This window comes from Sphingobacterium sp. MYb388 (assembly GCF_037479535.1).
GTDB classification, from domain to species: Bacteria; Bacteroidota; Bacteroidia; order Sphingobacteriales; family Sphingobacteriaceae; genus Sphingobacterium; species Sphingobacterium anhuiense.
Genome location: NZ_JBBGYV010000004.1, coordinates 461,371 through 576,713, shown reverse-complemented (window position 1 = coordinate 576,713; position 115,343 = coordinate 461,371). Strand labels below are relative to the sequence as shown.

The window sequence follows — 115,343 nt, the reverse complement described above, 5'->3', positions numbered from 1 at the left end:
GAGATAAACTAGCTGCAAATAGACTTACAATATCTTTTAATTCTTGTGTCATCTTCTTTCTTTTATGTTGTATAACGTACTTAAATTTATATGTATAATTTTTCTGTGGGCTTATTTGAAATATAATATTCCACTATTTTCAATTTTCTTTTTATGCTAAAAATAGTTGAAGCGCATTAAGCGGTATCAACCCGTGTTTTTCTGTTTTAGGAGCATTCTTAAAACTATCAGATCCTGTTGCAACAACACCAATTACTTCACCAACTTCATTAAGCGCAGGCCCGCCGCTGTTTCCCTCTACCAGGTGATTTGTGACAAGTAAATGGCTAACGCCTATAATATTTCGCGTTCCTGTGACCTTGCCATCCATAAAGAAACCGGAATCGCCTGGTCGGTAGTTTGGGAATCCAGCAACACCAATGTTATCTAAACGTTTTACTTTATCGGAATCTGCGGCAACTAATCCTTCATGCAGAAACGCATTATCTTCTGGTGCTAGTTCTAATATACATAAGTCTATTGCGGGATGGGTTTTCAAAACTTTAGCCTGAACTTTTATACTCAATTTGTCAGCTCTCCATAACATAATGTCCTCAAACAATTCACCCGTTTCTAAGTCCCGCACGCAATGATCACAAGTAACGATTCCCGTTGACTGTAGATGAAAGGCAGTGCCTTGAAGTGCGCCGGACTCGCTTTCCAAAATAAATACATGATTGAACACAGCATCTACATCGAATGTAGGTTTGTATGAAGTATGTTTGAGCAAATCTAGATTAGTCAAAAGATATTCCAATTTACGTGATAATTCATCTATACCTTCAAGCCAGGATTCGGGGTATTCAGACATTTGGTAGGCAAGGTATTTTCTTGAATTTTCATTAAATACAAAATGCAAGTCTCGGTCGCCCGAGTATTGGACGCGTGAAAAACGCTTAAATCTATATTCTACTCTTCCGCCAAATGCACTTTCGTTTTCGACATATACGCCTTCTTCTACAAGACCTTTGAGATTTTCTATTTCCTCTTTTAATCCTTCTATAATATTTATTTGCTCGTCTATTTTCAATTTTTGAATTTCGGTTATGAGTTTTTCAAATCCAGGTTGGAATAGCTCTTTTAATTTCTGTTTTAATGACCAGGCTGATCCACAGCCTGAAACACTTTTTACTACATAATTAACAAAGTTGTTTTCTTTGTAGTAATGACTTTGACTTTCATAATATACGATAAGATTATTTTGAAGATGGTTAATTTCTGGCCATAGCTTTTCAAGGCCATAATCTTCTTGGTCAAAAAGTTGAGATTTCTCTACCCTTTCTATTCCCTCTTTTACTATTAATGCTAAGTAAGATTTGAACCTTAACAAAGCATCCAATTCATGACTATACGTAACCCAGTCAATTTTTTGAGGAGAAATGTAAGGGTTAGGTAAATCTGAATATAGTTTCGCGAAGTCGGTATCCTTGTCAAGGTTGTAATTCCTTTTGTAATATTCTAATTCACTTTTCTTCATAGAACTCGATAAGAAATTATCCAGTTTTTCCAATTCTTCTTTGGCAAATTCTATAATATGATGTGACGCATATTTATGAACTTCGAGAATTCTGCTCATAAAATTATACTGAACTTGATATTCCAGGAACAAATCATAAAATTGCTCGTTTTTGTGAGCTAGATCAACAATGGTGTTGGAATCGGCATCGGTATTTATTTGATAATGATCTTCAGTACTTAGTTCCATCCATTCTGATATGGTGGCGTTTCCCAATTTCCATTTTTCGATAATCTTCTCTCTCTTCTCTTCATTAAAATGATACGGGTGAATAAAAGAAGACCTTAAACTAAACCATTCAGACCGATGATTAGGGTTTTCAATATTTAATTTTCTTAAAATCATGCTGTTTAACTCCTGTAAAATGTATCTGTAAATAAGTCCTTGAAGGGGTTATTTGTTTCTAACTTAACTAATGTACACTGTTGTTTCAAAGCATTGTGCAGGCATCCAGTTAATCAATGTAAATCCCTTAGTTTTTAGCTTTTAAAAAGACATAAAAAATAAACACTTGGTTAAGCTCTTGGTTTTATAACCAGCAGGTGCATTCGGATTTATCTCTTAATCTGGTTATTTTAAATCACGCGAATTTTCATCATTTACAATTGGATTCAAATCACCATTGAATTTTGCATAGTTACTATTGTTTGCAGCACGCCTAGTTTTTCCAAAGGTTGTTTTATCTATTCTTCCCTGAAGATAAGTTGCCAGATCTTCAAAATGCACAATTGGTATGTAATTAATTCCAGCTGCTTTATACCTATTCATGATATGTTTATTGAAAGATGCCCAGTTGAACTTTTCTGCGGAATTATTCAATTCAATCTGCTTCCATTCTCCATAACGTTTGATGAGATAGCTGATGTAATTCTTTTTAGCTAAGTCTGTACCTAATGCTCCAGTTGGTAATTCCATTTTGACCTTAGGAGTTTTTATGGGCTTTGGTCTGAATTTAGGAAAATACTTGATGAGGATAGAGTCGTATTGTTCCGCATGCTTGCTAAGCGTATCCCATCCCCAGTAATACAGGTTTGCTTTGGCCTTTATTTCATCTTTAACTTGTGCAGCATGCTTCTGAATAGGAGCATCGTCCCGAAAGGTTGACGCAAGAATAAACCGATCAAAGTCTATATTGAGTTGATATGCTTTTTGTAGATCAGAATTGAAATCTTTGATCAAACTGGTTCTAATAACTTCATCTTGTTTCCTCAGATCTTTGACCTTACATTGGATTACAGTTTTAGTTTTAGATGAAAGCAGGTCTATACCACTTTGATTCTGCCCAGGAACCCCATAAGTCTGGAAATCTGTATTTTGATATGAATTAGTATTCTCTATTGCGTTGAAAAGGTCGCAGACAAAAGCCTCAAAAACTTTATCGTCTTTTAATGGTGGTAACTGATATTGTGACATATTCTGAATTTATAATTTGTCTTAAGGCAATAAAATAAAGATAGAGTTTAAATTTTGATTTTAGAATAGTGAAGTGATTTTTAATGTTTAAAACTATAATTGTAATTCGCTATGTCATTTCGTGAATTACAGTAACAAATGAAGTGCGCTGGATACCATCATCTCTTGGGCAACTTCAAGAAGAGTTTAGAAGGCACTATTGTAGGAATGTCCGGATATCGACATTAGGTCTATGCGAAGCCACGAACTAGTTACGATACAACATTCAATAATGAACTGGAGCAAATTCAAAAAATTGGCCTTGATGAATAATCAATACATATTATTATTACTTTTTGCAAGTAATAATAATTCTTAGTGTGGATTCATTTAGTATCAATGAGAACTAATTATTGAGTTAAGAGCTGAAAAACCTTTTTAAACTGCCGAAATTGATTAGATAGGATCTTTGAATAATCCCAACTATATTTTTAAATGCTCGATTTTACTGCTAAATTTATTTTCTCCTATGATGATGGTAATTCTATATATTTAAAGTCATATTAATCTTCAATTATATACTCTATATTAAAATACTACATCAGCCTTTATCGGTTTTTATCAAGGCGTCGATTAAAGGTCCGAATTTATTATCAATATCAAATTCCCTTGCTTTTTGATAGTAGCTATTACCAAGTTCAATCTCCTTTTTTTCAGTCTTCAGATAATTAGCGTAGTTTAAAGTTGCCTCAACATTCCTTTGGCTTACAGCAATTTTGATATGTTTTTCAAATTTCGATAAATCGCACAATTCACCATGCCGGTAAATGTTTGCAAGGTTATTATGTGCTTTTGGGTTATTTTCCTCAAAAGTTAATATTTCCTCATAATGTTTTTTGGCGCCGATTAAGTCTTTCAAAGGATTATCCCAAAGACACCCTAAATTTAGACGGGGAATGTCAAACTGAGGCATTGCTTCGATTGATTTTTCATAAGCTGTCTTTGCAGTCATAGAGTCTTTGTCTTTGGGTTGCAATGTGGTTTAAAATGTAGTACAACGTTTTGGCAATACCTTTTATGCGATGTTATTTTTTTAAGAATGTTATCTCATCATTAAATGAATTTATGTCACCAATGTATTCTGTATCCCTAATTATAAGTTTTGGTGAACCATTCAATGTATATCCATTATCCAAATATTTTTTAAGAGATATGTTCAAAACAACATTTTCAGGGTTAAGATCATTTATTTTTTGCGGAAAATTTTCAATTGATTTATTTCCAGAAATGTAGCATACATAATTGACAAATTTAGATTCCATAGAGTGTGCTTTCCCAGAGCGAATATTTTCCAAATTAAAAATTCCTGAAGTGATCGAATTTTCTATTTTTATATGTGGAGTGAAGATTTCTTTCGGTAGAGTATTAGAAATCTCTTCATAAGTAGAAAATGGAGTAGGTGAACGTAAACTAAATTTTAAAACAATATCATTAGGTTTTAATTTATTATTATCGACGTGTATAGTATACCATGAAAATAAAATAAATGACATACAGATAAATATTAAAAGTCCACCTTTCCAATTTAGCGTTCTTTTTCCATTTGATTTTCTGATGTCAAAAAAAGCTGGAATTATTCCAATAGCAAGACCAAATAAAATGTTTATTATTTCTTTATTTTTTAAAATGATTTCTTCCATGTACTTTGGGTATAATGTCGCATAATGTTTTGGCAATACCTTGTTATGCAAAGTATTTTTCTAAAATAGTTGGTAAATTAATGTTCTCAGATTTCTTTATTGCTTTATATGAATCTGTGAATTTGTCTCTATTCTCAATTAAATAGTCGAATCTTTTTAATAACCATTCCAATATATAATCTTGTTGATAATGCTCAGTTAGTTTAATTAGTATTTGTTCCAAAGGTTGTTTCTCCCGAACAGGAAGCCGACGTTTGACACGTCTCTTCTTATTCATATTGAGCAGCTTATATACCCTGTATACTTTCTTATGGTTCCAGGGTTTACCTTCTCTGCGCAAGTAGGCATATAGTTTTCGAAATCCATATACAGGATGTTTGGAGGACAGATCATCTAATGCTGCCATCACGGCACTGTCGTCTTTCTTGCTAACATAGTAATATTGTGAACGGCACATACCTGTCAATTTACAGGCTCCGGCGACACTCAAACCGTGATCTAGGACAATTTCCTGAGTTAACTGTTTTTGTTGCCGGAGCCCCAACCTTTTTTTGTGATGACTTCTTTTAGGATATCATGGTTCATACTCAGCTCGGCAAACATCTTTTTCAGGCGTGCATTTTCTTCTTCAAGTTCCTTCAGGCGCTTGACATCAGATGCTTCCATGCCACCGTAACGGCTTTTCCAGTTATAAAAGGTGGCTTTGCTAATCTCAAGCTCCCGGCAGATATCATCCGTCTTTCTACCTTCTTCTCCCTCTTTGAGAGCTCTTACAATCTGTGTTTCTGTAAAACGTGTCTTTTTCATCTTATTACTTAAATCTAAACATTTATGTCCAGTTTTAAGCTGTTTGATTTTTTGGGACACTTACAAATACTACATCAAGTTATGATAATTGTAAGAATATAAGTAAGAATTTTACAAAAGGGAGAAATTGGACAAAAGATAAATATCATATGAGGAATAGTAGCTTGGAGATATTTAAAAATGAGATTGAAAAAAAACTGTAATATTTATGAATGTGATGTAACTCGAGTAGTTGGACTTCTTTGCCTACAAAATTAAAACACCTTGACTACTTCACCTTGACACAATCGGCGTGTTAAACTGGTCTATAGTAGTTGCTTTGATTGTTCGGTTAAATGTAGTCTATTGCTTTTGTTATCAGATGCTTATGTTATATTTTAGTTGATTTATTATAAATATTTAAGCTTCTTATTATCAGAATTACGATCTGGGAAAATAAAAATATGGTTAAAATGAGAAGCACATAAACTAAATAGCCAGATATAACGATGTTGTCACTAAGTTTAAGTTCTAGATTATATAGTTTAAAATACTTGAAAATTAACGCCAATACATATATCCCTAATGAAAACCATAAACATATAATAATATATCTATTAAATTTTCTCATTCTTTTTATGTAATTTATGTACGTACTTTCCTTAAGAGTATGAAGAGGAACTTTATTCCCTAATTTTAATAATTCTGATATCTCACTAAGCGCATCTTTTTTATTTAGTATAAAGGAATAAATTACAGTATAAAGAGTTGCACAAAAGCCAAAAATGACTAATGAAAAATTAGATATATCAGATAATATGTTTTCTAAACAATTCATTTATAAATTTACACGGTTTGATTGTAAAAATCCGTTAAAGCGCAATTTAAATTTTTTATAATAAAATCTTTGTCAAAAATATTTTCTAAATCATTTTGACTTAATTCATATTGAGAATTAAAAATTTCTTCGATTGTACTATTTAATTTATCGATATCACCTTTGAACTTTTCTTGAGTTATTTTTATTTCAGTTTTATTTTTAATAATTTTAAAAATTCTTTTATAACTATTATGTGATCTATCATGAATTAATTTTTCAAAAGATTCTGTAGGAAGATTCTTATATTTATTCTTTGTGGTTTTAGCAACATTTGATTTTACTAGGTACTGCTTTAATTGGATTTCTGGATCATCATTTTCTTCAGTTTGAGAAGATAATTGTATTTCTATATTTTCAATTACATTGTTTTTTTTAATCTCTTGTAAAATAGTTTCAAGTTTTATATTTCTTATTTTTACTTCAAGAATTTTCTTTGCTACTAATTTGCAAATTGAGATTATTTCAGAACTCTCCTTAGTTGGATCATCATAAACAAAAAATTTATATTGGTAGGTATTTTTACTAGAATTGACACCAAATATACTAGGTATGATTAAAACGTAATTAGTGTCACTTCCAACTTTATCTTTTTTTTGGAGATCTCTTTTTAAATCAATTTCAACAAAACCATCAATTAAATTAGTATTGTAAGCCGTAATTTTCAAAAGCAAAGTTGGAATTCCCTCAAATGAATAATCAAAATATTCAATATTTGAAATTTTCATCTCTTTCACTTTATTACTTCTTAAATTAGTGACCGCAATACCAGCTCTATCAAATTCTTCAATCTTAGCTTTCAAAAGTTTAATTAATGAATTATAATCTGGGGAATCAAAAATAACGCCTAGATCAAAGTTTTTTACTTCCGATGAAAAAACTGGTATCTTAATTTTATGTTTTAATAAGTTGTCGCTCATTATAATTTGGGACTTTAGGGGTGTGTGAAAAATTAATAGATTCTGCTTATTTATTATTCATAATGAAATAACTTTAAATTTAAAAATTTAAAGTTAATAGTTTCGTGCATGTTAAAGTTATAATATTTGTTCTTGTTATCCTGTTGGTGGTTCATTGATTTATGTTATAGAGCATTAATTTTTACTTCTACCATAACATCAAACTATTATTTGAAAACCACACGATATCATTTTCATTTTCAGTTAGTAGAAATATGATAATTTCCTCCATAGTCGGGATAAGAAACTCTTCAAGCAAAATTTGCGTAGCATTGTTAATAATGCTGTGAGATAATAAAATATCATGAGTTAGGTGAAATTCGGATTCTTTATTGTGAACAACCGAACATCTAATTGCGTAAAGTATTTCAGAATAAATTTTATGAATGTTACTCTGCAGTATGTCCGTAAATTCCATATTACCTCCACTTTTTTTCTCTAAACCTAAATAAGAAATTAATTGGTTGAAATTTATTTCTGTTATTAGTGCGCGAGTTGTTATTATCTCCGTAAACTTTTGAAAAATGTAGTTGCCAAATGTAATACCGTTTTGTTGGACATGTGGAAAGACGCTACTCATTAGCTTCTTTAAAGATTCAAGTTCAGATCTACTGATATTGCTATGTATTCTCTGAAAATCTCTAAAAGAAAAAGGTGTTCCATTCTGTTTTCTTTCAAGACCTACTAATGGTGATTTAAACATGAAATTTTCTATTACATGATACAGCCGTATGAACTTATCAAGAATGTCATTTTGAGCATTATATTCACTTAAAATAGTGAGGATATCTTTGAATTGATGATAGTTGTTCTCTGCGGATAACTTTCTCAAAGAATTTAACGACATATTTTTAGAATATTCGTATGGCACATGAAATGTTTTTCCTGCAATAATTAGATTTATTGCTATATAAGCTTTACTCTTTGCTTCATTATCCGCAGTTTCGCTAGATATAAGTGCATAAAATTTTGGAGGAAGTAAAAGCTCTTCTCCGCCAATTTTTGATATGAGCTGTATAATTAATTCACTTTGAATTACAAGATCTATATTATGAAAGTATTCTAGAATATCATCTGTCTTTTCGAAGTTAAAAAAAACAAAACTATTATTGCTATCTTCAATATCATCATAATGATAAATGTCTGTTCCAAATTTATTTGCATTAAAATTAATCAATGAATATTTAGAAATGTCCATTTCTGCAGTTAAGTCAAGCTCTTCATCTAAATTATTTTTAAGTGAGCTTATAAGCCCTAAAATCAACAAGATTTCTTCAAATCTTGCAGCAGGAAAATCTTCAAATTTGGTTTTGTATTCACGAATTAGCTCTAAATAACTGGTTTCAATAGTTAGAAAACTATCCGATTCAATACATTCTTTTAGTTGGATGATGATTTCACTTTCGATTCGTTCTGCTAAATCTGTCAGTTCAGCTTCTTTGTCTTGGCAATCCAAACCTAGATAATAGTGTGTTAAATTATCAGAATCAGTTGAAAGATTAATTAGTAAGTTTTCTAGATTCCTGTACATCGCATTATTAGTTGTCATCTCTACCTCCTCCTTTAAAATAGTTCTCCCAATTTAATGGAGAGTGAGTTCCATTTTCTAATATTTCTAAAGTAGCCTCAAATACCGCCTTCTTATTTACGCTCCCGATGTTTATTTTAGAAAGAGCCTGACTGTTTCTTTCATTTTCAAAGCCTTGAAGATTTAATATAGTTGTATTATGGATAATGGAGATTGAAAATATTTCAAATGTCTTTTTATGATCTAGTCTATGTTTGAGTCGATATTTTCCTAGAGCTCCAAACATTCCTACGTATGATATTTCTCTGCCAAGCCATTTAATTCCTTGGTCAGGGAACTGATTGATTAATTCTTTGTCTAATTCGACCAATGCATTCAAATATAATTTCAATAACTCGGAATTCAAGAATACTTCTTCTTGAGCGTAATCACTATTGCTTTGTTGCTTTTGTATTAGCTCTGCATTTGATACAAATATTTTCCCTTCATAATATGAAATTAACCCCATAATCATATGAGATAGATGAAATTGTGACCTTTCTCTTTCTTTGCTGAACCTTATAGAATTCTTTTCCTTTTCTCGAACAATTGAAAGATCGTTGTTGCCCGCGATTTTCTTTAGCGTAGGTAAAGCATAATTGAATAATAATTCGATCTGATGCTTATTAGAAACAGCTTTATGGCCGGCATTTAGAATGAGCATTTTATTTACTTCTTCTTGAGGCTCCAGATGCAACCATATTTCGAACCATTGATTTCTCTCAAATATATGACTAAAATCTTCACGAAATTTAGGGTTTAGTTTTGCATAATCTATTAATTTTGTAAGGATATTAACATTACTATTGATTTCAAATAACTCATTTTTGAATTCTTTAGATAGTTGAAGACGGGTTTTTTCACTGAAATCAGTTTCAAAATTTTTTGTTAGAAAAAACTGGATAGTATCGTATAAATACTTTAAACGATAGGTTCGTTGTAGCCCATCAAGAATTTTAAAATCAGTTAATATCCGTTCATCTCCTACTTTTGAGTTTGCCTCATTTACATCTATTAGTACGATAGGAGGAATATGTTTTCCTTCTAGTAGGGAATGTACTAAATTGTCCAAGTAGACATGACCTACAATTTCTCTTTGAACATCATATTGATTATAGTCTATTGATAAAGATGTTATGTACTCTTTCAATGTAGATTTCGAAAGGTAACAAACGCTACCTGAATTCTCCTGAAAAATATCTAGTATTATTGCTTTCATTTCTAATTATTAAATAGATGGTTTTGGAATGATTTGATAATCCGTTTAATTCTATCAACATATTCACTTGTATTGTTGGACAATTCACTATATTCTAAAATTGCTCAATTTTCCAATACAAAATTTCGCTAATTTTTATTATTTATAGTCGATAAAATATGCTGTTTCGTTTTCAATAACAGATATTTTATGGGTCATAAAAGTGTTGTTTTAAATTACGTGTTGGTTTTAATAATTCATTTTACTATTTGTCAATAGCTAAAATTTCAGTTAGATCGACAAATTCTTCTAATTTTAAGCTAGTTACAGTGCCGTCCTTTAAATACAAGCGTATGCTTTTTCCGAATGTCATTTTGTTCGTTTCATTTTCCTTTTATCAGTAAGTATTACATCTTTATCGTTCTCGGAAAGCAAATACTTTCTATATGCACGACCCTCTTCTCCGTGGATTGTACGGTATTACTTTTACTTATCGTTTAAATTAGCTTGATCTCCAACTATATTAACTTCTCCATAGATTTCCTTAAAAGTTTTGAGTACATCAAGTCCTAGACCTTCAATAAAACAGATTAATTCAACAGCGAGAACTTCCTTAACATCTTCACTGGCTAGTCGGCTAATTTTGCCTTCTGACATCCCGATTTTCTCTTCAACAGTCTTTTGTATAAGGAAATGTCTTCGTATAAATCGAGTCTCTGGAGAAAGGTGTGCTTCTTCCGTTAGAAAGTTAGGTTTTGGTCTGTTAGGGAACACTAAATCAAATGATTTGTTAAATTCATTTTCAGATTTATTACTTAATAAAATTGTTGCCAAGACAATTTTGTAATATTCCTCAGGAGATGGTTTAGATTTTGATTTATTACAAAGGTCACTAATTCTTTGTCGTTTGATACCTGTAATTTCACCAACTTTTGATTTGTTGATATTTAGATTGTTTAAATAAATACCTAGTAATGTATCCATATTATATTTAATTAAATGATGATTTTCGTTAATTTATATTTGTTAAAGTCATCACTATTTATTATGTTTGTATCAGCGATTATATAAGTCACTTTTTATTTAGTGACTAACGATGTCTCTCTTACTGGAAAATCCGCCAAATTTACCCAAGAGAGTACCGTAGGGTCGCCCATTTGTTTACTGGAAATTATATATTTGTATAATACCAGTAAGGGCGGTCTTTGCGTTTGTACTTCTAAGGGTCCTAATAGTTTTTACTATTAGAGAGGTTTGCCAGGCGGATTTCCTCCGGTTTAGAAGGAGTAAAGATCGTTCCTGCTGGTTGTTTTTTCAGCAAGAACTCTTCTCAAGATATCGTTTACATAACTATAAAAATTATGATTAAACGAAAAGTAACCACCACAAGAACCACCAACGACATGATCCAGGATTATTGCCTCCGGTTCGCACATTCTGATTTAATAAAGAACATATCCTGTCCGCCAGAATAGGGCGTTTAGTAAAACATAAGTATAAATAGGATAGGGGAAGTTTGTTCCAAATCTAAAAGGCGCGTTTTAGTAAAAGTGTGGTTTGCTGACCGTACTTAATACTAAAAATGACGTTCTAATAAGGTTAAAACTAGCTTGTTCCCATACTATGATGGCTTATGTTACCGACTTTCATTTTGATATACAATTGTTTGCATAGCCTAAATTGGATCGGATTTTAATGTTTTGCAACTTAAAATTACACTTTTCTAGGCATAAAGCAAATTATTGTCATCAAGTTTTATTGATTTACATCAATAATGGAAAGTCGGTTTTTGTTCTTTTACCCAAATAATGCAATAATGAAGACCATTATATAACCAATTGACGACGACGTAAAATTGCATTTTCTTGATTTAATATTTTTTTAACTGGTTTCCTTACGGCGCGAGCCATGTCCAAATTGTTCGGTTTTAAGGGAACCAATTTAAACTTAAAAAAAATGCAAAATACTTGCTATTGGGAGAGCTATGCGCTGTCCCCAGAGAGAGAACTGTGTTCGTTTTTGAGTAGAAAGTGCGTCCCATTTATTAAAAAACCGATTATGACTACACTTTTATCCAAAACAGCATTGAAAAATGCTACACTGACTAGATCCAGAGGTCGTATGCCCTATGTGCCCAAGGCTATAGTAGACAAACGTCCAAAGGAACGGTACTATTCTTTGCTGGTTCCTTCGGAAAAAGATATCAGTCCCTTTATTTCTGTGCTGCATGGCACCCGTAATGATGTACTGCGGATAAATTTTGTGTGCATGGCCGTTTATGAGTGCTACCTGTATGCCTTTGGACTGCCCAGTAATTTTCCGAAAGAGCAGATCATCGTTTTAGGTGAAGACCGCGTAAAGTATATTCCTTGTAGAAGCTGCTATTACGGAGGTAAGCATTTATATGAATATGAGCTCACCGTGCCTGTCAATACCGCAAGAGAAGACTATCAGCAACGGATCATCAATGACCTAAATGAGCACTTTCAGTTGGAAGTGAAAATCGAGAAACTCTCGGTAGTGAAAGACAGTAGACCGATCAATACTGAAGATGGCGAATCGGTAGAGTTGATCTGGGACGAGCTGACCACAATGATCATACGGAAGAAGTAAGCATTAACAAAAGAAAAGTATTAATAAAGTTTCACTACCTGTGATCTCCGGATGCTGCCGAGGAAAAGGCTTAATGATCAAGCCTCTCTTGGCAGTAAAAGGAGCAGGGAAGCTTTATGTCCAAAAAATTAAAATAATGAACATAAACATACAATATATAGTCAAGTTCTGGGATTATCTCCGGAAGCTATTTAAACCTGAAAGGGAAGGTGTGCTATTGAGCAGAATGGGTTCGGAATTACCTGAATATTCTGTTGCTAAAAAAGCGCTTGAAAATAATATTGCACATGCAACTAGTGTTGATTTTATCAGTCAATATGCCTTCGATGAAGGTTCGACAAACGTTCGGGATAACCTTGGGACTGGTACGGGACTGATTCGGAAATCATTCGGCAGTTCTTCGACTGCTGTTCGGCAAGTTCCTGAAGGCCAGTCGAAGCGCAGTCGAACAGCACCCGAACAAGACTCGAAGGAGTGTCGAACACGTGTCGAAGCGCAGTCGAACAACACTCGAACAGGTGTCAAACAAAAGATATTAGGTAGAGTAAATCCTGATTTTTTCCTGACCAACTTAACACCAACTTCTAATTTTTTGCGACTCGGCTTCGGGTCGGCATCGGGATTTCATCGGCTACAGTGCATGAAAAGTCGAAGCACGGTCGAGCAAAACCTGAGTGGAAGTAGAAAAAGGGGTCAAGACAGGGAAAAGAAAGTGTACCAGGAAAAGGACGGTGCAACTACGGTGCAAGTGTGTTGCAGTTACGGGGAAACCTACTACAAGGGTAAAAGAAGGTTAAAAGAAAGTCCGAACAAGATCCGAACCAATGGCTTTGCTTTTTTTATGGTTTTCATGAAGAATGTACTTGCTAAAATGGTTCTTGATGTACGGTCAGTGTACGGTTTATTCACCAATGCCCTACTGAAAAGGTACCAAAAAGGTACTGGGAATGTACTGGAGAGCTACCAAAGAGTTACTGAAGATGGTAGTTTAGCAGTGCTTGGACTGGCTTGTGCTAGGCAAGTACGGGAATTTGGTTGTTCATGTGTTGCTCAAGCGTACGTAATGCGTATGCTAAGTACTGGTAAAGCATGGATAGTGCGTAAAACGGTACTCGTTTACGCACTACTGACGCACTATCAACGCTTTATCTATGCTTCATCCATACTTAATCCCTACACGGAAAGCGCTTTATCTAAAATTAGAGGTTTTAAGCGATCCAATTTCTTTTGCCAGGTATCTGAGTGGTTTTGCATTAATAATCAGTCTAATCGCTTAAAATGCTTTTCAAATCAAATGCAAGGAGGTGTTAGAGATGTTGTGAATGAGCATCTTATTTTAAAAATTGCAGGAGGAATTCAATTTAGTACTCTGATAAAAAGATTGTTTAGTGAAGTTGCTAAAACAACTAAATTAAGCTTTAAGGGGTTTGTAAATTCGACTCCGATCTTAAAATTTACGTTACTCTTGTTTATTTTTTCAGGACTCCAAATTTCACCTTTACGATTGAACGCACAGGTTTTTGTGAAATCTAATGAGAGATCATTATATATAGGAGATCAGGTTCCAAATGAGTTTTATACCGCTAAGCATAAAATGATTGACTGGAAAGCACAGAAAACCTATGAACGAAATTTTGAAGAATACCGTGATAAACTGATCATTTTAGATTTTTGGGCATCTTGGTGTAGTCCTTGTTTAGGGTCATTAAAGCATTTAGATTTTATTATACCTCAGTTGGATTCCAGTAAGGTGGTTATTATTCCAGTTAACTATGAAACGGTTGATAAAATGCAACATACCCTGGATCGTTTTCAATGGCATCATCAATCTGTCTACGAGGATACTGAATTGATGACTTTGTTTCCACATGCAGGGATTCCACATATGGTCTGGATCAAGGACGGGAGAGTGATAGCTATGCCTATAGCAACTTATAATTCTGTTGAAAATATCACTAAAACAATTGACAACGGGGTGCCGCTAATGGCCCAAAATTTAAACGTGAAAACAGCCGATTACGAGAAACCTTTATTTCAAGAGGGTAATGCTCCTGCTGAAATTTTGTATCAGGATAAGTTGTTAAAATTAGCTGGCTATACAAATGAATATGCTGAACAAACAACTGAAATAACGAGAAGCAAGGACAGTATATTTATAACGATGGTGAATCAGCCTTTGGATGAGATCCTGTACTCGGTTTTTGAGCAAAATATTTCTAATTTTCTGGGACAGTTTGATGGGGCATTAAAATTTTCTATAACAGCTGATAAAAACAGTTATTTTTTACAGTCTAAACCAAGCTATAGTGATGCGGGCGATTATGATTGGGACAGTAAGGTGTTGGAATGGGATCGAAATAACCTCTATAGTATGGATTATCGTGTGCCTGCAACAATGACCGATAACCAGATAGGTGAAGAGCTTCGGTCGAGAATCAAGCATTTTATGCTTAAACAATTTGGCATTGATATCAACATCGCCTATACGGTAGAAAAATCGTATCCTCTGGTTAAGCTCAAGGGAACTAAAGAGGAGACACTCAAGCTGCTAAGTCAAAGTTTCCCGAAACGCAATGATCAAAGCCATTACCAGTATTTTCCTGATCCTGCCAATGGTAAGAAAATTTTTAAAATTTTGTCACTCTTGCTAAGTAAAGTGAAAGGATCTACGCAGGATTACCACAATGTTCAAGATAGGACTGGACTACCTAAAGACTTTAACTATTCTTACGAGATACCGATTGAATTAATCAATGCGAAAGAAATGACCATGGAAGATGTAGTAAAATTTGCAGATCAATTCAATCTCAAGATTGAGTACGAAAGACAGCCTTTACCATATTTGCTGATTAAGAATGTACAGTTTTAACCTAAAAATCAAAATTATGAAATATATGCTATTGACTATTTTGATGACCCTTGGTTTGAACAGCAACCTGTGTGCACAACAAAAATATAGCGGTCGTGTGGTCAACTTGGAGGGTCATGCTTTGAAAAATGCCACGATCATGTCTTTGCCTGATAAAATGGAGTGGCAGACTGATGATGCTGGTTATTTTGACTTTGTTGGCAAACAGATACAGATAATCAAAATCTCATGTATAGGTTATCAGTCTAAAACAATAAAAGTTGGGGCGTCCACTGTCTTTGGAAATCTCGTATTAGAAACTGCAGACAATAGATTGGATGAGGTTATTGTCAATACAGGATACTATCAGATGAATAAAGGAAATTTAACGGGTTCCTTTACGCAGGTAGATCAAAAGTTGCTTAGTCGAAATCCTTCTCCTAATATCCTGGATCGTCTGGAAGGAGTGACAAGTGGTTTACAATTTGACCGTAGTCTTAGTTTTGGGGAAAATGAATTTCCAAGTTCGATGCGCGTCCGTGGGGTCAGTTCAATTGAATCTTCTGTAGAACCGCTGATTATATTGGATAATTTCCCCTTTGAAGGCAGTTTGAATTCTATAAATCCCAACGATATTGAGAGCATAACAGTGCTGAAAGATGCTTCCGCAGCTGCGATATGGGGTGCTAAAGCAGGTAATGGCGTAATTGTGCTGACCTCAAAGAAAGGGAAATTAGGTGAATCTTTAAAAATAACTTTCAATAATAGTCTGAAAGTTGGGAGGAAACCTGATCTCTATTATAATAAACAATGGCTTTCTGCTAAAGAGATGATGGAAGTTGAAGAATACTTGTACAGTAAGGGCAATTACTATCCATTTGATTTTATGTATATGCCTGACTATGCCGCGTTACGCTATCAGCTTGATGCAAATGTTATTTCAGAAACAGAATTTATATCGAGAAAGGAGCGATTTGCTAAGCAAGATATCCGATCTGAGGCTTTAGCGTTATTGTATCAGCAACAGGTATTACAGCAATATGCGATCAATTTGCGTGGTGGATCATTAAACCACATGTTCTTCTTTTCTGGAGGCTGGGATAAGGAACGGTCTAACGTTATCGGAAATAAAAATGAGCGCCTGACCTTCAATTTTGTCAATGAACTAAAGGTAACAAAAAATCTGACGTTGAATACAGAACTAAAATTTGGAAGTACACGTGATATTGCTAACGGTTATACTTTGCAACAGCTCAACGCAAACCAGTCGGGGATTTCTCCGTATACAACCTTGTTAAATGATGATGGCACCTATTCTAGTGTCAATTATCAGTTTGGTCATACATACCGGGATCAGGCATTGAGCAATGGTTTACTGGATTGGACATTCAATCCGATAGTGGACAGGGCGCATAGGGATTTGGGTGTAACTTCAAAAAATCTGTTGATGGGATTGGGATTATCCTACCGCTGGAGCAAAGGACTTTCCGTAGATTTTAAATATCGCTATCAGGGACAATGGAGCCAGAGAAAAAACTTATATGGTGAGCATAGTTATTTCTCCCGTAATCTGATCAATCAATATACCCAGTTGGATGGTGTTAGGATCATTCCTATTGGAGCAATCAAAGAAGGTGGAGCTATTACTCAGGCGATGCAAAATGCACGGGTCCAATTAAATTGGTTGCGCGAATGGACGAGTAACCATCAATTGACAGCGATAGCTGGTGCTGAAATCAGCGATAATAAACAACTTGCCGATGCAGCATATCGCTTATATGGATTTGATGATAATAATCTAACTTCTCAGGTCGCATTAGACTATCGTACGATGTATAATTTGAGACCAAATGGTGCGGCTCGGATACCTACTGCGAGTTTTAACGATTACTCGATTACGGATCGTTTTATATCGTATTTTGCCAATGCTTCGTATTTATATAATAAAAAACATGGTATAAGTGCTAGCGTGCGTTGGGATGCATCCAATCTATTTGGCGTAAAAACAAATCAACGAGGTGTTCCATTGTGGTCTGTGGGTTTTTCTGAGCAATTAAAACCTTATTTGAAAGATCATGCAGCTTGGTTGTCACAGTTGACGCTAAGGACAACTTATGGTTTTAGTGGTAATGTCAACAATACCATCAGTAGTCTGCCCTCCATGCGCATGGAACCGCTAGATTTTATTTCCGGATTACCATATGCCAATATCAAGAGTGCTGGTAACCCCAATTTGAGATGGGAAAAGTTGAGCACAAGCAATGTTGGATTAGATTATGCTCTTTTTTCTAATCGTATTTCTGGATCTATTGATTATTATGTCAAGAAAGGAAGAGATCTTATCGGACCTAATTTTCTGGATCCTACTCACGGTATCATTGCTGAAAATGGAAATTATCTGATCGATAACCGGATAAATTTTGCAAATATTGAAACAAAGGGTGTCGATGTGGTACTGAATGGCAAAGTGATCGATAAGGACTTTAAATGGGATGTCAATTTGCTGTGGAGCTGGACGAGTAATAAGGTGACAAGGTACATGGCCAATGCATCCAATTCTGTAAGTGAGTTTGTCTTTAATCCGCAACCTCGGGAAGGTTATTCAAAAGATGCGCTTTATGCATGGCCGTTTGCAGGTTTAAGTGCAGAAAATGGTCAGATATTAACACCCAATAAGGATCAAGATTACATGAATTATATCTTGAACGCCAAATTATCAGATTTGAAATATATGGGTGTTAGTTTTCCTCCTGTTCAAGGAAGTTTAAGACAAACATTTAGCTATAAAAATTTTGAACTTAGCGCTACAATGGAATGGAAAAACGGATTTTATTTCCGCCGGAACAGTATCGATTATTTCAAGCTCTTTTTTAGCGGGGTAGGTCATTCCGACTATCTGGACCGATGGAAACAGCAGGGTGATGAGATACAAACAACTGTTCCTGCTTTGCCTCCATCATTTGACTACTTCCGTGAGGGCTTATATAGTAATGGAGCGCAACTTATTGAGAAGGGTGATTTTTTAAGATTATCTGATCTTAATTTTTCTTACCGCCTGTCTCCTGCGAAATGGGGCAAGCTGTCGATGCGTACATTTATTTATGTCAAGAACTTAGGTATTATATACAGATCTAATAAAGTGGGAATTGATCCAGAGGCTGTAAATACAGTATATCCACAACCACGTACATTTACTTTTGGGTTTCAACTAGAATGGTAACCGAATGAAAAGATTTTTTATTTTAATCATGACTTCCAGCATGTTGGGAGCATGTAATCCAGACTTTCTCGATGTTAAAAGAGATAAAGCACAAGCAGTGCCCAGTACACTAAAAGACTTTGACGCCATACTTGATAATACCACAGTCTTTAATCATAATTCTGGTCATGCTATGAGCTCAATATCGGCAGAAGAATTTGAGATAAGTGATCCGGCCTATCAGCTATTGAGCAGGCAACAGGAAAAAACCGCTTATAGTTGGGTGGATGAATACTATGATGGTTACGATTGTACCGATTGGAATTATCCATATCAAAGGGTGCTCTATAGTAATATTATATTAGAAGGGGTGACGAAAGTTGAAGTTGAAAAGGAAATATTGGCTCATTATAATGAAATAAAAGGAAGTGCACTTTTTCATCGGGCTAATGCTTTTTATATGCTTGCGCAACAGTTTGCTGCTCCACTTGGAGATGTACAAAATGCAGATTATGGAATTCCTTTGGTGACGGAAAGTGACCCCACTGACCTCAATAGCCGTGCTCGTGTTGGAGATACTTATATAAGAATTGTCAATGATCTAAAAGATGCAATAGGGCAACTACCTTTGACGACAAAGAATATTTTTAGGCCTTCAAAACTGGCCGCAGAGGCATTGCTTGCACGGATTTATCTCGCAATGGGGCAATATGAAGAAGCACTTATTTGTACCGAAAATGTCTTGAAGGAATATCCGCATCTGCATGATTTTAAATCTTTAAATGAGGGGATATTATATCCTTTCCCTTCTTCTGGACAAGGAAATCCTGAAATTATTTTTTATGATGCATCGGGTTATGGCGCAGCATTGTTGATGGATAAGTATCGCGTCAATACCGAGTTGTTGCACCTGTATGCAAATGGTGATCTGAGAAAGAATATTTTTTTTAGAGAAGAAGCGACAGGTGGATTTGCCTACCGAGGTTCCTATACTGGTAGTGGTATCTTTTTTACAGGATTGGCTACAGATGAACTCTATCTCATAAAAGCAGAGTGCTTGGTTAGGAAGGGTCTAACTCAGGAAGGATTACAGGTATTAAATTCATTGTTAAAAACTCGGTTTGAGCCCGATACTTATTTGGATTATTATGCACTTAACAAGGAAGAGGCAATGTCGGTCATAGACAAGGAACGAAGGAAGGAGCTCTTGAATAGGGGACTGCGATGGAGTGATCTTCGTAGGTATAATTTTCAAGAGAACAGCTCTATTTCTTTGAGTAGAACTGTTGATGGTAAGCCTTATTATTTAACTGGAAAAGACAATCGTTTTACATTTTTAGCTCCTAAAAATGTCATTGATAATTCTAAAATAATACAATATCCGAGATAATAGGAAGGTCCATTTCTAAGGAAATGGACCTTCTGTTTTTCTTAATCAGCAAAGTGATTATGGTAATTTGTGTGTACGGCTTGTTTCATTGACACCAGGCAATGCTTCAGCTATCGCTACCTGAAGTCCTGTCAAATTGAAATTGTTGGAATTATCAAATTGGACAGCACAGCGAACTGGTTTTATTGGCGTTGTACAAATACCACCTTGAGTTGGATCAGCGGTGATCGCACCGATGACATCGGCTCCAGGACTCGCTCCTTGTGAACTGATTTGATACCAATTAGTGGCTAATAATGATTTTGCATAACTATAACTTCCATATCCCAATGCAAGTGTTAATGCGAATACGGCTAAGCCGTGTTTTTGGAGATTTTTTAAATTTTTCATCTCTTTTTAATTTAAGTGGTTTAATTTTTTTGTTTAACATGTCTTAAGGCCGACTTGCCCTTCCCCCAGATTGACCTAGAATTCAGGTTCCGTAATTTTGATGATCATTTTTATTTTATGGCTGGTTCCGACTTTAACGGGATTTGTAATGAGCGTATATTTTTTTCGAGGATACAACCTACGATACTTATGATTAAAAATATCAAGTTCAACCAAAGATGTGCCACCCACCCCAATTGATTAAAGACCAATCCGCATCCACAGGGAATGTCTTCCCAGACTTTCAAAAGTGCTAATGCAACATAACCAGTAAATATGAGCATCATGGCTATAGATGAACGGAAAGCCAAGAGTCGCCATTTTGGAAATACAAATAAGATTCCTGTGGCAAATTCTATCAGCGGTAGGGTATAAGCTAGTAGCCTTCCTAGACTGTCAGCAAAAGGTTGCTGGACCATAGCACTTTTGAATAGGGTGAAATTGATTAATTTATCTATACTGATAGGTAGCCATAAGGCCATTAAAGCAAGTATAATGACGAGCTGTATCTTGTTTTTTGTTTTCATCATATTCTTTTTAAGTTTTAGTCATTGAAACCCTAGCTCTTTTGGAGCTAGGGAGTCATGGCTGGTTTCACATTAACAGGCGGCATCCAACATCACCGACGATTAATATTTTTTAAAAGGGACTATTAGGTTTTTTATTTGCTCGATATAGCCACCTTTGGAAAGCATTTGAAATACTGTTTTCGTATGCTTCAATTCAAAGGTATAGCAAGTGCATAAAATTTAACGAAGAGGTTTTTTTTGGGGTATCTTCGCTTAAATTATTGTAAGGTGGTTTTGGAAAATAAGTGGAGAGGTTTTTAAAAGGTTTGGAGAAGTTTGCTGTTTTTTGGTGATTTTGTCATTCGTTCAAAAAGCACCCTCTTGGGCTTATAAAGGTGTTTTTTGAACTAATCGAAAAGGATTTATAGAGAGGCTGTGGAGATGTCCCTATCTTTTTTTAATAATCTTCGTTTTTAGCTCAAAAACGAAGATTACTTTTTTTAATATTTTATATCTTACGCTTCCAACTGATTAGACCTGCCTAAATCTTTTAGATCTTCATCCATAAAAAGTATGGCTTGCAGAAGTTTCTTTTTGACAGTTTTAATACTGGATTGGTATTTATTTCGATCAATTTTGACAAGCTGTGTTACAGGTATCTTAATATCATTGGATGTGAAAACGAAAGTTGAAAAATTTTGGGCTGCTTCCAGTTTGCTTTTTCCTCTTAGAAAACCTGCTTTGAATAGGTAATGGAACAAAACAATGATTTCGGCGCGACTTAAGTTACTCAATATACCACTGCTTTCAATCTCATCCAGTATCTCATCTGTTTCTATTTTGACTTCCTGTATTTCGTTTAATATCTTCCTTTTTTCTGTATACTCGCTGAGTAGATCCGCGAGATGTGCGCGATTCTGCTCATAATATAATCGAGGATGACGGGAAGCTTGGCTTATGCGAAGTCCGTTGATTATAATAGACATCATTTGATGTTTTTCACAAAGGGTGTTAAGCTGATCATTGATTATTTCACTAAGACGATTGAAAAAGCCCATGTGATTGAAATTGATATTGATCATGGTTTCGATAAAACGACGTTCCCAATCCTTATTACGTGTATCGTAAGCAAGTTTGGTTAGTTCTTGCAGTAGCTTTTTGTAAAAGAGGTATTGGTGATAGCGAAGTTCTGAATCGGTGCTATTGAAATGACTATTCAATGCAGATTGGATCTCGCAGATCAGGACTTCTGGGATCTCTTTTTTGTGAAGGACGTCTTTTAAAACCGGAAATCTCCCTGTTATTTCTATTTTTAAAAGCTGATATTGATAATCGGTCAATGGTTCTTCAAGATTCATATCTTGACTGTATATATCTTCATATGTCTTAAAGAGCTCATGAAATTTCAATATTATTAAATCAGCCTGGTGATTTTTTTTACGGTAAATAATATTAAACATACGTCGCAATTGACTGTAGAAAATACGGAAGGACTGTTGAGCCATCTCACGACTACCATGACTGAGGTATCTTGTATGCGAATCGATCTCAATATCCTTTAGAGATGCTAAGATGTCTTTTTCGATCTGTTCATCATCTTCTTTGTTCAAATGAGGGATACCATAGGCTGCTATGAGCTCCCTTAGGTTCGTTAAAACACTAATCATAATCAGTAATAAAATAGGAAATTTATATATGCTTACTAAAATTAAACAAGAAAAGGTGAGTTGTCAAGTTTTTTTCCTGAATAAGGGAAAAAATAAGCTATTTGGAATATTAAAAGTGTTGGTAGTATTGCTTAAATCAATTTCTCAAAGAAATTATTGACTATCTAAGAAAAGTTTTGGTTTGTAACAATCTGTGATATGTTTAGTTAGTGAATTCTTTTTGTCGTAGCAAATAAACAAAGAGCATCCATATGACTACCAACTTAAAAAAGAAAAGTATCATCGGAAATATTTCGGATAGCTGTAGTCAAAAGAAACGAATAATAGGTCTTGATATAATTTGACTATTAACTTTTTCTAAAAATATGTTAATTTTAAAGTTGGTAAGGAAACAAGGGGATATGATCAATATTAATAGGAGTGAACATTGTCTTATTTAAAAATAAAAGATGTCTAAAGAAAATTTAAATAGCCCATTTAAAATTATAATCTCGAATGGAATCACCTATAGAGAGGATGATCCAAAGACCCCATATTCTGGAGCTTTCAACTGGACCGCTGTTGATGGCTCTGCTATAACATCAGTTTATGAAAATGGTTTTCTTGTCAGTCAGTTGATAACGGACAATGGTCTGGCTAGAAGTAAAACGCTATTTAGAAAAGATCACAGCAAAGAGATAACGATCTACGATGATAATGGAGATATTTACATTAGAAATCAAATCGTGGATGGGAAATTGGACGGCATGACAGAGATTTACACAGATGGAGTATTATTGATAACTACAGAATTTAAAAAAGGAAGAAAAAATGGGGAGTGCATTGTATACCATGCTGATGGGTCAATTGCTAGGCGGGAGTATTATCTCAATAATGTCAAGCAAGATTAGAAACACAAGATGGCAGAAAGTGAATTGAAATATATTTGGAGTGTACCAAAATATTTACCTTATGTTCAACCTGAACTGACATCCAAGTTATTGTAATTTGCAATACATAAATCTTACTTATGATGAGTTTTTTTAAGAAATTGTTTGGAAATGAATCTTCGCATGTAGATTGGGAGTTAGTACGATCTTCAGATAAGGTATATCCTAAAAATTCGATTACGCTATTATTGTTAACCATGCCAAATGGATCAAAAGGTACAGGATGGGTAGATATGGCTTACCGAAAATATAAGTTTAAGGAATTTTGCCCTTATCATATTAGAATAATTGTCGAGGAAAATACGGATCTGGATATGGGAGAAATTGAAGATTTCTTTTCTGATGAATTGCAGAAAATCTGTATCTATCACATTATTTCTAGACGAATGTCAGAGGTTGGGATGGATATGGATTGTTATGTTGAAGTAGACGAATCCGTAGAGCAATATTTGAGAAAGATTTCTCTGGCTGAAAATAGATTTGTATCTTTTAGTTATCAAATTGATTTCGACCCTAAATGGAATAATGTTAGTCATTTATTTAATCTTTAGAAAGGAAATAATAACGCAATGAAAATATTTAATAAAAAACAGAGCAAGGAGCCACCTGCTAGGTATTCAGAAAATTCTCAAGGAGATTTTTATGTAGAGAATGATGCTTGTATTCGTTGCGGGGCTCCGGAATTCGAGGCGCCTGACCTGATTGATCATTCGAAGACTGAATATGAACATTGTTATTTTAAAAAACAGCCAGAAACTCCAGATGAATTGGAAAGAGCGATATGTGCCATGTCGGTTTCATGTATTGCGGGTCTACGGTACGGAGGTACGGATGAGAAGATATTGAAACGTCTTTATGAGGAAGGATTGGAAAATGAATGTGATCACAAACCTAAAGGCAGGTTTGGCTTTTTAAAGAAATTTTTGAAATGAAGTAGTCTGCAAGGCAGTGGTCTTTAAGGATGCGAGGGGTAAGGGGAATTCAATATTAAAGCGTACGAATGGAGACAAATACCTTACGAATTGTAAACGATAACCCTCAAATATAAATTGGTCATAGATTGTCAGCGATAAAACTTGTAATTTACGGGAGTTCTTAGTATTGCTAAATGAATATAATCATGATGAGAAAATATCTTTGTATAATGCTACTTTTTATCGCTCCATTGGATGGTCTACGTGCACAAACGGTAACAAGTAAATTGCTCCCAACTAAATTAAAGGCAAGTTTTGAACGTGTAAAAGATGCGATCCCAGATATGGATGGCTGGTATATTGATCAGGATATGGAGGTTAAAGCCCTGGCGCATACAGATAGTACGGCTACCTTTGAAATCCAGGAGAAAGGTTTAAGTACTGAAATTCTTGTTGATAACGAAAAAGAGTATAATAAGCTGGTCGCAGCGGCAGCAAAAGACGTTTCCAAACCAAGTATTCATATGCTCTATAATTACAAGTTAAAAGGCAAAAAAACGCAGTTTGTGCCGATAAAAAAAAGCTTTTTATTTTTTGAATACGGGTTTATCTGGACACTGACCGTAAAAAAAATAGCAGAAAACGAAACTGAGCTTTCATTTGCATATAAATCGCTGGCTCCCACATTTGCCAATAAAATAGAAAGCGAATTTAAAAGCGATACCTATTATATCAACAAAATTTTAAAAATTTCGGTCGATGATAAGCGCATGCGTGAACGGATCAACGATATATTGATTAATAAAATGCATGTCGACAGGGATTATCCGGCGCCATCTTATCCATCGCGAAATTAGGTTTTATACTTTGTGTCAAGCTATAATCATTGAAATGTGATCATGTTCGAATATTTCTACGGCGTAACAACCATATAGCCATCTTTTAAATCAGATCCTGTAAACCAGATTGGTCTTAGGAAATCTTCTTTTGTGATAGGGGTAGTCAGATAATGACGAATGATTTCAAAGGGGTCTCCGTCCAGAAGGTCTACTTGCTTTGTATCCGAAATTTGGAAATGAATGGTTGAATTTGCCAAGATTGCCTCGTCCTGCTCGGTTACTGCTCTTTTATAATATTTTTTTTCTATCAATGCTTTTATCGTTTCATAGTCCGCATCAGACTCAATGAAAATTGATGCGGCTCTTCCAAAGGAGATTCCATCAACATACATATAGTCCTCTGGGTCACGACCCTTCATAGCAACATGTGCTCTTGCTTTGGCATAATCAGGCATACAATCTAAACTATAGATAAGATTGGTGAATTTTGCAGCATAAATCGGTTTGGAATTTTTAGCTTTTGGGTTGACGGCAAGCATTATTTCTGGATTTATCTTTTGACCAAAAAATGCCCCTAACTTGTCATAAGATGCTACTTTTCGGGTATGGGGCGACGATTCGCTTACTATTACTGGTAATACATCCTCATCAAAATCTTTCATTATAAAGTTGATCATCGCAGATTTGCTCGGAACTATGAGCGTGACATCTGTTGTTTGTAAATAGTCTACAGGCGGAAGGTTTGGAGCTTCAATAAATTCATAATTATCTGCATGGAGCGAACTGATCTTCATAATGGCACCCAGGTATAGTTTCTCAATATTTTTATTGGTGAAAATCCTGTCTCTGTCATCATCGACTTCTTGTGCTAGGACGTTTAAACAAAATAGGTGCAATAATATGATGAGTATTTTTACTTTCATGACTTTACATTTTCGGGTACATAAATAACCTTGATCTTTAACCAGATCGTTTTCATAGCGGCTCTACTTTTATCACTCAATATGTCATTGATAGAGGATGGGTTGTAAAGCTGACCCGAGCGGAGGGCATTGGAATTCTCGCTTTTTAATTGGCTGTTATAGAGTGCAATATTCAATGAGATTTCATTTTTATCGTTTTTGGTGGCAAAGTGTTTCCAATCCTTGTCTTGATCCTGATAAATAAACAACTCTTCTTTTTCCCATTTTATTTTATACGACTCTTTGTAGCCACCAGCTTTGGAAATGAACAGTGAATCCTTTTTGAGGGTCATAGCCTGAGGTCTGAAATATTTTGGACGGTTCTTGAAGTTCTTATCTTGATCAGTTTGTGCAAATGAAGATAGCAAGTTATTATTTTGATAAAGGCCAAATTCCAATTGGCTCTCCGAGCTGTAAATATATGTCTGATCCTTGATCGGGTCTGGACCTTTCTCAGGTTCTGGCTCAGGTATTACTTTTGGTTCTTCGGGCGTTGTTTTTGTACAGGATTGGAATACGATGGCTCCTATAAAAAGTATAAGGATATATCGAATATTGATAGGGGGTATCTTCATTTCATTAAACTTATAAAGTTAAAAGCTCTATTTTTGCTTATATCATATTTGGTTTTCTTTATAAATGTAGTGATTGTAAAATAGATTAACAAAATTAAATTCTCTTTATTGGGAATATTTAATTTTAAAAATCTGTTGGTTGCTACCTTTGAAAAGTTTTTAGCCTTTGTTGATGGGATAAAAAGTAATGTAGAGATAGGATGCTCACTCTGACAATTCTAAAGTTCTTTTCTTTTTAAACTTCAATTCCGAGATCAGAGTTCCAATAAAAATGAGGCTTCCTCCGAGCAATAATTTTATGGATAAACTCTCATCTAAAATAAAGTAGGCCGCCACTGCCGCAAAAATAGGTTCGAACAAGTAAATAATAGCTACTTTTTCAGCGGAAATATATCGCTGGGATATATTGGATATGGTATACATATAGGCTGTTGAAAATATTGAACAGTACAAAATACCTAACCAAAAACCTTCATTTTGCGGAATCCATACTGTATTGTTATCCATAACTGTAAAACCAAACATAATAATGGTACAAAAGAAAAACATAGGAACAATCGTAGGTAAAATATTCTTCAGTAGACTATACTTTTCCACTTTTATTAAATAGACTGCAAATCCTATGGCGCCGATAAATGTATACAAGTCACCTAGTCCAATGCTGAAGTTTTTATTGACGGAGATTATCATCAAACCCATCAACGCAACTGTAGCTGCCAACCAAATTTTTAATTTTACTATATTTCTATAGAAAACCAGTTTTATAATGGGAATTATTACAACACAGATGCCAGCAATAAAAGCACATTGAGAGGCTGAGGTCATCTTGACTCCTAATGTCTGCATACTGATTCCGAACGTGAGTGGTACAGCAAGGAGAAGAGCATTTTTTAATATGCTCTTATCTATTTTAGAAAAATGCTTAAAAAAAAGTATCGAAAGAATTATTGTGGCCAGAAAAAATCGGTAAAATAAAAATGTATACGATGACCCGCTCCCTATGGCAGTCTTTGTGACCGGAAATGAAATGCCCCAAAAAGCTGTTCCAAGAATCAGAAGCAGTATAAACAGATTTTTACTTTTCATATTAAAAGATGACTACAGCATTTTTTTCATCATGATATCAGTTTGCTCATCGTCACCTAGAACAAATATGTGTTTGTCAAACTCTACAAAACCATTTTTTTTGTAGAAGCTTATCGCTCTCGGGTTCTCTTCCCAAACACCTAACCATACATATTCAGATTTTCTTTCCAATGCGATCTGTAGTGCTTTTTCGTAAAGAATCTGACCGATTTTTTTTCCGTGATAATCCTGCAGCACATAAATCCTTTCTATTTCCAAGCTTTCGTGATGCTGCTCTTCAGTTTGAGATTCTCCAACATTTAGTTTTAAGTATCCTATCACTTCCTGATTATCTAAAGCAAAATAAAACTCTGAATACGGATTGGTCAGTTCTTCTGTCAACTTATCTACTGAAAAACCTTCTTCAAGATATTTTTTCATATTTTCTTCCGAATTGCTTTCGGAAAATGTTTCGAAAAACGTTTGTTTTCCAATTTTTTGTAAATCTTTTATATCACTTAAAGTGACCTTTTTTATATTGATTTTTTCCATGTTTTTTATTTTGAAATGTTCCACTCATAGTTTAACCATTCTGTATTCTCATTTGCACCCAGCCGTTCGTAGAATTTTTTTCCAGATTCGTTCCAAGGTGCTACGGTCCATTTTATTTGTGCACAGTTGTTATGCTCAGCTTCGATACGTAATACGTTCATTAACTGTTCTCCGATTTTTTGACCTCTGTAATTGGTATCCACAAATAGTTCTTTTAAATAGATCGACGGTCTGTTCTGTGCCGTATACGGAAGAAAGTAATATACCAGCATACCTACGAGTAAATCCCCATCTACAGCAACGATAGCGTAAAAGTCAGGAGGACTTTTTTTAAAGCCACTTTCTAAAACGATATCTGGTGTAATCGCAAATGATTCGATGTAATTTTCAAAGACTGCCAATTCTTTCATCAGAAGCCACAGCTTTTCACTGTCGGCAGCAACTGCCTTGCGTATTTTTATTTCTGGATGGTTTGCATTCATATTTTTAAAGTTGAATTGAAGTTTTTTTGTATTTCAATGATCTATGGGATAATTCATATATCATGCTTCTAAATACAATAGATGTGATTTTAAGTTTAGTTATTATCTAATTCTAAATATACCTTATCCTCTTTCTAAGTGTAAAAGTATCAAATGTATTAATGCAAAAAAATGCTATTTTACGATTATTTAATGCGTTTTTTGCATAAGTAACAATATGCTCAGTTGTATAGTGGTGCATTAAAAGTGATTCCGCGGATGTTATGGATAATGTTGCTAAGTATCTTAAAGTCTCAAAATGGAAAGTTCGGGAGTATTCCAACCTGTTATTCGGAAAGTCAATTCATAAATATGTAAGGAAGCCATGTATCATGGACTTCAATAGATGTAGGTCTTGATGCTTCCAATATCTCTGTTAGTCTTACCTTTCAAACTACTGATTCTAATGGAGGTAAAGCAAATTGGAAGGCAACAACATAAAAATGGTTATCTTGTTAGTATGAAAAAGCTTATTTTTATTCCATTTATAATTTTAATATTATTCTCTTGCCAGAATAGTAATAGAACAGTAGAAAATAAAAAAGTAACGAAAACTAAGGAGGAAGAGCCCTATTTTAGACCTGATTATCATTATGCGCAGCAGACACCTGATAGTCTACGAACTCCAGAACAAAATGCTTTGCTAAAAAAGCTTTCAATTGTGCTTTATGAAAATCTTGCTGTAAAAGACAACAAAATGGTGTTCAACTTAAATGAAAAAGAATTTGTAGCTAAAGGAATTCCTGTTGAATATTATGAATTAATCCAAAAAGATTTGATCAATAATAATAAATTTTTCAAAGAAAACAATTATACAAACGTGGATTCAATTTTAAGAGAATCTAACAAACAGATCAAAGATTCACTGGGGTTATAGCAGTTTAATAAGACATATGGACGGTACTTTAAAAAAACGTTTACAATCATGTAAAAGGTTTTTTAATGATAAAGTTTTCACGGATGATATTCACATAAATGCTGCAAGACTTTTTTATTTGAGTAATCTTACCATATTTTTCACATCTAAACCGGTTGATTATTTACCATTGCCCTTATGCTTTTGGAGGAGATATTGGTATAAATTATCTACGTCTTCCTTCAAAAAAAGCCCAGTTCCTTCTGCCATTGTGGTCGCTGTACCACAAGCAATGCCCATACGCAATATTTCTTCCGCATTTCCCTCATTTACCATAACAGAAACCATACCTGCGACCATACTATCTCCTGCTCCGACAGTGCTCCTGACTTTTACAAGGGGAGCGGCTTGTTGTATCTTTCCTTTTTCAGAATACAGTACAGCACCTTTAGCACCTAAAGAAACAACAATTATTTCCGCTTTACCGTTTTGTATCAAATTTTTAGCGGCTTCATCCATTGTAGTCTCGGTCAATTCGCTTTTTCCTGAAAGAGCTGCTAACTCTCCAATATTCGGCTTCACAAGAAAAACACCCTCGTTCACAGCTATTTCCAATGCTTTACCAGAGGTGTCTACAATGACTTTGCTGTTTTTGTGCTTACATATCTGAATAATGTCCTTTATAAATTCCGGTTTAACTTGTTCAGGTAAGCTGCCGCTTATAATTGTTATTTCGGGAAAAGCACTTATGCTTTCAATAGTTCTTAAAATATTGATTTGTTCTTCCTCAGATATAGGTTGCCCCGGAAAACCGAACCTGAATTGTTGATTATTTAAAGTATCTACAACAATAAAGTTTTCTCTTGTTTCATTTCTAACCGGCAAAGGCAAAATATCAAGCTCTTCCTTTTGCAAAAGCTCTTCAAGAAGTTTCCCTGTCCTGCCTCCCGATGTAAGAATTGTAGTTGATGCTATCCCTAATCTTTTTAATGCGCGTGATACATTAATACCTCCGCCACCGGGTTCATATTTTGGAGCTTCACAACGCAGTTTCTTTTCGGGTACAAGCCCTTTAACCGTACTGCTTTTATCAATGCAGGGGTTTAATGTTATGGTTAGGACTGATTTTGACATTTTGTTTATATTTAGCTGTTGGCGAATCATAAAGTTGCTACGGGGATTTTTAACATCGCCATTTAATAGAAATACCTATTCAAATATAGTTAAAAAGTTTAATTGATTTCCTTCAGCCCCTCTTTTGGCAATACCTTGTTAGCTAACGTGTTTTCGTTTTTTATTGTTTTATTTTGCCAAACGGCTGTTGTATGTTCGCCCTTATTTTCTGTCGTGTTTGTAGTCCTATTCGTGTCAATAAATAACCGATTAATGAAGCGCCTAAAACCACCAAAGCACTTCGTGTTTCTTGTATCCAAATGCAACTGAAATACTCAAAACTGCAATCAAAATTGGTCTCCAGTCTATTTACGTAAATTTTAAAACAAAAAAGGGACTAATTTAGTAAAGTGGAACAATCATTGATCCAAGAAAAAGTAGCTTAATAAAATTATTAAAAATTATGAATATGAAAAAAATGCTAGGTATTGTCATGCTTTTACTGGTCACCCAGATGAGTTTTGCTCAATATTTTAAACTAACGCCTAAGGGTTTTGTATCCAACGACAACAGTGATTATACGGTGGTGGAAGTCCCAAATGTAAAGCAAATGGATTTGTATAAAAATGTTCTCAATGCGATTAATACCATATACAGAAATCCTCAAAAAGGGCTTAGTGTCGTTGAGGGTGAAAGTATTAGTATAGCAGCCTATGAGGAGGAAGTTTTACCGATAAAACTTTCTAATGGGCTGGGAAAAACTCTTCGTAAATATGATTTATCGTATACACTGACTTTTCTTTTTAAAGATGGCAAGATTCGGATCAACAGTCCTGCTTTTGAAGCGAGACGATATGTCGAAGGGTCTTACAAAGGGGCTAGCGGTTGGAGTGGGGATGAATGGGTTACGTTAAGCCTGAAAAAAGTCGGAAAATCGAAATTATATCTTTTTGAAGATAATGGAAAAGTCAGATTTGAAGATGCTTATGATGGTTTAAACAATCATTTCAATGCGCTTCTAAAGCAAATTATTGATAAATCCGGAACGATCAATAATTGGTAAATTACCATAAAATAAAGAAGTGGCCTTCTGAAAATCACGTATCTCTAAAAACTTATTTTTTGCCATTTGACAAATAATTATATTTTTGTTGATCCAAATTGGATCATTCATGATTTAAATCGTGAATCCAGCAACAAAGGTAGAATTGAAAATTTTCAAAATGATGAATATGAAGAAAATGCTAGGTATGGTGATACTTCTGCTGGTTACACAGCTGAGTTTTGCGCAATATTTTAAGCTAACAGCCAACGGTTTTGTTTCCAACGACAATAAAGATTTTGCGATCGTAGATGTTCCCAACGTAAAACAGGCAGATTTGTACAAGAACGTACTCAATGCCATTAATTCGCTGTACAGCAATCCTCAAAAAGGTCTCAGTGTCCTAGAGGGTGAAAGTATTACCTTGACAGCATATGAAGAAAAAGCCATACCTGTAAAACATAGCAGTGGTGGTTTTGGAAAAACGAATTATAAATATGACCTGTCGTATACCTTGTCCTTTCTTTTTAAAGATGGTAAAATCAGAGTCAACAGTCCTACTTTTGAACTTAAAAGATGGTACGAAGGAACTTTCAGAGCTGGAAGAGGCTATGGCAATAGTGGCTGGACGACGCTAAATCTTGTTAAAGGCAAGAAGGATAGAGTGGCGATTTATGACCAAAATGGCAAATTGATTTTAGAAGATGCCACCAATGGATTGAATACTCATCTTAATGCAATCGTAAAACAGATTATTGATAAATCGAATACGATCAACAATTGGTAATAAGTGTTTAAAATAGGTTTTAGTTAGGATAAGTTATGGCAGAAAAATGGATTCATTCCATGAACGGAGTTCCTTGGACAAACGTTAAAATGAATGATGCAATTCAAATATTGCGACCTAATGCTTCTGTAACATTTGCTTTTGGAGCGGAAGAATTATCAGTATTAAAAGATCTAAATGACATCGTTTTTAAGGTAAGACCAGATTTAATTCTTCATGTTTGGAGTGTTGCTGATAATCGCATCATAACAAATGAAGAATTGTCATTATTGACAAAAATGGGTAATGTCAAAAAGCTTTATTTCAATGGTTTTAATAATACTTCTTTACAAGAAGTTGCAGAAATGAAGCAACTGACAAGTTTACGACTTGAACCTAAAAAAAAGCTTGATCTTTCCTTTATTGAAAAATTAAGTCACCTGACCAATATTAGTTTGACAGGACAATTTATGGATTTAGAACCTTTGTCAAGTTGTAGTAAATTGACTAATCTGCATTTATCTACTACAATTAATTCGTTTAGTTTTTTCAAAACTTTGAATAATATTATGCATTTGAGTATTGATAATTGTATAACGTCAAGTGATTTTAACCAAATTAATAAGGAGACCCTGATCAACCTGAGCATTACTTCGATAAAAATGTTAGAAAATGTTGATTTTTTGGCAGACTTTCACAACTTACAGTCTTTAAGACTTGGTGCTACAAGAGTAGAGACCTTACCAAGCTTAGCTAAACTCACAAAGTTGAAAAAATTGGAATTTGATTGTATGAAAGTTTGGGAGAATCCCGAAATTCTGCAAACCTTGCCCATGTTAGAAGAGTTATTACTGAAAGAAATTAACACGAAACTAAAAGCAGAGCAATTTTACTTTTTAACAGCAATGGATACTTTGACATCACTTGACTATAGGTTTATGGACTTCAATAAAAGTAGAATTGAAAAGCTAAATAATTGGTTTAAAGAAAAAGGTAAGGACTACATCCTAAAAAATTAATAATAAGTAATAAGTTAGTTATCAGTGGTTATAATTTGACTTTCTGAACGCATTGATCGGGTCGTCGCTTATTTTTCTAATGCAGTACTTAGCCCTTGAATTTGAGATCCTTGTCAGATGCATTGAAGCTTTTTAATTGCAGCAAGCTCACCAGAGAATGCTCATCTTAATACGCTCTTAAAACAGATTATTGATAAATCGAATACGATCAGTAATTGGTAATGTATATTTTTGTCTGTTTTTAATAGACTACTTAAGATCTTTCTAATTTCCCTATTAACAGATGGGAATAAAAATTTAATAAGCCATCTTGATTATGAGATGGCTTATTTTTTATCGGATTACAGTTTTATAAAACAAACAACTCGTTTTTTAAAGCAAACAGCACCAGTCCGGTTCTTGATTTTATTTCAAATTTTTGAAACAGATTTTGTCTGTAATTATCAATCGTATGTGGGCTTAAATTCATTTGATCAGCTATTTCTTTATAGGTATCTTCTGAACAGCAAAGCTGTAAAAATTTAATTTCATTCGCACTCAAATCCGCTAAAATATTTTGACCGGATTTGTTGTCCTGAATATTTCTTAATAATCTCCCAGAAACAAGATCGTTAAGGAAATAACCATGGTCGTTAATTGTTTTTATCGCCGCTACAACCTCACTTGTTTTAGATTCTTTAAGCAAATATCCTCCTGCGCCGTTTTTAAGCATTTTGATAATTGATTTATCTTCATCAAACATGCTTAAAGCGAGCACTTTGATTTGAGGATAGTTTGCCTTCAGCCAGCTGGTTGATTCGTAACCATCCATGACAGGCATGTTGATATCCATCAAAATAACTTCTGGAATTGGATTGCATACAATTTTATCTTTCATCTCTTTACCGTTGGAGGCATTAAAAACAATCTGGATCTCTTTAAATTCAGAAAGCAGGCTGATCATGCCCTGACGGAAGAGGGTATGGTCGTCAATAATTGCGATTGATATGATTTTATCGGCAGTCATAATAAAATAGATAAGATATTAATAAGGTATAGTAATAACGATTTTGGTACCTGATCCAGGTTTAGAACTAAATAGGGCATTCCCGTTAATCATTGCTGCTCTTTTCTGGATGTTCTGCAAACCCATGCCTTCATATTGTTGATTTACTTCAAAGCCAATACCATTGTCTTCTAGGGATAATGTTAAAACGTTGTTCGATAATTCTAAACTAATGGTAATTTGTGTGGCTTGGGCGTGCTTGAGGATATTATTTAGAATTTCCTGAAAAAGCCGGAAGATAATGGTTTCCTTTTCTGGTTGCGCTTTTAGGTCTTTTGCGTCGTTTAGATAGGTAATTGTAAAAAGGTCTGATTTTTCCAGCCATTCTAACTCAAATGCAATAGCCCCGGTTAATCCGCGGCTTAACAATTCTTCACCATGTAATAATCGCGAAATTGACCTAATGGCTTTTATGGATCTTTTCGTTAATTCCTCGGCAGTACTGATCTTCTCTGCAGCCTTTTCTCTATTTTCTAGATCAATGGAGCTTAACGTAATGACAGTTAAGCCCAAAATTTGACCAATATTGTCGTGTAAATCGTAAGCTATGGTTTTTAAAGTTTGTTCCTGAACTTCTATTTGAGATTTTAGAAGTTCGTTTTCGAACGCGCTTTTCAAGTTTCTTTTTTCTTCCGCATGTTTATTCTTCCGCTCGTTGTAAAGCCTGATATAAGCAATCAGAAATAACGGGATCGTTAAGAAAATAACCGTTATTATACTGATTAAGACGAGGATTTCCTTTGATGATATCTGCATATAAAAGCGTATGACCAGCAACAGTATAAAGTTATATTAAGTACGTTGAAAATAATATACCGAATAGAGTGCTGAAATTGTGATAATTGATCCCTGATCAGGTAGTCAAAGAAGATATTAAGTGCCGTGCTGCCAAAATAGAAAATAAGCGTTCCGTTTACCCACCAAAAAGGTGCATAGGAGTCTAATTTTTCATACTTTTCATCCCGTAATAATAGATAGTAATAGTATAAACTTGCCAGTACAAATACAAAGGAAATAGCAGCTGCAGTTTTAAAAGCAAAATTAGAAAATTGATTGCTGAAGAGTTCTGCGCTGTAAAGGATGATGAAAAGAGATAACCAGGTCATAAGCCATTTACTTCTGTCCGTATATTTTTTAAATAAGTTGTAAAAGAAGACACTAATGCTGAAACACTCTATTATTAGAAAAATGTTGTAGAGGGGTAGATTGGACATTTCCCATACTTTGCGCATATGGATTGCGAAAATCTCGGTAAGACATATGAGTACTAAATACAAAATAAAGAACCTCCATATTGGTTCTTTGTCGTTATACAGACAAAAACAACCAATAAGGAGGCAAATGAGTTCCGCGATTGTATTTACTGTCAAATAAATGCTCATCGGTTATTTTTAATCATTTTTTTGGGGAGTTGGTTATGGCTTATTAATGTATTAGTAATGCTCCAACATCCTTGCAATTTGCTGGAGGTGGGCACATCTCTCCACGGTTTTCAGGCACAGTGCCAATGATAAAACCGTTTATACCGTTATTTGCGCCAACTTTTCTATCATTGTAATAATCCCGATGGTATCTTTTCAAACTGTCTTTGGTCGAAACCATAATTAACGTATTGTGGTTCCAGTAAGGTCGAGGTGGTTGATGTTCCTTGCTTTTAGCATTGTAAGTACTGTCATAAGTTGCAAAGTAAAAACGAATTCCATCACCGCCTTCGGCTTCTATTTTTTCAACTAAAGCTTTTAATCTCGCAACACTAAACCATACGGCGCGGGTATCCGGTAGTTTCTTGATTTTAGAAATACCTTCTTCAGTAAAGACTGAGTCAACCGTACCAGCACGTTTAGCGTAGTTTCGGACATAATTTTCAGCGACCTGTAAGCTAAGGGTGTCCAAATTATCTTTAAAGTCGTTATCATTTGAAACGTTAACGGTTTTGTTCTGGCATGCAGCTAGACAGAGAGCTGCTAGGGCCAAAGTAATAGATTTAGTTCTGAGGTTCATAAAAGGTTTTTTATGTAAGTAAATATCAAAATAAATTTTTAGTTAATCAAATTATAATTATTTAATTTTATTGTTGAAAATAATTAATTAAAAGGCTTTTTTTAAAATTTAAAAGTTTTTACGGGTGATTTAAACACTGTTTATAGCTTTTTAAAAACAGTGAAAACCCACAAGTGGCTTTGACTACAGGTAAGTAAATTTGATTTCATTAAATTTTTATAAACCATTTTACTTATTCAAACTATGAAATTAATCGTACAAGGCACCTATGCAAAGGCGCTATTTAACAACAATGTCGTTAATCCTGGTGAGGCAGGAACAGATAAGCAGGTAACTAGGGCTGTTTTTGAAACAGTAAATGAACTCGTTGATGCGGCGACGAATAAACCAACTGGCGCCGACCTTCCTGCTACAGTGACAGACAACCCAGCCCGGACGACTCCGGCAAAAGTACAAAGTCTTTTTGCGGCTCAACAGGCTACATCAACATCAATTGTTTTACTTGGCGAATCGCACGTTGATGAACCGGATCGGCAAAGGGCAGAAAACTACCTGGCTACGATGAATGCAACGCCGCCAACGTTAAGTCCAACTCTTGTCGTTTTTGAAAGGGGCTTAAGATACAACGCGCCTGATGATATTCCGCTAGTACGTGAATCAAATCTAACAACGGTGAATTCAAACGGTAATATGATTGATTTTGGTATGCAATTGTCAAAAGCCCAAAGAAGTATGGTTGTGGCTGGCTACTTAGCTGTATGCGTAGGTTCTGGAAATCAACAAGATATTAACCGTGTTGTTTTATTTTATGGTGCCAATCACAATGATATTTATAAATATTTTGATTATTTCGCCAGACATACCTCGGTTGATTATGTATTAAAGGAAACGCGTAACTTTTTCAACATACGCTCTAACGTGTAAAAAGATACTGTAAAAACAGAAAAGCCCTTTCTTCAAGTTATAAACTTTGAGAAAGGGCTTTTTATTAACTTACCTTGCTTATTATTGCTTGATATCGGAAATGTTATTGACATCAATTTCCAGATTATTTAAAACCAGCAAAGGTAAACTGTTTGTTGTTCCTGTGAGGTTGGAGTAGAAGAATGCTGAAAAGGTAATGACGCCACAGTTCAGTAAAGGTTTTGTGTCTGCGAACCACTTCAATATGGTTTCATTTAATGCCTGTACAGCTTCGCCATTACCATCAACATCTGCTTTGGTAAATAATGTCGGTGGTACCAAAAGAACTGGTAAATTGATATAAGGCATTTCACCAAGCAGCCCGCTTGTTGTAAATTTATATTGTACGAGTATTTTTAAACTGGCTGCTGCGCTGCTTTGGTCCGGAGCAAGCAGTAACTTCCTTAACAGATGGCAGAGATAGTGCTTTAACTGTTTTTGATCAGGAGCAGGTGGCTGCAGTTTAAAGGTATTGTTCAGATTCAACGATGGCATAATTGGATTGTTAAACCTGTTTAACGGTGTAGCGTAAATAAACTCGGGCGCAGTAGGGTATTGGCCTAGTGTTGCGTTTCTTTCAATCCATAAGCCGGCCCATGCATTTTGAATCAACAATACACTTAGATCTTTAAAGGTGATGCTTCGTGACCTTATCGTAACACCTTCTGTAAAGCTTAAGTACACCTTTTTACCTTTATTAATTTTGTAATATCTCAAAATAACCAGTTCGTACTGAGCGGGATCTTGACCCTGTGGTATAGGTAAAGGATCATTGCCATTGAGTTGAGTGCTGTAATACCATTCTGCTGTCCACTCAGGCAGGCTAACTTCAGGAAAATAGACATATGAAATTGCTTTATCAGCCGATACGACAGACCAATTGCTTATAGCAACCTGGAAAAGACCTGTAGTCGGATCACTATCTGAAGATGATTCTGTAACCTGAAATACGGCTTTGATAACCTCCAAGATGGCTGCATAATTGGCTTTCAAATCTTTTGTGTACAGGTTGAGCCAAGCATCTCCGACATCGTTAACTAAATCGCTGTAGGAGCTGAGCATCTGGGTCAATGTTTTTAGTTCATCGCTGCTCGTATCTTTATTTACATTGGGCAGATTTGTTTTAAAATAATCTGTAAAATCATTTGAAACGGTTTCGAACTGGGCCAATTGAGCGAACAACGCTTTTTGTTTGGCACTTAGGTTTTTAGAATCTTGTAAATTTGCTATTTTTTCAGGATCAGCATTAAAGTAAACTTCAAAGTTATAACAGTCTTGTGCAATAAATTGATCTAATGTATAGTCGAATGAGAAATTGCTGAATTTGGCATCTTCTATCGTAATTTTATCTTGGTCAGTGTCTGCTATTTTAGGATTAATAATCTGGCTTCCAAAAACTGGTAATGCGGGGTATTGCCTCAGTGGAACAGGAATGTCAGTATTAGCCATGGTGCTGAAAGCAGCATCGAAAGGAATGATGAAATTTAACCATTCCGATAATTCGTAGTTTTCTAAATCGTCAGGTAAATTGGTTGCTCCTTCTTTTAATTTTTGAATATTAAATTCTGCATGCGTGATGTTGTACTGAACAGGAACCGAAATATGCGATGATAGCGAAGGAGTTTTAGCTTCAAAAGTGTAGGTCAGGTAAGACGCTGAAGATTCTTGAGCTGCCGCAAAGTTTTTAAGTGGAATTTTTGCTGTAGAGAATGAATAGTTTTTTGCATCGTCTGCCACCTGGTTATTAACAAATGGTTTACCATAATAATTTGGCGCTATTTGTTGTGCCTGATTTGGGTATGGTGTATCCATATCTACTCGATACTGCACCACGGTATTGATCATATACCCATTGTACAGGTTGATGAGCAGTTGCTGTTTTATTTTTTCAGATGCCAATGCTAAGCCACTTTCTTGCTGATCTGGATTCAAAAGGATCGGGATAGTCTGCAGGCCAATAGCATCAGCAACAATCTTTTTAGCATTTAATATTTTTGCTAAAATACCTTGGTCGTCAGAACTTCCGTTTAAATGGTCTATCATCGTAATCGGTAAACTCAGATCGGAGCCTAATATGGTTTCGATGCTCTGTAAAAAGTTTTGTGCCCACACTTCCGAATCGATCCCACTAAAATTGCGATTGCTGCTTCCGGTCTGACTTCCGGTATAGAAATCAAAATCATGTATTTCTATATCCTGTAAGCTGAAAAGGAAATTTGCCAGTGGTTGCGGTGCATAATAGTTTGCTTCATGGTAATTAACCGAACAAGCGATACCAGTTGTTTTATCGTTGGTATTTTTTATTCTAACCACCCACAATTCTTCGTTATGTGTATTGGTTAACGTGTTGTTTTTCTCTCCGACATAGGTTGCTGCCAGTTTAAACTGCTGGTTGCTGAAGGCCTGTTCAAAGTTTAAGGCAAAATCTCGAAGTGCTAACGATTTGTCATCCGTATTCGTCCCTTTAGGTGAAAGGAAATCAGATGCTTTAGGTTTAACGGCATTGATCACCTGTTGTACGCCTGGCGCATACACTTCTGTGCCGTTGTTATCGTAAATAAATTGAGGGTCGATTAAATCCGTTGATCTTGAAATGAGCAGATTGACGGCTAGTGCAAATATGTCCTGCTGGTTTACAGGATTGATGTAGCTGCTAAATACATAATCATAATTGTAAATCTTTGGGTTATGATTTCCAGATGCCTGATATTGGTTATACAGATCTGGGTCGGCAATAAACGTTTGGATCCAGTCGGTCGTGGTATTGATAAAGGTAATCACGCCGTCCTTTAACGCTTGCTGCACTGGAGCGAGCGGATATAGCTCATCTGGATTTGTCGATATTTTAAGATGAATGCTCACATCGTTCTGCATAACCTGGTCGAGGATGCCTGCATAAATTTTTAAACTTTCTTTTGCCTGCGCGACTACGGCTGCCTTAAGATTTTGAACGTCAGGATCTGTTGGATTAAAGCTATACTTAGCGCCAGGTGTAAAATGGAATGTTAATTTAAAATTGGCATCAGAATCTTTGGCTACGGCTTTAAAGAAATAATAATCAGTGGTTAATGATGGCCATGTTGAAAATGGTATTAACTGATCGAAGTATAAAATTTTATAACTTACCTGGTTCAATGGTGTACTAAAGATGTTTCCATAATTATCGTGCCAATTAAAATCTATCGTTACCGATTCACCCAGTCCGGTGTAGGCCGATGCAGCTTTTCCGTTGTAAAATTTACGGACAGGCATTGCTTTGCTATAATGCCAATCGTTATTGCTTGTATTGGGGTCTTTAGTCGGACTAACTGGTGTGACAGATTGTAAGCTGTTAAAGTGTTTACCATCACCATTAATGGCGTAATTTAATAAGTTATATTGGATCTGCAGGTCGTACGCATAGTTATCTGAATTGACTTTTTCAGCATGAAATAAATCATCTGGATTTTCTCTGTCCAGTTCAAAACCCACATTTCCAGGTTTAATGACAGCGTTTCTGATAATCTGATTTCTGATAAGCATCTGATTTAACTCTGCTGGTGTTGCAGTTTTTAGATCAGCTTGCCACTCACCAAAAAGAAGCGATTGCGAAGTGTCAATAGTTTGATAGAGCCCTGCCATATTCATATAAGCAGTAACTTGATTTTTTGGTAAGTTTTTATACTGAATCAAAAGATAAATTTCCCCATTTCCGTTCTTATCAAAGAGTGATTCTGGCAATGTATCCCCATCTAAATCATAATACAGATAGTATCCGCCAGTACGTACCAAAGAGGATTTCCATAAGCGGGATATTAAATCCATTGCTGTCGTATTACTTATTTTATTGTTTTCTGACCTTGCCGCAAATCTTAAGGTATCGGGATTGGTTTCGGTAGAAAGATTCGTGTTGATGAGCAACAATAAGAGTTTGCTAAAATCATCAGAACGTAGTGCTCGTGCTTCGTCATTATCAGGGTTAGAGGCATATAAAATGCTTACAGAATCCAGTAGGGTATCGATATGATCAGCTCTGAGTAACGTTGTTAAGGTTTCAATACCACTAGCATCTGTTCCAAATACTTCGAAAGTGCGTTCGTTTATTTTTTCTTTAGCCTGTTGGCTTACCTTTTTTATGGTTATGGGAACCATTGTACCATAGAAATAGCTGTTTTGTGGTAAGGCATTAACTTCACGTGCAGCATCTGGTCTAGTTTGCATCGCGAGTTTTAAGTCAACAATAGGATCACTGCTTCCAATTCCGGCTAGGGATGATGGAAAATTCCAAATTGATGGGATCGGAGTGCGGCCAAAGGAACTCCAGGCAATCGGGTTAGAGAATGCAAATACGCGACTTTGATCTTGATACAATTGTATCGGGGATGGTCCCTTCGTAATTATTGGGGTTATGCCAATTGTTTGGAAAGCATATATTCTATCTATTTCTTCCTGCATTAAAGCATATTCAATGTTGTTTACATCGGTGCTTTGTCCGTTGAAAATTAACCAGTTGAGGGCTATTTGCGGATCTGTGGGTTTACTAAGTGTAAGGCTATAGTTAAATTGAGTAGGATCGTCGATCACGGGCATCGTGAATTGTTGTCCAGTCAGCTCATATAATCCATGTAATGCGGAACCGGGATTGCCATCAATGACTTCTGGCAACCGGAGGCCATGTAATGCAAATCTGCTTGCGCTTCCACCTGCTTTTGAGAATCCATTGCTTTGATAAACAGTATTTAGAATAGTTTGAAGGCTTAAGGACTGTACATTGGTAATAAAGAAGCTTACACCATTTTGCAAAATATTTGCTTTAAGATTTGCTTCTGCAATTACATCCAGCTCCAAGCTGTAAGTTGTTGCAAATGACAAGAATGTACTGTCTTTGTCGATTGTAACGGTGAAGTGTGGCAGCGTTACAAGGCTAAAGGTCTCCAGTATGAGCTTTGTTTTATTATTTTCCATTACATCGGCCAGCTCACTTATTGTTAATTTATGGCTTTTTTTAATGGAATCGAACGTGTCGTTCGGTAGAATAATGTAGTCATGTCCATTGATCTCCATACCAGCGCCTGTCTGAAACATCATGGTTTTCAGGTTGTTGGTAATGAATTCCGTATTCCAGTCTGTACCTGTGTGGGTATATGGATATAACTTCTGTAAGCTAGCAAAGGTTTCTGCTGCGGCTAATGTATATGCAATACCAGGGATTAGGATGTTTTTACCAGGTATTAAAATTCCCGGTATTGCTTTATTGGCTAAAACAATAGCCAAGGCACTCACGTTAAATTCATTGGCAATGGCGTAAAGTGTGTTTTCTGCATCGCTCGGCAAGATGTAGTTGTAAACTTCTAAGTTTTCCTGTGCCGATTGAAGAAGTGATTTGATCAATAGCTGGAAATAATCTGTAAACATGAGCGTAGCCATAGATTCGATCTGTTCGCTTTGAACAGCTATCCTGTTTTCAGGGTCGCTATCGGTAAATTGCGATACCAATTTTAACACTTCATTCAGGTACAGCTCATTGACCGTATTGAAGGTGTTAAAATTGACGACATCATTATGTGCTGAATCTGTCATCAACAATTCTGGAATCATTGGAAAAACCGTTAACGGAAGCGTTTGCTCCTGATCTGCCTGTGCTTTAATTAGATTAAGCACGTACAGTTCTTTTATAAAATTAATAAGCTGTTTATAGTTGAATGAATTAGCATTTCCGGATTCTGGTATTGGTTGATTTAGGTTGTTAATGATCTGATCGATTTGCAGGGCAGAAATTTTATCGCTCAATAAATCAGAAAAAGAGGTGTCATGTTGTTGCGCTGATGCTACATGGAGAGCCCATGACAAGAGGCCGATGCACAGTTTGTCAAATGGTTTTAATGTACTGTCGGCATGAAGCGAATTTTCATCAATGACATAATTTGTTATTGGTGTATGATTATCATTCTCTGCAAAAAGAGATGCAATACCAACTGTTGTTTGTACCTGTTCTGGTTTGGAAGCACTAAAGAAAGGAATGAAGTATAGATCCAGTTGCTGTGGAGTATCTATCGTCACCAAACTGTTCCAGTTCAAAGGAACAGTAGTTGTTTCATGATGGTTTAAGCGGTATAAAGAACCTTGGGCTGAGATTGGCTTCCATTGCGCTGGACCAGATGAACCAATGGTAAATTGCTCTCTGATAGTGGCACTAAAGGATAAGTGTATCTTGATGGAGAAAAAGCCTAGGTTTATTTTTACGGTTAGCTGAATGGAGACTCCAGCCTCAAAAGCAAGTAAAATAGGTTCTGCAGCTTCTATGGTCACGGTGGCTTGCGCATATACAATAATATCAAGTGTCGCTGATATAATAGCAAAGTTTACGGAACCAAATATATGGCCCACAATACCAAATGTCCCTTTCAGTTTATAGTACAGATCGGTATCTGAGGAACGGACAGTGTCGGGAGAATAAGGTTTGAACCAACCGAGTGTACCTTCTACAATACCATAAAAAACAAGGGTTAAGCCTGCGGAAAGAATACCTTTGTTGAAGGTTTTACCCAAACCCAGATTTAAACCGATACCAAATTCAAGGACAGGATTAAAAGTACCCAAATCTGTTTTAGGTACCGTTAATGAGGTTGATCCGTTTAATACGGCAAAATAAAAGCCGCCAGCTCCTGTGAATGGAAATGCTTGAACGGTGAACGAACGGGAAAAATCATTATTATAAGGGAAACCCAGATCAATTTTGAAGTTCCCGTTGGTATATATCCATATACCAATGACAGGAAGTGTGATGGATACGGCTCCAAATTCTAAATTTCGGATACTATCGGGTAGTTTCAATTCTATTTGAAAGACCCCGATATCGTCCGTTATTTTCTTGTATAAAATTTCAAATTCAAGTCCGGCAAATACTTTTGCTTTTTCGCCCGAAAGACTGAGGTAAAGTCCATAGAGTACGGGGTCATTAAATACAATTTTAAAGGCAACCGTATTCATAATAACAGCGTCAATAGCAAATAACCATTGACTGTTGTTGTTGAAATGTAGAGCCTGCGTAAAAGGTGGTACAACGGTTCCTGGAGGTGGTTCCTTCATTAATTCTTGCAGACGGTCGACAACCTCATTGACGTGGTTGTACTTAGCTGCATCTGCAAGTTCTAAGTGCTGACCGGCACCTAAAAAGTTGAGTTTAAAGACACTTGGTTTAGGAGCTGGCTGCGGCATGCCCTGTGGATCCAGTAAATTAACACCATCCTGACCAAATAATTCATCAAGTTTATATTTTATCCCTAAAAAATCCAAACTACCTGTCATGTTAAAATTTACATCACGAATAGAGCGGGCCATGATGCTGAGTGAGGTGATCTCAAATCCTGGTATTTTTATAGCTGTATCGTATTGTATTCCAAATTCAATTGGTTTGCCAGATGATTTAGAAGGGACTTTTAGCTTTAGTTTAAAGTTTTTAATTTCGGCATTCAATATATAACTCCATGGCGCATCAAAATTTAAGGTATAGCTGGGCTTTACCATATGGATAATACCATTGATAAGTTCGCCTAGTGTAAATGTTGGCATGTCCACTTCGAAATTTGTTTCATTATCAGAAAGTGTTCCGGTAAGGACAAGTGGCTTGCCTGCAAATGTTAGATAAATGCTGGCGCCATATGCAGTTTGATACGACATAAGTTTTATTGTATGGCCATGGTATTAGCCTGTTCTGGTGACTTTAATTTGAAATCCAACCCCATCAATAGTTATGTTTCCTAAAAGTGATGCCCCTTTATTTATTTTCACTGCAATTAGGAAAGAAATTTGGTCGATAGGGTGGATCTCGATAATCTGCATAAAGGCAATCTGGTTAGATGCCTTTAGCACCTTGAGCGCAGGAATGATCTCTTCAATTGTTTTGGTAATACTGTTTAACGATTCCTGCGCATTAATAAATGTTCCTGCTTCACCTAACTGTTCGGCAACGCTGGTAATGGCCTTGTCCGCCGCCGAAAAAATAACAGGATCGGCAGAGAGTGACGGCACGGTATAATAGCAAATCAGTTTTTCGGCTGTTTTAGCTACTAGCGGAATGACGCGTCCCTCTAACGTTATGGTGGTGCAGATTTCAGACATGTTTAAGCGGTTTGAGTTAATGCAATATTGAAGGAAACCCCATCGAGTGTGATGGGCCCAAGTGTATTGCCCTCGGTCAATTTTAAACCCATACCAAAACTGTATCGACCGTCTTTTGCCGTATCGGATGATGGTGGCTGGATCACAAACTCTGTAATCACCAGTTCTGACTTTAAGATTTGTTTTAATACAGGTAAATTACTTAAGCTGTCAATCTGCGTAGTAACTGTGTCGACTGAAATGCCTGTTTCGTCACTAAATTTATTTAAGATCTGGATCAGCGCATCTTTGATCTGCCCTAAGCTAACAGCCGTATAAAAAGATTCGGAGACATAGGAAAATCTAGGTATTTTAAGATTTGCTGCTGTCAGCATAATCTGCGAATCGCCAAAGGTTAAATAGACTGCACCTCCATACGTGGTTGCGTAAGTTGATGTCCCGGTTGTGGTTAAATTTTTAGAAGCCATTTTTTTTAGTTTTAAAGGTTATGAAATGATATTGTTTAAATTTTCTTTTTTTTCTTTTTCTGCTTGATAAGCGCCATACCAGCCTATATTGCCGTTGGTTGTATCATCAATGCTTCCATCAGGATTACCAAAAAGATAGAAAATTGTATTTCCTGATCTGGGTAGTTTTAATCCCATTAGTGAAAGCCCGATTTGTGTAAATACCATGGCATATTGTGTCTTTTGACCATCTGTAGCTGCTGTGTTGATAAACATGATTGAACCGACAGCAAACTTTAAAATACCTTGTAAGCTAAAGCCTTTGTCAGCCTTGCTACCACTGAAAGGCATTTTTATGAAAACCTGTGCACAGTTACCTGCTAGACCAGGGCTCCAGGCGAGTAAGATTTCGGCATTAAAGCCAATTTTAGCTGTCAATGCACCCATGGATCCTAAATTGACATTAAATCTAAGTGCATACCAGGTGCTGGACAGGGGTAAGGTGGACAGCGGAGCGTCTACAGGAATATAAGATAAGGAAGCTGGTGTTACTGCCGGTGTATCTTTTGCCGCAGTGGCAGGGCTATTGTACAGTAGATTAGTTAAATCAAGTGGAAAATGGGGTACAAGGCTATCTGGACGTGTCTTCACATCGTTTTTACCGAAAACTATACCCGCGGGTTGAAAACTAAATGTCTTTGTCGGGGTATGGTCTGATCCCAGCACATTGAGATTAAACTTCATATCCAAGATTAAATTGCTGCATGGTAATGAAGTATAGGAAAGCATATCAAAGTTGTCGAGCTGCTGGAAAGCTAAATTTCCGCTGATGTAAAATCTGGAGGTAACATCTGCAGTGTCTGTTTCATCTACAGTTGCCAACTGTACAGCAAGTAAAGTTACATCGGAGATGGCTACACTGCTTAAAGTAAGCGTATTGGTATCGGTTATGGAAAATGAATAACCCGTGTTTCCATTTCTTTTATCGTAAAGGCCCTTCATAACAATGCTATATTGATTGATGGCATCCTTGTTTGGATTAGATTCAGAAATGACAGGTTCGTTAAAGAGTGTATTTAGCGTAAGCTGAATTTTAGACTTAAAGTCTTTAATGACCGACTTGTCAAAAATAACTTGTAATTCAAGTACTTTAAAGTCGAAGTCTCCGGGTGTAATCGGTAAGTTAACTGGAGGGTCTATTTTTAGTTTATTACGTGATTCGGAAGTTTCATTGACGTAATTAATGAGGCCAAACATCGAACTTTTAAAGTTTGCGTCCAGTTTGTTGTCTGCAGTTAAACCAATGTGATTAGCTTCTATACCGAAGTGATGAGCTGTAAATCTAGAGGTATCAATACCTGCCATGATGGCCTTGATTTCTTTTGGCAAACTGGTTAAATCGATCGTAACCTGGAGACAGATAATGCCAGTCCAGTTTGGATCGGTGACTATATTTACAAAGTTGTAAAATGGACTATTTTCTTTATCGTTGACTACTGCCTGTTTTGCGGTATTAATATAAGCTAATATCCATTTGGTAAGTGCAGGTATTTTCTCTTGGTTATTGAAGTTTAACGGATCTGTCCACAATTTTTGATTTTTAATTCGTTCTTCAATGGAATAATTACAAAATTTAAAAATAACGATGTTGTTAAATCCGTTTTTATCTGTCCATTTATTTTGACCTGTAATATCCAGTATAAAGGGCCATGCTGCGATATCAATTTTATTTTGAAAATAGGTGTTGTAGAAATCGATATGATCAGGAACGGGGTTACTGATCACTAAAAATTGCTCATTGGTTTGAAAGGCTTCCTGTAAACCCGTTTTGCTGCCTTCTGTATCCATGTTTTTAAACATTAAAGGCTGCAGAATTTCATTTTCATCCGTGGAAACCGTTGGATTGGCCAATGTTAAACTCTGCCAAACAGATTGATCGTCAGTTAAGTTAACCAACAATCCTTGTGGAGTAGTACTTAAATTTACATTATTGGTGCTTGTTGCTTGTATACGTTTTTTCTGAAGGTGTTTAACAGTCTGGTTGGCAATAGCGATGGTTTGTTTACGCGCTGGATTTAAGATCTGTATTTCAAATTGACGGATAGTTTCTTGATCGTAGTAACCTGAGTCACCTTTTTTACGCATCCCTAAGTAGGGTTTACTGACTGCAGAACTGGCTAGTGGAAAATATGCGTTTTGATGTTCGTTCAGTTTTGAGGATGGGACTTCTGCATATCCTAAAATACCCGGTGTTTCACCAGGATTAAATAGTGCGGCGCCTTCTGGTTGCGAATGATAGAAAATAGGAGTAGCGTTATTTTGTTCCGATTTTTTAAACGAAAACCAGGCTGTGGTAAATTCATTGCTTAAAAGCGGTGATTCGTTTTTTACATTTTGGTCATTAAGAATAGGGAAAACCGGAGCATATGCTGGCTGATTGTTTTTAAAATTAATGATGTCACCTTTATAAATTTTATTTTCCCCAGTGAAACTGATGGTTTCAGTTCCCGAAATTCCGCAAAGTAGCCTGTTTTGAATCATGCTCTGCTCCATTGCGTCTGCATCCATTAATATAAAGTCTCCTGCAATGATCCAGTAGTATCTTGATTTACCGGTATGGGCATCATCGGGCGATTTGCTAAAGACAAGAAGAGAATTTGCAGTGCTTTCGACGTTTAAGAGTTTACCATAGGTTGTCGGGATATTTGTGTATAGGGGTGAAGACGGTTCGAATCTAAAACTTGTATAATCTGGACTGAAGATAGCGCCGGGATGAAATATGGCAGTGAAATTGAGCAGATTTGTATTGTTGAAAAGCAAATAGGTCATTTCGGTCATACCGTTCTTTGGGCCAAAATAATACTTTAAACCAGTGGGCATAATGGTATATAAATTTTTACCGTTATAAGGATATAAATCTTGTTCAATTTGATAATATTGTGGTTTATCAAATTTCAAGGGAAAGGAAATACTATACTGAATTGAACTGCCAGCACTGTTCAATAAAATAGTTAAAGGTATTTCTGAAGAGGGGTTCGCATTTTTTCGTGCTATACTACCCAAGGGTATAGGTGCCATAGTACTCAAAACATTGGTTAGGTATAAACCATAATCATATGGAACGGATATAGGAATCCTTTGGATAATAAAGCCATCGAGAGATTTATTCAGGCTTACCTGACTGTAAGGAGCAACAGCAAAATAGTTGCTGTTATTAAACCATAATTGTTGCGATGCCGTAACCGGATTTTTCTTTATGCTGTAAGAATTGTCAAATATAAGGGCTTGTGCAAACTGGTACTGTGCTATGACATCCGGGTTTCCTCCCTGGTTAAGCCACACAAAACAATGATCGCTTTGTTGTTGATAGAAAGGGTAATTGGTTTTTAAAAGGGTATATAATTTTTGAATGAATTGGTTATTTAAGTCTGGTGCTTCTAAGGCAAAAATATAAATACTGGCATGTTGATTAAAGCTGTCGGCTAGTGTAACTGATGGAGCTGTACTTAATTTGGGTAAAAAACAAGCCCGCCATTCTGTAGCAGTAACATAACTGTACAATCCTGGAATTTGAGTAGCTTTAAATATAATGCTCATCGGGTCTTTATTTTAGTGATTTATAAAAGTGTAAGAGGCAACAATATCTGTCCAAGCAGGTCCTGTACCATAAGTAATGGTGTACCATGTTCCCCGGATTAAATCGAGGTTGTTTATCGCAATAACATCTTCGCTCACAGTGGAATTGACAGTTTGCATTTTAATCAGGTTATTGCAATCACTTAAAAAAGTCTTACCGTTCCATACTCCGATCCAGTTTTTATTTTTAACAGGAATATTTCCTAGAGGCGTATTGAATTTGACAACTAAGTAATTATCTCCTCTTTCTAAAACCTCCAATGTTGTACAAAAGGAAAGTCCTGGTTCGAAAAATTCAGCAGCTGCTTTAAAATAAAGTGTTGCTGAAACTGTGCTGGTATTACTTCCATTTCCAAGACCAATGATATATTCATTTTTCTGTATGGATAAGGAGTCGAAAGCAAAATCACCACTACTGGTCGTCCCTAAAATATAGGCTTTATGCAAAGGCGGCGAGTCGTATAAAATTTGACTTCCTTGCCATATACCGACCCAGTTTTGATTTTTAAGCGGATTGTTTCCTGACATCGTATTGTATTTTATCGTGATAATTTTGCCAGTAACCATATGCCCATTGATCGAAGTTTGACTTTGTATCGAAGAATCTTGTTGAACAAGAATTGATGTACTTTGCCCATTTGCAGTTAAAACCTGAAGGGTAATGAATTGCAGAAACAGAAAAGTAAAACATAAGCCCTTTTTAATCTTCATGATTCTTTTTAAAAGTTGGCCCAAATAGGTATACTTGGGCCTTTGATCATGCGTTATGCTTCGAAAGAATAGTAGCTAATGATGTCGCTGTAGTTCGGTGAGCCACCTTTTGAGCTCATCCCATAAACAACTGTGTAGGTTTGATAGCGTTCAAGTCCATTTGGGATCTTATTCATAGATATCGAACCCGAGCTATTATCAGAGGTAGCATTAGCACTCGCAATTACATTAGCGCCAGTAAAGCAATTTGCGGTAAAAGGACCTTGAAATAAAGCGATCCAGTTCCCATTTGTTTTAGGTGAGTTATACAGAGGTGTGATGTAGCTCGCAATCAATGAATTTGTTCCTATTCCTTCCTCTGGAACCGAAACACTGCTTAAAGTTGGTGTTAATGGATCAAAAGGTTTCGAATTTTGAGGTACATATAAGGTTGCACAAATTGTAGTACCGACGTCATGATTTACGCCAAAGCCGATGATGTAATCTTGCCTTTGCAGTGTTAAACTGTCGAAATTTGTTGTGCCTGCTTGATTGTCTGTTTCAATTTCGTGCGTATCTAATGCTTGATCTAACGCTTGGATTTGAGATCCTTGCCAGATGGCAGCAAAGTAACCCATTGTTTTAGGGTGAGCCCCTGGTAAAGAATTGAAATTGATTTTTACCGTTCCACCATCGAAGATCGATCCGGTTAAATTGATGGTGCCCTTTTGAGAGTCAATAGTTTGTAGTCCCATGATTTAGTGTTTTAATGTTAAGTTTATTATACCACTAAATTGAATATTATAGTTAAATGCTGAGAAGCTGAAAACAGCCTTTTGTCTAAGCGCTTTTACCTAAATATAAAAAGCTGGAATTCATCATACTGGACGGAAATTGTCATGAAATGTATATGCATTAAAGCTTTTTAATTGCAGCAAGCTCACGACAGGATACCCATCTTAATAAGCTCTTAAAACAGATTATTGATTAATCGAATACGATCAGTAATTGGTAATCAAGGTCTTTAAACAAGAAAAAGCTAATCTTTCGATTAGCTTTTTCTTTTTGGATTTCGCTGCCATTCGAATAACAAATGTTGCAGCCGTAAACCATCAATTATTTAGTCCAGACTTGTTTCTGGCGCTTTACCGATAAGTTCCATAAACTGATCTAACTTAGGGGTAATGATGATCTGTGTTCTTCTGTTTCTTGCTTTTCCAGCTTCGTTATCGTTAGGTGCGATGGTATTATATTCGCCACGTCCCGCTGCGGTTAAACGTTTTGGATCTACTCCATAATTGTTCTGCAAAGCCATCACCACGGATGAAGCTCTTAACGTACTTAAATCCCAGTTGTTGCGGATATTAGGCATGCTGATAGGCACATTATCCGTGTTACCTTCAATCAGTACATCGTAACTGTTGTAATCGGTGATAATCTTAGCAATCTTCGCTAATGTTTCACCTGCTTTATCTGAAATTTCATAGCTTCCCGATTTGTACAGCATATTATCAGCAAGGGATATATAGACGACTCCTTTTAATACCTGAATATCAACATCTCTGATTTCCTCTCTGCTTAGGGAGCGTGTCAGGTTATTGGTCAACACTAAATTGAGTGAATCACTTTTGTTCTTGCTATTGACAAGCTGCTGGATGTATTTGTTGGACGAATTAATCTCATCGACAAGTTTCGAAACATTTGCATTTCCCTGCGTGCTGGAATTTAGACAATTGTTTAAAGCCGTCTGTAAAGCAGCAACATTTGCTTTTTCGGAAGCAATCTGCTCATCTAGACTCTTAATTCTGATTTTTGAACCGTTTAAATCACTTTCAGATGCCTGTAAGCGGCTACTCAGGTCCTGATTACTTTGTTGTAGTTGGGTGTAACTTGCTTGTAGTGCGGCAAATTTTTTATTACTGGTACAACTTGATCCTAAAGTTGCCAGCGCTAGGAGAGCGCAAATAATTAACGGATATTTCATAGTTTTTTAAAATTAAAAATTAAAGCTTGACAGGCATCTCGGAGATATAATAAAAACAGTAAATTACCTTTTTTATTACGTCTCTAGCCAGACCAATAGTATAACACAAAATTGATGCCTTATTGGCTCACAAGCTGATGTTAATTCATAGATACAATCATAAACGAAGAAAATCGTTTCTTATTTTAGTAAACAAAAGTTTATAGCAAAAGTATGATGAGCTTCTTTCCGGCAACCGAATATTAAGTAATGATTGCTGGATAATTCATCGTAGAAAAAGACTCGTAATGCGTCATTAATAAGAGCAGCACGTCCGTATGGAAGTGCTGGTTTTTTATATTGGAGCGTAACGACCTGCGATGGCTATTTGGTAGTGCTCTCATAAAAGTCATGATAAAGTGCTGATCCATTTGAAAATAATAGAGCCAGAAAATAGATCAGATCATTTACTTGCTTTCCGTTGGGGGTAAATCTATCCACGAATAGCTTTTATGAACTATTTTCCAGGTACCCTCATATTTTAGGAGTAAAAAATAATCGGTAAACCTGCGTACATTGGGAATTACAATTTCAGCTTTGGCAATGGCTGCATCCTTTTCAATGTCAATGGAGATAATTTTCCCGATTCTATTTACTTTTTCTCCAACTTTTATGTTTGAGATGTATTCTTGACCGGAGCGGATCCACAGCGAATCTTTTGCTACGGTGTATAGATTAAAATTGGGATGAAAGGCTTTGCGAAGCCTTTCTGGTTGTCCGTTTGCTGTTCCCTCTATGTAATGCAGAAGTGTTGCTGTTACTTGCTCTGAATCGGTTTGAAAGACAGGAGTGGTGCTTTTTATATTTTTGTTTAAAATTTTCACCACTTCATTAGCCACTAACGTCGCTGAACTTGGATCTTGACCTGTTACAAATCTGCCATCGACTATATAAAAGCCATCTCCAGCCTTGTCGGAATAAACAAAATTGCCCTCATTTTTTTGAATGGCCTGGTCTATTGAAAACGGAAATGCTTTATAATAATCCATCTCGGTATCTTCAAATTTGTCGGGGTAGCCGGTAATTTTTTTTCCTGCATAAAGCGATTTACCGTTATGGTCCTTTAAATAGGCTATTCCGGCTGTTCCGTGACAGAGGGTGGAAATTACACCATTTTTATTATAAATGTCTCTAGCGATCTGCTGAATGGTCTGGTCTTCCGCTACTCCGAACATGGCAGCGCCACCACCACTGTAAAAAATGGCGGTGTAATTATCTGCTACTATTTCCGTTGGTTTCAATGTATGTTCCAATTTATCCATAAACAAAGCATCATACAGGTACTTCTTCTGGAGACTATCGGAGGTGTTGAGGTAACCAATAGGGATTGCGCCACCTTTGGGACTGATGAAATCAACTTGATAACCCGCTTTTATAAATACCTCGTAGGGATGAATAATTTCACCGAAATGGTTGGACGTACTGATCTTGGTGTTTCCGTAGAAATCCTGATTTGAGGTAACAAACAAGATTTTATGTTGTGTTTGAATACTGACATTCAAATCTATATGCGCGTGAATGTTTACATTCAAACCTACAATAGCAAGTAGCAATATGAATAGTTTTGTCATGTTAGATCGATTTTTATTTTGCTGAAGCAGTTGGGGTTTCTAAGGTTCTGTGCGGACTTCTGGTCGAAATTTTATCGACAATATACCAGCCGTCACTGGTCTTCATGAGATTAAAGTAATCGGTAAACAGCAATTTTGCTGTGCTGATTTCCACTTTTGCGACGGCAACAGTGTTGGTGATATCAATAAAAACAATACGTCCTGACCATTTAGCCGATTTTGCATGGGGAGCACTGTCAAAACGTTCCAAATATTTTGGTTTTTTGATGATATTTATCTTGTCATCCTCAAAATATTTCAATTGCCAAGAATCGTGAAAAGATTTGGAAACCTTGATGGAATCGCTCGTGCCCATTCCCTCTAAGTAGAGATTTAGGGTTTTTTGAACCAAATGCCAATCGTTAGTGGCTTCATCAGTTTGGGCGTTAACCTGTAGCATCAACAGAATTAGCCCGATAAATAATAGTACTTTTCTCATTTTTTTAGTGATTTGAAATTGTTAAAATTAATAAGATCAAATATCTGAGAAAGGCTATTGAAAGGGGTTTTAGGTTATAAATAAGAAGTTCGATGTTATAAAATAGAACTTATTTGGACTGTGATTTTTGATATTCAGCAGGAGTGGAGCCGGTGATTTTTTTAAATGCGGTGAAGAAAGTTGACTTCGAGCTAAAGCCACTGTCATAACCTAAACTTTCGATGGTGTAATTGCTTTCTTTTTCTAATAATTGTTTTGCTTTTTCAATCCGGTATTCTTTAATGAGGTTGGAAAATGATTTCCCCAACGTTTCATTGATATACTGTGACAATAGATGCTTAGTCACTTTTAGTTCTTTTGCTGCGGTCTCTAGGGTGAAATTGGGGTCCAAGAACAATTCCTGATCAACGATGATAGCGAGTTTCTGCTGCATGAGATCTAATGTTTCGGTATCAATTTCTTTGTTTTTGTATTTTTCTTTTTCCTGGAAAAAAGTAGTCTCCCGGCTATTTCTAAAAATGATAAGTAACAGAATTAGATAGAAAACAAAAGAAAAGGACAATGAACCTACAATGTAAGAGGCGTAAGCACCAAATTTGTAAGCGAACCAAATAATGGCAACACCTGTATAAATACTGAGCAACCAAACCTCGAAATCCATTAATTTTTCTTTTGCCTTTATTTTCATTAAAATCGGTATCAGGTATTTAAATGATGCGATCATATAAACCAGCCATTGCAGGTAAATTCCCAGGACAATCCAGCGGCTCCAGACGCCTCGATGTTCGGTGTAGGGATAGGCAATTCCTAAAATTGTAATGCCCACGATAAACGGCAGGATATGAACGACCCAACTGGAATTCTTGTTGGCGGAAAAAGATTTAAGATACAAAAACAGGAACGGGCCGATCAAAATGCAAGCGGAAAGGCCGATCTGAATAAAAATATTGGATAATTCAGGATTAAAATAGAAAAAGACGGATTTGATAATCCGGATACTTAGCACCAGTAACAAGAAAGCTAAAAAATAGTTGGCAAAAACCTTTTTCTTTGTATTGATCGCAACATAAAGAGAAAGTAGCAAACCGTTGAAAGCACCTAATGCACTGAAAAAGAAAAGCAATTGATTAGGTTCTGTCATGGATTGAACTAAAAATATGTTTCAGCTAAAATAGTGAAATTTTAGCTGATAGTTTTTATAAATAATCGTGTTTTTTTCGTTACAATTATATTCTTTCTTGCGTTTTTGTGTTGCATTATACCAAACTTGACTGCACCTTTTAGGAGTTTATGTTTTTATAACGATAAAATAGCAATTTTATGGGTATCGTATCTATTATAAACAAAGAGCGCCTCCATATGGAAGCGCTCTTTGTTTTATGTCATAAGCTTCTTTTAATTTAACTATGTACGCAGGCTGATGCAGCCCTGTCCAATTGGTTTTCTTCTTCGTTTTCTGAGATCTTATTAGGGAATCTTACAAAACTTAGGATAAATGTCACTGACAGCAACAGGATACTCACCCATAAAACATAATGAACACCATAATGAACACTGACTATACCTCCTAGAAAAGCACCTAAGGAAATCCCAATATTAAAAGAGGAGGTCAGTAAGCTATTGACAAACTCTAAGGCATGGTGGGGGACAGATTGTGTGGTGCGGATATTGGACACCAAAAACCCACCGGTATGGATCATTCCCCAAAGGGATACGATGATGACCATCGGAATATAATGTCCGCCAAAATAGTATGCCAGGATCTGTACCGTCACTAAGAGTATTAAAAACAGCCTGGCTGTTAAGAGTACATTGCGGTTCAGGGCCAGTCCCATGAGCCAGTTTCCTAATGTTCCCATGCCACCGAAAAGGAGCAGCATCATACTGATCTGCGCACCGTCCATCTTGGTAATCTCTTCCAGATAGGCGGTCAGGTAGGTATAACTCGCAAACATGGCCGCTAAAGTGGCTATGGTCGAAATAAGATTGAGCCACAGAAGCGGGCTTTTCAACACTTCGACCTGATTTTTGGTCGATATCGCCTGATCGGCCGGCATAGAAGGAATAAAGAGCAATAGACCGATAAAGGCGATTAAACTGATCGCGCTACTGAGGAAAAAGGAAGCCTGCCAGTTCTGGAACAGATCTACGGCATAGGTGGTCAGGGGAATACCCATTACCGTCGCTAAGCTTAACCCCAGCATAACGGTGGAAACGCCCTTTGCACCCTTTTCCTTAAATGCAATGGCGATGGCGATATTCCAGAATAGCGGATGCAGGATCGCAGGTAAGATACGGGCGACCATCAGCATCGTGAAGTTGGTCGAAAAGGCAGAAATTAAATTTGAAAAAACAAAGATACTCATGACCAGACAGAGCAATAGCTTTCGGTTTATCTTGGTCGTAAATGAGGTGATAAAAGGGGAGGAAACGGCGACGGTGATCGCAAAGGCACTCAACAGCCAACCTGCCGTATCGATGGATACGGCAAATTGCCGACTGATGGTCGGTAGGATGCCGACGATCCCAAATTCTGTGGTTATAATGCCAAAAGCGCCAAGTGCTAAGACGTAAATTGATGTTTTCATTATTTGTTAAAATTTATATATGGCAAAATTGAACAGAAAAATTATGAAAAATCAGTATATTTTCATGATAATTAGGTATTTTTGTCCTATGAAACGTGAGAACATCGATGAATTGGTCAAGGTAGAATATCATCAGGGTGCTAGCTGTCCATTACGGGATATGCATTTTTCCTTTTTTCAGATTGTGTATGTTATTTCCGGAAAAGGATTTCTGAACATCAACAACAATATGGCTTCTTACAGTAAAGGCAGTCTGATTCTCCTGACACCAAATGATCAGCATCATCTGGAAATCTTGGAAAGTACGGATCTGTTGCTTGTGAAGTTCAGTGAACGTTATGTGAAAAACTACCCTTGGAACAGCATTAATTCCATGGAATGCCTGCTGTATGGCGCTTCTTTTTTGTCGGGCTGTATTTTACAGAATAAGCCTGATGTTGTTTTGGTCAATTCGATTGTGGAGTCACTGCTTCATGGTATCCACCATCCGGATCTGTATCAGGATGAGCTGACGTTGAATTACGTGAATGCTTTGATTGTCATCGCAGCACGAAATATTTCCAAGATGCGAGCGGAGCAGATTACCTCCAATTCGGATAAGAGGGTGATTCAGATCATTGATTATATCCAAGGTAATATCCATGATCCAGCACTATTGAAAGTTGCTGTGATCGCGAAGAAATTTGGGTTTTCAGAAACCTATCTGGGTAGTTACTTTAAAAATCAGTCCGGAGAAACGATTCAGCAATACATCTTGAATTATAAAATGCGCTTGATTGAACACCGGGTGCTGTTCAGTGATATGCGTGTCAATGAAATCGTCACAGAGTTTGGTTTTTCAGATGAAAGCCATCTGAATAAGTTTTTCAAAAAACGGCATCAGATGAGCTTATCAGAATTTAAAAAGACGAAGGGTAATAAGGTCGTTGCCTAATGCCTTTTTTGATTAGAAAATTTTAAACTTCTACAATCAAATAGGATTGACCCTCTTTCTCCCGTTTTAATACCGGAAGAGCGACATTGTATACGGGGATTTCACTTGTGGTATGACCGCTGAGTGTGCCACCATGTGCATGCCCATGAAAGGCAATCGACACCTGTCTTCTGGTCAGGGGTTCTGCCAGATGTGAAGAGCCAAGAAAAGGGAACAGTTGCTCGGGTTCACCTACAACGGTATCTTTTATCGGTGCATAGTGCAGCAGTACGGCTTTGGGCAGATGAGGAGATTCTTGTTCTAGCCGAGTCAGTGCGCGGTCAAGCTGCAAAGATTCATTGACGACTTCATGCACAAATTGCTTCATCATATCTTCTCCGAAAATAGACAGCATATATTGATCAAATCCACCTCCAAATCCTTTTACACCTGCAAATGCAACATCTGCTAAGACAATAGATTCGCCATCTAAAATAGTCATATGATGTTCAGTCAGAATTTGTTTGATGATTTTCTGTCTGCCTTTTTCGTAATCATGATTGCCTAAAACGCCGACAACGGGTATGCGCAATGCTTTTAACTCTTCACCTAATATTTTAGCTTCTTCTTCGTCCCCGGTATCAGTCAGATCACCGCATATCGCCAGTACATCGGCTTTTTCATTTAATTCTTCAAATATGCCCCTGAGCAATCCTTTGTCTGAAACACGAACATGTATATCCGCCATGGCGGCGATTCTCGTTTTTTTGCGTACTTCCATAGATTATATTGTCGTTATCGTGTATGATTTGTAATTCCATTCTTTTACATCTACCTCATATTGCGTTTGGTCAATAAGCGGACCGCGACATACTTTTTCGACGGGAGAGGGAATGTCATATTGCTCTGCAGCTCTTCTCATCAGTTCGTCAAATAACCATTTGGGGATGATCTCACGATAGTCTGAAGGATATACAAACTGGAAAATAAGCAATTGTGCCAAGAGGAGGTGCCAGTGTGGGTCTAAGCGTTTCAGTAGTAATTCCCAATCCACATTTTTCCCATACTTCAACAGAATGTGGTTGATGTCTGCACTGTCGTGACGCTCTCGGTTCTGCACATAAATTTTACACCAAAGGAGTTCCTCTACGGGAATAAATTTGACAGGTACGTCTGCAAAATGACCACTTGGTGCCCTGTCATACCAACTGTCGTCTACCGTACAGATATTGTTTACGGTATCGAATATAATATCGATAAAATAATCGCCATGGAATACTTTTGCAAGCCATCTCACATCCGTCAGCTCGGTTTGATAACCCTTTTCGGCAAAGTGTTTCAGAATTTTAGGATATTCGCTGCTCTTGCAGAAGATATCCAAATCTTTGGTGTCTCTAAAGATGCCCGTATAGTGGAACATGGCAAAAGCACCGCCTAACATAAACTGACACTCACACTCCTGTAAGAGGAGTAGTGCGTCTTTATAAAAATCTCCTGATTCCCGTTTTTCTTTGTCCGTTGTGAGCATATAGTATACTTAGTAAATGATATCGTTTAGAATACAACAATTTCACAACCCCATTAGTTTGGTAGCTAACAAGTCAACAGTCAGGAATGCTTGTTAAGGGCTTTTGCAAACAGCGTATTTGATACTTTGGACAAAATATCGCTTGATATCTTAAATTTTTAATCATTAGCTCCTGAAAGTGCTTGGTGTGGCATTGGTTTGCTTTCTGAAAAAGTGATTAAAATGTGATACATCTTTGAAACCTAAAGAAAAGGAAATTTCTGATATGCTCCAGTTCGTGTGTTTAAGAAGAATAATTGATTCTTTTAGTAACCTTTCATAAAGAAGTGTACTGGTTGTTTTACCTGTCACTTCTTTTAAAATGCGGTTGAGGTAGTTGACATGCACATGCAATAATGCAGCAAAGTCACTTGCAGTACGGAGGTATGAAGTCTTTGAACTATCAATCGGAAACTGTCTTTCTAATAACTCATTAAAAATAGTATAGAGACGTTCTTTGGAAGTAAGTTTATGATTTCTTTCGGCTACTGGAGTAAGCGTATGAGCAATGTGCATCAATTCATTGATATGATTTCGGATCATATCGTCTTTCAATACATATGCAGAGCGACTCTGTTTTTCAATTTTATAAAATAAATTTTCAACTTCTTTTATTAGCGTTGTCGGGATATTATAAATTGGTTTATTTTTTCCATTAAATAAAGGAAATAGCGAGATACTGCTTTTAAAAAATGAATCGTAATAAAGTTCTTTGAAAATGATAAAACCAGCGTTTTCTTCCTCTTTCAATACCTCAATCGTATAGGGAACTAAAGGTGAAAAAAAAGATAATGATAGGCCTGATACGCTAATACTTTCATCGCCATAATGAACAATATAATCGCCTTTCAATAAACTGATTTTATAAAAATCCCTTCTCCGGTATGCAATCGTATTTCCGGTTGCGCAATCGGAAGAATTGAAAAATCGGAAAGATGAGGATTGATCATTATATTTCTGATCAAAACGAGCAGAGGATTCAAAGTCTGCGAACTTTTGTGTATGATTTATGTATTTTTCACGCATGCCTATTTCATTAGATGAATTGCATATTATAAATACGTTCAACTATCTAGGGCGCGATAGGTGAACGTATTTACAAATATATAATATTCTATTTTTTGTTCTTCTGATTGAATATTTTTTACTTTTTATGATTCAATAGGGGTTTTATTCAGGTATTCCGGGATAAATCTTGCACGCATGTAATCAACGTAGTTTTGATTCTCATTATTCTGTAATTTTCCTATATATAATTCTGCGTCTTTACCAGCTATATAACGTAGCTGATCGGTATTATCTATTGCGGCAGCAAAAATGGTAGCTGCAATTTCTTCTGGCGTCGAAGTCATTGTATCGTATTTAATCCAGTTTTGCAGTCCAATATTAATAAATTCTTCGTATTCCTTGTTATCTCCGGGTGTTCCTTCAGCAGCGCCAATAAATTTAGTGTCTGTTGATCCAGGTTCAATAATCTTAGTTCTGATTCCAAAAGGTATAAGTTCGTACGCCAGTGCTTCGGTGAATCCTTCTAAAGCAAATTTAGTTGCATGATAGAGACTACAAGTTGGAAATGTAATTCTACCACCAGTCGAAGTTATATTAATGACTGTTCCAGATCTCTGTTTTCTAAAATGTGGTAGTAACGCCCTCAGAACATGCATCGGACCGAATACATTAGTGTTAAAAAGATTTGTCACCTGCTCTTGTGTAGCATTTTCAAAAACACCGAACACAGCAGCGCCGGCATTATTGACGACTGCATCGATACTTCCAAATTTTTTAAGCCCTGCTTGGATTGCTGTGTCAATTGTTTCTGGTTTATTAACATCCAGAGCCGTGACTAGGATATGTGCTGTCTTTTGTAATTCAAATTCCTTTTCGGGACTTCTCATTGTTGCGATGACATTCCATCCTTCTCTACTGAATTTCAATACAGATGCTCTTCCTATTCCTGAAGATGATCCCGTTATTAGTACTGTTTTCATTTTGTTACCTTTAAATATGTTTCATATTGTGTATGACAAAATTATAGTAATGACTACTTTTAAAATTGTTTGAAAGAAACCGAAACTTGTATCATTCAAACGATGGAGCGGTACTATTTGGCACCTGTAGTAAAATTCGTGATGCATATCATAAACTTATAACCCTTAAATAAATCAGCATAAGGATGAGAAGGGGGATGCCGGTAGAATTAGTTAAATCAGTATAAACAACTAATTCCTTTTGAAACTAGTTTCAAAAGGAATTAAGGTAAAAGAACAGTCGTAATAGAATGGAAGGTCCCTTTTTAATTTGACCTACATAAATGCGTCCATGATCCAGATCGGGTTCCAATACTCGCGGTAGCTTGAAATTTTATCATCTTGTAATGTGATACGACCAATATAGATTTGATGATAAGATTTGCCCGTAGCGATCACATCAGCACCGCCCTCAAATTCGACAAAGAAAGTATCAGGATCAGCTGTTGGTGTGAATACAAAATTTTTAAATTGCCAGTTGGTCGCACCATTAACGACATTTGTGATATAGTCGGCAATAGCTTCTCTACCGATCAGCTCTGTTGCGTATGGAGCAGGGGCATAAGGATACTGCTGAACGGCGTCTTCTGTAAATAATGCCGCATATGCTTCCCGTGACATTTCTGGGTTAGTGAATTTAGAAAGATGCTTCTGAAAAAGATGTTGTGCAATTGTTGTTTTTTGTGTGCTATCCATGGTGTTTACCTGTGTTTTATATACTATTAATTGAATTGATGAAGCAAAATTATTGATTCAATTCTATACCTTTGCTATGGGTTACAAAAAGGATATCATCTAAAAAAAGATACCACAATGAATAAAGATCGCTGTCTACTACCAGCCACTGATGATGAATGCAGGAAGGCCTGGCTTACACTTCATGATACATTGGATATCGTAGGGGGTAAATGGAAATTGGTCTTGATCTCCATTTTAAGAGGGGGAAAAATGAAGTTTCGTGAGCTTGCCAAAGAGGCTGGAATATCGCCCAGAATTTTATCCAAGGAGCTCAAGGAACTTGAAGCAAATGGTCTTGTAAGCAGGACGGTTCTTGATACAAGACCAATTTCAGTTGAATATGAGCTTACTGCTTATAGCGTTTCCCTTAATGAAGTAATCTCAACAATGTATGAATGGGGGCAGATGCACCGCCAGAAAATAACGGGTAAAGTATAAAGCGTTGTTTGACTCGTTTATTTAACAACCGTAGCTTCTAATTCAACTTTTAGGGTTTCAAATAGTTGCTGTACTTCCAGTACTGTACTTGTTTGCTTGATTTGGTTCCGATTGATCCATTCTTGGAAAAGATCAAAATTTTCAAACAATGCCGCTGAGTCTGTCGTGTAGATATTGAGCCTGACGATATTCTGGAGTTCGAAATCAGCTTCACGAATTACTTTTTCAAGATTTTCCAATGTCTTCTGCAGTTGGATGCGCATATGCTCATCACTTGAAATTCCATGCTCGTCAATCGCTGTCTGGCCGGATACATACAAGGTACTTTCAACATGTTTCACTTCTACTGCCTGGACATAGCTTCGGGCATCTTGCCAAGTCCATGGATTAATAATCTTTTTTTCCATTTTAATGTTTTATTAAAGTATGGTACAAAGATCAAGATGTTGCTTTATAAGAGCGTGTGACAAATATCACAGTTTTCAAACATTTTATAAGATGCGGCTCAAAGTTTCGCGGGATACGCCCAGATAGGATGCCAACAATGTTTTGGGAATGCGCTGTATCAAAGAGGGCTGGTTTTTAATGATCTGCTCGTATCTTTCCTTTGCACTGGAAGTAAGAAATGATAAAATACGTTGTTGCGAACCAATATGCCCAGCAATCGATTTTTTAAGGAAAAAGTGTTCCATCTTCTGCATATCCGCACATAGCTTCTCAAAATTTTCCAGTGTTAGGCAAAGCATTTGTGTATTTTCAATGCATTTTAACGATAAGGTAGCGCTGCCCTTGGAATAAAAGGCTACGAAATCTGTTTCCCACCAGTCTTCCATTGCAAAAGAAATGAGATGTTCCTTGGCATCGCTATCGTTGTAGCTGAGCTTTACTAATCCGGAGAGCACAAAGTATACATGCTTAACGGGTTGACCTTCCGCTATGATCAGTTCATTTTTCTTAAATTCTTGAAATGTAAAATGATCGAATATTGATGAAAAATCAGCATCCGAAAGGCTGATGATTTTTTCGATATGTGCTCGCAGTTTATCTTTTATAGCATTCATGTAAGATTATAATATGTGAAGTCAACTGCAATTTATGCATCGTTTATGAAGTTATAAAATGATTGCGCTATTTTTTCTAAATTGCCCCGTGAGCTTTGGCAATATATATGGACTGGCACTACCGTCTGTAATTGATGGTATGGCTCAAAACTAAAGCCGGCGGTGTTTTGTTATCTATTGGAGTAATTCGAATGGATATTGACAAACTGATCTGCCTCTTTTAAACCCTTTAAGATAATATTTGATCCCAGACAATGAAAGAAAAATTTAATCAGCTGATCGCAGAAGTGGTAAAACCGTTACTCAAAGAAAATGGCTTCACGAAGAAAGGGATGAGCTTTTATAAACGAAATGCTGATCTGGTTTTCCTTTTGAACGTTCAAAATAGTCATGGGAACACTTCTGAACAGACAAAATTTTATATTAATTGTGGTATTCATTCGACCACTATTGACAAAGTGATAGGTCGATCGGAACTTGTGGAACCGAAAGAATACGAGTGTTATTTCAAAGATCGGATTTCTTCGCTGATCAATGCCGTCGATGACGGTTATTTGATCACAAAGGATACGGACTTGGAAACTTTAAGTTTGACACTTCATCAGGATCTAAAAGCGTTGCTGTTGCTATATGATAACATCAACAGGACCAGCGATCTGACGGACTTGATGATCAACAAAAATGGGCTCAACAATTATCAGGAACTATTTGAATATTTACTGCTAACAAATAATCAGGCAGATGCAAAACGTTTTGTGAAAAACCTGTATGATACTTTTGGACAGCAACGAAGGTGGACGATATTTGAAGACAACCTGTCTGAGCTGTTAAGAAAAAATAAACGAAAAGAAACCATTGCGGATTTATTACTCTAGCGTACATGATCTTGAATCGAACTTTATGAAAAAACTTATCCTACTATTTGCTCTGCTTCCTGTCCTGGTATCTTGTAAAGACCGCGACAAGATAGATCTTTCCCAATTGCACTTGAATGAAAGCATCGAGAGCCTCATTGATTTTGCTGAACCTAAAATAATCGGTGTTGAAACGGTTGAATACCCCTTTTGCTTGATGATTGAAATAAATGATGGTGCAAACTATACTTTTGACGGTCTTGATCTGACGGGCCAAAAGGTATTTTTCCAGATCGATTCGGAATTGCTTAAAACAGACAGCCTGACGAAACAGGGCGGTGGTCATATCGACGTGCGATCTTTCAAAGACAAGAATGAGCTTGCTGAAATTCTTAAAAACTACCAAGCAGCAAATACCATCTACGGTATGCGGATCGAAATGAAAACAGAGGATTTAAAGAAACAGATACTTGCAAAATTGGAAAGCAGGTACGGAAAAGGTACTAAAAATCCAAATACCGATAATGGGCTGTATTGGAATGTCGCGAAAGAGCAAAAATATATTTTCTTTGCGCCAGATTATGACCGATTGATCGTTTTAAACAGTACAGATCTCTCCAAAACTTGTTATTGGGATATCATGAATGGAACGATTGATTTTGGCGGATGTGATCAGGAGGCGTATACGAAGGAACTGCTTAAGAATACCAGTCCTGAAAAGGAAGTGACGGAAAAGCCTGTTGTGAAAATAGACAAGGATTGGAACCTCAATCAGCTGGTTGTGGGCAAAACGACGGAACAGGAGTTCGTATCCTCAGCTACGAATAAAAATTTTGAGCGGACGGTTGTGATCGACGGCAGTACGGCTTCGACCACGGAAGTGTCTTATGACAACAAATACAAAAACTTCTTTTTGTATTTTTCTGCAGCAGGTCAAGGTAATGGTGAGAATCCCAAAAACAATCTTTTAAGTGGCTATAGCCTGCAGGATTTTAAACAGGTGGATATTTCATTTGACAATGGTCTTCGCCCTGGAATCTCTTTTAAGGAAGCTATCAAATTATTCAACAAAAATGACATCATCAATTTCAATGATCTAAAATTTTCGAATTATATAGAAGTCAAAAGAGCGAACGGTAAGGTTACTCTTAACTTTGATGAAGACTATTTGTTTTCAGGTATTTATATAAAATGAGGGATATGATCTGCTTAACAAGAACATGTTGCAGCAATGGAATCAACAAAAAAAGTCTTTTCAGCGATTAGCTGAATAGACTTTTTTGATTTTGGATTAATTGTGTTACGGGTTGTATTGTAGCATTATAACTGTTATGATCTAAAGGTGAAAGTATGTAGTAGATTCTGATCGTAACCCATATTTTCCAATATATATTATCATTCATGTGAGATTATAAGATCTAACGTTACCTGCAATTTATGCATCGTAGGTCAAGTTTACATATGACAACGCTATTTTCTCAAGCGAATAATGCTCGATTGAATTTTACAACCTCTGGATGAGAAGGATAGCTAGACATAGCTGAAAGTTCGGCAATAGCTTTATCCCTCAAAATGGGTGCATCATCTTTCACGCCGTCCGCCAATGCTTGTTTTAGTGCTGTCGCATTCAATTCTGTGCAGTAGGCTGGCGTTCCGGGTTGGTGTCTCCAGGATTCTGAAAGTGGGCCAGCGTCAACGACATCGTATCCCGCTTGATCAACTAATGTCGCAATTACTTTTTTTGCCTCGGCATCATTACCCGCTATAGCCATGGCAATTCTGTCTTCGGCTCCCGCATCTTTTCCGCCACTGATAAGCGTTTCCGCTAATAAATTGTTGAATGCTTTGATTACCGTTCTTCCCAATTGCTCAGATACCCAGATGCTCTCTATTTTTCCATTTTTGATCTCTTCAATATCAGCATCACGGAAGGGATAATAATTGGAGGTATCGACCACAATGACCTCTTCAGGAACGTCTGCAAAAAGATCTTGAGGTAATTTCGGGATTGCTATGGTCGGTATCGCTAAAATGATCACATCAACATCCTTCACCACTTCCTTTTGATCGGCAGCTGTAACACCTAATTCCTGAGCGCGCGCATTCAATTTATCCTTGTCGCTTGTATTGTTAATTTTCACCTGGTGACCAGCCGCAGCCATTTTTTTAGCGATTGTTCCGCCTATTGCACCGGTACCTATTATTCCTATTTTCATCTGCTCCTTATTTTAATATGGATTATCTTGTATTCATGCTATCATTTGCCTTCTCTTCAAAAGCTGTTCGGAATGATCTTTCGCACAGCACAAAGTTATCGCTATTTCACTATCATTTGTATAGGCCTTTCCTGAAGGAAAGCAGACTTTTGGATTTAAACGGCTAGAAGTGCTCTAATTGCCCTTTATAAATTTCACTTTCCTTTAGGTAACTACTATCTTTTGGTTAGTAATTTTGCTGTAATTTTGCAAGGTGTAAAATAGGTGCGATCAATACTTTAGAAAATCTCGAATTGAGATGGCGCCTTTTATATAAATCACCAGATATTATGGGTAATAAAAAGAAATTGAAGCTCGCTGCGATAATTGATGGACCTGGATGGAATCATACTTCTTGGCAACATCCGGATATGCTATCAGACGCAGGCGAAAATATCGACTTTTACGTTCAGCAGGCTAAACTTGCGGAAGATGCCAAATTTGAAAGTTTATTTTTGATTGATGTCAGTCATGTTGGTCCCGGGAATATTCCACATTATCTGAGTATGTTCGAGGGAGTTTCTATTATGTCTGCCTTAGCGATGAAAACCGAACGAATAGGACTCTCTATAACAGCTTCAAGTTCTTATACAGATCCCTATAATATTGCGCGTCAGGTCTTGTCATTGGATAAAATAAGCCGCGGAAGAGTGTCACTGAATGCCATTACTTCCAATCCGGGAGGGATGGTAAATTTCAGTCGGGGTCATTTGTCGAAAGCAGATCAGTATCCCATGCATATCGAGTTTTTAGAAATTATAAGGAACTTGTGGGACACCTATGAGGACGATGCATTTGTAAGAGATAAAGAAAATGGAATCTTTTTGAATCCACACAAAATGCATTTAACAAACTACAGGGGAAAATATTTTTCTGTTGAAGGTCCTTTGAATATAAGCCGTTCTGTTCAGGGAAGACCTGTTCTATACACCGCAGGTAGCTCGCCAACATTCGTTGATATTGCGACTACTTACACAGATGGTGCTTTTATAGGAGGCTTTTCCATGGAAGAGACAAGACATACCGCTATGGCGTTGAGAAGAAAGTTGGATGAGAAACAAAGAAACCAGGACAACTTTATCATCGCCACTTCGCAAAACCCGATTGTGGGAAGAACGGATGCTGAAGCGCATCAGAAATATATGGAGCTGGCTGTACTAAATCGGTATCAGCGAATTGCTCCACCGCTGTTTTTAGGGTCTGCCGAAAGTGTAGCTGATGAAATTCAAGAATGGCACGAACAGGGAATAATGGATATGCTGATCATTAAACAGGATCATCCCTACGGTCTCCGAGATTTTATCGAACTGGTCGTTCCTATTTTACAAGAACGCGGAATTTTCCATACGGAGTACGAAGAAACAACGCTACGCGGAAATCTCGAACTTCCAAAACCAGCATTCAGAAATTTTCAAAAGCATCAAGGGATTTAATTAAATCAAAAATACAAAAACATGAAAAAACATATCGCTCATTCCATTTTAGAACTCGCCATCGTTTCAGAAGGCAGTACATTTGGAGAGACATTACAGCATTCGCTGGAACTGGCTAAAGTAGCAGAAGCAAATCATTATAAACGTTACTGGTTTGCTGAACATCATAATTCTGCTTCGGTAGGCAGTAGTGCCACTTCGCTGCTCATACTTTATGTAGCCGAAAACACCAGTAAAATAAGAGTAGGATCGGGTGGTATTATGTTACCCAATCACTCGCCTTTGATTATTGCAGAGCAATTTGGAACATTGGCGCATCTTTATCCAAACCGGATTGATTTAGGTCTGGGAAGAGCTCCGGGTACAGATACGCTGACGGCTCAGGAGATCCGATCTGACTTTATGAAAGCTGCGCACTCTTTTCCTGCGGAAATTGAGAAAATTGAACATTATTTTTCAAAATCCAACAGTACGGGTAAAGTCAGAGCACCGATCGCAGAAGGAGCTGATGTGCCGATTTACATTTTGGGATCAAGTACCGATAGTGCGCATCTCGCGGCTCGGAAAGGATTGCCTTATGCATTTGCGAGCCATTTTGCCACCGATCATTTAATGTCGGCATTAAAAATCTACCGGGAAGAGTTTCAGCCTTCTGAAGTAATGGAGAAACCTTATGCGATTGCAGGTGTTAATGTGATTATTGCTGAAACGGATGAAGAAGCACAAAAATTGTTTACATCAGTGGTCCGAATGTTTTTGGGTATCTTGACCGGGAATTCTCAACCGCTGCATCCACCAACAGAAATGACGGAGGATTTGCAGGATATTTTCCATCATCCAAGTGTACATCAGATGCTGAAGTACTCATTTGTGGGCACTAAGGAAAGGGTGAAAGAACAGACCAAGGCGTTTCTTGAGCAAACACAAGTGGATGAACTGATCGTCGTATCGACAATCTATGATTTCAAGGATCGAATCAAGTCGACCGAATTGTTTGCTGAAGTTATGAGCGAAATCAATGCGGATGATAGCGTCGGTTCAAATTAACGTGGTCCTTATTTCATTATATTTAAAACTAAAACAATGGCACAAAAAAAAGTTCACTGTGACTGTCTAGAAACCATAAGACCGGTGCGCGACACGTTGGATGTTATCAATGGTAAATGGAAAATACCTATTATTATATCCATTGGTGTCGGTAATGATCGTTTCACGGATATCCAGGAGAGTATTCCCGGGATCTCGCCCAAAGTTTTGGCAAAAGAACTGAAAGATCTGGAGCAGCATAAGCTGGTCAGGAGAATTGTTATCGAAGAATATCCGGTAAAGATCTCCTACCAGTTGGAGGAATATGCCGATACGCTGACTCCAGTTATTTATGCACTGAAGGATTGGGGTATTAATCATAAGAAAAAGGTGCTGGAGTAATATTTTCTGAAGTCAAAAATGCTGCTGGCTATGATGTCCGTTTTTAACTGGATTATAAAATTATAGTTTTACATTTGAAACTTGTACTTCAAACCTTACCATATGAAATCTAATTTATTGGCTTTGCTTTGTTTCTTTGCGCTGATCATCGTTATTGATCCTGTATTTTCTCAGATTTCTGACAAGGATATCATCAAGGAACAGCAAAATAAAAGTCTGAAGATCTTAGTTATATCGGATTTAAATGATAGTTATGGATCTACGACTTACAGTCAGGAAGTGTTGGATCTAGTGGGAAGTGTTTCAACATTAAAGCCAGATCTTATTTTGTGCGGTGGCGATATGGTTGCAGGACAAAAGAAGACTTTAACGAAAGATGCTATTCTGGCTATGTGGAAGGGATTTGATCAGGCTGTACTGCAACCTATAAAGGCTTCTGGAGTACCATTTGGATTTACCATGGGCAATCATGATGCCTCTCCTAATTTTGTGCTGGACCGTGAAGTTTCGGCATCATTTTGGGCGAGTCATAAAGCTGATGTCAATCTTACTTTCATCGAAAGCAGTCATTTTCCGTATTACTTTTCTTATATAAAAAATAATGTGTTCATGATCTCCTGGGATGCTTCATCATCTCAAATCCCAGCTGAAGTGAAAAGCTGGATGAAGGAGCAGCTGGATAGCCCTGTGGCTAAAGAGGCGAGATTTAAAATCGTATTAGGTCACCTGCCTTTATATGCACTCGTTGAAAGTAAAAATAAACCAGGAGAAGTTCTGGAGCATGCGGATGAGACCTTGCAGTTTTTGAAAGAATATCAGGTAGACCTGTATTTATCGGGTCATCAACATGTGTATTACCCTGCTAAAAAGGAATCGGTGATTTTATATCATAGCGGTTGTCTGGGTGGAGGGCCTCGTTCTTTATTGGGGCATCATGAGGCTCCATATAAGTCCTATGGCTTTATTGAAATCCCGAAAAACATCAAAAATAAGGGTTCGGTAAAAGTAAGCGCGATAAGAGCGGATGATAAGCATGAAGTTAAACTGGAAGATTTACCTGCTCAAGTTTCGGGATTTAACGGGAGCTTAAACAGAATCGACCTCTCGAAGTAGTATAACAAAAAGACCTTTTCAGCCCATAGCTGAAAAGGTCTTTTAAATTATTGTGTTAGCTGTTATGTGCTCTATTATAGCTGTATAATAAATATGATCTAAGGTAATAGTTCATATACACGGACGTAATCGACTTCAAAAACATTCGGGAATATCTTGTCGTCAACTCCATGTTTACCTCCCCAATTTCCGCCGATGGCTAAATTGAGTATCCAGTGAAATTTTTGATCAAAGGGCCATTCGGCAAAGGTTTTATGTTCATTTTCAACGGAAAAAATCTCCTGATCATCGATAAATCCTTTGATATATTCGGGCGTCCAATCCATACGGTAAAGGTGAAAATCATCGGAAACACCTGCTACTTTTGTTGTTGCTGTTTTTTGGGTGTTGATATTATGGTTGTAGGCTTTGGTATGGGTTGAGATATGGAGCACATCCTGATCGTAACCCACGTGTTCCAAGATATCGATCTCACCCGAGTTAGGCCAATTGCCATATTTAGATGCTGTTGGTAGCATCCAGATCGCAGGCCAATTGCCTCGTCCCCGCGGTAATTTGGCACGAGCTTCAAAGCGGCCGTACAGGAAATCACCTTTATCTTTGCTCACTAATCGGGCAGAAGTGTAAGGTTTACCGCCTTTGCTTTCTTTTAAAGCTTTGATTTTTAAGACCCCTTTACCGACAACCGAGTTTTTTAGCGAAGATGCAACATAATACTGATCCTCATTATTGCCCCAGCCGTTATATTTTGAACCTACATCATACGACCATTTGGTGGTGTCGGGTAAGCCCTCATAATTAAATTCGTCAGCCCAGACAGGTTCAGTCGAAAAGCGGTAGGCATTTTTCTGGGTTGATGAAGCACTGGTATCTAACTTTTTAGCCGTTACATAGAAGGGGATATTGGCAGTAGCCACATTGTTATGACCATCGGAAACATAGACAAATAATCGGTATGCGCCTTCTTCCGCAGGAGCTGTAAGCTGTGTGTGCTGCTGAGCTTCATCTGCCACACGTCCTGGGATAGCCTTTGGTCTTTCTTCACGGTCGCCACCTTCTTTCAGGTCGGTACTTTCGTGCAGGAGCTCCCAGCGTGTCGTTAACTTGTCGCCATCCGGATCGTTTACAGACACAGCAACGGGATAAGTTTTCCCCGGTTCGACATAAACAAAGTCAGCTGCTTTTTTTCCATCTAACAGGAGGGACGATACATGTGGAGAACGGTTTTCAGGCCATTTTTTTGACCAGAGGTATTGCATCACATCGACCACTTCGTTTTCTTCACCAGCTTCGGTGAACAGTCCGTACCAGGTCGGGGTGCGCTCTTGTTTCTGTCCCCATAAGAAAACATAAGACCCTAAGCAGTTTTTGTCTGTGCCGATAGAGGCTTCATAACGGCTTTTATAAACCGCCGCTTTTTCACTGCTGTTCTCCTCTATGGAAGCAGACCAAGGGGTCTGTGTCACCTCCCAGTGCCCTGTAGGACCCCATTCGGTCACCATATAAGGTTTAGTCCAGCCGACACTTTTAATCTGTTGCGGTACGGACGCGAGTCCTCCATATACCTGAACAGCGATCAGATCGATAGCCGGGCATTTCTCCTGAATATAATCAAATTCCTTTTGGTTGATGCCTGCCAACATGGTTGTCACCAAGTGATTAGGGTCTAGTTCATGAATCATTACTGCAATCGCATTGACCGCATCCCATACCTTGGGGTTGCTGTAATGGAGGTTCAGCTCATTGCCGATTCCCCAGGCTAAAAGCGCAGGATGATTGCGGTACTGCAGTACGGTCTTACGGATGCCCTCCAATTGTTGTGCTACCTGTTCGGGGTTGCTGTAGTCAAATCCATGTCTTTCGGCCCGTACGTCCAGTCCTAAGGTCACGGTAAGTCCCAAGCGATGGGCATCGTCCAATATTTTTCCCGCATTTTGTGGACTCCAAGTGCGTATGGAGTTACCTCCATACGCTTTTAGACGATCCATATAATTGGTTCCACCAGCGCCTTTGATAAAATACGGCTGCCCGTCACGCTTGATGGTATAACCACCGTTTTCTTTAGCGATGACGGTTTTGACGGGTTTGTTATCTTGCGATACCGCCAGCTGTACGTTGAAAAGGAGCAGGGAACATAAAATTCCTGTTTTTATATGCATCATGATTTATCTGAAGTTAGGGTTAGCATCGATCTGCGTTTGCGGTATAGGCAATGATTCACTCACACCAGGAATAAATTTAGCCCCAAATACTTCTTTTGCTTTACCGGTACGTACCAGGTCATTGAAACGCTCACCCCACCATTCACAGGCAAATTCTGCTCTGCGCTCGTCTAAAATCTGGTTTAGCGTCACATTGGCAATAGCACCCAGTTTAGCTCTTTCGCGTACCAATCGGAACGGTTCGTCGCCATTTTGTCCTTTCCGTACTTTTGCTTCCGCATTTAGAAGCAATACATCTGCATAACGTAAGATACGAACATTATTGTTGGCGCCATATTCCATACGTCCTTCGGTCATCTGTGCTTTTGGAAGATAAGCTTTTCCGTTGAAATATTTAATACCAAATGGATTGCCATAGACCACATCACCGCTCGGGGTGGTAACCGAAGTAGCAGGATTACCGTCGATGCCACAGTACTGAATTGTGTTTTTCAAGCGTTCAACATCGCCACGGTTCGTTAGGAAATCGACAATATTTTGAGATGGGGGTACCCAGCCGGCTCCTGAAATAGGACTTCCTTTTTGATCACCGGACGGTCCCTGCCACTTAAAGAATGTTCCCCAGTCTACTCCGGGACGTACAATATCGCCTGTACCTACGCCAAAATCAGAATATTGCAGTTCAAATAAGGATTCATTGGCCAGTTTTCCGGGAAGCTTAAAGAGCTCATACAGGTTTGGATATAAGGAGAATTTATTGCTCGCAATGATCTTATTGGTCGCATCCAAGACTTCTTCCCAATGCGGACTGCTATTATCATTACCGGCAAGATCTGCTGCTGCTTTGGCTTTGAGGAGCAGTGCCGTATACTTGGTCACGGCACCGATATGGATGGACTGATTCGGACGTGCATCTTCCAGTGCTTCGATGCATTCATTCATTTCGGCAATGATAAATTGTCTTACTTGGGCCGCAGTACTCTTTTCAATGGTCGCCAGGCGTCCAATATTTTCACTGTCGATCAAAATAGGGACATTTCCGAACAGGCGGGAGGCCATCAGATGTGCGTATGCGCGCAGAAAACGCACCTCAGCTTTGTATTGCTTATTGAGGTTGAGGTCTTTGCTGTTGCCGGCCGGTATTTTTGCCGCGAAATTATCCAGTTCGATCAGGGCATTGTTGGCCGCGATGACCAGGCTGTAATAACTGATCCACGATTGGTTCAGTCCCCAGTATGATTGCACGGTTACATCATTCTGGAAGTTTTTGATAGCCATGAGTTCCGGATTATCATTGGGGCTGGGAGCAGCCTGCAGGTAATCATCATCGCGCATGCAGCGGATGGATAGATCGATCCAATGGACCAGGTTGTCATCGGCTGCTGACCGGTAGACACCAGAAACGGGGCTGTACATCAGCGCAGGGTTGCTGTAATCAATTTCTTCCGAACGCTGCTGGTTTTCAAGAGGCTTGTCCAAAAACTTTTTACAGCTCATCATGGATAACGGTACTGATATACAGCTTGCTATGAGGATATATTTAAAGGTATTCATAAGATTAAAAAGTAAGGTTAAAAATATTAAAAGGAAACTTTGACTCCTAGGCTGTACGTCGATGCAATTGGATACACATTGGCATCAAATCCCATTTCCCCGATTTCCGGTGTAAAACCATTGTATTTGGTAAACATAAAAGGTCGATCTGCCGTAACGAATATGCGGGTTGGCATTTTCGGGAAGTCAAAACTATAACCTAACTGAATATTTTGTACGCGGAGGTAAGCGCCACTTTCGACAAAGAACGAACTAGCCTGTAGGTTCCAGGAAGCCACCGAACCTGCTGCCGATGGATGGGTGTTGCTTGTTCCTTCACCTGTCCATAGTTTATCAACAAAGGCCGCATCCACATTCATCTGATTGTATTTTCTGCGCATAGCCCGGTTGAGGTTATGGATTTTATTGCCACTCACCCCTTGAAAGGCGACGCTTAGGTCAAACTTTTTGTAATCGAATGCCAAATTGAAACCATAGGTGATCTTTGGCAGGTAGTTTCCGAGATTGATACGGTCGTTTTCATCCAGTTCGCCATTATTATTCTGATCCTTATACTGAAGATACCCCGGTAAAATAGGAGCGTTTGGATTTTGCTGATTGTATGCCTTTGCGATCGGATCGGCATCGATCTGCGCCTGATTTTGGTACACGCCAGCGACTTCATAACCATAGTAAAAGTTGATCGGTTCGTTGATCTGGATTCTGGCCGGAAATTCTGCCGACCATTCCGGAAAGCCGTTCATGATATTCTCAAGTCCGCCCAGATTTTTAACGGTATTTTTCAATGTGGTTACATTTCCGCCAATAGAATAGCCCAATGCACCGACTTTATCTTTCCATTGAAGGGAAAGCTCCCATCCGCTGTTGGCGACACTGCCCCAGTTTCCATATACACGGTCCCACGAAAACGGAATAGGTCTGCTGAAGGCAAGATCATGGGTTGTTCTGTGGTAATAGTCTAATGTACCGCTCAGACGGTTGTTCAACAAGGCAAAATCGATACCGCCATCCCATTCTTCCACCACTTCCCAACGGACCTGTGAAAAGAACCTGCCAACACGGTATCCCGGAATACGGGTTCCGTTAGTACTGCCCTCACTACCAAAGATGCCTGAGAAATTGTTTCCGGAATACACGGTTGCATAGCCTGCATTGGGCTGGATACCGTCATTGCCCAGTTTACCCCAGCTTCCACGGAGTTTCAGTTGATTGAAAAGCTTTTGGTTTTCCATAAACTTCTCTCTGGTCAGCACCCATCCTAAACCCACAGATGGGAAATAGCCCCACTTGGTCTGGTATTTGGAACTTCCGTCCGCACGGAAGGTAGCGGTCAATAAGTATTTGTTGTCATAATCGTACGTTCCTCTGGTAAAATAAGATATTCCTGCGTTTCGAGAACCCCTTTCACCATATCCCGTGGCCGATCCGATTCCCTGAGCACCAACACCTACATACCAGAATTCTTCCGATTCAGGTACATCATTGGCCTGTACCCAGGTTTCACGCCAGCGGTCTTCACGTGTTGACTGTCCCAGGAGGACCGACCAGTGGTGTTTGCCAGCTTCATCTTTATACGTCAGTAAATTATCTAAGATGTAGTTGTTGTTACGGGCCTGTGCCGAACGTAGGAAAGAGCGGTCATTTCGCTGGTCGTTATCGATGTAATAGATTGGGTTATAGCCGATGTTATGCGTTGATTGATAGCGCTGGCTAAGCTGTGATTTGAATGTAATTTTATCTTTCCATAGTTCTGCCTCTACATAGAAACTAGGCAGGATCTGAAATCCTTTAGTCTGATTGTTTCTGTAGAAGGCTGTAGCGATCGGATTGTTGTACCAAAATCCTGACTGCATACCGATGGCGGTACTGGAACCGAATTTTTCAGGTTTCGAAAGTTCGATGGACGGATCGTAAACAGGGTATAAAGGCGATGCAAAGTAGGCCTGACGGAAAGCGGCATTATCGGGATGATAGGATTTAAAATTATTTAAATGTGCCATAAACCCAACTTTCAGCCAATCTGTAACCTTAGCATCGGCCTGCATGCGCATATTAAACTTCTGGTTGTTGTTTTTAGCATCCATGATGCCTTCTTGTTTGACGTAGTTGAGACCAAAGGCATAGGTAATTTTTTCACTGCCGCCCATGATATCCACATTATGGTTCATAATGAGTGCTTTTGAACGCAATAGTTCATCGAACCAATCGGTATCCATGGCCGGATTAGTCTCAGTACCACCATATTTTTCAACTGATTTTTTGACAAAGGCACCATTTCCGGTCGCATTGGCATAGTTGGCATACTGTTGTGCATTGGCCATTTTTAAGACATTGGTCGGGGTCTGAAAGCCTGCAAATCCATTGTACGTGACGCGCGATTTCATATTAAGACTTCCTTTTTTGGTTGTCACGAGGATAACCCCATTTGCGGCACGGACACCATAGATGGCAGCACCGGATGCATCTTTTAAGATGGAGATATCGGCAATGTCATTGGGGTTTAGGAAATCAATGTTATCCATAAACATCCCATCGACAACATACAGCGGGCTTTCATTGTTGAATGAACCTACACCGCGGACGCGCACGGAGGGTGTTGATCCCGGAGCTCCCGAGCTGACAACCTGTACACCTGCAACGGCACCCTGAAGGGCATCCATCGAATTTGAAACCGTACGTTTGGCCATATCCTGCATATTAACTGTCGCAATAGGTGCTGTTAAATCCCCTTTGCGCTGTGTACCGTAACCGACTACCACGACTTCATCCAGATTAAAATCGGCTTTAGCCTTTAATTGGATGTTGACGGCATTGCCGGTGATGGCGACTGTTTTGGTTTCATAGCCCAAAGAAGAGACCGTCAAATAACTGGTGTTTTGAGGAAGAGATAGGGAAAAATCTCCCTGCTCGTTGCTACTTGTTCCAATTTTGGAACCTCCGGATAAGGTAATACTTGCCACTAGCGGAATCCCCAGTTCATTTGTGACTTTACCTGTGATCGTTCTGTTCTGTGCACTTACCGTATGGGTAAGACAAGACAGAAGAGCAACACTTGCCATGATGCTAACATTATTTTTCATGCTTGATGAATTAAAAAATTTAGGAATGTTTATAATTAGCCCAAAATTAGATTTAGATGGGCATAAGTTAAATTTAAACACTACTTCATTACTACTTCATGTTGCTTTAATGCGGTTAAAATCGCTATATTTGGGGTACGTCAATTGTACGTCAACCCTTATAAACAGTATATGAAGTATCTCGCATTCCTTTATTTTTTCGTTTTTTTTATAGCACCGATTTCTTTGTGCGGACAGAATTTATTGGGATTACCCTTAGTCAATAACTACAATAAAACCGTATATGGTGGCGGAAGCCGGACCTGGGATATTAAGCAGGATAGCAGGGGCATCCTATATTTTGGTAACAGTGAAGGGCTGATTACTTTTGATGGCCGGTACTGGAAATCTTATGCATTACCCAACCATACCATTATCCGTTCGCTATGGATTGACAGCCATGATCGGATCTATGTAGGCGGTCAGGGGGATTTTGGTTACTTCGAACCTGCTGAGCAGGGTGGTCTGACGTATACATCACTGAAAGCACTGATTCCGGAGGAGTACCGCAATTTTGCTGACATCTGGAATACGCTGTCTTTTGGGCAATCTGTTTTTTTTAGGGCGACCAATGTGATTTTTGAACTCAAAGGGCAAAAAATAACGGTACATCCCGCCGCCGCGGAATGGTATTTTATGGGTAAGGTGGGTGAATCGCTTTTTGCGCAAGATAAAAAAAATGGCTTATTGGTCTACCGCAATAACCACTGGTCACCCGTGCTGGCAACGTTGCCTTATCGCGAAATGAAAATCGCATCGATGCTTCCTTTGGGTAAAGACCGGATCGTCTTATCCACTTTAAATAACCAGAACTACTTGTTGAAAGACAGGGTGTTATTGCAGTTGAATAAGGAGCGGTGGGATGATAGTTATACACCATCTGCCGCGCGTATCGATGACTCCACCTTTGTTGTCGGCAATGCAAAAGAGGGTTGTCATATCCGTGATCGCGATGGGAAAACGATTCAACGCATCGGTATTCGGGAAGGTTTGGTGAACAAGAATATTTCAGCGGTATTTGTAGACCAGCAAAAAAATATCTGGGTGGCCAGTGACAATGGGATTTCGGTGATTTCGTACGGATCTGCGGTACGGTATCTGCGTCCCAATCTTGAAAATGAGGTGACTGGGCTATCGTCGCTGATCTTTGATCATAAGCTTTATTTATCTTCATCCAACGGGGTTTATGTGGCACCTATCAGCAAAGGACTGAAAGATCAGAGCCGTTCATTGAGTTCTTTTTCACTTTTTCCGAAAAGTGATGGTGGCGAGGCCTGGTTGCTGGAGGAACTGAACGGACGCTTATTACTGGGGCACAATAAAGGATTGTTTCAGATTCAGGATCAAGCTTTACTGCCGCTGTCCAATCGCACAGGTACCTGGAATGTATTGCCGTTAAGTTCCGTTTATCCGGTAGAACAGGCTCTGGTGGGTACTTATCAGGGTTTAGAGCTGTTGAATTATCAAAACGGTATTTTTCAGTCCGGCGGTCAGTTGCGCGGGTTTGTGGATTCTTATCGCTTTTTAGAATTAGATGATAAAAATACAATTTGGGCCTCACATCCTTATCGCGGCATTTACCGCATGCGACTGGAGGCAGACCGCCATGCTTACGATGCTGTTCTCTTAACGAAGAAGAATGGTTTACCGTCAGACTATCAGAATTTTGTGTTCAAGATTAAGGATCAGATCGTTTTTGCCACAGAAAAGGGACTGTACACCTACGATTATATCAAAAATGCGTTTGTCAAGTCTGCTGATTATAAGGAATTTGATGGTCTGACGATCCGCTATTTAAAGGAAGATAAAGAGGGCAATATCTGGTACTGTACAGATAAATACGTCGGGGTCGCACAATTTGACGCAAAAAATAAGAGCTATCAGCTTATCAAATTTCCAGAAATTGAAGGCATGAATACTTCGGGATTTGATCATATCAATACCTATGATAAAAATAACATCTATATCGGTGCTGAAAAAGGGATCATCCATATCAACTATGAAAAGTATATTCAGGAAGCGCGGAAACCACTTGTCCTATTGTCGCAGGTAACGGCAAAATCAGCGCAGGACAGTATTCTATTTGCCGGGTATTTCACCAAAAATGCAACCGGTACTTACGAACAGCTCCGTGCGGACCAGTTGGAGCTGGCCTCCAAATTCAATTCATTTCAGTTTGCTTTCTCTTCACCAAGTTTTGGTATCCATGAGCATATGGAGTTCAGCTATCAACTGGTCGGTTATGATGAGGATTGGTCCACATGGGCGAATATCGCTGAAAAATCATATACCAATCTGCCAAGTGGAAAGTATCGTTTTCAGGTTCGGGTGAGAAACAATTTAAATCAGATCTCCGAGACCGTTAGCTATGATTTTACGATTTTACCACCCTGGTATCTGAGTATCTGGGCAAAGCTTGTCTATATTCTATTGGGAGCAATGGGCATCTATCTGTTTTTTAAGGTGCAAAAGCAGGTCTGGAAAAAGCAACAGCTCCAATATGAGAAGAAAATGGCACAGCTCCGCTACATCCATCAGCTGGAAATCGAAAAGAGCGAAAAGGAAATTGTCAAGCTCAATAATGAAAAGCTGGAACAGGAAGTACTGGTGAAGACGAAAGAGCTGGCCAGTGCGAGTATGCAGCTTTTGGAAAATTCGGGAACGCTTGTTAAAGTCCGTGATGAACTGGCAAAAATAGAAGGGAGTGAGGAAGAGGCTTCGGAATTAAAGCGGATCAACAATTTACTGAAAGATGTGGAGAAAAATAGTGCCAACTGGGATCAGTTTGCGCTGCATTTTGATGAACTAAATGATGGCTTTTTGAATAAGCTGAAATCCAATCACGAGGGGTTATCACGGAATGATCTTAAAGTCTGTGCTTATCTGAAATTGAATTTCACCACCAAGCAGATCGCGCAGTTGCAGAATATTACGGTCAGAGGAGTTGAAATACACCGGTACCGTTTACGTAAAAAACTACCAGTAGGAAAAGATCGGTCTTTAAGTGATTTTTTGAATGAAATCTAAAGGCATTTAAGCCTGGTTTTCTTCTTTTAGGTAAAAGAAAAGGGAATGATCTGTGGCTTGTGACGCAGTCTGTTGCTAGCTATATATTTAAAAAGCACCTGAACGGATCCGTTCAGGTGCTTTTTTTTGTGAAACTAAGGTTAATCTTGATAAGTGCCCACTTCGTTGAGCGCCGCCCATTGGGTGCCATCGGTGGCACTTGAAATCGTCACTTTAAAGTAACGGAAGGTTAGGCTATTGGGTAAAGTCACGTAGGCAGGTCCTGCCGCATCCGGGAGCACAAAACTGCCGGCATTTTGCCAGGTGCTGTTATTGGTACTGACCTGAATTTGAATATTCTTGGGTTTGCTTCCTCCAGAGCGCTGTACAAAGGTAAAGCGGTTCACCGGTTTTGAGGCTCCCATATCGATGGTAAAGAAATGCGGATGGGTAGAATTGGCTCCCGTCCAGCGGCTCACCCACTGCGTTGTTTTATCTCCGTCGATGAGATGCACAGCCTGACCGCTTTCTGCCTGAGTCTCTTCAGAACTTACGGCAACGATACTCCAGTTTGCTTTATTGTATTCGGGTCTGTCGCCAAATTGAATATCGGGTTTACCGTTCTGCATCTGATAACTGTAGCTGTTCCAATGTCTGTAGCCATTTTCATGGATCAAGCTGATCGTAAAATCATTCTGTAGGTTGCTTCGGTCTTTGAATTCGGTAATAGCGATTTCGGTATAAAAACTATCCAGACCGATCGGGGTGGTTGCCCAGTTTTCAGAGTCGTAGTTACCATCTCCGGCACTGCGCTTGGCATCGTTGGTAAAGCCGATGAAGTCCACCTTTTTGTTGCTGCTGAACCGTCCGGATACAATTACTTTTTGTGTAGCATCGTCATAGCGGGCATTCAATTTGGTGATTTTCGCATTGGCAGCGGCATACCAGTCCGAACGAGTTGTGGTACTGAACACCTGTCCACGGCTCAGTACGGCACAATCCCAGGCATCTAAATAAGTCGGTGCTACGACAAAAGTACCACCGTTTCCGGTGATGATCGGTGTACCGTAGAGATTGTTCTGCGATACCAGACCGCCATTATGCGGCAGATTGAGACCGTGCATCATCTCATGCGTATTGCCTCCGATCCAGGAAGAAGCCAGTCCAGCTGTATCGGTACGGCTCATATTGGCGATCTCCATATCGGGGAAATCGATGCCGTAGCATTTTGTTCCGATGCCATAGTATGGCGCATTTTGCTCACCGAACTTATTGACCGTGGTCAGGATCAGGTAATGGTCACTGGATTTTTGATGGGTCTGAAAATACGTAGTGATTTCCTGCCACATGGCTGATTCTCCACCCTCATATGGATAGGAGGAAGTCGGGAGATTGCCCTGTACAACATGGATTTTGACCCTGTTGGAAGCATTTTTTAACAATCCGAAGGTTTTGTCGCCATGTCCCCAATGCTGCATCCAGGTTTTGACAAAGTTTTGTTGGTAGATCAGTGTTTCGCTGATACGTCTTTCGTAATCGGGATTGGGAACCATGTCCGAGGGGACAAACAAGACGACGTTGAGGTTGTAGGGGTGGTCTGACGTGTAGACGGTGTCGAGGGTGTTCGTATTGGCATCAATACGGGTGAGAATTTCTGTTCTTTTACAGGAACCGAATAAGAGGGCCACTGCAAGTAAGAGATGGTAAATTTTCATAACAGTTGTTTTTGGTTAAAGGATATATGGGTTATTCTAAATGATCGTATTGAAAAAACGGGTACTTGCATCTTATTCGGGACGAACCGTATATGTACGGATTTAGGCAATTGCTATACGTGATCTTGCTCTGGCTATCAGGTGTTTCGCTAAAAATCTCCCGCTTGATTATTTGACGAAACAAATGATTAGGTTAAAAATAGGAGGTTAAAATGAATAAAAATGCAAGTTTATTACCTTTTATTAAAACTATATTACCTTTAAATTGACGCTATCAAGACTGTTGCTCAGTCTTAAGTCTTCGGTCGGGGCTTGTTGCGCTGGGGATCTTTGGAAACAAATCGGAGGTTATGTTGTTACTAGTAATAGTGTCGGTCATGTGAAGGGTACCGACATGTTCTAATCTTCATCCATAACTTTATTTAAACATGGCTAAGCAACAAGAAAACAAAAAAGTGCAACAGATTCAGGAGCATACGATTGACAATGCCAATCGGGTATTGACGACGAATGATGGAGTTCCGATCAATGATAACAACAATATGCTCAAAGCAGGAGAACGTGGCCCTGCACTTATAGAAGATTTTATTTTTCAAGATAAGCTGGCTCATTTTGACCGCGAGCGGATTCCGGAACGTGTGGTACATGCAAGAGGTTCTGGTGCTCACGGTGTTTTTGAAGCGACAGCAGATGTTTCTCAATATACCAGTGCCGCTTTTTTAAAGAAAGGTACGGTAACGCCGTTATTTATCCGTTTTTCAACCGTTGCGGGCTTCAAAGGATCGACTGATCTGGCGCGCGATGTAAGGGGATTCTCGGTAAAGTTTTATACGGAGGAGGGTAATTATGATTTAGTGGGTAACAATATTCCGGTATTTTTTATCCAGGATTCGATGAACTTTCCGGATTTGATCCACGCTGTTAAGCCAGAACCGAATAATGAGATGCCTCAGGCCGCATCGGCTCATGATACGTTCTGGGATTTTATTTCTTTGATGCCTGAATCTGCACATATGCTGATGTGGGCGATGTCCGACCGTGCTATTCCACGTTCTTTTAGAATGATGGAAGGTTTTGGTGTCCACACGTTCAAATTTGTCAATGCAGCAGGTAAAGGCACTTTTGTGAAGTTTCATTGGAAACCGAAATTGGGAGTGCATTCGGTGGCATGGAACGAGGCGCAAAAATTATCTGGATTTGATTCGGATTTCTTACGCCGGGATCTGTGGGAGAATATCGAAAAGGGTAATTTTCCACAGTGGGACCTGGGTGTACAGCTTGTACCGGAAGAGGATGAACAGAAATATTCGTTCGATTTATTGGATGCAACGAAGATCATTCCGGAAGAATTAATTCCGGTAACGATTATCGGAACGATGACACTGAACCGTAATCCGGAAAATTTCTTTGCAGAAACCGAGCAGGTAGCCTTTGATCCAGGACGTCTGGTTCCGGGTATTGACCTGACCAATGATCCTTTATTGCAGGGACGTATATTCTCTTATGCAGATACACAGAATTACCGATTGGGAGGTCCCAATTTCCATGAACTTCCGATCAATAGACCGGTCAACGGTAAACATAATAATCAGAAAGACGGTTTTGGCAGACAGGATATCTTGAAAGGCAACGTCAGTTATTTCCCAAACAGTTTGGGCGGAGGCTGTCCGTATCAAGCGATGTTAAAAGGCGAGACCGGTTTTAAGAGTCATGAAGAAAAAGTGGATGGCTATAAAGTAAGACGCAGGTCTTCGTCATTTGCTGATCACTTTACACAAGCCCGCTTGTTTTTCAATTCGCAGACAGCACCTGAAAAGGAACATATTATCAGTGGTTATAGCTTTGAGCTATCGAAAGTCAATTCGGTAGCTATCCGTACACGGGAGCTGGCGATCTTAAATCAGATCGATCAGGAACTGGCGAAAAGAGTGGGTGCCAATCTGGGATTGACACCTCCGGAGCAACTGGATGAACTGACGTTACAGTTTGCGCGGCAGAACCATCCGGAATATCCGGTGAAAGCGCCTAAGCCAGAGGTTGAGAAATCTGCCGCATTGAGTATGGCTACCGCTCCGGGCGAAGGAATGATTGAAACTCGGAAAGTGGCTTTTCTAGTGGCAGATGGTGTGAGCAAAGCATCGGTCGATGTGATGAAAAAAGCATTGGAAGCGGAGGGTGCTGAGGCCGTTCTGATCTCGACACATACGGGTAACTTGAAGTTTAAGGAAGGTGGAGAAGCGGAAATCCAGCATACTTATCTGACGGAAGCTTCGGTCTGTTATGATGCATTCTATACACCAGATGGCGATTCGGTTGAAACATTGGAGGATGAGCCGGATTATATCCATTTTATCAACGAAGGATTTAGACATTGTAAGGCTTTGGCCTTTGCTAAAGGTGCTGAAAAATTAATTGCAGGATCGTATATCGCCAAGCAGGAAAAAGATGCCGGCGTGGTACTCGAATCAAAAAATAACCTGACGGCAGACTTTATCAAAGCGATGAAAGGTCACCGGGTATGGGATCGGGAGAAAGTACGGAAAGTGCCTGCTTAGTGCGGGAACTATCGATCTCGTGCATATACAAAAAAAGTCATGCTTCTGATGGGAGCATGACTTTTTTTATAAGGGTATATGTTGCTTATTTCGTCACAATGAACTGAAAATCTGCTTGGAATTTTACTTCGTCGCTCACCATCAATCCACCTGTTTCTAAAGCAGCGTTCCAAGTTAATCCGAAATCCTGACGGTTGATTTTCCCGGTAGCGGTATAACCGATTTTTTCATTACCCCAAGGATCTTTTGCTACACCACCGAACTCCACGTCGAATGTAACGGATTTGGTAATGCCTTTGATCGTTAGATCGCCTGTTAATTTAATATCATCACCGTCTTTTTTACTGCTCGTAGCATGAAATGTAATGGTCGGGTTGGCCGCAACATCAAAAAAGTCTGCACTTTTCAAATGCTCGTCACGTTGTTCGTTTTTCGTGTTGATAGACGCTGTCTGAATGGTCAGGTCTATTTTGGCATTTTCTAAATGGTTTGAATCACTATCTACCGTAACGTCGAAATCTTGAAATTGACCTTTTACGTTAGTAATCATCATGTGTTTTACTTTAAACTCTATTTCACTGTGTGCTTTGTCTAAACTCCAATTTGCCATAACTTTAATGTTTAAATTTGTTTATAAATTTTTTATTTTCTTCTCTAATATGATGCTACAAAAATAAAGGTTAACACCGTTATAATTATTGACCTAGATCAATATCGTACATGTGCTTTGCCTTCTGACATTAGGTAAACAAAGAGGCGCTGTATTGGTTTCGATTTATTTTTACACATCTGTTCAGATCTAATAAGGAACATTGAATTTTGTCAATCTCAGTACCACCTGCTGCATTTTGGGTAAACAGATCAGCATAATAATGACCAGTACGACTCCGGTAAGCATCAGGTCATAATAATCGCGGCTTGCGCGGGCGAGGATCTGTTCTTTGAGCATGGTATTGAAAAAGGCATTTGCGGCCACCTGAGATTTTACACCATCATTACCTGCATTTTGATAGGTCTGTTCGATCTGTTGCAAGGCGAGGGGCAACTGCGGATTGATTTGGTTGACCGAATGGCGTACCTGATCCTGAACCGCGGCCCGGGTAAATAACTGCAGTTCGTTGTTAACTGCCATACTGCTGCAAAATCCGATAAATCGAGCCAGAATACCGATGAGTGATGCATTTACAGCGATTTTAGCAGGAGCAGCGGATGCTGTGAAGGTTACGATAGGCACAAATAAAACTCCCGTCGCAATGCCATAGATAAACATAGGCAATATAAAGTCTGCTGTCGATCCGGTCACGGAAATAAAGAGCAGCATATAGCTATAATACAGGCCCATAATGATAAATCCGACGATGATCATCCGAATCAGATGGGTTCCCAATAGTATAAAGCGCGCTGTTATATACATACTGAGTACTGTTCCGGATATGACAGCCAACCAGATGGGGATGGTATGTAAAGGATCGGTTCTTAAGATCGTTTCCAGATGGCTGTAGGTCAGTCCTGTACTTCCTTTGAAGAGGTAAAATACAAAAAGCAGTAAAAGACCGATAACAAAGTTTTTCGCTTTGAAAATCCGCAGATTAATCAATGGACGTTTTAACCGCATTTCTCTGATGATAAAAAGTATGAGGATGCACACTGCGGCCAGAACCAGCTGGCAGATCACGGTACTGCTGAACCAGCCCAGCTGCCTCCCGTAAATCAGGATATAGCCCAAGAGCAGTACAAAACTGGTATAGAAGAGGTAGCCGATCCAGTCCACCTGATAGAGCGGTATCTTTTTATGCAATCTTGCTTTGGCATCCATCGTGATCAATACGGTAGCGGTGAGCAGCAGCAGTAAGATATTGGCTCCGTAAAACAGCCAGTTAAAATCCAGATAATGAAGCACCATGCTGCAGTAGATGGAATAAAGTGGAATAGAAATCTGAATGCCGGCATAGAGGATGGTGTACCCGATGACTCTGGCCCGGGTGCTATGTAGCCTGGGGAACACCAGATGGAGTACAATACCCGATAGCAGTGCGCAGGTGATGCCCTGTGCAAATTGACAGACGAGAAAGAGGGGCCAGCTTTTACTATGGAAGCAGATCAGTGTGCAGATACCATTGGTCGCTAATCCGATCAAGAGGTATTTGCGTGAGGTAAAGTATTTCACAATACGGGAATCGAGCGCCAAGAATGTCACTGTGGATCCATAGATGAGTACCATGGCATATTGTACATCTGTGGGTGCTACGCCGTAATACCCCATCACGGTTACAGGACTGCTGTAGAGGGCAAAACTGAATAAACAGGTCATCAGGATTGCGAAGATAACCGATCTGGCCAGCCACTCGGATACCCAGTGTTTAAATAAAGGAATTTTATGTGCTTGCATCTTTAGTTTTTTACCACATATACATGTGCGTTCATGCCGGCAGCGAGTTTGGCTAGCTCTTGGCTTGGGTTTAGTTTAATGCGGACAGGCATGCGCTGGATGATCTTCACGAAATTACCGGTGGCATTATCGGGAGGTAACAGGGAGTAGCGCGATCCGGTAGTGGGGGAAATGGACTGGATGGTTCCGGTGAATTGCTCTCCAGGAAAGGCATCAACTTCAATGTTGACCGTATTTCCGATATGTAGGCTGCCGATCTGGGTTTCCATAAAATTGGCCACGACCCATTTCTCTTCGGTATCATTGGTGAGAAATGCTAAGGTCTGTCCCGGTTGTACCAATTGTCCTTCCTGAATATTTTTTTTACCCAGTTGCCCATCAAAAGGTGCGGTGATCACGGTGTAGCGGACATCCAATTCCTGTCTTTTGAGCAGCGCTTCTTTGATCCGGATTTCGGCCTCAATCGCCGATCGCTGGGCTTTGAAATCTTGCAGTTTGGACTGTGCAACCTGCAGATTAGCCTGCGATTCATCATAATCTGCTTGATTGATGGCCAAGTTTGCCTCCACATGATCAAATTTCTGCTGTGTGGTGGATTGTTCGGCTAGCAGGTTCTGATAGCGGTTAAATTCTTTTTGTTGCTGTGTTAGTTTTGCCTTTGATCCGGAAAGATGTGCTTTGATCACTTCGATGGTCTTGAGCTGGGTATCTTCATTTGCACTGAGGATCGGGAGTTTTGCACGTGAACTCATCAGTTCGGCCAATGCGGCTTCCTGTTTCAGTCCGTACTCACTTTCTTCGATGAGCAATAAGGTATCGCCTTTTTTTACCTGTTGGTTATCCTGGAAATAAATCTTGCTGATGTATCCACCGACTTTTGCGTTTACGGGTGAGAGGTAGGCATCGATCTGCGCATCGTTGGTTTGCTCGTATTGATATCCTTTCCAGAAATAGACGACGCACCAGCTGCTGATACCGACCAATAATAAGATGCCTAACCATTTGGTGATTGCGACTACAATTTTATCTGTTTTATTTTTGTCCATGGTGTTTACAATTAAAGTGCTCCTGTAATCAGCAGCAGCTTGATATGGCTTAATTTTAGATTGACCTGTGCTTGTGTTAAATTAAATTTTGATTCCAGCAGGATGTTCTCTGCATCGAGCAGATCGGTGAGCAGGGATTCCTGATTGAGGTAGCTGTTTCGGATGACCCGCACAGTTTCGGTCGTCTGGATGATATTGTCGGTTGCTGTTGTGACGCTTTCGAGCGCCTGTTGCTGTTGCAGGTATGCTTCCTTAACCCTGACCGAAATTTCATCTTTTTTGATGTTTGCTTTTTCTTTCTGCTGTTCGCTGAGATTGCGTGCGTGTGCGATGGTATGTTTGCTTTTGTAGAGGTTGTCTAGCGCAAACTGCATCTTGATACCGGTCTGTCCATAGCCCCAGGGATCGTTGGAGTAGGGATAAAAGGATACCTGCGGATACGTGTAGTTGTAATGTGAATACAAGGAGATCTTAGGCTGTAAGGTGGATTTTGCCTGTTTGATCTGAAGCTCGCTGATTTTGATATCACTTTGGGTGATTTTAAATTCCGGCGATTGACTGAGGGCCTCTGCCTGATAGCTTGCATAAGCTGCCCTATTGCCTGCCTCTAAGTTCACGATTTCCTGAATAGAAATTTCCAATGGTTCGGTTTCGTTTCTTCCGATGAGTATATTGAGACGCTGTTTGGCCAGCACTACTTTTTTCTCCACGTCCGACAAACTGAGTTCCAATTGCGAGAGCTTGACCGAAGTACGTAAGACGTCACTTTTGAGGACGACACCATTTTTATGTAGGCTCTGGATGCTGCTGAGCTGCTGTTTTTCGGTTTTGATTTCTGTCTGCAGAAATTCATGGTATTGTAGATACTTGTACAGCTCGTAATAGACCATGGCGATGGCAAACTTGATGTTGTCATGTTGCAGTTCAAATTCAACTTGTTTGCGCTGTTGCTCTTCTTGTTTGATGTGGATATTTCGTTTATCCCTTCCACCATTGTAAATGTTGAAATCCAGGTTGTAACCAAAGCCATAGCCATAACTGGAAACAGGAACATCCTGCGGTTTTGAAAAGAGACCGTTGTCGTAAATTAGAAATTTGGAGTTAAGGGCGTAATTTCCGGATACTGCCAGATCGGGAAGCAGTTTGTCCCGTGCTTCCTGGATATTGGTCCTGCTTTCCTGTACACTTAAATCCGCCAGATGCAGCTGCCGGTTCTGCTTTGCGGCGAGATCCCATATCTTTTCCAATGTCCAGGTGCTATCAGGAGCTTGCGCGAAAGAAGCGTTTGTGAGGAAAAGATTGCCGATCACTGCGATGATTAAAAAGGGGTACTGTTTCATTTTTGTATGCTGTATAATAATCTTTGTGCAAAATTATTGGAAGAAAAGAGCAGGTGTTTTATATAATTAGCCTAAAGTTTGTTAAATTGGGCCATATGGATCTTTTGGAGCAGCTCATTAAGAATATCGATCAGAATCCCGATTCGATTTTGGTGATCCGTCAACAGACGGAACAGCAATTGCTCGCCCATCAGCATGATAAGGGGCAACTTTTACTGGTTTACGGTGGGATTGCTTATCTGCAGACGCAGGAAAGGGACTATTATATTCCTTCTAATCATTATATCTGGATCCCGGGCCATTTTTCCCATAATCTGATGTTCAATACCAAGGATTTACAGATTATCAATTTTTATTACCCCAGTCAGGGTGATGCTGGTTTTTACGATGAACTGGGGATTTATCCGGTGAGTAAGCTCTTGTCCGAAATGCTCGTCTTCAGTGAAAAATGGCAGGGTGATTTTTTTCAGGGGTCCTGGGAATTTGAGTTTTTGAATACGGTGAAAAATCTGTTGCCGAAGGAGCATCTGAAGAAATTTGCAATTCAGCTTCCGGTTACCGATGACACCCGTCTGAATGCTATCACGAACTATTTACGTTCGAAAATAAGTGAATCTTTGGCGCTGGAGGACATCGCCAGAACTTTTGGTTATAGTGTAAGGACTTTAACGCGGTTGTTCAAAAGCAAATTGCATATTTCTATTGTGCAGTATGTGAAAATGCTCCGGGTGATCCGTGCGATGGAATTGATGAAGGACACGGATCTTACGATTACCGAAATTGCCTATGAAGTGGGCTATTCGAATATTTCGGCATTCAGTAATACATTTTCCCAGCTGACCAATATGCGTCCGACTGATTTTAAAACGATGTAGGTTTCGCTCTAATATGTGGGCAGCTAGGCAAATCGTTTTTTGAGGTAAGTTACGACGATATTCAGGTTAGCAGGAAACAACATCCCAAGTTAACTGTTTTATAAGAGTATGACCTTAGCCGGTCGGAAAACTGAAGTGAGAAATATGATCAAGTGAATTAGAATTTTAGAACATAAAATATAAAAAACAATGGAATACAGGAAATTAGGAGATAGTGATTTAGAGATTTCAGCGATTACTTTCGGTGCATGGGCCGCTGGAGGTTGGATGTGGGGCAGTACGGATCGAAACGATGCAATCGAAGCGATCAAAGCTTCTTATGATGTCGGTGTAACGGCTATCGATACTGCACCGATCTATGGTCAGGGAACGAGTGAAGAAATCGTCGGTGAGGCGATTAAGGGAATTTCGCGGGATAAGGTCCAGCTATTGACCAAATTTGGCATGCGTTGGGATCTGGCAGAGGGGAATTTAGCAATGCATAGTAAAAACAATGCGGGTGAAGCGATCGATATCTACAAATTTGCTGGGAAGGACAGTATTATTTACGAATGTGAACAGAGTTTACGCCGTCTAGGGACAGATTATATTGATCTGTATCAAATTCACTGGCCCGATACGACAACTGCAATAAGTGAAACGTTTGAAGCCGTTGGCCGGTTGATTGAACAGGGCAAGGTGCGCTATGCCGGTGTCTGTAATTATAGTGCCTCACAAATGGAGGAAGCTGAAAAAACGTTGAAATTGGTATCTAATCAAGTTCCGTTCAGTATGGTGAATCGGGGTATTGAAGAGGAAACCGTTTCTTACTGTGTGGTGAACAATAAATCGATTTTAGCTTATAGTCCATTACAAAGAGGGTTACTGACAGGTAAGATAACAACGGATTATCAATTTCAATCAGGAGACCACCGTGCAAATTTACCGCATTTTCAGCCTGAATTTATTGCGAAGACCAATGACTTACTGGCGAAAATAAAACCGATTGCTGATGAGCATCATGCTACCTTAGCCCAATTGGTACTGCGATGGACCATCGAAAGGGCGGGAATTACTGTTGCTTTGGCAGGAGCAAGAAATGCAGATCAAGCGGTTCAAAATGCGCAGGCAATTGCGATCCATTTAAGTCAAGAAGAAATAGATACCATTAATGAATTTGTTAGTAATTTTTAGAGAGCTATGGAAAAAAGAAATAATGCTTATCAATTAGAATTAAAAGAAGTTAGTCTGAAGAATGGGGATGCGGGAACAAAATCTTTACATTTAAATTTTGATAATCATGATGATCTGTTCAACATTTTTGAGGTGATCAGTTCGAAACAGATTTTTGATAATAAGGAAACAGCGACTGAATTTGCTTTGGGACTGAAATTGTTTACGGAAGTTATGCTGAAAAATAAAGAAAATCCTTTGTTTGAGGATTTACGTCCGGCAATTTTAGAATTTATGAAGAAATTGAAAAGTAGTTAAAAGGATAGCGGAATGGCTATAGCAAAGCAGTGATCACATGCCTTTCAGCTTGCGCGATACCAATTGTATAAAACAGGAAAAGATGTGCTTAGCACAGGTTCTTGATTTTATGGAATAGCTATTTGCTATCAGTGGAAATTAAATGTTGGAAGTTGCTTTGCTATCGCTTTTTTGCATTACGCACGGTTGTAATGCTTATTGGACCGTACTTAAACTAAAATAGATTAAAATAATGAAATGGATCAATAACATGGTCTTTGTACTGACTTTATTCGGAATTATGGATCATACTTTAGCTCAGCAATACCACAGCGATGCGCTGATAGAAGCCGCTTCTTTTGGGAAATATCGGGCCATTGGCGTAAGTGTAAACACTGCTAATCGGCTATTTGTGGCTTTTCCGAAACAAAATACCGATTATCAGTACGGATTAACAGAAATTGTGAACGGCGAACGTGTTCCTTATCCGAATGAAGAATGGAATAAACCGGGCGAAGAAGCCGGGCATTTTGTGAGCGTCCAGGATTTGTATGTTGATGCGAATGATTTTCTTTGGGTATTGGATTCGAAACCTGCACCATCAGGTTCTATTTTTGGTGATAAAGGCGAAGCTGCAGAAGGGCAGTTCAAATTATTAAAAATCAATACCCGGACAAATCAAGTTGAGAAGCGCTACAACTTTGATGATCTGGATAAATCTAAATCGGGTTTGAACGATGTGCGTGTTGATGTCCAAAAGAATAAAGCCTATCTATCAGATCCTGGTCAAGCGGCAATTGTTGTACTGGATTTAGCAACAGGGAAAACACGTCAAGTTTTAGAAAAGACATCTTTTACTTTAGCCGATCCTGATCTGATACTTGTGTATGATGGAGTGGAAATGCGGGATAAAAACGGTAAACCGTTTATGTCAAATGTGAATGGTATTGCTTTAACGCATGATTTTAAATATTTTTATTTTAAACCGATTAATAAAAAACATTTATATCGCATCGAAACGCAATATTTGACCGATGAATCTTTGACCGAGAAAGAATTGGAGTCGAAAGTTGAAGATATGGGGGATGCGGGTGTAACACATGGACTGATTGCCGATAAAAAGGGCAATATTTATTTAACCAATTCCTTGGACTATACCATTAAGTATTTAAGTCCAGATGGTCAGCTGCATACTTTAGTACAGGATTCAAGGTTACTCTGGCCAGATTCACTAGGCATCGGAACAGATGGCTTTCTGTATTTTTCTTGTGCTCAACTTCCACAGGATCCAAATTGGAGCAATGGAAAGAACAGAACGGAATTACCGTATCGTGTTTTCAAAGTCCAATTACCTTAGATCTGGAGTCAATCTTATTTGAAAATCCGACTAAATTTGCCACAACAAGATTGATTCCTGCTTTCTTGCTATAGGGTTTCAGTTTTTGCAGTTCTTTTTCGAATCGGATACTGTATTACGTAAAAGCAGCTTATGCAAGTGAACATTATGCGAGAATAACAGTCTGTAGCGCTCCAAAGATAACTGTACAATGTTTATATAAATGTATTGATAATACAGACAAGGCCGATTATGATCAATCCGATGTACACGTATATAAAGAATTTTTTATGTTCGATCCGGTGGTTTAACCATCTGCCGATATAGATAGCCGGAATCATAACGGGTATTGATTTTAAGAAATAGAGGACAACTTCTTCTGTGATGAGATCTTTAAAATAATAACCGACTACGCTGATGAAGCTGACAGGTAAAAAATAACCTTGTAAGGTTGCTCTAAATTCGCTGGGATTCCAGCCTTTGATTTTTCCGTATACAACGAGCGGAGGACCGTTGATGCCAAAGGCTCCACCCAATACACCTGAAGCTATACCACAGGTCCAGAGCCATAAGCTGTTATGATCTGCTGTTTTAGCCTGTGTGTTTTTAGCAGTTAAGGCATAGATTGAATATGCAATTAGTAATATTCCCAATCCGATTTTAATCAATTTATCGTTGCCATACAGCAGCATACCCAAACCGGCTGGCAGGCCGATCAATGCGGCAAGTACGAGGTATTTGGTACTTTTAACATCTATTTTTTTGTGATCCTGAACGACGACCAATAAGGCAATAGCGACGGATAACATGACGGACATGGGAACTGCAATATCGAGCGGGAGAATAAAACTTAATAACGGCACTGCGATTAAGGCTTCGCCGAATCCAAATGTCGATCTGACTAATGTTGCAATAAAATTTATACCCAGTACTTTGATCAGTATGATATCCATCTGTATGTTGTTTTTTAATTAGTGCCGTATGTGCACAGCTTATGATGTTTTATTCTTTAAGAAATGTATCCTGCGAATAGGGTCTATTGACAAGTAAGAGTTCCTATTTTTAATTTTTTGGCAGCCGTGTTCATGTACTGCTTTGGATCAAAATATATCCTTATTTTTCAAGTTCCCGCAACAGTATTTTTTTGCGTCTGCGAATATTCTACAAGGATAAAAAAAACGCAGTGAAAACAGCCTGCAAATATGGGGTGTAGGTTGTTTAAATGTCTATTTTGAAGGCCTCAAGATGCATTATTCTTAGATGATAAATATACGAAATAATAGCCGGTTTTGAGGTGTTAATTGGTGGCTAAATGTCGTTAATTTGTTTATTTTCTTCATCTTTTCGGTTTAATAAAAAGATGAAGAAAAATGCGAACAAATGTTATTGCATAACAATCGTCGAATAGCCGAATGGTGGGATTTATTAAGGATTTAACTCAGGTTGCTTTGCTGTGGTTTATTGTCATTTTGATAGGCATCAATCTGTTTTAAAAGTTCTATTGACTTTAGTAGGGGTGTCCAATCATTGCCGTTGAAAATAAAGCGAAACCATTTCTTATCCCTATTTTCAAAATTGATATTGATGAAAAGCCAAATGGACAGATAAGTGCATGCAAGGGTTATGCTGCCCTGTAAAAACCATAACAGCCAGCTTCCATTGTCCAGCATGCTATCATTCCAATAAAAGGTGGTCCAGACCGGTAACTGTAAGAAAAGTAGACGGGTGACCCATAAGGTGGTTGATTTTAAATGAGCTATTTTCTTTTGTGTCTCTAAGATGGGGCCGCTGATATCGACCTGATAAATGGTGATAAGCTGGTAGCTATAGGTGATCAATGCAATGGCCGACAGTATGACTTGCACCGTAGCTGAAAATAGAAAAAAGAGATTTGTTTTAGGGAAAGCGTATAAGAATAAGTAAACGACTAGTGTTCCTAAAAAACCGACCCAGACGACCCCCACTAAGATCGTAAAAAGCTTGACAGGCTTCATTGATGATAGGAAATGCGCCACTTTTATGTGCGTAATAGCTGCTGTATTTTGTGTGCTGATAGCCAGGTTAGTATCCAACTTTTCCTGTGCGGTTTGCCAAAGCTTTTTTAATTCTAACTCGTTCATTTCTTTATGGTTTTATTGTGAAAACTTTGTTTTTAATTTATCCTTGATGCGTCCTATTTTTGTTCCTATATTGCTGACGGATAGCCCTAAAATCTCTGCCATCTCGTGATGGCTTTTGTCTTCCAGATACATCAATATGAGGGCTTTGTCCAATTCTCTCAATTCGCTGATAAACTGTACTAATAAGTCAAGCTGCTGTTCTGTTTCTACTTTTTCTTCATTGTATAAATCTGATGTCTGCTCATTGAGAACCGTGAATCGGTTTGCCCTCGTTGTGTTTTTCCGATAAAAGGAAATCGCGACATTGAGTGAGATACGGTATAACCAGGTTGATATTTTAAACTGCTCTTTATATCTCGGAACAGATTGCCAGATCTGTATCATCATTTCCTGCATCAGATCATCCCTGTCATGCTCGTCATGGCAATACACACGGGCAACTTTGAACAAAATTCCTTTGTGCTGTTCAATTATTTGCTGAAAGAATTCTTTTTGTTTCTGCTTGTTCATGATAAGTGCGCATGCCAACTCTTAATTTTACGTAAAGTTGTTGGGTTATACCTGATGTGTTTATCTCTTGCTTTATCCATAATAAGGCTTTGCGCAGAAATGTTTGCTAAAACGAACTTTGCTCTGCTCGACCAGAAAAGCTGGATGTTAGTAGCCTGAAAGTACGGTTTCCAATGATGGAAAACAGGTGCTACCCACTTCGGTAGCATACGATTTAAAGTGGCAGCAGTTATTGAAAATTCCATTGTTAAAAATATTAATTAAACTTATTTCCTTAATTATTCGCAGTGGGTGTCAAAAAATCACAGTTGTACACCAAATATTTTTCTTTTCGGCTAGATTTTGACTGTAGATTGTATAAAGCACTTCAATCACAGCCTCATAGGGTGATCAATCGGGTGTTTGGGTAGGAGTGATCAGCGAATGGATTAGTTGATTTTAGCATGTTATTACCCGCTGAAATGCTGTTATTTACGTGAAAAAATAAGCTTAAAATATTCGGAGTACTGGATGATGAATGTTGATCATGCATCTTTTTTATTGAAAAATAATATGGAATATGATTGATGCTGGCATCTTAAAGATGAGTATTAACCAATTCTATCATTTAATCTAGAACATCATGGCAGAGCTAAATCAAAAACAACCGGAAGCAGGAAAAAAGAAAATCAGAAGTAAAAAACTGGCTCCTAAAGTCGATCTGACAGCAATGGTGGATCTTGCATTCTTATTGATCACCTTTTTTATGCTGACGACAACATTAAATAAACCTCATCGTCTAGATATCGCAATGCCTGATAAATCTGGGCATGAACCGATATTATTGGATGAAAGGCGTGTGGTATCGCTTCTGTTAACCGACAAAGGATTGATGTGGTATCATGGCGATTTTAACCATCCGATCTCGAAACCGGAGTTCACTGACCTCAGTAAGAATGGGATAAGAAAAGTATTGGATCGCATGAAATTGGAGATCCCTGCAAAGGCGGATGGCAAGGACATGATCGTATTGATCAAACCAAGTAAGGAAGCACGGGCGGTGGATGTGGTACAGGCGCTGGACGAAATGAAGCATGTCGATATTAAACGCTATACCATCAGTAAAATAGGGGCAGATGAAGAAAAGATGGTCTTAGCTTCTCTATAATTTATTTTTGAAATTTCCGCATAGCGCTTCGTCCGATACAGACGAAGCGCTATGTTTTTAATCCTTATCTAGTTTTTCCCAGAATTGTGTTACCTGTGCTTTGATCACTTCAGGCAACTGACTGTAATTATCTGAGTATGTAGTCTTTTTGTAGCCATCTGTTTGATCTGCCTGTAACCTGTAAAACTGTTTGTTGTAGAGTACAAGTGCGATGCAGCTAAGCTGTTTTTCCATATTACCTTTTGGGTGTCGTGAATAGACAAAAATAGCATCTAGTTTTCCATCTTTATCGGCATCAAAAAAAGCTTTGCGGGCATCCCAGACGGAAGTGACAATATCTTTTTCTGAAACATGGTCTTCGGCAACAACAGTCCATTTGTCGTTATTTTTTTGAAACTGCTGGATATAGAGGTGATCGGGATCTGCATTCCGTTGTTCTTTAGAGAATACGATAAAATTATCTTCATTTGCTGTGGTGATATGCTCTACCTGTAGCACTCTTTTTCCTTTGAAGGGAAAACCAGATTGTTCGAAATTGGCTTTATTGACCGAAATGCTGGTAATCTGTGCATCGGCTGTACCCATACTGAATCCTAGTATAAGGAGTATAGCTAGTTGTTTCATCATATTTTTATTGTTAACAGGCTCTATTGATTTAATCTTTCTTGAAGGTAGTTATTTATAGTGAAATATGTTAATTTTTAAGGGAAGTTTTTGAAGGATGAACTTGCTCATAATTTTGATCTTATCTCCATTACGATATCATGTAATTTTTGAACCAAAGTTAATTTTTATGTTAGTATGATTTGGTTTATTCGTGTTAATGCCTTTTTAAATGCATATTCATTATGCATTTATCCATATTAAGGGAATTTTCATTCGGTCAATTTTATCAATTTTGTAAAAACAATTATTTGTAATATTTTATTTAAATGCCAAGTAAGCAATTAAATGTTGTTAAATATGATATAATTTATTAATTTAATGCAAATTTAAATTATGAAACAAACCTCATTAGCAATTTTATTTGCTGTCTTTTTCCTGAGCTTGGGTTTTCCTGCCTGGAGTCAGGAACGTTTTAATTTTTCTTTCGAGACACCAATTGCTCGCCCTTGGTATAGACTCGGTGACAGCACTGTTTTTAAAACGGTTATTGATCACGATGTGTATTATAATGGGAAAGGCTCTTTAAGAGTGGAAAGCCTTAAAAAAAGCAGTGGTTTTGGAGGTGTTATGGTGGGACTTCCTTCCAATTTAAAGGGTGATTCCATTCGTTTGTCTGTCATGATTAAGCGTGAAAATGTAACCGCCAGTTCTGTGGTAAACGTTATGTTAAGAATAGATCCGGAAATCTTTTTCGACAATATGGCAAAGCGCGAAGTGAGGGGTACAAAAGATTGGGAAAACTTTACGGTGACGGCAAAGTTAAACCCGGATAAGACTGAAGGTATTTCTTTGGCATTCTTCCTTTCAGGTGAAGGGAAGGTTTGGTTCGATGATGTTATCGTTACCGTAGACGGAAAGGATATCACTAAAGAAACCGGCAAGTTTGTTCCATTTGCAAAAAAAGATCCAGTTGAATCAGGTATTACAGATTTCAATAATAGTCCTGAAATCGATCAGAGGTTAGTTGATCTGGGAAGAATTTGGGGTTTTCTGAAATACAGACATCCAGCTGTAGCACAAGGTAAGCTGGATTGGGATCAATACCTATTTAAATCTATTCATGCTGTTATTACAGCTCAGGATAATCAAACCGTGGAAGCTTACTATGCAACTCTTTTGGATAGTTTGGGTACAACACAGGACTACCCGAAACCTAAAATGGAGCACATGATATACGAAGTAGACTATTCCTGGATCGATAAGCTATCTTTCAAAAAGGATTTGAAAGATAAGTTGAAGCGTATTCGTTACACTAATTTTGATAAGCATCACTATTTTAGTTTTGCAAATGGGATAGGTAATGTACTTTTTCATAATGAAAAGAAATATGACAATATCCAAAGTGCAGATGCGGGTTTTCGTTTATTGACGCTCTTTCGTTTCTGGAATATGGTCGAATATTTTTCACCGAATAAAGATCTTACAGAACCTAATTGGAATGAAGTGTTGAAAATATCTGTACCCGAAATGATTTTGAGCCGTGATGATAAGAGTTATGGATTAGCTGTCTTGAAAATGTTGTCACGGGTTAAAGATGCTCATACGGGATTGTGGAGTAGACCAAAGGCGTTGCAAAGCTATTATGGTACATACCATCTTCCTGCACAGATTCGCATCGTGGAAGGTAAGGCTGTTGTGACCAGGCTGTTAGCCGTCAATGATGGTGTCAATGTGCTTCAAGTAGGTGATGTATTGATGGGTAAGGAAAATAAAAAGATAGGAGAGATTAAAGATTCTGTCTGGACTTACATAGCAACACCGAATGAAGCAGTAACAAATCGGGAATTTGCAGCACGATTAATGATGAGTAATAGTGATCTAGTACCGATAAAGCTAATCCGTAATGGTCGAGAAATGGAAGTGAATGTACCTGCAGTACCGTTGAATCAGTTTAGATCTCCACAGACGGATACTGTTGCCTATAAAATGTTGGATAATAATATCCTGTATATCAAGCATAGTTTGTTGACAAGTAAGATGCTAGAAGAAAATATGGATGAATGGAGCAAAGTTAAAGGTGTTGTTATTGATAATAGAAACTACCCGAGAGATTTTTTGGTCTTCAAACTAGGTGCATTATTACTTCCAAAATCCACCGACTTCGTACGTTTTACAAATACAAATCTTAGTCAGCCCGGTACATTTATTATGAGTTCCGCACTTCAGGTAGGAAAGGAAACAAACGATTATTATAAAGGTAAGATAGCAGTCTTGGTTAATGAAGATACGCAAAGCTCGGCCGAATATCATGTTATGGCTTATCAAACTTCTCCAAGTGTAAAGGTATTCGGATCTCAAACTGCCGGTGCGGATGGAAATGTGAGTTACATTGATTTACCGGGCAATCTGAAAACATCGATAACAGGACTTGGTGTTTATTATCCTGACCAAAGTAAAACGCAACGTGTTGGAATAAAGATTGATCACTTGGTGTCACCAACGATAAAAGGAATCAAAGCGGGGCAAGATGAAGTTCTGAATGCTGCTTTGGAATATTTGAAGAAGTAGGTCCATGGAATCTCATGCCATGTTTAAAAGGTGTATTAGATAAATTGATTTGAGGGAACTGGGAAACTATAGTGTTTCGTTTTAAATAGGATTTAGTCATTTGTTTAATTGATCAACATAATCAGGATATATAAATCTGTCATCTTTAGACGAGATGTTCGTGTAAGGATGGCAGATTAGTTATTGTCATAGGTTTAATGGTTTATTTTATTAAAACTTAATAGCACGTATGTTTTATAGTGAAATATGTTAATTTTAACACAGCAATTAACTATTTGATGTTCAGCGGTAAAGTCTAAAGGATCGTTATATAGTAAATCTTAATGAAGTTGATCATAAACATGAAATATTCGAAATTAACCACCGTATTACTTGCATTAGTGCTCTTTTCTGCCTGTAACCAGCATGGGAATGCTGGGGCATCAAAAAGAAGAGAACAGGAAACAGCCCGGACAAGTGACGGGGTCTTCTTGATAGGGGACTTACATAATAAAGTAATAGAACTGTATAAATGGAATGAAACAAAGAGCACTCATGTGGATTTTGAACCGTTGCAACTGAAAGAGACGGATAGTGTTTATGCGGGACTTGATCTGGAAATACATAAAAAGAGAATCAACGAACTGCGGGCAACAAATCTATTCACGGATCAGTTTATTTCCAATTATGATAAAATAGGCTTGATCATCGACGAGAAACTCCGAAACAAATCGTGGGTATGGTATGTGGGTGAACTTCCGCCATTTGGTAACGGAGCAAATCCCTGGTGCAACTGTCAGGATAATCCAGATAATTTCTGGGAAAAGATCATATTAAGAGATGTAAATTTTGCCAACAATCTGGCCACTTTCAACTGGTCGTGGGGAGATGGCTTTAATTACAAAACGAAGGCTCTGTTAGCTAACGGTATCTGGAAAATTGATTATCTGGAAGGTTTTGATCCGAAGGTGTTTCTTCCATCAGAATAAATGGTTTACCTTTGTGAAATTATCTATTGAGATTATGCAGCTTTATCCGTCATTGATGCTTTCCGCTATTGTAAAACACTACCTCATCATCAAGCATGATCATGATGGGTATGCCGATTACCGCTTGTTTTCGGATGGCAATCCGGGTTTGGTCTTTCACTTTAAAGATCCTTTCTTACAGGTGAATGCTTGTGAATCAGGAAGTAAACAGCCGCATAGTTTTCTTTATGGACAGATGACACATTTTAATGATATCAAGTCGGTCGGAAAATTGGATATGTTGATTGTGGTTCTCCATCCACATGGTCTGCATGCGCTGACGAACTTATCGGCTTATGAATTGAACAATACCATTACACCTTTGCGTACTGTTTTTGGTCAGGAGGGAAGTGATATGGAGGAGCAGGTATTGAGTTCTAAAAGCCCTTCTGAAGCGATAAAAGCGATCGAAAAGCTGTTGATATGCCGCGTGAATCGGTTTCAAAAGGAAGATGGTCTTATGCATGGGGCTTTAGATTTGATTTATCAAGCGAACGGAATGATTGCTGTTGCTGACCTGATCCAAAAACTGCCGGTAACGGAACGGCAATTGGAGCGGAAGTTTAAGGAACAGGTCGGAATCGCTCCTAAGAAATTTATAGATGTTATCAAGTTCCAGCATTTTCTCAAATCATTGCAAAAATCTTCTTCAGATATTAACCTTTCTCAGGTTGTGTATGCCTGTGGCTATTATGATCAGGCGCATCTGAATAATTGTTTCAAGCGTCAGGCAGGGGTTACCCCGATGCAATATCGCCATCATGATCATCTTCTTGCGATCAACCTGATGCAGGTGCTGTAAAACGATATTGTCGGTTTTTTCCAATTTATTGCGTGTTTGTCCCGCTAATTTTGAATCATTAATGGTTTTAAAAAATTAGAAATCAATGGAAAACTTAAAAATTGCCAGTGTACAGTTTGAAAATCGAAGTGGAGATAAGGTTTATAATCTTGACCTGATCAAAAAGCTTACTGCTGAAGCGGCAGAACAGGGAGCTGATGTGGTTGCTTTTCATGAATGTTCGATTACCGGTTATACCTTTGCCCGCAACCTTTCCTGTGAGGAAATGCTGGAGCTCGCGGAGCTGATCCCTGATGGTCCATCAGTAAACGCATTAACAGCAATCGCTAAAGAATATAAAATGACCATCTTGGCCGGCCTTTTTGAAAAAGATATTGCCGGTAATCTTTTTAAAGCGTATATCTGTGTTGATGAAACAGGTCTGATCGCGAAACACCGAAAACTGCATCCGTTTATCAATCCGCATCTTTCTCCGGGAACAGCTTATACCGTTTTTGAGATCAAGGGCTGGAAATGTGGGGTCTTAATCTGTTATGATAATAATATTATTGAAAATGTTCGAGCGACGACTTTACTTGGTGCGCAGGTGATCTTTATGCCGCATGTAACCATGTGTACACCTTCAACACGTCCGGGTGCTGGATTTGTAGATGCCAAATTATGGGAAAATAAACAAGAAAATGCTACGTTACTTCGGGAAGAGTTTGACGGGCTGAAAGGCCGCAGCTGGCTGATGAAATGGTTACCTGCACGTGCCTATGACAATGCCATATATGCTGTTTTTTCAAATCCTATCGGTATGGATGACGATCAGTTGAAGAATGGCTGTGCGATGATTATCGATCCTTATGGTGATATTATGGCGGAATGCCGTTCATTGGATAATGAAATCTGCGTAGCGGAACTAACTGCCGATAAGTTGGTGAAAGCGGGCGGATACCGATATATCAAGGCAAGGAAGCCTACACTGTACCGAGATATTTTAGGAAAAGAACATGTGAGTGAGCAAAAGGTGGTGTGGCTGGATAAGTAGCTGGCCTATTCGCAATTAAGAAATTGTCCGTGACACCTATTTTTAAGACTGGCTGATTAAGGGACGGTATCCAGGATGTTTAAAACATGCCTGGGTACCGTTTTTTGCGATTTTGAAATCAAGAGGAGTTGTGTATATTTGAGTACTGGCTATTGCCGCTAATACCAATTTATATTTAAGACTTTAATCTTTCAATACCGCTCATCAAGATAAGAACAGCATGACTTTAATACACCTCCATAAAATCCTGCTAATAGCCGGTGCGCTTACGGGCTTTGGTTTTTTGTTTTATCTCTTTCTTGGAGATGGTGTTGCATTTGAAACGCATGGTATATGGGCTAGTTTTGCCAACCTGTTAGGGGTTGTGATTCTACTGTCTCAGTTTATACTCCACTTTATTGTGCTACTGATCATTTGTGGTACCGGTACAAAGGGCCAAGAATTGACCGTCAAGCAAATGTGGATCATCGGTATCTACTGTTTGATTGCCGTGATTGCGAATATCGTACTTATTCTTAAGCATACGACGGTTTCCCGGTCTGAAATGACGGTTGAGCGGAAATGGCGCAATTCTGAAAAATACGAATGGGAACCGGCAATATCCAATCCTGAAGGCTATCCGGTTCGTGTGGTGGAAGGTCGTTTTTTTATTGAATCGTGGAGCAGAAATAATGCTTTTCCGGATATTGACAATAAATTTTACGATAGTCGCTGGGGGATAGGTACGTCTACTTTTATGAGTTCGGATCAGGGTGCTCTGGTGATGCCGGACAGCTTAAGTCTTTCCTGGTATTCTGTTGTGGAAGATTGTTATTATAAACTTAATGTGGCCCTGGATAAAGAAAAAATAAGTGCCCTGTTTAAGAAGGGGTTTGAAGCGAAGAATCACAATGGCGTATTCCATCGGACTTATGATGAAATTATTGTCGGATTGGCACCGGGAGGAGATGCGGCGTTATGGGTTGGCGGAAATTGGGGAAATGCTGTCGAAGTGAGTTTTTATCAGGCACAAAAAATAGATAGTACGGAGATTGAACTTGGTCAACGTCAGATGATTCAGGAGGAATTGGGAAGACTTCGTGCATCAAAAGAGTGGGTTGAGCAGACACATACAGCGGCTAATCCGCAGGCATACGATAAATGGCGTAAAAAATATCGCACACCCTATGCGTGGCGTCTTCAGTTTGTGAAGGATGCTGATTTGGTTAATCCGGAGGTGGAAGTTGAATTTTTTAATGGTGAGCAGGTGACCATCATCGACAGTCTATTGCCCGAACAGGATTTTCCAAGGCATGCTTTACCTTCTTCTTTGTTTTTAACTTCGACTGGACCTGATGGTAAAACAAAGCGTGATTATGTTGCTTTAGATGAGGAAAATACGTTTAGTGTGTTTGAGAAGCTTAAGATGAGTAAACAGAAAATAACAGTAGTTGTTACCTGTAAAATAAATAAGCAAGGTGAAATAGAAAAGATAACAGCTAAAAATAATTTGGAAGAGCTTCCGTTAAAATTAAAAGCGGACTAAAATTTGATCGTATTAACGGTAATGATTAAAACTAAAAAATGGACGATAAATTAATTGAACAGCTCAATCTATGGCATGAGAAAAGTAAGCACCGTCAAATTATTGAGACGCTTGAACAACTGCCGGCATCGGAATTAACCTATACGTTGAAAAACATGCTGGGACGGGCGTATAATAATATTTCGGATTACGGAAAAGCGCTTGATATTTTACTGTCGGAAAGTACGGCAGGAGCGGAAGATCCCTTGTGGAATTTTAGGGTGGGCTATGCTTACTACTATGGTAAGGAATATGAAAAGGCATTGCCTTATTTTCAAAAAAGTGCCGCGTTAGGGGATAGCACGGCTAAGAATTTTGAGGAATGGTGTGTTCAGGAGCTGAAAAATAAAATGGAGCAACCTCCTACGAATGATGGTGCTGATCTGGATAAAAAATGGTTTGATTTTACCTCACAATTTGTTGATAAGCTCAGCAATAATGAGAACGATTGGAACGCCCTGTCGGAGCACGAACAGGAATTGGCAGCACTTTGGAAACTTGAAATGGATATGTATAATGGCGGTTTTCTGCAGTTTTTCTGTAATTGGGGAACGGCTTGTTATGGCCATGCGGTAAGGGCATTGATGCGCTTAAAAGCAACGGAGTCATTAGCTATTATACAAAAGCAATATGAAATTATTGAACATCTGGAGGATAATCAAGAAATAGAGAAGTTGTGGGATATTCCGAATTATCTAACGGATGCTGAACAGCATGAAATTTCTGAGGTCCTGGATCTACAGTACTGGGATAATAAAGATCAGATTATTGAAAAGACATTTACAGTTTACGCGGATTTAATGGATAATAATGAAGGAAATACGGAACGTAAATCGACTTTAAATCAGATTGCCTGGTCTTTTTCATCGGAAGCGTACACAGATGCAGCACTATTTAATGAGGAGGTAATGCAATACCAAAAAGATATTTTCGGGTCGGCCGAGCGATGGAATCCGAATGAGATCGTGCTTGACGCCTCAGCGGTGCAGATTCAATATGAAGCCTGGATCATGAAACCATCTGACTTGCTGGAGAATGAACGTCTGATTTCGGAGGATGAGGATATTTTTGATGGGGAGGCCGATGATGAAGGATATCAGGTCGAGATTGTAGCTCAGTTTAAAGCCGATAATGATAAGAATTTTACCGCTTTGGAATTTTTGATGAAAGCACATAATCAACAGGCAAATAAGGAACTTGGCGACCATGTATTTTTCGAGGGTATTGCCGAAGAACCTACAGAAGTGGATGGTGTGCCGACGTATTATATTGCTTGTGGCAGCTAAGTAATCCGATAATTTTCTATATCATAATCGTTATTAGAAATTAAAATCATGAAGCTATGGTGAGAAATATAAACTGGTTGGGACTGTTTGTTTTGTTATCTGGTATAATATTGACGGTGTGGAGTTGCCAGAATAAAGCTGCAGATACGGCACACAATAGGACTGAGGATCAGGACAGCACTTTCGTTATACGTGATTCCCTGGTTATGCAGGCAGATAAAAGAACGGTATTGCCTGATACCATCGTGATTTCTAAAAAACATGATCCCAATGTTGTTGTCTGTGATATGGATGGCGACAGTCGTTTGGATACTGTGCATATCGTTCAAAATACGATAAATCATAAATATGGTCTTAAAGTGTCTTTCGGCAACAAAAAAACTACTTATCTAGGAATGGGACAGGATATTTTAGGTCAGGGATTTGATGATATTGACTGGGTCGGTATTTTTGAAAAAGCGCCGAGAGGAGAGGTCTATTATAATAATGTGAGTGATGAAGGTGAAATTATGACAGAAGATGAGGTCGATGAAAAGGATAAAATTAAATTACCGCATGATGGTGTTTTTATCCATCAGGCAGAAGCCTGTGGTGGTGGGATCATTTACATGAATAACGGTAAATTTGAGTGGATTCAACAGGAGTAGCTTTTGACCAATGTCATGTACATAGATGGAAAATGAATTATTTTTGATGCTCGATCAGTTGAATCTGCAGTTCTCATAATGATCCCTGTGACTGAATCCGTTCGGGATAGGGTAAGAAATAAAAAGGCCAATCTCCTGTATTGAGATTGGCCTTTTTACTTTTTATAAGCTGCGATTAATTAGCAGGATAAACGAAAGGTTTACCATCAATCGTATTATTTTTGATATTGGCATTGATAACGCGCTCAAACAAAATTTCCTTTTTGTTCCAGTGAAATGCCGGATACTCCTTATTTGTCTTAATCGTATTGTTATTGAAAGTAATGCCATCTACAGATTTCGCATATAGAATTGGCTTATCAAAAGTTTCAAAATAGTTGTTTTCGATCTTGATACCGCTATGGAAGTATTTCTGCTGGTTTTTCAAGTCAGGAATCTCAGGATAGATGGAGATCACCGCATTGGTAAACTGGAACATGTTGGTCAAAGCATTGATAAACTTATTGTTTTTGATCGTGATATCACGGCATGTACCTGTTTCGTACCAGCCGTTGCTATCGCCACATAAAAGAATGGCTGTTCCTGAGGTATGATCAAATAGATTATTTTCCACTACGGTCTTTTGAGGAGTACTGAACAGTGCACCCCGTGCTCTGTTGTTTCGTACAGTATTGCCTTTAAACTCTACTTTTGGTGTCCACGTCAGGTTTTCAATACCGATGTCCAATTTGGTTGGATCGATGTAATCATCTAAGGGTTTTGTGAATACAATTTTGAAATCCTGGATCGGATCGCTATCTTTTTTACGGATTACTTCGATGGATTGAATACTGTTTTTATTGTCCCAGAGCTCCATTGTTTTGGATTGGATAAACTGTACTGAATCGGTCGCATAGCCCCAGTCAAAACCATAGGACTGTTCGTGCATGTATTTTGCAAGTACGGTTTTATTGTCCAGTTTTTGTGTGATTTTGAGATAAGTACCATGAATATTGATTGCATCGTCCATCATGTTTTCATATCGTCCATTATTGGATATGATCACACCTTTACAGCCTGAGAAATGGGTTGCATCTGCCTGTGCTGTAAAATAACGGGGATCGTTTTTCCCTCTTAATGAGACATTGAATTTTTCTAAATAAATGTTTTCAGTCAGCTGTGCCAACAGACCCATTCCTTCGGAATAGTGAACCGATATATTTTCTAATCTGGTGTCTTTACCTTTGTGCACGAAAATACCGGGATTAGGTCTATGCCAGCTTCTCATGGCAACGACTGTTCCGGGTATTAATTTTGAATTCTTCCACTTGAAGGCTTTGATGATTCCTTTTGATATTTCTGCTACATGTGCTGTGCCCACTGCGATATCACTGGTATTGTACACGATATGCTTTGTTTTTTCTTCAAAAGCGATACCGGAGGTGGGTTTCATTTCCCAACCTTCACCGGTATTGTAGAAGGTGCTGTCTTTGATGGTATAAGTGACCCAGGGAGCAGTCTGGTACGTGATTGTACCTGCTTGGGTATCGTTTTCTAAGATTTTAACCTGACAGATCTGGGGTTGCTCGAAGTCGATATGCAGATTTTTAAGGCTGAGGTTTTGATTTTCAACCAATGCAAGGGGTAACATACGTCCATGAAAGATCAGGTCTGAGCCTTGTCCGTCTATGGTGATGTTGCTGAGGTTTTCTAAGGTAATACCAACGGTCTTAGGATTGTCCTGATCATGGTTGGAGATGTAATAGGTTCTTTTTTGTGCTCCTTCTTCATGAAAATCGTAACGTCCTTTTTTGAATTTGATTACTATAGGATTACCTTTTCCAGCCTCAGTAACTATTTTCTGAATCGCTTGATTGAGGGTTGCACTGCTGTTTTTCCCCGTATTGGGGTTGATGCCATACTTTGTTAAGTCGTAGACTTTGGGCGTAGAATTTGCCTGTGCCTGAAAGCTGATGAAAGCGATCATAACGACCGACATGTTTTTTCTGAACCAATTTGTCATTTTAATAAATTAGTAAGTTCGGTTTTTAAAAGATTTAAGGTTTTATATTGGGGGCTTTATGTCCGATATATTATGTACAAACATAGTTTAATAGATCAGGATTTCAAAGCGGATATTGGTTTAAAAATGCATTTACGGCCATTGTAATCAGATTAATACGTGTTCTCAAACAAATGCAGCTGATCGACAGACCTGTTTTTATTTCTGTTTTTTTTAAGTAAAACGGTCATGCAAACGTTTGTCATTGCCGATATTTTTTATTCCTTCATCAGGAGCATATGTTTATTTCCTTACTGATTTTGATGATCGGAGAATTTCATTTTTAATAAAATTACCGCCAAATCTATTATTCTGATTTTTACAACTCTGGTTATTGAGATAAGAAGATAAGCATGAATTAATAGCGTGATAGTAGTTGACGTTTGTTTTTAGTTATCGAGTTTAGTATTCATGATTTTGATGGCTTTTGAAATAATGTTTAAATATCTCGATGGTAGGAAAAATAATGTTGTATATTTGGGGTCAAAATAATTATTGGAATGAACAGATACTATAAACTTTTGCCTCTGGCAATTATTTTATTAGCGAGCGCTTGTCAAAAAACAGAAACATTAGAAGAAAATAAAGTCGAGGTTGATTTGTATTCGAAATCTGATAGTGTGTCATTCTATGTCAATGGAAAACACTATACCACAGAAGTAGATAGTGACATTGAAAAGTATGGATATAGGAATGGAGGTGCCAACTTGAGGTTAAGTGATACGAAAGGCAAATGGACATACGGTAGTGCAGGAAAAGATCTATACTGGGTAGGTGCACCCGATTCTATACAATATTCAACAAGTTATACGAATTATTTTCCAGGAGGTTCTATTGAATTTAATTATGTAAAAAACTATAAGGAAATAGAATTGGTGGAAGATAGTAATACGCTAGTGCCACGAAAAGATAAAATATTCTATAAAGTAGGTAAATATGACTATGCTATGGATTTTAAACGTAGGAATTGGGATGAGGGGGTTGCTATTGAATTATCCTTAAAAGATTTAGGAGGACTAACGTCTTTTAGTACACTAGCTAATCGTTTTGAAACACAACTGAATGCCACTAGTCAAAATGACTCCAAGTTTGAAATACTCAAAGTGGAAGAAATAAAAGGAACTAAGCTCGTTATAATCGAAGGTAAATTTGAAGTAAATTTATTTGATGATCAAGAGCAAAAGGTGGTTCGTGTGACTGATGGTTATTTTAGAAGTAAGGTGTACAGATCTGGTAATAGATCCACTTATTAAGTTTACTGCTTTGGCAAAAGTATTTTGACAAAGCAGTAATCAATAACCACATTTTCTTAAGGCATATTCTTAACAAACATATCATTAGGGGCGATGACAGATCTATTAAAATCTTATCAAAAGATCTTTACACTTTTTGTATCCCTTATCGAAGAGGCGGACAGTTGGGTAAATGAATGAGTTTTTTTTTATTAAAGCCTATGTTTTAAGTTTTTGTTAGGAAATATTTTATATATGTAAGGTACAGACTGTCGTATGATTAGTGTGTAAAATTATACTTTTTGAGGAAAAAAATGTTATCTTTTAGTTTTTAAAATTAAATATGAATAAATATTATATTCTTTTGCCGATTATGGCGCTTTTGTTGACTAGCTCATGTGAAAAAACGGAAGCAGTAGTAACTCCTGAAATCATAGAAGAGGCAAAGCCAGCTATGCTTTTAGATAGTATTTCATTTGTTCTCAATGGAAAACAGTATGGGTTTACTTCTGATGATTATATTGCTTCCGGAAGTGGACATGGTAATCAGGGCGTTAATTTGAGATTGAGTGATACAGCTGCGAATTGGTATCATTCTGCTCCAGATCATCGGTACTGGATCGGTGCACCAGATTCAGTGCAATATTATTCTGTCTCTAATTATAGTTTTGGCGATCGAGATATTACTGCTCGCTTTTATTTTATAAAAAATAATAAAATATCAGAAATGTTGGAATCAGGCGGTATGTATTATCCTCGAAAATCTGCCTTATTTTATCAGGAAAGAGATTACAATTATGCTGTAGATTTTGGACGCAGAGGTAAACAGGAGGGGGTAGCCCTTAAGATGGGAGTAAAAGGAGTTGGTTTTGGCTCAACGTTTAGCAGTAAAACCATGAACCAAGAATCAAAGCTTACAGCAGAAAGTCAGCTTGATTCGAAATTTAAGATCCTAAAAGTGGAAGAAATCAAAGACACAAATTTTGTATGGGTTGAAGGAACTTTTGATGCTAATTTATTTAACGATAATGAGGAGAAGACCTTTCGCGTTACGGGTGGATATTTTAGAATAAGGGCTCTCAAATATGGAAACGGGTTTACTTACGGATTTACATTTTAATAGTTTTTAAAATTAGATAAGTAATTTCAAACAATAAAAAAAAAGCAACTTTTAAAGTTGCTTTTTTTTATTGTTTAACGATCCTTTATTCTTAATAAAGCGGTCTGTGCAAACCTCTAAGTGCGCCTTTGCACTGAAAAGCAATACATTTGGGTTTCTTCCGATTCCCTATGATTATTGATTCACAAGTTTCATGGATCCTTCGTTATAACGTTCTCCCAAGATGGGGTATCGTTGGATCAGGTTATTAATTTCCGTTAAATTTTCGGGTGTTAGCTGAACATCAATTGCACCTACATTTTCTTCCAGGTACTTTCTTTTTTTAGTTCCGGGAATCGGGATAATGTCTTCGCCCTGTGCTAAGACCCATGCTAAAGCAAGTTGTGCGGGTGTACAATTTATATTTTTGGCTAATGCCGCAAATCCGGTCACCAGTTTATTGTTATTGACGATGTTTTCCTCTTGATAGCGTGGTAAAGATTTTCGAAAATCATCGGCTGCAAGGGTATCCATCTGGAGCGTATTGGTTACTAAACCACGAGCCAGAGGTGAATAGGGCACAAGTGAAATCCCAAGTTCACGTGTTGTCTGCAAAATCTCGCTTTCTACATCTCTGGTTAGCAGGGAGTATTCGCTTTGGAGTGCAGAAATGGGATGTACTGCATGTGCTTTTCTTAATGATGCCGGCGAAGCTTCACTCAGTCCAAGGTATCGTATTTTTCCTTCTTTAACGAGATCGGCCATTGCACCGACAGTTTCTTCAATAGGGATATTGGCATCGACACGATGTGCATAATACAGATCGATGGTATCAATTTTAAGTCGCTTGAGACTTTGCTCAACGGCAATTTTCATCCATGCGGGCGAAGCGTCAAAATAAGTTCCGGCGGCATTGCTTGGTCCTGCAATCCCATCTTTAAAGCGAAATCCAAATTTAGTAGCAATAAAGATCTTTTCCCGATTGGGGACTAAAATTTTAGCGATCAGTTCTTCATTTGCTCCATTTGCGTACATGTCGGCGGTATCCCAGAAATTGATGCCCAGGTCAAGGGATTTTTCTAATGTGGCTAAGCTCTCTTTATCGTCCGTAGGTCCATAAGCAAAGCTCATACCCATGCAACCCAATCCTAATGCGGATAGCTGTTCGTCTGTTGTTCCGAGTTTTCTGTATTTCATGATGTTCTCATTTTGTTTATACAAATGTAGCGCACGGTCTCAAAAACTGACTTATAACGATCAAACAGATTGTTATAATAATCAAACAATCTACCGCAGCTGTGTGGGTGCCATGCCGGTGTGTTTTTTAAAGTATAGTGTAAAGTAAGAGGGGTATTCGAAACCTAAACTGTAGGCGATATCGGAAATATTCCAATCGGTATGCTGCAGTAAAGCTTTTGCTTCTTTGATGATGCGTGCGGCGATATGTGCTGTAGTGGTTTTACCCGTTATTTCTTTGACCGACCGGTTAAGATGATTGATGTGCAGGGATAGTGCAGTGGCATAATCTGCTGGGTTCTTCAATTTGAGTACGAGTGCTGGAGAATCTATCGGAAATTGTCTTTCCAGTAGTTCGAGAAATAAGGCTGATATTCTAGAAGTAGCATTCACATACTTATGAAAGTTGGTCGTCGGATTGTTTTTCATTGCCTCATGAATGATCAAGTGCAGATAACTGCGCAATACATCGTATTTATGAGCGTATGTGGAAGACATCTCGGCCTGCATTTTCTGGAAAATAAAGGACAACTCCGCTAATTGGGCTTCGTTTGGGAAGAAAATGGGATTAGATCCGATCTGAAATAAGGGCGTGTCGTGCAACTGACTTGTGCGTTCACTATGTTGAATGAAATCTTCTGTGAAGAGGCAGTACCAACCGGACTGTTGTTCGGATTCAGCTTCCCAAGAATAGGGGACAATGGGGTTCGAAAAAAGCAGTGCTGGACCATCAATCTGGATCCATTTATCGGCATAATAAATCTTTCCTTTACCAATGATCAGGGAAACTTTATAAAAATCACGTCTACTATAGGGGCTTACAACTGCGCAGGTCTCTCGACTGAAAACATTGATATGACCGATGCCTGCATTGTCCAATGGCACATGAGTGGGTGCATGACTTGGCAAGCGGCTGTAAAAATCATTGACACTTTCTGCTTGTTTCATGGTGTAAATATATAAAATTCAAACAAATTAAGTGTCATCCTTTTGTGCGGAAATGAAAGGTTTAAGGAGGTGATGTGATTTACTTGTCCTATGAGAAGTAGAATAGAATTTGATTTGCTTAATTTTATAATAGATATAAAAGATAGTAGCGTATGAATCCAAAAAAGATATGGTCTAATTTGGCAGTGACCGATTTAGACCGGACAACAAAATTTTATACTGCGTTGGGTTTTCAACCGAATGGGCGATCAGCAGATCTGACAAGTTTTCTGTTTGGTGAAGATCATTTTGTAATCCATTTTTTCTTAAAGCATATCCTTCGCGAGGCGATGTTAGGGGCTATGGCAGATACATCCAAATCTAATGAAATCATTTTTACGCTTGCCGCATCAAGTACAGAAGAGGCGGATCGTTGGGCTACTGAGGTGGAAGATGCTGGTGGAACATTGATTTCTAAGCCTGCAGCTTTTGGAAAGGGATATTATGGTTTTGTATTTGCGGACCCCGATGGCCATCGGTTTAATGTTTTTCATATGTAAAGGAACATGAATTTCGATAGCATTTATTTGAAATTATGATTGTTGTATCGGACTATAAATAATTTATTTTCTTTACAGTCCGATGCTACTTATTATTTTTAGTGCGTTATTTTCGGCCTACCCACCATTGCTTGAATTGCTGTTGATCGTCTTTTAGCAATACCTCTTCTCCGATCATAGGTGTTATCAATGGAATATGCGCTTCTTTATTTAATTCGGTAATCTGAATTAATGGCGTATCCCAAGAGTGATTGGCGATATCAAACTTGGAGTTATGCACCGGAAATAGACGCTTCGTTTTCAGATCCTTTGCTGCTTTTAATACTTCCTCAGGGAGATGGTGGATATAACGCCAAGTGCTGTCAAATTGCCCATTATCTAGAATAGCTAGATCAATAGGACCAAATTTTTCACCAATAGCCGCATAGTGGGTGTCATAGCCACTGTCTCCGCCGATAAAGATTTTCATCGTTGGCGTCTGTACTACATAGGACATCCAAAGTGTCTTGCTGCTTTGAAGAGACCGACCTGAAAAATGTCTTGCAGGAGTTGTGTATACGGTAAATCCACTGTCGAGTGAAATGCTGTCATGCCAATCTTTTTCAATTATATCTTGAGGATTGTAACCCCAGTATTCCAAATGTGAACCCACACCAAGTCCGCAGATTACTTTCTTGGTTTTTGTTTTTAATTTGATAATGGTTTCATAATCCAGGTGATCATAATGATCGTGGGTAATGAATAAATAGTCAATCTCCGGTAGGTCTTCTACTGTATAAATGTCTGTTCCTTTAAATGATTTATTGGTTCCGGGAACAGGAGAGACACTTCCGCTGAATACGGGATCGACCAACATGCGTTTTCCGTCTATTTGCATAAAATAAGAGGAGTGACCGAACCAGACCAATACGTCTTCCTTGCGGGACAAGTTCTGCAGATCTGTTTTTATGGTCGGTATATTTTCCAATGGACTCTTCCGGTCTATTTTTTTGAAAAAGTAATCATAGAGTACGCTCGCATAGCTTGCATCTTCAACGATTTGAGGGGTATGGCTAAAGTTGACAAATTTACCGTCTTTGTAATTGGGTGATTTCTTAATTAATTCAAGCCGAGCGCCACTTGGTACTTGACCAAATTTGGGCTGTTGCATGTACAGGACGATAATCGCAACGAATACGATGATAAGGATGAGGGTGATGAGC

Annotated in this window: 97 protein-coding genes (2 of these 97 only partly in view); 38 read left to right on the top strand and 59 right to left on the bottom strand. The window is 38.2% G+C overall.

What is annotated here, in order from left to right:
• The 11 genes from WH188_RS16230 to WH188_RS16180 all read right to left on the bottom strand — a co-directional run.
• Window positions 1-52: the 5' portion of a hypothetical protein gene (locus WH188_RS16230; protein WP_339424373.1), read on the bottom strand. The gene continues 341 nt to the left of window position 1, outside the view; 52 of the gene's 393 nt are visible here — the first part of the coding sequence; the start codon lies at window positions 50-52; its stop codon lies off the left edge, out of view.
• 99 nt (window positions 53-151) lie between these two features.
• Window positions 152-1,900: a S1 family peptidase gene (locus tag WH188_RS16225; RefSeq protein ID WP_339424372.1), complete on the bottom strand. Its 1,749-nt coding sequence runs from the start codon at window positions 1,898-1,900 to the stop codon at window positions 152-154.
• 225 nt (window positions 1,901-2,125) lie between these two features.
• On the bottom strand, window positions 2,126-2,968 hold the full coding sequence (locus WH188_RS16220; protein ID WP_339424371.1) for an endonuclease: 843 nt from the start codon (window positions 2,966-2,968) through the stop codon (window positions 2,126-2,128).
• Between the two features lie 580 nt (window positions 2,969-3,548).
• On the bottom strand, window positions 3,549-3,959 hold the full coding sequence (locus WH188_RS16215) for a hypothetical protein (protein WP_339424370.1): 411 nt from the start codon (window positions 3,957-3,959) through the stop codon (window positions 3,549-3,551).
• A gap of 73 nt (window positions 3,960-4,032) precedes the next feature.
• A complete protein-coding gene (locus WH188_RS16210; protein ID WP_339424369.1) occupies window positions 4,033-4,647 on the bottom strand; it encodes a hypothetical protein in 615 nt (204 codons plus the stop codon).
• A gap of 43 nt (window positions 4,648-4,690) precedes the next feature.
• Window positions 4,691-5,104, bottom strand: a complete 414-nt coding sequence (locus WH188_RS16205; protein WP_339424368.1) for an IS3 family transposase — start codon at window positions 5,102-5,104, stop codon at window positions 4,691-4,693.
• A 59-nt stretch (window positions 5,105-5,163) separates the two neighbouring features.
• Window positions 5,164-5,454, bottom strand: coding sequence for a transposase (locus tag WH188_RS16200; RefSeq protein ID WP_132772181.1), 291 nt, complete (start codon window positions 5,452-5,454; stop codon window positions 5,164-5,166).
• Between the two features lie 825 nt (window positions 5,455-6,279).
• A complete protein-coding gene (locus WH188_RS16195; RefSeq protein ID WP_339424367.1) occupies window positions 6,280-7,230 on the bottom strand; it encodes a hypothetical protein in 951 nt (316 codons plus the stop codon).
• Between the two features lie 187 nt (window positions 7,231-7,417).
• Complete coding sequence (locus WH188_RS16190; protein WP_339424366.1) at window positions 7,418-8,818, bottom strand: hypothetical protein; 1,401 nt, start codon at window positions 8,816-8,818, stop codon at window positions 7,418-7,420.
• Window positions 8,808-10,055, bottom strand: coding sequence for a hypothetical protein (locus WH188_RS16185; protein ID WP_339424365.1), 1,248 nt, complete (start codon window positions 10,053-10,055; stop codon window positions 8,808-8,810). The genes WH188_RS16190 and WH188_RS16185 overlap by 11 nt, the downstream gene beginning before the upstream one ends.
• A 465-nt stretch (window positions 10,056-10,520) precedes the next feature.
• Window positions 10,521-11,018: a hypothetical protein gene (locus WH188_RS16180; RefSeq protein WP_339424364.1), complete on the bottom strand. Its 498-nt coding sequence runs from the start codon at window positions 11,016-11,018 to the stop codon at window positions 10,521-10,523.
• A gap of 1,074 nt (window positions 11,019-12,092) precedes the next feature.
• On the opposite strand from WH188_RS16180, the gene WH188_RS16175 reads away from it, so the two are divergent.
• The 4 genes from WH188_RS16175 (at window position 12,093) to WH188_RS16160 (ending at window position 20,084) form a co-directional block, all read left to right on the top strand.
• A complete protein-coding gene (locus WH188_RS16175) occupies window positions 12,093-12,647 on the top strand; it encodes a hypothetical protein (protein ID WP_183912644.1) in 555 nt (184 codons plus the stop codon).
• Between the two features lie 136 nt (window positions 12,648-12,783).
• Window positions 12,784-15,516 (top strand): TlpA family protein disulfide reductase, encoded by a 2,733-nt coding sequence (locus WH188_RS16170; RefSeq protein ID WP_339424363.1) that lies wholly within the window; start codon window positions 12,784-12,786, stop codon window positions 15,514-15,516.
• Between the two features lie 16 nt (window positions 15,517-15,532).
• Window positions 15,533-18,715 carry a SusC/RagA family TonB-linked outer membrane protein gene (locus tag WH188_RS16165; RefSeq protein ID WP_339424362.1) on the top strand — a complete coding sequence of 1,061 codons (3,183 nt, stop codon included), beginning with the start codon at window positions 15,533-15,535 and terminating at the stop codon, window positions 18,713-18,715.
• A 4-nt stretch (window positions 18,716-18,719) separates the two neighbouring features.
• The gene (locus WH188_RS16160) at window positions 18,720-20,084 is read left to right on the top strand and encodes a RagB/SusD family nutrient uptake outer membrane protein (protein WP_339424361.1); all 1,365 of its coding nucleotides are present in this window, start codon (window positions 18,720-18,722) and stop codon (window positions 20,082-20,084) included.
• Window positions 20,085-20,141: 57 nt separating this feature from the next.
• Here the strand turns inward: WH188_RS16160 and WH188_RS16155 are convergent, their stop codons facing one another.
• From WH188_RS16155 to WH188_RS16145, 3 genes are all read right to left on the bottom strand, one after another.
• Window positions 20,142-20,474: a hypothetical protein gene (locus WH188_RS16155; protein WP_339424360.1), complete on the bottom strand. Its 333-nt coding sequence runs from the start codon at window positions 20,472-20,474 to the stop codon at window positions 20,142-20,144.
• A 110-nt stretch (window positions 20,475-20,584) separates the two neighbouring features.
• Window positions 20,585-21,043 carry a MauE/DoxX family redox-associated membrane protein gene (locus WH188_RS16150; protein WP_339424359.1) on the bottom strand — a complete coding sequence of 153 codons (459 nt, stop codon included), beginning with the start codon at window positions 21,041-21,043 and terminating at the stop codon, window positions 20,585-20,587.
• A gap of 494 nt (window positions 21,044-21,537) precedes the next feature.
• Window positions 21,538-22,689, bottom strand: coding sequence for a hypothetical protein (locus WH188_RS16145; protein ID WP_339424358.1), 1,152 nt, complete (start codon window positions 22,687-22,689; stop codon window positions 21,538-21,540).
• A gap of 449 nt (window positions 22,690-23,138) precedes the next feature.
• Here WH188_RS16145 and WH188_RS16140 point away from each other — a divergent pair, with 449 nt between their 5' ends.
• The 4 genes from WH188_RS16140 (at window position 23,139) to WH188_RS16125 (ending at window position 25,389) form a co-directional block, all read left to right on the top strand.
• Window positions 23,139-23,579, top strand: a complete 441-nt coding sequence (locus WH188_RS16140; protein ID WP_339424357.1) for a toxin-antitoxin system YwqK family antitoxin — start codon at window positions 23,139-23,141, stop codon at window positions 23,577-23,579.
• A gap of 119 nt (window positions 23,580-23,698) precedes the next feature.
• Entirely contained in the window at window positions 23,699-24,169 is a 471-nt protein-coding gene (locus WH188_RS16135) for a hypothetical protein (RefSeq protein WP_339424356.1), read from the top strand.
• 18 nt (window positions 24,170-24,187) lie between these two features.
• Complete coding sequence (locus tag WH188_RS16130) at window positions 24,188-24,550, top strand: ferredoxin (protein ID WP_339424355.1); 363 nt, start codon at window positions 24,188-24,190, stop codon at window positions 24,548-24,550.
• Between the two features lie 188 nt (window positions 24,551-24,738).
• Window positions 24,739-25,389, top strand: coding sequence for a transcriptional regulator (locus WH188_RS16125; RefSeq protein ID WP_339424354.1), 651 nt, complete (start codon window positions 24,739-24,741; stop codon window positions 25,387-25,389).
• 56 nt (window positions 25,390-25,445) lie between these two features.
• On the opposite strand, the gene WH188_RS16120 is transcribed toward WH188_RS16125, so the two are convergent.
• The 5 genes from WH188_RS16120 to WH188_RS16100 form a co-directional block, all read right to left on the bottom strand.
• Complete coding sequence (locus WH188_RS16120; protein ID WP_339424353.1) at window positions 25,446-26,294, bottom strand: hypothetical protein; 849 nt, start codon at window positions 26,292-26,294, stop codon at window positions 25,446-25,448.
• A complete protein-coding gene (locus tag WH188_RS16115) occupies window positions 26,291-26,908 on the bottom strand; it encodes a hypothetical protein (protein WP_339424352.1) in 618 nt (205 codons plus the stop codon). The genes WH188_RS16120 and WH188_RS16115 overlap by 4 nt, the downstream gene beginning before the upstream one ends.
• 204 nt (window positions 26,909-27,112) lie before the next feature.
• On the bottom strand, window positions 27,113-27,994 hold the full coding sequence (locus WH188_RS16110; RefSeq protein WP_168126750.1) for a DMT family transporter: 882 nt from the start codon (window positions 27,992-27,994) through the stop codon (window positions 27,113-27,115).
• A 12-nt stretch (window positions 27,995-28,006) separates the two neighbouring features.
• Window positions 28,007-28,525: a GNAT family N-acetyltransferase gene (locus tag WH188_RS16105; RefSeq protein WP_339424351.1), complete on the bottom strand. Its 519-nt coding sequence runs from the start codon at window positions 28,523-28,525 to the stop codon at window positions 28,007-28,009.
• 5 nt (window positions 28,526-28,530) lie between these two features.
• Entirely contained in the window at window positions 28,531-29,007 is a 477-nt protein-coding gene (locus WH188_RS16100) for a GNAT family N-acetyltransferase (protein WP_339424350.1), read from the bottom strand.
• 445 nt (window positions 29,008-29,452) lie between these two features.
• Between WH188_RS16100 and WH188_RS16095 the strand changes: the two genes are divergently transcribed.
• The gene (locus WH188_RS16095; RefSeq protein ID WP_132768650.1) at window positions 29,453-29,923 is read left to right on the top strand and encodes a hypothetical protein; all 471 of its coding nucleotides are present in this window, start codon (window positions 29,453-29,455) and stop codon (window positions 29,921-29,923) included.
• A 159-nt stretch (window positions 29,924-30,082) separates the two neighbouring features.
• On the opposite strand, the gene WH188_RS16090 is transcribed toward WH188_RS16095, so the two are convergent.
• Window positions 30,083-31,036: a 1-phosphofructokinase family hexose kinase gene (locus WH188_RS16090; RefSeq protein ID WP_339424349.1), complete on the bottom strand. Its 954-nt coding sequence runs from the start codon at window positions 31,034-31,036 to the stop codon at window positions 30,083-30,085.
• A 448-nt stretch (window positions 31,037-31,484) separates the two neighbouring features.
• Here WH188_RS16090 and WH188_RS16085 point away from each other — a divergent pair, with 448 nt between their 5' ends.
• The 3 genes from WH188_RS16085 (at window position 31,485) to WH188_RS16075 (ending at window position 33,842) form a co-directional block, all read left to right on the top strand.
• Entirely contained in the window at window positions 31,485-32,078 is a 594-nt protein-coding gene (locus WH188_RS16085) for a DUF4468 domain-containing protein (RefSeq protein WP_339424348.1), read from the top strand.
• A gap of 169 nt (window positions 32,079-32,247) precedes the next feature.
• Window positions 32,248-32,844, top strand: a complete 597-nt coding sequence (locus WH188_RS16080) for a hypothetical protein (RefSeq protein ID WP_339424347.1) — start codon at window positions 32,248-32,250, stop codon at window positions 32,842-32,844.
• 35 nt (window positions 32,845-32,879) lie between these two features.
• Window positions 32,880-33,842 (top strand): hypothetical protein, encoded by a 963-nt coding sequence (locus WH188_RS16075; protein WP_339424346.1) that lies wholly within the window; start codon window positions 32,880-32,882, stop codon window positions 33,840-33,842.
• A gap of 349 nt (window positions 33,843-34,191) precedes the next feature.
• Here the strand turns inward: WH188_RS16075 and WH188_RS16070 are convergent, their stop codons facing one another.
• From WH188_RS16070 to WH188_RS16060, 3 genes are all read right to left on the bottom strand, one after another.
• Window positions 34,192-34,848, bottom strand: coding sequence for a response regulator transcription factor (locus tag WH188_RS16070; protein WP_132768642.1), 657 nt, complete (start codon window positions 34,846-34,848; stop codon window positions 34,192-34,194).
• Window positions 34,849-34,866: 18 nt separating this feature from the next.
• Window positions 34,867-35,643, bottom strand: a complete 777-nt coding sequence (locus WH188_RS16065) for a sensor histidine kinase (protein WP_168126743.1) — start codon at window positions 35,641-35,643, stop codon at window positions 34,867-34,869.
• A 669-nt stretch (window positions 35,644-36,312) separates the two neighbouring features.
• Window positions 36,313-36,888: a hypothetical protein gene (locus WH188_RS16060; RefSeq protein ID WP_168126742.1), complete on the bottom strand. Its 576-nt coding sequence runs from the start codon at window positions 36,886-36,888 to the stop codon at window positions 36,313-36,315.
• Window positions 36,889-37,131: 243 nt separating this feature from the next.
• Here WH188_RS16060 and WH188_RS16055 point away from each other — a divergent pair, with 243 nt between their 5' ends.
• Window positions 37,132-37,812, top strand: a complete 681-nt coding sequence (locus tag WH188_RS16055) for a hypothetical protein (RefSeq protein ID WP_339424345.1) — start codon at window positions 37,132-37,134, stop codon at window positions 37,810-37,812.
• 81 nt (window positions 37,813-37,893) lie between these two features.
• On the opposite strand, the gene WH188_RS16050 is transcribed toward WH188_RS16055, so the two are convergent.
• The 11 genes from WH188_RS16050 to WH188_RS16000 form a co-directional block, all read right to left on the bottom strand.
• Entirely contained in the window at window positions 37,894-45,510 is a 7,617-nt protein-coding gene (locus WH188_RS16050) for a LysM peptidoglycan-binding domain-containing protein (protein ID WP_339424344.1), read from the bottom strand.
• 24 nt (window positions 45,511-45,534) lie between these two features.
• Window positions 45,535-45,951 carry a hypothetical protein gene (locus WH188_RS16045; protein ID WP_132768633.1) on the bottom strand — a complete coding sequence of 139 codons (417 nt, stop codon included), beginning with the start codon at window positions 45,949-45,951 and terminating at the stop codon, window positions 45,535-45,537.
• Between the two features lie 2 nt (window positions 45,952-45,953).
• Entirely contained in the window at window positions 45,954-46,418 is a 465-nt protein-coding gene (locus WH188_RS16040) for a hypothetical protein (protein ID WP_132768631.1), read from the bottom strand.
• 18 nt (window positions 46,419-46,436) lie between these two features.
• The gene (locus WH188_RS16035; RefSeq protein ID WP_339424343.1) at window positions 46,437-49,994 is read right to left on the bottom strand and encodes a hypothetical protein; all 3,558 of its coding nucleotides are present in this window, start codon (window positions 49,992-49,994) and stop codon (window positions 46,437-46,439) included.
• Window positions 49,995-50,006: 12 nt separating this feature from the next.
• Window positions 50,007-50,744 (bottom strand): hypothetical protein, encoded by a 738-nt coding sequence (locus WH188_RS16030; RefSeq protein ID WP_339424342.1) that lies wholly within the window; start codon window positions 50,742-50,744, stop codon window positions 50,007-50,009.
• A 53-nt stretch (window positions 50,745-50,797) separates the two neighbouring features.
• A complete protein-coding gene (locus WH188_RS16025; RefSeq protein WP_168126735.1) occupies window positions 50,798-51,478 on the bottom strand; it encodes a hypothetical protein in 681 nt (226 codons plus the stop codon).
• Between the two features lie 365 nt (window positions 51,479-51,843).
• Entirely contained in the window at window positions 51,844-52,707 is an 864-nt protein-coding gene (locus tag WH188_RS16020; RefSeq protein WP_132768623.1) for an OmpA/MotB family protein, read from the bottom strand.
• A 446-nt stretch (window positions 52,708-53,153) separates the two neighbouring features.
• Window positions 53,154-54,317, bottom strand: coding sequence for a nuclear transport factor 2 family protein (locus WH188_RS16015; protein ID WP_339424341.1), 1,164 nt, complete (start codon window positions 54,315-54,317; stop codon window positions 53,154-53,156).
• A 13-nt stretch (window positions 54,318-54,330) separates the two neighbouring features.
• Complete coding sequence (locus WH188_RS16010; RefSeq protein ID WP_339424340.1) at window positions 54,331-54,795, bottom strand: nuclear transport factor 2 family protein; 465 nt, start codon at window positions 54,793-54,795, stop codon at window positions 54,331-54,333.
• 109 nt (window positions 54,796-54,904) lie between these two features.
• The gene (locus WH188_RS16005) at window positions 54,905-55,936 is read right to left on the bottom strand and encodes a helix-turn-helix domain-containing protein (RefSeq protein ID WP_339424339.1); all 1,032 of its coding nucleotides are present in this window, start codon (window positions 55,934-55,936) and stop codon (window positions 54,905-54,907) included.
• 259 nt (window positions 55,937-56,195) lie between these two features.
• Window positions 56,196-57,383 (bottom strand): MFS transporter, encoded by a 1,188-nt coding sequence (locus tag WH188_RS16000; protein ID WP_339424338.1) that lies wholly within the window; start codon window positions 57,381-57,383, stop codon window positions 56,196-56,198.
• Window positions 57,384-57,471: 88 nt separating this feature from the next.
• Here WH188_RS16000 and WH188_RS15995 point away from each other — a divergent pair, with 88 nt between their 5' ends.
• Window positions 57,472-58,317 (top strand): AraC family transcriptional regulator, encoded by an 846-nt coding sequence (locus tag WH188_RS15995; protein WP_183912701.1) that lies wholly within the window; start codon window positions 57,472-57,474, stop codon window positions 58,315-58,317.
• A 22-nt stretch (window positions 58,318-58,339) separates the two neighbouring features.
• Here the strand turns inward: WH188_RS15995 and WH188_RS15990 are convergent, their stop codons facing one another.
• The 5 genes from WH188_RS15990 to WH188_RS15970 form a co-directional block, all read right to left on the bottom strand.
• A complete protein-coding gene (locus WH188_RS15990) occupies window positions 58,340-59,044 on the bottom strand; it encodes a metallophosphoesterase family protein (RefSeq protein WP_339424406.1) in 705 nt (234 codons plus the stop codon).
• Between the two features lie 36 nt (window positions 59,045-59,080).
• Window positions 59,081-59,824: a nucleotidyltransferase gene (locus WH188_RS15985; RefSeq protein ID WP_339424337.1), complete on the bottom strand. Its 744-nt coding sequence runs from the start codon at window positions 59,822-59,824 to the stop codon at window positions 59,081-59,083.
• Between the two features lie 165 nt (window positions 59,825-59,989).
• On the bottom strand, window positions 59,990-60,889 hold the full coding sequence (locus WH188_RS15980; RefSeq protein ID WP_339424336.1) for a helix-turn-helix domain-containing protein: 900 nt from the start codon (window positions 60,887-60,889) through the stop codon (window positions 59,990-59,992).
• Window positions 60,890-61,014: 125 nt separating this feature from the next.
• A complete protein-coding gene (locus tag WH188_RS15975; RefSeq protein WP_339424335.1) occupies window positions 61,015-61,851 on the bottom strand; it encodes an SDR family oxidoreductase in 837 nt (278 codons plus the stop codon).
• 315 nt (window positions 61,852-62,166) lie between these two features.
• On the bottom strand, window positions 62,167-62,586 hold the full coding sequence (locus WH188_RS15970; protein ID WP_339424334.1) for a nuclear transport factor 2 family protein: 420 nt from the start codon (window positions 62,584-62,586) through the stop codon (window positions 62,167-62,169).
• A gap of 117 nt (window positions 62,587-62,703) precedes the next feature.
• Between WH188_RS15970 and WH188_RS15965 the strand changes: the two genes are divergently transcribed.
• Window positions 62,704-63,066 carry a winged helix-turn-helix transcriptional regulator gene (locus tag WH188_RS15965; protein WP_168126726.1) on the top strand — a complete coding sequence of 121 codons (363 nt, stop codon included), beginning with the start codon at window positions 62,704-62,706 and terminating at the stop codon, window positions 63,064-63,066.
• Window positions 63,067-63,083: 17 nt separating this feature from the next.
• Here WH188_RS15965 and WH188_RS15960 read toward each other — a convergent pair whose 3' ends face one another.
• Complete coding sequence (locus WH188_RS15960; RefSeq protein WP_339424333.1) at window positions 63,084-63,473, bottom strand: RidA family protein; 390 nt, start codon at window positions 63,471-63,473, stop codon at window positions 63,084-63,086.
• Window positions 63,474-63,557: 84 nt separating this feature from the next.
• Window positions 63,558-64,127 carry a Crp/Fnr family transcriptional regulator gene (locus tag WH188_RS15955; RefSeq protein ID WP_339424332.1) on the bottom strand — a complete coding sequence of 190 codons (570 nt, stop codon included), beginning with the start codon at window positions 64,125-64,127 and terminating at the stop codon, window positions 63,558-63,560.
• A gap of 254 nt (window positions 64,128-64,381) precedes the next feature.
• Between WH188_RS15955 and WH188_RS15950 the strand changes: the two genes are divergently transcribed.
• Entirely contained in the window at window positions 64,382-65,002 is a 621-nt protein-coding gene (locus tag WH188_RS15950; protein WP_339424331.1) for a DUF4304 domain-containing protein, read from the top strand.
• A gap of 25 nt (window positions 65,003-65,027) precedes the next feature.
• Entirely contained in the window at window positions 65,028-66,176 is a 1,149-nt protein-coding gene (locus tag WH188_RS15945; protein ID WP_339424330.1) for a hypothetical protein, read from the top strand.
• Window positions 66,177-66,459: 283 nt separating this feature from the next.
• Here the strand turns inward: WH188_RS15945 and WH188_RS15940 are convergent, their stop codons facing one another.
• Window positions 66,460-67,197, bottom strand: coding sequence for an NADPH-dependent F420 reductase (locus WH188_RS15940; RefSeq protein WP_339424329.1), 738 nt, complete (start codon window positions 67,195-67,197; stop codon window positions 66,460-66,462).
• Window positions 67,198-67,526: 329 nt separating this feature from the next.
• On the opposite strand from WH188_RS15940, the gene WH188_RS15935 reads away from it, so the two are divergent.
• The 4 genes from WH188_RS15935 to WH188_RS15920 all read left to right on the top strand — a co-directional run bounded on the left by WH188_RS15935 (window position 67,527) and on the right by WH188_RS15920 (window position 71,210).
• On the top strand, window positions 67,527-68,669 hold the full coding sequence (locus tag WH188_RS15935; RefSeq protein ID WP_168126719.1) for an LLM class flavin-dependent oxidoreductase: 1,143 nt from the start codon (window positions 67,527-67,529) through the stop codon (window positions 68,667-68,669).
• A 21-nt stretch (window positions 68,670-68,690) separates the two neighbouring features.
• Window positions 68,691-69,716, top strand: a complete 1,026-nt coding sequence (locus WH188_RS15930) for an LLM class flavin-dependent oxidoreductase (protein ID WP_339424328.1) — start codon at window positions 68,691-68,693, stop codon at window positions 69,714-69,716.
• Between the two features lie 36 nt (window positions 69,717-69,752).
• The gene (locus WH188_RS15925) at window positions 69,753-70,097 is read left to right on the top strand and encodes a winged helix-turn-helix transcriptional regulator (protein WP_132768595.1); all 345 of its coding nucleotides are present in this window, start codon (window positions 69,753-69,755) and stop codon (window positions 70,095-70,097) included.
• 102 nt (window positions 70,098-70,199) lie between these two features.
• Entirely contained in the window at window positions 70,200-71,210 is a 1,011-nt protein-coding gene (locus WH188_RS15920) for a metallophosphoesterase family protein (RefSeq protein ID WP_168126718.1), read from the top strand.
• 98 nt (window positions 71,211-71,308) lie between these two features.
• Here WH188_RS15920 and WH188_RS15915 read toward each other — a convergent pair whose 3' ends face one another.
• The 3 genes from WH188_RS15915 to WH188_RS15905 form a co-directional block, all read right to left on the bottom strand.
• Entirely contained in the window at window positions 71,309-73,198 is a 1,890-nt protein-coding gene (locus WH188_RS15915; protein WP_339424327.1) for a family 16 glycosylhydrolase, read from the bottom strand.
• A 177-nt stretch (window positions 73,199-73,375) separates the two neighbouring features.
• Window positions 73,376-74,926 carry a RagB/SusD family nutrient uptake outer membrane protein gene (locus WH188_RS15910; protein WP_339424326.1) on the bottom strand — a complete coding sequence of 517 codons (1,551 nt, stop codon included), beginning with the start codon at window positions 74,924-74,926 and terminating at the stop codon, window positions 73,376-73,378.
• A 26-nt stretch (window positions 74,927-74,952) separates the two neighbouring features.
• Window positions 74,953-78,006 carry a SusC/RagA family TonB-linked outer membrane protein gene (locus WH188_RS15905; protein WP_339424325.1) on the bottom strand — a complete coding sequence of 1,018 codons (3,054 nt, stop codon included), beginning with the start codon at window positions 78,004-78,006 and terminating at the stop codon, window positions 74,953-74,955.
• Window positions 78,007-78,177: 171 nt separating this feature from the next.
• Between WH188_RS15905 and WH188_RS15900 the strand changes: the two genes are divergently transcribed.
• On the top strand, window positions 78,178-81,072 hold the full coding sequence (locus tag WH188_RS15900) for a ligand-binding sensor domain-containing protein (protein ID WP_339424324.1): 2,895 nt from the start codon (window positions 78,178-78,180) through the stop codon (window positions 81,070-81,072).
• A gap of 140 nt (window positions 81,073-81,212) precedes the next feature.
• Here WH188_RS15900 and WH188_RS15895 read toward each other — a convergent pair whose 3' ends face one another.
• Window positions 81,213-82,766, bottom strand: a complete 1,554-nt coding sequence (locus WH188_RS15895) for a discoidin domain-containing protein (RefSeq protein WP_339424323.1) — start codon at window positions 82,764-82,766, stop codon at window positions 81,213-81,215.
• 428 nt (window positions 82,767-83,194) lie between these two features.
• Between WH188_RS15895 and WH188_RS15890 the strand changes: the two genes are divergently transcribed.
• A complete protein-coding gene (locus WH188_RS15890; protein ID WP_339424322.1) occupies window positions 83,195-85,321 on the top strand; it encodes a catalase in 2,127 nt (708 codons plus the stop codon).
• A gap of 85 nt (window positions 85,322-85,406) precedes the next feature.
• On the opposite strand, the gene WH188_RS15885 is transcribed toward WH188_RS15890, so the two are convergent.
• The 4 genes from WH188_RS15885 to WH188_RS15870 form a co-directional block, all read right to left on the bottom strand.
• Window positions 85,407-85,931, bottom strand: coding sequence for a YceI family protein (locus WH188_RS15885; RefSeq protein WP_021191618.1), 525 nt, complete (start codon window positions 85,929-85,931; stop codon window positions 85,407-85,409).
• Window positions 85,932-86,120: 189 nt separating this feature from the next.
• Window positions 86,121-87,584: an MFS transporter gene (locus tag WH188_RS15880; RefSeq protein WP_339424405.1), complete on the bottom strand. Its 1,464-nt coding sequence runs from the start codon at window positions 87,582-87,584 to the stop codon at window positions 86,121-86,123.
• Between the two features lie 128 nt (window positions 87,585-87,712).
• Entirely contained in the window at window positions 87,713-88,756 is a 1,044-nt protein-coding gene (locus WH188_RS15875; protein WP_339424321.1) for an HlyD family secretion protein, read from the bottom strand.
• Window positions 88,757-88,767: 11 nt separating this feature from the next.
• Window positions 88,768-90,096 (bottom strand): TolC family protein, encoded by a 1,329-nt coding sequence (locus WH188_RS15870; protein ID WP_339424320.1) that lies wholly within the window; start codon window positions 90,094-90,096, stop codon window positions 88,768-88,770.
• Between the two features lie 95 nt (window positions 90,097-90,191).
• On the opposite strand from WH188_RS15870, the gene WH188_RS15865 reads away from it, so the two are divergent.
• From WH188_RS15865 to WH188_RS15850, 4 genes are all read left to right on the top strand, one after another.
• The gene (locus WH188_RS15865; RefSeq protein WP_339424319.1) at window positions 90,192-90,971 is read left to right on the top strand and encodes a helix-turn-helix domain-containing protein; all 780 of its coding nucleotides are present in this window, start codon (window positions 90,192-90,194) and stop codon (window positions 90,969-90,971) included.
• Between the two features lie 189 nt (window positions 90,972-91,160).
• Window positions 91,161-92,144 carry an aldo/keto reductase gene (locus WH188_RS15860; protein ID WP_339424318.1) on the top strand — a complete coding sequence of 328 codons (984 nt, stop codon included), beginning with the start codon at window positions 91,161-91,163 and terminating at the stop codon, window positions 92,142-92,144.
• Between the two features lie 6 nt (window positions 92,145-92,150).
• Window positions 92,151-92,441 carry a DUF3861 domain-containing protein gene (locus tag WH188_RS15855; RefSeq protein WP_021191612.1) on the top strand — a complete coding sequence of 97 codons (291 nt, stop codon included), beginning with the start codon at window positions 92,151-92,153 and terminating at the stop codon, window positions 92,439-92,441.
• Window positions 92,442-92,673: 232 nt separating this feature from the next.
• Entirely contained in the window at window positions 92,674-93,777 is a 1,104-nt protein-coding gene (locus tag WH188_RS15850; protein ID WP_339424317.1) for an L-dopachrome tautomerase-related protein, read from the top strand.
• A 194-nt stretch (window positions 93,778-93,971) separates the two neighbouring features.
• On the opposite strand, the gene WH188_RS15845 is transcribed toward WH188_RS15850, so the two are convergent.
• From WH188_RS15845 to WH188_RS15830, 4 genes are all read right to left on the bottom strand, one after another.
• Window positions 93,972-94,709: a sulfite exporter TauE/SafE family protein gene (locus WH188_RS15845; protein WP_132768568.1), complete on the bottom strand. Its 738-nt coding sequence runs from the start codon at window positions 94,707-94,709 to the stop codon at window positions 93,972-93,974.
• Window positions 94,710-95,189: 480 nt separating this feature from the next.
• On the bottom strand, window positions 95,190-95,876 hold the full coding sequence (locus WH188_RS15840; protein WP_132768566.1) for a hypothetical protein: 687 nt from the start codon (window positions 95,874-95,876) through the stop codon (window positions 95,190-95,192).
• A 12-nt stretch (window positions 95,877-95,888) separates the two neighbouring features.
• Window positions 95,889-96,386, bottom strand: a complete 498-nt coding sequence (locus tag WH188_RS15835; RefSeq protein ID WP_132768564.1) for an RNA polymerase sigma factor — start codon at window positions 96,384-96,386, stop codon at window positions 95,889-95,891.
• A complete protein-coding gene (locus WH188_RS15830) occupies window positions 96,383-96,631 on the bottom strand; it encodes a hypothetical protein (RefSeq protein ID WP_132768562.1) in 249 nt (82 codons plus the stop codon). The genes WH188_RS15835 and WH188_RS15830 overlap by 4 nt, the downstream gene beginning before the upstream one ends.
• A 377-nt stretch (window positions 96,632-97,008) precedes the next feature.
• Between WH188_RS15830 and WH188_RS15825 the strand changes: the two genes are divergently transcribed.
• Window positions 97,009-97,533: an ExbD/TolR family protein gene (locus tag WH188_RS15825; protein WP_021191605.1), complete on the top strand. Its 525-nt coding sequence runs from the start codon at window positions 97,009-97,011 to the stop codon at window positions 97,531-97,533.
• Between the two features lie 57 nt (window positions 97,534-97,590).
• Here the strand turns inward: WH188_RS15825 and WH188_RS15820 are convergent, their stop codons facing one another.
• On the bottom strand, window positions 97,591-98,160 hold the full coding sequence (locus WH188_RS15820) for a hypothetical protein (protein ID WP_132768560.1): 570 nt from the start codon (window positions 98,158-98,160) through the stop codon (window positions 97,591-97,593).
• Window positions 98,161-98,532: 372 nt separating this feature from the next.
• On the opposite strand from WH188_RS15820, the gene WH188_RS15815 reads away from it, so the two are divergent.
• The 7 genes from WH188_RS15815 (at window position 98,533) to WH188_RS15785 (ending at window position 107,046) form a co-directional block, all read left to right on the top strand.
• Window positions 98,533-100,707, top strand: a complete 2,175-nt coding sequence (locus WH188_RS15815; RefSeq protein ID WP_132768558.1) for a S41 family peptidase — start codon at window positions 98,533-98,535, stop codon at window positions 100,705-100,707.
• Window positions 100,708-101,048: 341 nt separating this feature from the next.
• Window positions 101,049-101,675 carry a hypothetical protein gene (locus WH188_RS15810; protein WP_132768556.1) on the top strand — a complete coding sequence of 209 codons (627 nt, stop codon included), beginning with the start codon at window positions 101,049-101,051 and terminating at the stop codon, window positions 101,673-101,675.
• Window positions 101,676-101,688: 13 nt separating this feature from the next.
• The gene (locus tag WH188_RS15805; RefSeq protein WP_132768554.1) at window positions 101,689-102,516 is read left to right on the top strand and encodes a helix-turn-helix transcriptional regulator; all 828 of its coding nucleotides are present in this window, start codon (window positions 101,689-101,691) and stop codon (window positions 102,514-102,516) included.
• Window positions 102,517-102,601: 85 nt separating this feature from the next.
• Window positions 102,602-103,549 (top strand): nitrilase family protein, encoded by a 948-nt coding sequence (locus WH188_RS15800; RefSeq protein WP_132768552.1) that lies wholly within the window; start codon window positions 102,602-102,604, stop codon window positions 103,547-103,549.
• A 220-nt stretch (window positions 103,550-103,769) separates the two neighbouring features.
• On the top strand, window positions 103,770-105,074 hold the full coding sequence (locus WH188_RS15795; RefSeq protein WP_132768550.1) for a DUF2931 family protein: 1,305 nt from the start codon (window positions 103,770-103,772) through the stop codon (window positions 105,072-105,074).
• 38 nt (window positions 105,075-105,112) lie between these two features.
• Entirely contained in the window at window positions 105,113-106,399 is a 1,287-nt protein-coding gene (locus WH188_RS15790; protein ID WP_206368303.1) for a DMP19 family protein, read from the top strand.
• A gap of 56 nt (window positions 106,400-106,455) precedes the next feature.
• Window positions 106,456-107,046 (top strand): hypothetical protein, encoded by a 591-nt coding sequence (locus WH188_RS15785; protein ID WP_132768548.1) that lies wholly within the window; start codon window positions 106,456-106,458, stop codon window positions 107,044-107,046.
• A 175-nt stretch (window positions 107,047-107,221) separates the two neighbouring features.
• Here the strand turns inward: WH188_RS15785 and WH188_RS15780 are convergent, their stop codons facing one another.
• Window positions 107,222-109,024, bottom strand: a complete 1,803-nt coding sequence (locus WH188_RS15780) for an alpha-1,3-galactosidase-related protein (RefSeq protein WP_132768978.1) — start codon at window positions 109,022-109,024, stop codon at window positions 107,222-107,224.
• Between the two features lie 563 nt (window positions 109,025-109,587).
• Here WH188_RS15780 and WH188_RS15775 point away from each other — a divergent pair.
• Together WH188_RS15775 and WH188_RS15770 are read left to right on the top strand one after the other, a co-directional pair.
• A complete protein-coding gene (locus WH188_RS15775) occupies window positions 109,588-110,340 on the top strand; it encodes a hypothetical protein (RefSeq protein ID WP_132768546.1) in 753 nt (250 codons plus the stop codon).
• 322 nt (window positions 110,341-110,662) lie between these two features.
• Window positions 110,663-111,439, top strand: a complete 777-nt coding sequence (locus WH188_RS15770; protein WP_132768544.1) for a hypothetical protein — start codon at window positions 110,663-110,665, stop codon at window positions 111,437-111,439.
• A 174-nt stretch (window positions 111,440-111,613) separates the two neighbouring features.
• Here the strand turns inward: WH188_RS15770 and WH188_RS15765 are convergent, their stop codons facing one another.
• Window positions 111,614-112,615: an aldo/keto reductase gene (locus WH188_RS15765; protein WP_132768542.1), complete on the bottom strand. Its 1,002-nt coding sequence runs from the start codon at window positions 112,613-112,615 to the stop codon at window positions 111,614-111,616.
• Between the two features lie 90 nt (window positions 112,616-112,705).
• Window positions 112,706-113,602: a helix-turn-helix domain-containing protein gene (locus tag WH188_RS15760; protein WP_132768540.1), complete on the bottom strand. Its 897-nt coding sequence runs from the start codon at window positions 113,600-113,602 to the stop codon at window positions 112,706-112,708.
• A gap of 152 nt (window positions 113,603-113,754) precedes the next feature.
• On the opposite strand from WH188_RS15760, the gene WH188_RS15755 reads away from it, so the two are divergent.
• Window positions 113,755-114,141, top strand: coding sequence for a VOC family protein (locus WH188_RS15755; protein WP_132768538.1), 387 nt, complete (start codon window positions 113,755-113,757; stop codon window positions 114,139-114,141).
• 106 nt (window positions 114,142-114,247) lie between these two features.
• Here the strand turns inward: WH188_RS15755 and WH188_RS15750 are convergent, their stop codons facing one another.
• Window positions 114,248-115,343 carry the 3' portion of an MBL fold metallo-hydrolase gene (locus WH188_RS15750; RefSeq protein ID WP_339424316.1) on the bottom strand. It continues 23 nt past the right edge of the window, so 1,096 of the gene's 1,119 nt are visible here — the last part of the coding sequence; the start codon falls outside the window, past its right edge; its stop codon occupies window positions 114,248-114,250.

What these genes read in the sequence shown, in the direction of transcription:
- WH188_RS16025 (WP_168126735.1), bottom strand. Translation starts at nt 51,478, where the DNA reads ATGGGACTACAAACTATTGACTCTCAAAAGGGCACCATCAATTTAACC.
- WH188_RS16170 (WP_339424363.1), top strand. Translation starts at nt 12,784, where the DNA reads ATGAACATAAACATACAATATATAGTCAAGTTCTGGGATTATCTCCGG.
- WH188_RS16125 (WP_339424354.1), top strand. Translation starts at nt 24,739, where the DNA reads ATGATGAGAAAATATCTTTGTATAATGCTACTTTTTATCGCTCCATTG.
- WH188_RS15865 (WP_339424319.1), top strand. Translation starts at nt 90,192, where the DNA reads ATGGATCTTTTGGAGCAGCTCATTAAGAATATCGATCAGAATCCCGAT.
- WH188_RS15770 (WP_132768544.1), top strand. Translation starts at nt 110,663, where the DNA reads ATGAATAAATATTATATTCTTTTGCCGATTATGGCGCTTTTGTTGACT.
- WH188_RS15855 (WP_021191612.1), top strand. Translation starts at nt 92,151, where the DNA reads ATGGAAAAAAGAAATAATGCTTATCAATTAGAATTAAAAGAAGTTAGT.
- WH188_RS16005 (WP_339424339.1), bottom strand. Translation starts at nt 55,936, where the DNA reads ATGACAGAACCTAATCAATTGCTTTTCTTTTTCAGTGCATTAGGTGCT.
- WH188_RS16040 (WP_132768631.1), bottom strand. Translation starts at nt 46,418, where the DNA reads ATGGCTTCTAAAAATTTAACCACAACCGGGACATCAACTTACGCAACC.
- WH188_RS16090 (WP_339424349.1), bottom strand. Translation starts at nt 31,036, where the DNA reads ATGTCAAAATCAGTCCTAACCATAACATTAAACCCCTGCATTGATAAA.
- WH188_RS15835 (WP_132768564.1), bottom strand. Translation starts at nt 96,386, where the DNA reads ATGAACAAGCAGAAACAAAAAGAATTCTTTCAGCAAATAATTGAACAG.
- WH188_RS16010 (WP_339424340.1), bottom strand. Translation starts at nt 54,795, where the DNA reads ATGAGAAAAGTACTATTATTTATCGGGCTAATTCTGTTGATGCTACAG.
- WH188_RS15890 (WP_339424322.1), top strand. Translation starts at nt 83,195, where the DNA reads ATGGCTAAGCAACAAGAAAACAAAAAAGTGCAACAGATTCAGGAGCAT.
- WH188_RS15940 (WP_339424329.1), bottom strand. Translation starts at nt 67,197, where the DNA reads ATGAAAATAGGAATAATAGGTACCGGTGCAATAGGCGGAACAATCGCT.
- WH188_RS16110 (WP_168126750.1), bottom strand. Translation starts at nt 27,994, where the DNA reads ATGAAAAGTAAAAATCTGTTTATACTGCTTCTGATTCTTGGAACAGCT.
- WH188_RS16165 (WP_339424362.1), top strand. Translation starts at nt 15,533, where the DNA reads ATGAAATATATGCTATTGACTATTTTGATGACCCTTGGTTTGAACAGC.
- WH188_RS16030 (WP_339424342.1), bottom strand. Translation starts at nt 50,744, where the DNA reads ATGAAGATTAAAAAGGGCTTATGTTTTACTTTTCTGTTTCTGCAATTC.
- WH188_RS16060 (WP_168126742.1), bottom strand. Translation starts at nt 36,888, where the DNA reads ATGAACCTCAGAACTAAATCTATTACTTTGGCCCTAGCAGCTCTCTGT.
- WH188_RS15780 (WP_132768978.1), bottom strand. Translation starts at nt 109,024, where the DNA reads ATGTCGGTCGTTATGATCGCTTTCATCAGCTTTCAGGCACAGGCAAAT.
- WH188_RS15810 (WP_132768556.1), top strand. Translation starts at nt 101,049, where the DNA reads ATGAAATATTCGAAATTAACCACCGTATTACTTGCATTAGTGCTCTTT.
- WH188_RS15845 (WP_132768568.1), bottom strand. Translation starts at nt 94,709, where the DNA reads ATGGATATCATACTGATCAAAGTACTGGGTATAAATTTTATTGCAACA.
- WH188_RS16225 (WP_339424372.1), bottom strand. Translation starts at nt 1,900, where the DNA reads ATGATTTTAAGAAAATTAAATATTGAAAACCCTAATCATCGGTCTGAA.
- WH188_RS15970 (WP_339424334.1), bottom strand. Translation starts at nt 62,586, where the DNA reads ATGGATAGCACACAAAAAACAACAATTGCACAACATCTTTTTCAGAAG.
- WH188_RS15875 (WP_339424321.1), bottom strand. Translation starts at nt 88,756, where the DNA reads ATGGACAAAAATAAAACAGATAAAATTGTAGTCGCAATCACCAAATGG.
- WH188_RS15880 (WP_339424405.1), bottom strand. Translation starts at nt 87,584, where the DNA reads ATGGGGTATTACGGCGTAGCACCCACAGATGTACAATATGCCATGGTA.
- WH188_RS16100 (WP_339424350.1), bottom strand. Translation starts at nt 29,007, where the DNA reads ATGAATGCAAACCATCCAGAAATAAAAATACGCAAGGCAGTTGCTGCC.
- WH188_RS15955 (WP_339424332.1), bottom strand. Translation starts at nt 64,127, where the DNA reads ATGAATGCTATAAAAGATAAACTGCGAGCACATATCGAAAAAATCATC.
- WH188_RS16065 (WP_168126743.1), bottom strand. Translation starts at nt 35,643, where the DNA reads ATGCAGATATCATCAAAGGAAATCCTCGTCTTAATCAGTATAATAACG.
- WH188_RS16150 (WP_339424359.1), bottom strand. Translation starts at nt 21,043, where the DNA reads ATGATGAAAACAAAAAACAAGATACAGCTCGTCATTATACTTGCTTTA.
- WH188_RS16220 (WP_339424371.1), bottom strand. Translation starts at nt 2,968, where the DNA reads ATGTCACAATATCAGTTACCACCATTAAAAGACGATAAAGTTTTTGAG.
- WH188_RS15840 (WP_132768566.1), bottom strand. Translation starts at nt 95,876, where the DNA reads ATGAACGAGTTAGAATTAAAAAAGCTTTGGCAAACCGCACAGGAAAAG.
- WH188_RS16055 (WP_339424345.1), top strand. Translation starts at nt 37,132, where the DNA reads ATGAAATTAATCGTACAAGGCACCTATGCAAAGGCGCTATTTAACAAC.
- WH188_RS16070 (WP_132768642.1), bottom strand. Translation starts at nt 34,848, where the DNA reads ATGACTGCCGATAAAATCATATCAATCGCAATTATTGACGACCATACC.
- WH188_RS15930 (WP_339424328.1), top strand. Translation starts at nt 68,691, where the DNA reads ATGAAAAAACATATCGCTCATTCCATTTTAGAACTCGCCATCGTTTCA.
- WH188_RS15985 (WP_339424337.1), bottom strand. Translation starts at nt 59,824, where the DNA reads ATGCTCACAACGGACAAAGAAAAACGGGAATCAGGAGATTTTTATAAA.
- WH188_RS15905 (WP_339424325.1), bottom strand. Translation starts at nt 78,006, where the DNA reads ATGAAAAATAATGTTAGCATCATGGCAAGTGTTGCTCTTCTGTCTTGT.
- WH188_RS15870 (WP_339424320.1), bottom strand. Translation starts at nt 90,096, where the DNA reads ATGAAACAGTACCCCTTTTTAATCATCGCAGTGATCGGCAATCTTTTC.
- WH188_RS15765 (WP_132768542.1), bottom strand. Translation starts at nt 112,615, where the DNA reads ATGAAATACAGAAAACTCGGAACAACAGACGAACAGCTATCCGCATTA.
- WH188_RS15800 (WP_132768552.1), top strand. Translation starts at nt 102,602, where the DNA reads ATGGAAAACTTAAAAATTGCCAGTGTACAGTTTGAAAATCGAAGTGGA.
- WH188_RS15980 (WP_339424336.1), bottom strand. Translation starts at nt 60,889, where the DNA reads ATGCGTGAAAAATACATAAATCATACACAAAAGTTCGCAGACTTTGAA.
- WH188_RS16000 (WP_339424338.1), bottom strand. Translation starts at nt 57,383, where the DNA reads ATGAAAACATCAATTTACGTCTTAGCACTTGGCGCTTTTGGCATTATA.
- WH188_RS15850 (WP_339424317.1), top strand. Translation starts at nt 92,674, where the DNA reads ATGAAATGGATCAATAACATGGTCTTTGTACTGACTTTATTCGGAATT.
- WH188_RS16045 (WP_132768633.1), bottom strand. Translation starts at nt 45,951, where the DNA reads ATGTCTGAAATCTGCACCACCATAACGTTAGAGGGACGCGTCATTCCG.
- WH188_RS16195 (WP_339424367.1), bottom strand. Translation starts at nt 7,230, where the DNA reads ATGAGCGACAACTTATTAAAACATAAAATTAAGATACCAGTTTTTTCA.
- WH188_RS16035 (WP_339424343.1), bottom strand. Translation starts at nt 49,994, where the DNA reads ATGAGCATTATATTTAAAGCTACTCAAATTCCAGGATTGTACAGTTAT.
- WH188_RS16155 (WP_339424360.1), bottom strand. Translation starts at nt 20,474, where the DNA reads ATGAAAAATTTAAAAAATCTCCAAAAACACGGCTTAGCCGTATTCGCA.
- WH188_RS16215 (WP_339424370.1), bottom strand. Translation starts at nt 3,959, where the DNA reads ATGACTGCAAAGACAGCTTATGAAAAATCAATCGAAGCAATGCCTCAG.
- WH188_RS16175 (WP_183912644.1), top strand. Translation starts at nt 12,093, where the DNA reads ATGACTACACTTTTATCCAAAACAGCATTGAAAAATGCTACACTGACT.
- WH188_RS15945 (WP_339424330.1), top strand. Translation starts at nt 65,028, where the DNA reads ATGAAAAAACTTATCCTACTATTTGCTCTGCTTCCTGTCCTGGTATCT.
- WH188_RS15815 (WP_132768558.1), top strand. Translation starts at nt 98,533, where the DNA reads ATGAAACAAACCTCATTAGCAATTTTATTTGCTGTCTTTTTCCTGAGC.
- WH188_RS16190 (WP_339424366.1), bottom strand. Translation starts at nt 8,818, where the DNA reads ATGACAACTAATAATGCGATGTACAGGAATCTAGAAAACTTACTAATT.
- WH188_RS16105 (WP_339424351.1), bottom strand. Translation starts at nt 28,525, where the DNA reads ATGGAAAAAATCAATATAAAAAAGGTCACTTTAAGTGATATAAAAGAT.
- WH188_RS16075 (WP_339424346.1), top strand. Translation starts at nt 32,880, where the DNA reads ATGGCAGAAAAATGGATTCATTCCATGAACGGAGTTCCTTGGACAAAC.
- WH188_RS16205 (WP_339424368.1), bottom strand. Translation starts at nt 5,104, where the DNA reads ATGTGCCGTTCACAATATTACTATGTTAGCAAGAAAGACGACAGTGCC.
- WH188_RS15775 (WP_132768546.1), top strand. Translation starts at nt 109,588, where the DNA reads ATGAACAGATACTATAAACTTTTGCCTCTGGCAATTATTTTATTAGCG.
- WH188_RS15785 (WP_132768548.1), top strand. Translation starts at nt 106,456, where the DNA reads ATGGTGAGAAATATAAACTGGTTGGGACTGTTTGTTTTGTTATCTGGT.
- WH188_RS15760 (WP_132768540.1), bottom strand. Translation starts at nt 113,602, where the DNA reads ATGAAACAAGCAGAAAGTGTCAATGATTTTTACAGCCGCTTGCCAAGT.
- WH188_RS15990 (WP_339424406.1), bottom strand. Translation starts at nt 59,044, where the DNA reads ATGGCGGATATACATGTTCGTGTTTCAGACAAAGGATTGCTCAGGGGC.
- WH188_RS15935 (WP_168126719.1), top strand. Translation starts at nt 67,527, where the DNA reads ATGGGTAATAAAAAGAAATTGAAGCTCGCTGCGATAATTGATGGACCT.
- WH188_RS15910 (WP_339424326.1), bottom strand. Translation starts at nt 74,926, where the DNA reads ATGAATACCTTTAAATATATCCTCATAGCAAGCTGTATATCAGTACCG.
- WH188_RS15960 (WP_339424333.1), bottom strand. Translation starts at nt 63,473, where the DNA reads ATGGAAAAAAAGATTATTAATCCATGGACTTGGCAAGATGCCCGAAGC.
- WH188_RS15925 (WP_132768595.1), top strand. Translation starts at nt 69,753, where the DNA reads ATGGCACAAAAAAAAGTTCACTGTGACTGTCTAGAAACCATAAGACCG.
- WH188_RS16015 (WP_339424341.1), bottom strand. Translation starts at nt 54,317, where the DNA reads ATGACAAAACTATTCATATTGCTACTTGCTATTGTAGGTTTGAATGTA.
- WH188_RS15795 (WP_132768550.1), top strand. Translation starts at nt 103,770, where the DNA reads ATGACTTTAATACACCTCCATAAAATCCTGCTAATAGCCGGTGCGCTT.
- WH188_RS15790 (WP_206368303.1), top strand. Translation starts at nt 105,113, where the DNA reads ATGGACGATAAATTAATTGAACAGCTCAATCTATGGCATGAGAAAAGT.
- WH188_RS16130 (WP_339424355.1), top strand. Translation starts at nt 24,188, where the DNA reads ATGAAAATATTTAATAAAAAACAGAGCAAGGAGCCACCTGCTAGGTAT.
- WH188_RS16135 (WP_339424356.1), top strand. Translation starts at nt 23,699, where the DNA reads ATGATGAGTTTTTTTAAGAAATTGTTTGGAAATGAATCTTCGCATGTA.
- WH188_RS15965 (WP_168126726.1), top strand. Translation starts at nt 62,704, where the DNA reads ATGAATAAAGATCGCTGTCTACTACCAGCCACTGATGATGAATGCAGG.
- WH188_RS16140 (WP_339424357.1), top strand. Translation starts at nt 23,139, where the DNA reads ATGTCTAAAGAAAATTTAAATAGCCCATTTAAAATTATAATCTCGAAT.
- WH188_RS15995 (WP_183912701.1), top strand. Translation starts at nt 57,472, where the DNA reads ATGAAACGTGAGAACATCGATGAATTGGTCAAGGTAGAATATCATCAG.
- WH188_RS15895 (WP_339424323.1), bottom strand. Translation starts at nt 82,766, where the DNA reads ATGAAAATTTACCATCTCTTACTTGCAGTGGCCCTCTTATTCGGTTCC.
- WH188_RS15900 (WP_339424324.1), top strand. Translation starts at nt 78,178, where the DNA reads ATGAAGTATCTCGCATTCCTTTATTTTTTCGTTTTTTTTATAGCACCG.
- WH188_RS15885 (WP_021191618.1), bottom strand. Translation starts at nt 85,931, where the DNA reads ATGGCAAATTGGAGTTTAGACAAAGCACACAGTGAAATAGAGTTTAAA.
- WH188_RS16210 (WP_339424369.1), bottom strand. Translation starts at nt 4,647, where the DNA reads ATGGAAGAAATCATTTTAAAAAATAAAGAAATAATAAACATTTTATTT.
- WH188_RS15825 (WP_021191605.1), top strand. Translation starts at nt 97,009, where the DNA reads ATGGCAGAGCTAAATCAAAAACAACCGGAAGCAGGAAAAAAGAAAATC.
- WH188_RS15920 (WP_168126718.1), top strand. Translation starts at nt 70,200, where the DNA reads ATGAAATCTAATTTATTGGCTTTGCTTTGTTTCTTTGCGCTGATCATC.
- WH188_RS16085 (WP_339424348.1), top strand. Translation starts at nt 31,485, where the DNA reads ATGAAAAAAATGCTAGGTATTGTCATGCTTTTACTGGTCACCCAGATG.
- WH188_RS15830 (WP_132768562.1), bottom strand. Translation starts at nt 96,631, where the DNA reads ATGGAATTTTCAATAACTGCTGCCACTTTAAATCGTATGCTACCGAAG.
- WH188_RS16115 (WP_339424352.1), bottom strand. Translation starts at nt 26,908, where the DNA reads ATGAAGATACCCCCTATCAATATTCGATATATCCTTATACTTTTTATA.
- WH188_RS16120 (WP_339424353.1), bottom strand. Translation starts at nt 26,294, where the DNA reads ATGAAAGTAAAAATACTCATCATATTATTGCACCTATTTTGTTTAAAC.
- WH188_RS15915 (WP_339424327.1), bottom strand. Translation starts at nt 73,198, where the DNA reads ATGGATCGTCTAAAAGCGTATGGAGGTAACTCCATACGCACTTGGAGT.
- WH188_RS15755 (WP_132768538.1), top strand. Translation starts at nt 113,755, where the DNA reads ATGAATCCAAAAAAGATATGGTCTAATTTGGCAGTGACCGATTTAGAC.
- WH188_RS15860 (WP_339424318.1), top strand. Translation starts at nt 91,161, where the DNA reads ATGGAATACAGGAAATTAGGAGATAGTGATTTAGAGATTTCAGCGATT.
- WH188_RS16145 (WP_339424358.1), bottom strand. Translation starts at nt 22,689, where the DNA reads ATGATTAGTGTTTTAACGAACCTAAGGGAGCTCATAGCAGCCTATGGT.
- WH188_RS16095 (WP_132768650.1), top strand. Translation starts at nt 29,453, where the DNA reads ATGGAGGTAAAGCAAATTGGAAGGCAACAACATAAAAATGGTTATCTT.
- WH188_RS16185 (WP_339424365.1), bottom strand. Translation starts at nt 10,055, where the DNA reads ATGAAAGCAATAATACTAGATATTTTTCAGGAGAATTCAGGTAGCGTT.
- WH188_RS16080 (WP_339424347.1), top strand. Translation starts at nt 32,248, where the DNA reads ATGAAGAAAATGCTAGGTATGGTGATACTTCTGCTGGTTACACAGCTG.
- WH188_RS16020 (WP_132768623.1), bottom strand. Translation starts at nt 52,707, where the DNA reads ATGAAATATCCGTTAATTATTTGCGCTCTCCTAGCGCTGGCAACTTTA.
- WH188_RS16160 (WP_339424361.1), top strand. Translation starts at nt 18,720, where the DNA reads ATGAAAAGATTTTTTATTTTAATCATGACTTCCAGCATGTTGGGAGCA.
- WH188_RS15950 (WP_339424331.1), top strand. Translation starts at nt 64,382, where the DNA reads ATGAAAGAAAAATTTAATCAGCTGATCGCAGAAGTGGTAAAACCGTTA.
- WH188_RS16180 (WP_339424364.1), bottom strand. Translation starts at nt 11,018, where the DNA reads ATGGATACATTACTAGGTATTTATTTAAACAATCTAAATATCAACAAA.
- WH188_RS16050 (WP_339424344.1), bottom strand. Translation starts at nt 45,510, where the DNA reads ATGTCGTATCAAACTGCATATGGCGCCAGCATTTATCTAACATTTGCA.
- WH188_RS16200 (WP_132772181.1), bottom strand. Translation starts at nt 5,454, where the DNA reads ATGAAAAAGACACGTTTTACAGAAACACAGATTGTAAGAGCTCTCAAA.
- WH188_RS15820 (WP_132768560.1), bottom strand. Translation starts at nt 98,160, where the DNA reads ATGATGAAACAACTAGCTATACTCCTTATACTAGGATTCAGTATGGGT.
- WH188_RS15975 (WP_339424335.1), bottom strand. Translation starts at nt 61,851, where the DNA reads ATGAAAACAGTACTAATAACGGGATCATCTTCAGGAATAGGAAGAGCA.